The sequence below is a fragment of the Pseudomonas sp. PME37.24/006 genome, from assembly GCF_055556635.1.
The window spans coordinates 169278-279912 of the sequence record NZ_JBVHNL010000003.1; the positions used below are offsets into that span (position 1 = coordinate 169278).

Annotated in this window: 108 protein-coding genes and 3 pseudogenes (1 of these 111 running past the window's edge); 67 read left to right on the top strand and 44 right to left on the bottom strand. The window is 61.5% G+C overall.

All coding sequences use genetic code 11. The annotated features are described in order from the left end of the window. The 12 genes from treZ to ACZ3GY_RS11695 all read left to right on the top strand — a co-directional run. Positions 1–60, top strand: the final stretch of a protein-coding gene (gene treZ / locus ACZ3GY_RS11640) for a malto-oligosyltrehalose trehalohydrolase (protein ID WP_465910130.1). The gene continues 1683 nt to the left of window position 1, outside the view; the window shows 60 of its 1743 coding nt (coding positions 1684–1743); its start codon lies off the left edge, out of view; it ends in the stop codon at positions 58–60. Continuing rightward, positions 57–2135, top strand: a complete 2079-nt coding sequence (malQ, locus tag ACZ3GY_RS11645) for a 4-alpha-glucanotransferase (RefSeq protein ID WP_465910131.1) — start codon at positions 57–59, stop codon at positions 2133–2135. Before treZ ends, malQ begins: the two co-directional genes overlap by 4 nt. After that, positions 2128–4932 (top strand): malto-oligosyltrehalose synthase, encoded by a 2805-nt coding sequence (locus ACZ3GY_RS11650; protein ID WP_465910132.1) that lies wholly within the window; start codon positions 2128–2130, stop codon positions 4930–4932. The genes malQ and ACZ3GY_RS11650 overlap by 8 nt, the downstream gene beginning before the upstream one ends. Beyond that, on the top strand, positions 4929–5255 hold the full coding sequence (locus ACZ3GY_RS11655; protein WP_463565373.1) for a DUF2934 domain-containing protein: 327 nt from the start codon (positions 4929–4931) through the stop codon (positions 5253–5255). Before ACZ3GY_RS11650 ends, ACZ3GY_RS11655 begins: the two co-directional genes overlap by 4 nt. 18 nt (positions 5256–5273) lie before the next feature. Next, positions 5274–7403: a glycogen debranching protein GlgX gene (glgX, locus tag ACZ3GY_RS11660; RefSeq protein WP_465910133.1), complete on the top strand. Its 2130-nt coding sequence runs from the start codon at positions 5274–5276 to the stop codon at positions 7401–7403. Then, complete coding sequence (locus ACZ3GY_RS11665; RefSeq protein WP_465910134.1) at positions 7400–8437, top strand: acyl-CoA dehydrogenase family protein; 1038 nt, start codon at positions 7400–7402, stop codon at positions 8435–8437. The genes glgX and ACZ3GY_RS11665 overlap by 4 nt, the downstream gene beginning before the upstream one ends. Further along, complete coding sequence (locus ACZ3GY_RS11670; protein ID WP_465910136.1) at positions 8434–9192, top strand: PIG-L deacetylase family protein; 759 nt, start codon at positions 8434–8436, stop codon at positions 9190–9192. The genes ACZ3GY_RS11665 and ACZ3GY_RS11670 overlap by 4 nt, the downstream gene beginning before the upstream one ends. Beyond that, entirely contained in the window at positions 9189–9815 is a 627-nt protein-coding gene (locus tag ACZ3GY_RS11675) for a class I SAM-dependent DNA methyltransferase (RefSeq protein WP_465910137.1), read from the top strand. The genes ACZ3GY_RS11670 and ACZ3GY_RS11675 overlap by 4 nt, the downstream gene beginning before the upstream one ends. After that, entirely contained in the window at positions 9812–10456 is a 645-nt protein-coding gene (locus ACZ3GY_RS11680) for a glycosyltransferase family 2 protein (protein WP_465910138.1), read from the top strand. Before ACZ3GY_RS11675 ends, ACZ3GY_RS11680 begins: the two co-directional genes overlap by 4 nt. Before the next feature lie 242 nt (positions 10457–10698). Further along, the gene (locus ACZ3GY_RS11685; RefSeq protein WP_465910140.1) at positions 10699–11478 is read left to right on the top strand and encodes an endonuclease/exonuclease/phosphatase family protein; all 780 of its coding nucleotides are present in this window, start codon (positions 10699–10701) and stop codon (positions 11476–11478) included. Further along, complete coding sequence (clsB, locus tag ACZ3GY_RS11690) at positions 11475–12707, top strand: cardiolipin synthase ClsB (protein ID WP_463565380.1); 1233 nt, start codon at positions 11475–11477, stop codon at positions 12705–12707. Before ACZ3GY_RS11685 ends, clsB begins: the two co-directional genes overlap by 4 nt. Next, entirely contained in the window at positions 12704–13708 is a 1005-nt protein-coding gene (locus tag ACZ3GY_RS11695; protein WP_463565381.1) for a lysylphosphatidylglycerol synthase domain-containing protein, read from the top strand. Before clsB ends, ACZ3GY_RS11695 begins: the two co-directional genes overlap by 4 nt. Here ACZ3GY_RS11695 and ACZ3GY_RS11700 read toward each other — a convergent pair. Together ACZ3GY_RS11700 and pdxR are read right to left on the bottom strand one after the other, a co-directional pair. Beyond that, entirely contained in the window at positions 13688–14953 is a 1266-nt protein-coding gene (locus ACZ3GY_RS11700) for a PrpF domain-containing protein (protein WP_465910141.1), read from the bottom strand. The genes ACZ3GY_RS11695 and ACZ3GY_RS11700 overlap by 21 nt on opposite strands. 35 nt (positions 14954–14988) lie before the next feature. After that, on the bottom strand, positions 14989–16461 hold the full coding sequence (pdxR, locus tag ACZ3GY_RS11705; RefSeq protein ID WP_465910143.1) for a MocR-like pyridoxine biosynthesis transcription factor PdxR: 1473 nt from the start codon (positions 16459–16461) through the stop codon (positions 14989–14991). A 90-nt stretch (positions 16462–16551) separates the two neighbouring features. On the opposite strand from pdxR, the gene ACZ3GY_RS11710 reads away from it, so the two are divergent. From ACZ3GY_RS11710 to ACZ3GY_RS11720, 3 genes are read left to right on the top strand one after another with little or no spacing between them, the layout of a single operon-like run. Further along, a complete protein-coding gene (locus ACZ3GY_RS11710; protein WP_465910144.1) occupies positions 16552–17178 on the top strand; it encodes an FMN-binding negative transcriptional regulator in 627 nt (208 codons plus the stop codon). Between the two features lie 20 nt (positions 17179–17198). Further along, positions 17199–17636: a GNAT family N-acetyltransferase gene (locus tag ACZ3GY_RS11715; protein ID WP_465910145.1), complete on the top strand. Its 438-nt coding sequence runs from the start codon at positions 17199–17201 to the stop codon at positions 17634–17636. Positions 17637–17651: 15 nt separating this feature from the next. Continuing rightward, entirely contained in the window at positions 17652–18335 is a 684-nt protein-coding gene (locus ACZ3GY_RS11720) for a GNAT family N-acetyltransferase (protein ID WP_465910147.1), read from the top strand. A gap of 223 nt (positions 18336–18558) precedes the next feature. Here the strand turns inward: ACZ3GY_RS11720 and ACZ3GY_RS11725 are convergent, their stop codons facing one another. From ACZ3GY_RS11725 to ACZ3GY_RS11740, 4 genes are all read right to left on the bottom strand, one after another. Beyond that, a complete protein-coding gene (locus ACZ3GY_RS11725) occupies positions 18559–19164 on the bottom strand; it encodes a LysE family translocator (RefSeq protein WP_465910148.1) in 606 nt (201 codons plus the stop codon). 45 nt (positions 19165–19209) lie between these two features. Then, positions 19210–20049: an AraC family transcriptional regulator gene (locus ACZ3GY_RS11730; protein WP_465910149.1), complete on the bottom strand. Its 840-nt coding sequence runs from the start codon at positions 20047–20049 to the stop codon at positions 19210–19212. An 80-nt stretch (positions 20050–20129) separates the two neighbouring features. After that, positions 20130–21218 (bottom strand): DUF1615 domain-containing protein, encoded by a 1089-nt coding sequence (locus ACZ3GY_RS11735; RefSeq protein ID WP_463565389.1) that lies wholly within the window; start codon positions 21216–21218, stop codon positions 20130–20132. 77 nt (positions 21219–21295) lie between these two features. Beyond that, positions 21296–22351, bottom strand: a complete 1056-nt coding sequence (locus tag ACZ3GY_RS11740) for a tetratricopeptide repeat protein (protein ID WP_465910150.1) — start codon at positions 22349–22351, stop codon at positions 21296–21298. 181 nt (positions 22352–22532) lie between these two features. Here ACZ3GY_RS11740 and ACZ3GY_RS11745 point away from each other — a divergent pair, with 181 nt between their 5' ends. Further along, entirely contained in the window at positions 22533–22817 is a 285-nt protein-coding gene (locus ACZ3GY_RS11745) for a hypothetical protein (RefSeq protein ID WP_463565391.1), read from the top strand. Between the two features lie 64 nt (positions 22818–22881). On the opposite strand, the gene glgB is transcribed toward ACZ3GY_RS11745, so the two are convergent. The 5 genes from glgB to ACZ3GY_RS11770 all read right to left on the bottom strand — a co-directional run bounded on the left by glgB (position 22882) and on the right by ACZ3GY_RS11770 (position 31680). Further along, positions 22882–25086: a 1,4-alpha-glucan branching protein GlgB gene (gene glgB / locus ACZ3GY_RS11750; protein WP_465910151.1), complete on the bottom strand. Its 2205-nt coding sequence runs from the start codon at positions 25084–25086 to the stop codon at positions 22882–22884. Beyond that, the gene (treS, locus tag ACZ3GY_RS11755) at positions 25083–28415 is read right to left on the bottom strand and encodes a maltose alpha-D-glucosyltransferase (RefSeq protein WP_465910152.1); all 3333 of its coding nucleotides are present in this window, start codon (positions 28413–28415) and stop codon (positions 25083–25085) included. The genes glgB and treS overlap by 4 nt, the downstream gene beginning before the upstream one ends. 13 nt (positions 28416–28428) lie before the next feature. Then, positions 28429–30453, bottom strand: a complete 2025-nt coding sequence (locus ACZ3GY_RS11760; protein ID WP_465910153.1) for an alpha-1,4-glucan--maltose-1-phosphate maltosyltransferase — start codon at positions 30451–30453, stop codon at positions 28429–28431. 412 nt (positions 30454–30865) lie between these two features. Then, entirely contained in the window at positions 30866–31108 is a 243-nt protein-coding gene (locus tag ACZ3GY_RS11765) for a hypothetical protein (RefSeq protein WP_463565395.1), read from the bottom strand. A gap of 83 nt (positions 31109–31191) precedes the next feature. After that, complete coding sequence (locus ACZ3GY_RS11770; RefSeq protein WP_463565396.1) at positions 31192–31680, bottom strand: MgtC/SapB family protein; 489 nt, start codon at positions 31678–31680, stop codon at positions 31192–31194. Between the two features lie 221 nt (positions 31681–31901). Here ACZ3GY_RS11770 and ACZ3GY_RS11775 point away from each other — a divergent pair, with 221 nt between their 5' ends. The 3 genes from ACZ3GY_RS11775 to ACZ3GY_RS11785 are packed head-to-tail and all read left to right on the top strand — an operon-like array spanning position 31902 to position 33001. Continuing rightward, on the top strand, positions 31902–32120 hold the full coding sequence (locus tag ACZ3GY_RS11775; protein WP_463565397.1) for a hypothetical protein: 219 nt from the start codon (positions 31902–31904) through the stop codon (positions 32118–32120). Positions 32121–32129: 9 nt separating this feature from the next. Next, entirely contained in the window at positions 32130–32744 is a 615-nt protein-coding gene (locus ACZ3GY_RS11780) for an NAD(P)H-binding protein (RefSeq protein WP_465910154.1), read from the top strand. A gap of 8 nt (positions 32745–32752) precedes the next feature. Beyond that, a complete protein-coding gene (locus ACZ3GY_RS11785) occupies positions 32753–33001 on the top strand; it encodes a hypothetical protein (protein WP_465910155.1) in 249 nt (82 codons plus the stop codon). Between the two features lie 241 nt (positions 33002–33242). On the opposite strand, the gene ACZ3GY_RS11790 is transcribed toward ACZ3GY_RS11785, so the two are convergent. Together ACZ3GY_RS11790 and ACZ3GY_RS11795 are read right to left on the bottom strand one after the other, a co-directional pair. Next, positions 33243–35699 carry a glycogen/starch/alpha-glucan phosphorylase gene (locus tag ACZ3GY_RS11790; protein ID WP_465910156.1) on the bottom strand — a complete coding sequence of 819 codons (2457 nt, stop codon included), beginning with the start codon at positions 35697–35699 and terminating at the stop codon, positions 33243–33245. Positions 35700–35718: 19 nt separating this feature from the next. Next, entirely contained in the window at positions 35719–36117 is a 399-nt protein-coding gene (locus ACZ3GY_RS11795) for a DUF2513 domain-containing protein (protein ID WP_463565401.1), read from the bottom strand. A 232-nt stretch (positions 36118–36349) separates the two neighbouring features. On the opposite strand from ACZ3GY_RS11795, the gene ACZ3GY_RS11800 reads away from it, so the two are divergent. Both ACZ3GY_RS11800 and ACZ3GY_RS11805 read left to right on the top strand, forming a co-directional pair. Continuing rightward, on the top strand, positions 36350–36727 hold the full coding sequence (locus ACZ3GY_RS11800) for a Rho termination factor N-terminal domain-containing protein (RefSeq protein WP_463565402.1): 378 nt from the start codon (positions 36350–36352) through the stop codon (positions 36725–36727). Positions 36728–36757: 30 nt separating this feature from the next. Next, a complete protein-coding gene (locus ACZ3GY_RS11805) occupies positions 36758–37015 on the top strand; it encodes a hypothetical protein (protein ID WP_463565403.1) in 258 nt (85 codons plus the stop codon). A 55-nt stretch (positions 37016–37070) separates the two neighbouring features. On the opposite strand, the gene ACZ3GY_RS11810 is transcribed toward ACZ3GY_RS11805, so the two are convergent. Beyond that, positions 37071–37460 (bottom strand): hypothetical protein, encoded by a 390-nt coding sequence (locus tag ACZ3GY_RS11810; protein ID WP_463565404.1) that lies wholly within the window; start codon positions 37458–37460, stop codon positions 37071–37073. Positions 37461–37709: 249 nt separating this feature from the next. On the opposite strand from ACZ3GY_RS11810, the gene ACZ3GY_RS11815 reads away from it, so the two are divergent. Both ACZ3GY_RS11815 and ACZ3GY_RS11820 read left to right on the top strand, forming a co-directional pair. Then, entirely contained in the window at positions 37710–38159 is a 450-nt protein-coding gene (locus tag ACZ3GY_RS11815; RefSeq protein ID WP_463565405.1) for a MarR family winged helix-turn-helix transcriptional regulator, read from the top strand. Between the two features lie 208 nt (positions 38160–38367). Further along, on the top strand, positions 38368–38796 hold the full coding sequence (locus ACZ3GY_RS11820; RefSeq protein WP_463565406.1) for an organic hydroperoxide resistance protein: 429 nt from the start codon (positions 38368–38370) through the stop codon (positions 38794–38796). Positions 38797–38866: 70 nt separating this feature from the next. Here ACZ3GY_RS11820 and ACZ3GY_RS11825 read toward each other — a convergent pair whose 3' ends face one another. Both ACZ3GY_RS11825 and ACZ3GY_RS11830 read right to left on the bottom strand, forming a co-directional pair. Continuing rightward, positions 38867–39136: a putative quinol monooxygenase gene (locus ACZ3GY_RS11825; protein ID WP_463565407.1), complete on the bottom strand. Its 270-nt coding sequence runs from the start codon at positions 39134–39136 to the stop codon at positions 38867–38869. 101 nt (positions 39137–39237) lie between these two features. Beyond that, positions 39238–39975 (bottom strand): SDR family oxidoreductase, encoded by a 738-nt coding sequence (locus tag ACZ3GY_RS11830; RefSeq protein WP_465910157.1) that lies wholly within the window; start codon positions 39973–39975, stop codon positions 39238–39240. Positions 39976–40253: 278 nt separating this feature from the next. Here ACZ3GY_RS11830 and ACZ3GY_RS11835 point away from each other — a divergent pair, with 278 nt between their 5' ends. After that, positions 40254–41165, top strand: a complete 912-nt coding sequence (locus ACZ3GY_RS11835) for an AraC family transcriptional regulator (RefSeq protein ID WP_463566079.1) — start codon at positions 40254–40256, stop codon at positions 41163–41165. 60 nt (positions 41166–41225) lie between these two features. On the opposite strand, the gene ACZ3GY_RS11840 is transcribed toward ACZ3GY_RS11835, so the two are convergent. From ACZ3GY_RS11840 to dnaX, 6 genes are all read right to left on the bottom strand, one after another. Further along, positions 41226–43715: a TonB-dependent siderophore receptor gene (locus ACZ3GY_RS11840; RefSeq protein WP_465910158.1), complete on the bottom strand. Its 2490-nt coding sequence runs from the start codon at positions 43713–43715 to the stop codon at positions 41226–41228. 136 nt (positions 43716–43851) lie between these two features. Further along, positions 43852–44799, bottom strand: a complete 948-nt coding sequence (locus tag ACZ3GY_RS11845; RefSeq protein ID WP_463565410.1) for a FecR domain-containing protein — start codon at positions 44797–44799, stop codon at positions 43852–43854. A gap of 3 nt (positions 44800–44802) precedes the next feature. Further along, positions 44803–45309: a sigma-70 family RNA polymerase sigma factor gene (locus ACZ3GY_RS11850; protein WP_463565411.1), complete on the bottom strand. Its 507-nt coding sequence runs from the start codon at positions 45307–45309 to the stop codon at positions 44803–44805. Positions 45310–45492: 183 nt separating this feature from the next. Continuing rightward, entirely contained in the window at positions 45493–46092 is a 600-nt protein-coding gene (gene recR / locus ACZ3GY_RS11855) for a recombination mediator RecR (protein WP_465910159.1), read from the bottom strand. A gap of 156 nt (positions 46093–46248) precedes the next feature. Next, on the bottom strand, positions 46249–46575 hold the full coding sequence (locus ACZ3GY_RS11860) for a YbaB/EbfC family nucleoid-associated protein (RefSeq protein WP_042555660.1): 327 nt from the start codon (positions 46573–46575) through the stop codon (positions 46249–46251). Positions 46576–46592: 17 nt separating this feature from the next. Beyond that, positions 46593–48692 (bottom strand): DNA polymerase III subunit gamma/tau, encoded by a 2100-nt coding sequence (gene dnaX, locus ACZ3GY_RS11865; protein ID WP_465910160.1) that lies wholly within the window; start codon positions 48690–48692, stop codon positions 46593–46595. A 447-nt stretch (positions 48693–49139) separates the two neighbouring features. Between dnaX and ACZ3GY_RS11870 the strand changes: the two genes are divergently transcribed. Beyond that, complete coding sequence (locus ACZ3GY_RS11870; RefSeq protein WP_225833431.1) at positions 49140–49361, top strand: hypothetical protein; 222 nt, start codon at positions 49140–49142, stop codon at positions 49359–49361. A gap of 116 nt (positions 49362–49477) precedes the next feature. Continuing rightward, a complete protein-coding gene (locus ACZ3GY_RS11875) occupies positions 49478–49765 on the top strand; it encodes a DUF3509 domain-containing protein (RefSeq protein WP_042555657.1) in 288 nt (95 codons plus the stop codon). Between the two features lie 60 nt (positions 49766–49825). Here ACZ3GY_RS11875 and ACZ3GY_RS11880 read toward each other — a convergent pair whose 3' ends face one another. Further along, on the bottom strand, positions 49826–50398 hold the full coding sequence (locus tag ACZ3GY_RS11880; protein ID WP_465911022.1) for a DUF1287 domain-containing protein: 573 nt from the start codon (positions 50396–50398) through the stop codon (positions 49826–49828). 182 nt (positions 50399–50580) lie between these two features. Between ACZ3GY_RS11880 and ACZ3GY_RS11885 the strand changes: the two genes are divergently transcribed. Next, complete coding sequence (locus tag ACZ3GY_RS11885; RefSeq protein WP_225833433.1) at positions 50581–50757, top strand: PA1571 family protein; 177 nt, start codon at positions 50581–50583, stop codon at positions 50755–50757. A gap of 12 nt (positions 50758–50769) precedes the next feature. On the opposite strand, the gene pdxB is transcribed toward ACZ3GY_RS11885, so the two are convergent. Further along, positions 50770–51921: a 4-phosphoerythronate dehydrogenase PdxB gene (pdxB, locus tag ACZ3GY_RS11890; protein ID WP_465910161.1), complete on the bottom strand. Its 1152-nt coding sequence runs from the start codon at positions 51919–51921 to the stop codon at positions 50770–50772. 149 nt (positions 51922–52070) lie between these two features. Here pdxB and ACZ3GY_RS11895 point away from each other — a divergent pair, with 149 nt between their 5' ends. Further along, the gene (locus tag ACZ3GY_RS11895) at positions 52071–53489 is read left to right on the top strand and encodes an MATE family efflux transporter (RefSeq protein WP_465910162.1); all 1419 of its coding nucleotides are present in this window, start codon (positions 52071–52073) and stop codon (positions 53487–53489) included. A 157-nt stretch (positions 53490–53646) separates the two neighbouring features. On the opposite strand, the gene tusA is transcribed toward ACZ3GY_RS11895, so the two are convergent. Together tusA and rlmM are read right to left on the bottom strand one after the other, a co-directional pair. Continuing rightward, the gene (tusA, locus tag ACZ3GY_RS11900; RefSeq protein WP_225833439.1) at positions 53647–53889 is read right to left on the bottom strand and encodes a sulfurtransferase TusA; all 243 of its coding nucleotides are present in this window, start codon (positions 53887–53889) and stop codon (positions 53647–53649) included. Positions 53890–53934: 45 nt separating this feature from the next. After that, positions 53935–54990 (bottom strand): 23S rRNA (cytidine(2498)-2'-O)-methyltransferase RlmM, encoded by a 1056-nt coding sequence (gene rlmM / locus ACZ3GY_RS11905; RefSeq protein ID WP_465910163.1) that lies wholly within the window; start codon positions 54988–54990, stop codon positions 53935–53937. Positions 54991–55225: 235 nt separating this feature from the next. Here rlmM and acnA point away from each other — a divergent pair, with 235 nt between their 5' ends. From acnA to ACZ3GY_RS11955, 10 genes and pseudogenes are all read left to right on the top strand, one after another. After that, a complete protein-coding gene (gene acnA / locus ACZ3GY_RS11910) occupies positions 55226–57964 on the top strand; it encodes an aconitate hydratase AcnA (RefSeq protein WP_465910164.1) in 2739 nt (912 codons plus the stop codon). 282 nt (positions 57965–58246) lie between these two features. Further along, a pseudogene (locus tag ACZ3GY_RS11915) lies at positions 58247–58576 on the top strand (PAS domain-containing protein); the annotation flags it as partial. A gap of 114 nt (positions 58577–58690) precedes the next feature. After that, entirely contained in the window at positions 58691–59812 is a 1122-nt protein-coding gene (locus tag ACZ3GY_RS11920) for a methyl-accepting chemotaxis protein (RefSeq protein WP_465911023.1), read from the top strand. Positions 59813–60278: 466 nt separating this feature from the next. Next, positions 60279–60737, top strand: coding sequence for a DUF6998 domain-containing protein (locus ACZ3GY_RS11925; protein ID WP_225833447.1), 459 nt, complete (start codon positions 60279–60281; stop codon positions 60735–60737). A gap of 468 nt (positions 60738–61205) precedes the next feature. Continuing rightward, complete coding sequence (locus tag ACZ3GY_RS11930) at positions 61206–61391, top strand: hypothetical protein (protein ID WP_465910166.1); 186 nt, start codon at positions 61206–61208, stop codon at positions 61389–61391. A gap of 17 nt (positions 61392–61408) precedes the next feature. Beyond that, on the top strand, positions 61409–61744 hold the full coding sequence (locus ACZ3GY_RS11935; protein WP_465910167.1) for a hypothetical protein: 336 nt from the start codon (positions 61409–61411) through the stop codon (positions 61742–61744). 186 nt (positions 61745–61930) lie between these two features. Further along, entirely contained in the window at positions 61931–62365 is a 435-nt protein-coding gene (locus ACZ3GY_RS11940) for a GNAT family N-acetyltransferase (RefSeq protein WP_465910168.1), read from the top strand. A 5-nt stretch (positions 62366–62370) separates the two neighbouring features. Beyond that, positions 62371–62607, top strand: a complete 237-nt coding sequence (locus ACZ3GY_RS11945; protein ID WP_465910169.1) for an alpha/beta fold hydrolase — start codon at positions 62371–62373, stop codon at positions 62605–62607. A 688-nt stretch (positions 62608–63295) separates the two neighbouring features. Continuing rightward, positions 63296–63958, top strand: a complete 663-nt coding sequence (locus ACZ3GY_RS11950; protein WP_465910170.1) for an ion channel — start codon at positions 63296–63298, stop codon at positions 63956–63958. A 271-nt stretch (positions 63959–64229) separates the two neighbouring features. Beyond that, entirely contained in the window at positions 64230–65405 is a 1176-nt protein-coding gene (locus ACZ3GY_RS11955) for a GGDEF domain-containing protein (RefSeq protein WP_465910171.1), read from the top strand. Positions 65406–65423: 18 nt separating this feature from the next. Here ACZ3GY_RS11955 and ACZ3GY_RS11960 read toward each other — a convergent pair whose 3' ends face one another. The 5 genes from ACZ3GY_RS11960 to ACZ3GY_RS11980 all read right to left on the bottom strand — a co-directional run bounded on the left by ACZ3GY_RS11960 (position 65424) and on the right by ACZ3GY_RS11980 (position 70207). Next, positions 65424–66221: an SDR family NAD(P)-dependent oxidoreductase gene (locus tag ACZ3GY_RS11960; protein ID WP_465910172.1), complete on the bottom strand. Its 798-nt coding sequence runs from the start codon at positions 66219–66221 to the stop codon at positions 65424–65426. Positions 66222–66359: 138 nt separating this feature from the next. Beyond that, a complete protein-coding gene (locus ACZ3GY_RS11965) occupies positions 66360–67016 on the bottom strand; it encodes a DUF2076 domain-containing protein (protein WP_465910173.1) in 657 nt (218 codons plus the stop codon). Positions 67017–67592: 576 nt separating this feature from the next. Then, on the bottom strand, positions 67593–67889 hold the full coding sequence (locus ACZ3GY_RS11970) for an antibiotic biosynthesis monooxygenase family protein (RefSeq protein ID WP_463565429.1): 297 nt from the start codon (positions 67887–67889) through the stop codon (positions 67593–67595). A 172-nt stretch (positions 67890–68061) separates the two neighbouring features. Then, a complete protein-coding gene (locus ACZ3GY_RS11975; RefSeq protein WP_465910175.1) occupies positions 68062–69504 on the bottom strand; it encodes a heavy metal sensor histidine kinase in 1443 nt (480 codons plus the stop codon). Between the two features lie 10 nt (positions 69505–69514). Further along, positions 69515–70207, bottom strand: a complete 693-nt coding sequence (locus tag ACZ3GY_RS11980; RefSeq protein ID WP_225833470.1) for a heavy metal response regulator transcription factor — start codon at positions 70205–70207, stop codon at positions 69515–69517. Between the two features lie 383 nt (positions 70208–70590). Between ACZ3GY_RS11980 and ACZ3GY_RS11985 the strand changes: the two genes are divergently transcribed. Together ACZ3GY_RS11985 and ACZ3GY_RS11990 are read left to right on the top strand one after the other, a co-directional pair. Further along, positions 70591–70857 (top strand): DUF2790 domain-containing protein, encoded by a 267-nt coding sequence (locus ACZ3GY_RS11985; RefSeq protein ID WP_463565431.1) that lies wholly within the window; start codon positions 70591–70593, stop codon positions 70855–70857. Positions 70858–70971: 114 nt separating this feature from the next. Further along, a complete protein-coding gene (locus ACZ3GY_RS11990; protein ID WP_463565432.1) occupies positions 70972–71382 on the top strand; it encodes a cyclophilin-like fold protein in 411 nt (136 codons plus the stop codon). Between the two features lie 138 nt (positions 71383–71520). On the opposite strand, the gene ACZ3GY_RS11995 is transcribed toward ACZ3GY_RS11990, so the two are convergent. The 3 genes from ACZ3GY_RS11995 to ACZ3GY_RS12005 all read right to left on the bottom strand — a co-directional run bounded on the left by ACZ3GY_RS11995 (position 71521) and on the right by ACZ3GY_RS12005 (position 75701). Further along, positions 71521–72858 (bottom strand): c-type cytochrome, encoded by a 1338-nt coding sequence (locus tag ACZ3GY_RS11995; RefSeq protein WP_465910176.1) that lies wholly within the window; start codon positions 72856–72858, stop codon positions 71521–71523. A gap of 15 nt (positions 72859–72873) precedes the next feature. Beyond that, the gene (locus ACZ3GY_RS12000) at positions 72874–75132 is read right to left on the bottom strand and encodes a xanthine dehydrogenase family protein molybdopterin-binding subunit (RefSeq protein WP_463565434.1); all 2259 of its coding nucleotides are present in this window, start codon (positions 75130–75132) and stop codon (positions 72874–72876) included. 116 nt (positions 75133–75248) lie between these two features. Next, complete coding sequence (locus ACZ3GY_RS12005) at positions 75249–75701, bottom strand: (2Fe-2S)-binding protein (protein WP_465910177.1); 453 nt, start codon at positions 75699–75701, stop codon at positions 75249–75251. Positions 75702–76469: 768 nt separating this feature from the next. On the opposite strand from ACZ3GY_RS12005, the gene ACZ3GY_RS12010 reads away from it, so the two are divergent. The 3 genes from ACZ3GY_RS12010 (at position 76470) to ACZ3GY_RS12020 (ending at position 79213) form a co-directional block, all read left to right on the top strand. Beyond that, on the top strand, positions 76470–77087 hold the full coding sequence (locus tag ACZ3GY_RS12010; protein WP_465910178.1) for a hypothetical protein: 618 nt from the start codon (positions 76470–76472) through the stop codon (positions 77085–77087). 119 nt (positions 77088–77206) lie between these two features. Then, on the top strand, positions 77207–78241 hold the full coding sequence (locus ACZ3GY_RS12015) for a GGDEF domain-containing protein (RefSeq protein WP_465910180.1): 1035 nt from the start codon (positions 77207–77209) through the stop codon (positions 78239–78241). Between the two features lie 150 nt (positions 78242–78391). Next, entirely contained in the window at positions 78392–79213 is an 822-nt protein-coding gene (locus tag ACZ3GY_RS12020; RefSeq protein WP_463565438.1) for an HDOD domain-containing protein, read from the top strand. Positions 79214–79599: 386 nt separating this feature from the next. On the opposite strand, the gene ACZ3GY_RS12025 is transcribed toward ACZ3GY_RS12020, so the two are convergent. Continuing rightward, positions 79600–80016, bottom strand: a complete 417-nt coding sequence (locus ACZ3GY_RS12025; RefSeq protein WP_463565439.1) for a transcriptional regulator — start codon at positions 80014–80016, stop codon at positions 79600–79602. Positions 80017–80130: 114 nt separating this feature from the next. Here ACZ3GY_RS12025 and ACZ3GY_RS12030 point away from each other — a divergent pair, with 114 nt between their 5' ends. Further along, entirely contained in the window at positions 80131–80589 is a 459-nt protein-coding gene (locus ACZ3GY_RS12030; RefSeq protein ID WP_463565440.1) for a BRO family protein, read from the top strand. A gap of 13 nt (positions 80590–80602) precedes the next feature. On the opposite strand, the gene ACZ3GY_RS12035 is transcribed toward ACZ3GY_RS12030, so the two are convergent. Continuing rightward, the gene (locus ACZ3GY_RS12035; protein WP_465910181.1) at positions 80603–81244 is read right to left on the bottom strand and encodes a UPF0149 family protein; all 642 of its coding nucleotides are present in this window, start codon (positions 81242–81244) and stop codon (positions 80603–80605) included. 154 nt (positions 81245–81398) lie between these two features. Between ACZ3GY_RS12035 and ACZ3GY_RS12040 the strand changes: the two genes are divergently transcribed. Both ACZ3GY_RS12040 and ACZ3GY_RS12045 read left to right on the top strand, forming a co-directional pair. Then, positions 81399–83402, top strand: a complete 2004-nt coding sequence (locus ACZ3GY_RS12040) for a peptidase U32 family protein (protein WP_465910182.1) — start codon at positions 81399–81401, stop codon at positions 83400–83402. Between the two features lie 76 nt (positions 83403–83478). After that, positions 83479–84537, top strand: coding sequence for a hypothetical protein (locus tag ACZ3GY_RS12045; protein ID WP_465910183.1), 1059 nt, complete (start codon positions 83479–83481; stop codon positions 84535–84537). 37 nt (positions 84538–84574) lie between these two features. Here the strand turns inward: ACZ3GY_RS12045 and ACZ3GY_RS12050 are convergent, their stop codons facing one another. Together ACZ3GY_RS12050 and ACZ3GY_RS12055 are read right to left on the bottom strand one after the other, a co-directional pair. Beyond that, positions 84575–85027 carry a methyl-accepting chemotaxis protein gene (locus tag ACZ3GY_RS12050; RefSeq protein WP_463566081.1) on the bottom strand — a complete coding sequence of 151 codons (453 nt, stop codon included), beginning with the start codon at positions 85025–85027 and terminating at the stop codon, positions 84575–84577. 84 nt (positions 85028–85111) lie between these two features. Further along, a pseudogene (locus tag ACZ3GY_RS12055) lies at positions 85112–85975 on the bottom strand (PAS domain-containing protein); the annotation flags it as partial. Between the two features lie 220 nt (positions 85976–86195). Between ACZ3GY_RS12055 and ACZ3GY_RS12060 the strand changes: the two are divergent. The 4 genes from ACZ3GY_RS12060 to ACZ3GY_RS12075 all read left to right on the top strand — a co-directional run bounded on the left by ACZ3GY_RS12060 (position 86196) and on the right by ACZ3GY_RS12075 (position 87803). Continuing rightward, on the top strand, positions 86196–86399 hold the full coding sequence (locus ACZ3GY_RS12060) for a hypothetical protein (RefSeq protein ID WP_463565444.1): 204 nt from the start codon (positions 86196–86198) through the stop codon (positions 86397–86399). Between the two features lie 98 nt (positions 86400–86497). Continuing rightward, on the top strand, positions 86498–86980 hold the full coding sequence (locus ACZ3GY_RS12065; protein ID WP_463565445.1) for a hypothetical protein: 483 nt from the start codon (positions 86498–86500) through the stop codon (positions 86978–86980). A gap of 48 nt (positions 86981–87028) precedes the next feature. Continuing rightward, positions 87029–87454, top strand: a complete 426-nt coding sequence (locus tag ACZ3GY_RS12070) for a thiol-disulfide oxidoreductase DCC family protein (protein WP_463565446.1) — start codon at positions 87029–87031, stop codon at positions 87452–87454. Then, the gene (locus tag ACZ3GY_RS12075) at positions 87447–87803 is read left to right on the top strand and encodes a DoxX-like family protein (RefSeq protein ID WP_463565447.1); all 357 of its coding nucleotides are present in this window, start codon (positions 87447–87449) and stop codon (positions 87801–87803) included. The genes ACZ3GY_RS12070 and ACZ3GY_RS12075 overlap by 8 nt, the downstream gene beginning before the upstream one ends. 7 nt (positions 87804–87810) lie before the next feature. Here the strand turns inward: ACZ3GY_RS12075 and ACZ3GY_RS12080 are convergent, their stop codons facing one another. The 3 genes from ACZ3GY_RS12080 to ACZ3GY_RS12090 all read right to left on the bottom strand — a co-directional run bounded on the left by ACZ3GY_RS12080 (position 87811) and on the right by ACZ3GY_RS12090 (position 91134). Continuing rightward, positions 87811–88395, bottom strand: coding sequence for an eCIS core domain-containing protein (locus ACZ3GY_RS12080; protein WP_463565448.1), 585 nt, complete (start codon positions 88393–88395; stop codon positions 87811–87813). 300 nt (positions 88396–88695) lie between these two features. Next, complete coding sequence (gene hglS / locus ACZ3GY_RS12085; RefSeq protein WP_463565449.1) at positions 88696–90093, bottom strand: 2-oxoadipate dioxygenase/decarboxylase HglS; 1398 nt, start codon at positions 90091–90093, stop codon at positions 88696–88698. A gap of 132 nt (positions 90094–90225) precedes the next feature. Continuing rightward, the gene (locus ACZ3GY_RS12090) at positions 90226–91134 is read right to left on the bottom strand and encodes a LysR substrate-binding domain-containing protein (RefSeq protein ID WP_463565450.1); all 909 of its coding nucleotides are present in this window, start codon (positions 91132–91134) and stop codon (positions 90226–90228) included. 197 nt (positions 91135–91331) lie between these two features. Between ACZ3GY_RS12090 and amaB the strand changes: the two genes are divergently transcribed. Next, positions 91332–92822, top strand: a complete 1491-nt coding sequence (gene amaB, locus ACZ3GY_RS12095) for an L-piperidine-6-carboxylate dehydrogenase (RefSeq protein WP_463565451.1) — start codon at positions 91332–91334, stop codon at positions 92820–92822. Positions 92823–92835: 13 nt separating this feature from the next. Next, positions 92836–94122, top strand: coding sequence for an L-pipecolate oxidase (amaA, locus tag ACZ3GY_RS12100; RefSeq protein WP_465910184.1), 1287 nt, complete (start codon positions 92836–92838; stop codon positions 94120–94122). 161 nt (positions 94123–94283) lie between these two features. On the opposite strand, the gene ACZ3GY_RS12105 is transcribed toward amaA, so the two are convergent. Continuing rightward, positions 94284–94595 carry a putative quinol monooxygenase gene (locus tag ACZ3GY_RS12105; RefSeq protein WP_463565453.1) on the bottom strand — a complete coding sequence of 104 codons (312 nt, stop codon included), beginning with the start codon at positions 94593–94595 and terminating at the stop codon, positions 94284–94286. 155 nt (positions 94596–94750) lie between these two features. Here ACZ3GY_RS12105 and mdaB point away from each other — a divergent pair, with 155 nt between their 5' ends. Further along, positions 94751–95341, top strand: coding sequence for an NADPH:quinone oxidoreductase MdaB (gene mdaB, locus ACZ3GY_RS12110; RefSeq protein ID WP_463565454.1), 591 nt, complete (start codon positions 94751–94753; stop codon positions 95339–95341). A 32-nt stretch (positions 95342–95373) separates the two neighbouring features. On the opposite strand, the gene ACZ3GY_RS12115 is transcribed toward mdaB, so the two are convergent. Both ACZ3GY_RS12115 and ACZ3GY_RS12120 read right to left on the bottom strand, forming a co-directional pair. Next, the gene (locus ACZ3GY_RS12115; protein WP_465910185.1) at positions 95374–96564 is read right to left on the bottom strand and encodes a sugar transporter; all 1191 of its coding nucleotides are present in this window, start codon (positions 96562–96564) and stop codon (positions 95374–95376) included. 432 nt (positions 96565–96996) lie between these two features. Continuing rightward, entirely contained in the window at positions 96997–97692 is a 696-nt protein-coding gene (locus ACZ3GY_RS12120; protein WP_465911026.1) for an alpha/beta family hydrolase, read from the bottom strand. A gap of 101 nt (positions 97693–97793) precedes the next feature. On the opposite strand from ACZ3GY_RS12120, the gene ccoN (ACZ3GY_RS12125) reads away from it, so the two are divergent. The 14 genes and pseudogenes from ccoN (ACZ3GY_RS12125) (at position 97794) to ACZ3GY_RS12190 (ending at position 110605) form a co-directional block, all read left to right on the top strand. Continuing rightward, positions 97794–99233, top strand: a complete 1440-nt coding sequence (gene ccoN, locus ACZ3GY_RS12125; RefSeq protein WP_465910187.1) for a cytochrome-c oxidase, cbb3-type subunit I — start codon at positions 97794–97796, stop codon at positions 99231–99233. After that, entirely contained in the window at positions 99233–99841 is a 609-nt protein-coding gene (gene ccoO, locus ACZ3GY_RS12130; RefSeq protein WP_465910188.1) for a cytochrome-c oxidase, cbb3-type subunit II, read from the top strand. The genes ccoN (ACZ3GY_RS12125) and ccoO (ACZ3GY_RS12130) overlap by 1 nt, the downstream gene beginning before the upstream one ends. Before the next feature lie 18 nt (positions 99842–99859). Next, entirely contained in the window at positions 99860–100030 is a 171-nt protein-coding gene (locus ACZ3GY_RS12135; RefSeq protein WP_465911027.1) for a cbb3-type cytochrome oxidase subunit 3, read from the top strand. Then, positions 100027–100959: pseudogene (ccoP, locus tag ACZ3GY_RS12140) on the top strand (cytochrome-c oxidase, cbb3-type subunit III); the annotation flags it as partial. The gene ACZ3GY_RS12135 and the pseudogene ccoP (ACZ3GY_RS12140), both read left to right, overlap by 4 nt. Before the next feature lie 152 nt (positions 100960–101111). Next, positions 101112–101561, top strand: a complete 450-nt coding sequence (locus ACZ3GY_RS12145) for an REP-associated tyrosine transposase (RefSeq protein ID WP_465910189.1) — start codon at positions 101112–101114, stop codon at positions 101559–101561. A gap of 325 nt (positions 101562–101886) precedes the next feature. Further along, positions 101887–103341, top strand: coding sequence for a cytochrome-c oxidase, cbb3-type subunit I (ccoN, locus tag ACZ3GY_RS12150; protein WP_465910190.1), 1455 nt, complete (start codon positions 101887–101889; stop codon positions 103339–103341). Beyond that, positions 103338–103946 (top strand): cytochrome-c oxidase, cbb3-type subunit II, encoded by a 609-nt coding sequence (gene ccoO, locus ACZ3GY_RS12155; protein ID WP_465910192.1) that lies wholly within the window; start codon positions 103338–103340, stop codon positions 103944–103946. The genes ccoN (ACZ3GY_RS12150) and ccoO (ACZ3GY_RS12155) overlap by 4 nt, the downstream gene beginning before the upstream one ends. 4 nt (positions 103947–103950) lie before the next feature. After that, a complete protein-coding gene (locus ACZ3GY_RS12160; RefSeq protein WP_465910193.1) occupies positions 103951–104151 on the top strand; it encodes a cbb3-type cytochrome oxidase subunit 3 in 201 nt (66 codons plus the stop codon). Next, positions 104148–105095, top strand: coding sequence for a cytochrome-c oxidase, cbb3-type subunit III (ccoP, locus tag ACZ3GY_RS12165; protein ID WP_465910194.1), 948 nt, complete (start codon positions 104148–104150; stop codon positions 105093–105095). The genes ACZ3GY_RS12160 and ccoP (ACZ3GY_RS12165) overlap by 4 nt, the downstream gene beginning before the upstream one ends. Before the next feature lie 180 nt (positions 105096–105275). Beyond that, the gene (gene ccoG, locus ACZ3GY_RS12170) at positions 105276–106685 is read left to right on the top strand and encodes a cytochrome c oxidase accessory protein CcoG (RefSeq protein WP_465910195.1); all 1410 of its coding nucleotides are present in this window, start codon (positions 105276–105278) and stop codon (positions 106683–106685) included. A 111-nt stretch (positions 106686–106796) separates the two neighbouring features. Next, positions 106797–107303, top strand: a complete 507-nt coding sequence (locus ACZ3GY_RS12175) for a FixH family protein (RefSeq protein ID WP_465910196.1) — start codon at positions 106797–106799, stop codon at positions 107301–107303. After that, a complete protein-coding gene (locus tag ACZ3GY_RS12180) occupies positions 107303–109732 on the top strand; it encodes a heavy metal translocating P-type ATPase (RefSeq protein ID WP_465911029.1) in 2430 nt (809 codons plus the stop codon). The genes ACZ3GY_RS12175 and ACZ3GY_RS12180 overlap by 1 nt, the downstream gene beginning before the upstream one ends. Beyond that, complete coding sequence (gene ccoS, locus ACZ3GY_RS12185; protein WP_463565464.1) at positions 109729–109929, top strand: cbb3-type cytochrome oxidase assembly protein CcoS; 201 nt, start codon at positions 109729–109731, stop codon at positions 109927–109929. Before ACZ3GY_RS12180 ends, ccoS begins: the two co-directional genes overlap by 4 nt. Further along, positions 109922–110605, top strand: a complete 684-nt coding sequence (locus ACZ3GY_RS12190) for a sulfite exporter TauE/SafE family protein (RefSeq protein ID WP_465910197.1) — start codon at positions 109922–109924, stop codon at positions 110603–110605. Before ccoS ends, ACZ3GY_RS12190 begins: the two co-directional genes overlap by 8 nt. Positions 110606–110635: the final 30 nt, after the last annotated feature.

The following is a 110635-nucleotide window of genomic DNA, read 5'->3' on the forward strand; positions in this document are numbered from 1 at the left end:
AAGGATAGCGACCACCTGCCGCCACGCAGCATTCGGGTTCTACTGGAGGGCGCAGCATGAGCGATGCACGCCTTGCAGAACTGAGCCATGCCGCGGGCCTGAGCGTCGACTGGATCGATGCCGATGGTCGCCAGCAATCGGTTACCCCGGAAAATCAGCGACGCCTGCTCGAAGCACTGGGTTATGCGGTGCAGGACAGCGAGCAGATCGAGGCCAGCCTTGCTGAACTGCAACAGCGTCAGGACAGCCTGGCGCTTGGGCCGCTGGTGACGCTGGATCAGCAGGAAACACTAGATCTGACCCGCTACTTTCCGCCTGGCACTCCCTACGAAATCGAGCTGGAACAGGGCGAGCGTCTGGAAGGCCGTCTGGATGACAGCTGCCGGCTGCCAGTCATCGGCATCACGGGTTATCACCAACTGCGCATCGCCGACGGTGCCGTGACCCTGGCGGTCGCACCTCCAGCCTGCCCAAGCGTAGCTCAGCTGGCCGGCCGCGAGAACGCCAAGATATGGGGGCTGAGTGCCCAGTTGTACTCGCTGCGGCGCCCCAACGATGGTGGCCTGGGCGACACCCAGGCACTCGAGTCCCTGGTTCGCAGTGCAGCCAAGCGTGGCGCCGATGCGGTGGCGATCAGCCCAATGCATGCCATGTTCAGCGCCAATCTACACACCTACAGCCCCTACTCGCCCTCCAGCCGCTTGTTCTTCAACGTGCTGCATGCGGCGCCGGGCAGCATTCTCGGCGAAGACGCGCTGCAGCAGGCGATTCGTGGTTGTGGTCTCGGCGAGGAACTGGCGCGCCTGGAAAGCCTCGAGCTGATCGACTGGCCGGGTGTGGCCGGCAGCCGTATGCGTATCCTGCGTCAGTTGCATGCCGACTTCCGCTCCAGCGCTCACCCGCTGCGCGACGACTTCGAGGACTTTCGTCGCGAAGCCGGCGACGCCCTGCGTCAGCACTGCCGCTTCGAAGCATTGCGCGGTTTCATGGATCTCAACGGGCTACCGGTGGACTGGCGCGTATGGCCCGAGCAGTACCGTGACCCTGCCAACGAAGCCGTCGAGCAGTTCTGCGAGGGCCATCAGGAAGAAGTCGAATTCCACGCCTTCGCCCAATGGCTGATCGCCCGTTGCCTCGACCGTGCCCAAGACAGCGCCCGTGAGGCTGGCATGGCGGTCGGCCTGATCGCCGACCTGGCAGTGGGTGCAGATGCAGCCGGCAGCCAGGCCTGGGCTCGCCAGGCCGAACTGCTGCAGGCGGTGAGCGTCGGCGCGCCGCCGGACATCCTCAACCGCTCGGGGCAGAACTGGGGCGTTTCCGCTTTCTCACCCAGCGGCCTGCAACGCAACGGCTTCCGCGCTTACATCGAAATGCTGCGTGCCAATCTGGCCCATGCCGGCGGCATGCGCATCGACCACGTGATGAGCATGCGCCGCCTGTGGGTGATCCCCGAAGGGGCGGATTCCGGTGCCGGTGCCTACCTCAATTATCCGTCCAAGGATCTGCTGCGCCTGCTGTGCCTCGAGGCCGAGCGCCACGGGGCGCTGATCATCGGCGAAGACCTGGGCACCGTGCCCGATGGCCTGCGTGAAGAACTGGCGCAGCGCAACATCCTCGGCATGCGCGTGCTGCTGTTCGAGCAAAGCAATGGTCGCTTCAACGCGCCGGCGCACTGGCCGCGGGATGCCCTGGCCACCACCACTACCCACGATTTGCCGAGTATCCGCGGCTGGCTTGCCTCCCGCGACATCCATTGGCGCCAGGCCGCTGGCCACCGTAGTGACGACTACACCAGACAGGATCACGACTTGCGCGCTCACGAAACCCAGGCACTGCACCAGGCCTTGCACGAGCACGGACACGCTACCGCAGACCACATGGACGACACCCAGCAACTGGACGCCAGCATCGCCTTCATCGGCAGCACACCGGCGCCGCTGGTGCTGCTGCCACTTGAAGATGCCATGGCCGCCACCGAGCAGCCCAACCTGCCGGGCCCGGGCGAGGAACACCCGAACTGGCGGCGACGCTGGTCGGAAGATGCCGACGGCATGCTCGACGATGCGGCGGTCAGTCACCGCCTGCAGCGCCTGCAGTGGGCACGCAATCTGGTCGAGGGCACACGCCATGACTGATTTGCGCGCCAGCGTTCGCCTGCAGTTCCACAAGGGCTTCACCCTCGAAGACGCAGTGCCCCTGGTCGATTACTTCGCGCGCCTGGGCGTCAGCCACATCTATGCCTCGCCTCTGCTGACTGCGCGGCCAGGTTCGATGCACGGCTATGACGTGGTCGACCCGACCCGCATCAACCCGGAGCTCGGTGGCGAAGCAGCCCTGCAACGTCTGGTCGCGGCATTGCGCGCCAAGGGCATGGGCCTGATCCTCGACATCGTGTCCAACCACATGGCCGTGGGCGGCGACGCCAACCCCTGGTGGCTGGACGTTCTGGAATGGGGCATCAGCAGCCCCCACGCCAAGTTCTTCGACATCCACTGGCAGTCCCATGACCCGCTACTGCGCGGTCAACTGCTGGTGCCCTTCCTGCGCAGCGACTATGGCGAAGTCCTGGCTGCCGGCGAAATCGAGCTGCACTTCGATGCCGAACGGGGCCTGCTTTACGCCAAGCACTACGATCACCGCTTTCCGCTCAACCCGCCGACCTATGGCGACGTGCTGCAGCACAGCGGGCATGCCGAACTGCAGGCACTGGGCAAGCGCTTCGCGGCGCTGGATGACAGCCAGGACGGCCAACACCAGGCGCGCACCCTGTTCCGCGAGTTGGTTGCCCTAGCCAGCAAGTCAGATGGCGCAATCGATCGCGCCATCGCCAGTCTGCGCCCAAGCGAAGAACAGGGTTTCGAGCCGCTGCACCAACTGCTCGAGCGCCAGCACTATCGCCTGGCCAGCTGGCGCACCGCGGCGGACGACATCAACTGGCGGCGCTTCTTCGACATCAACGAGCTGGGCGGCCTCAAGGTCGAACGCCACGACGTATTCGAAGCGACCCACGCGAAGATCTTCGAGATGATCGAGAAGGGTCTGGTAGACGGCCTGCGTATCGACCACGTCGATGGCCTGGCCAACCCGCGTGCTTACTGCCGCAAGCTGCGCCGTCGCGTCGAGCGCCTGCTGCCGCAGCGCCCGGCCGAACTGCGTGGCAGTCGCTTCCCGATCTACGTCGAGAAGATTCTTGGCGAGGGCGAACAACTGCCTCGCGACTGGGGTGTCGATGGCACTACCGGCTACGAATTCATGAACCAGGTTTCCCTTCTGCAGCACGATCCTCGGGGCGAGGCCGTGCTGGCACAGCTGTGGAGTGAGACCAGCGGCCGTGGCGTCGACTTCATGGAAGAAGTACGGCAGGCCCGCCAACTGGTGCTGACCACCTCCCTGGCCGGCGATCTCGAGGCGCTGGCACAAGGGCTGCTGCTGATCGCCAGGGATGATATCGCTACCCGTGACCTGACCCTGGGCGCCATCCGCCGGGCCCTGCTGGAACTGATCGTGCACTTCCCGGTGTATCGCACCTACGTCTCCGCTGCAGGGCGCAGTGCCAGCGATCAGGCGGTATTCGACCAGGCCCTGGAAGGCGCGCGCAGCACCCTTGCCGAAGCCGACTGGCCGCTGCTCGAACACCTCGACAACTGGCTCGGCGGTCAGGTGCTTTCCGAGCTGCCACCGAGCCCGCAGCGCAAGCTCTGGACAAAGATGATCGAGCGCTTCCAGCAGCTCACCTCCCCGGCCGCCGCCAAGGCGGTGGAAGACACGGCTTGCTACCGCAGCGCCGTGCTGCTGTCGCGCAATGATGTGGGTTTCGACCCGCAACAGTTCAGCGCGCCGCCGGAAGCCTTCCATGCAGGTTGCCTGGAACGCGCACGGCACTTTCCAGCCAACCTGCTGACCACCGCGACCCATGACCACAAGCGCGGCGAAGACACCCGCGCCCGGCTAGCGGTGCTCAGCGAGCGCGCCGAATGGTTCGCCGAACGCTGCGGACACTGGCGCGAGCTGGCGGCACCGCTGCGCAAGGAGCTCGATGACGGCAGCGCGCCGTCGCCAGGCGATGAGCTGATGCTCTTGCAGATTCTCCTGGCCTGCTGGCCGCTGGATCTGCAGGCGGATGACTCCCAGGGCCTGCAGGCCCTCGCCGAGCGGGTCACCGCCTGGCAGGAAAAGGCCGTTCGCGAGGCCAAGCTGCGCAGCACCTGGAGCAACCCGAACGGCGACTACGAAAGTGCCTGCCGGGACTATCTACAGAAGCTACTGGGCAGCGGGCAAGGCAGGCAGCTGCGTGAAGAGATCCGCGCCGCCGCCGTGCGGATCGCGCCCGCCGGTGCCCTCAACAGCCTGGCCCAGAGCCTGCTGCGCATGAGCGTGCCAGGCGTGCCCGACCTGTATCAGGGCTGCGAGTTCTGGGACTTCTCTCTGGTCGATCCGGACAACCGCCGCCCAGTGGATTTCGCCGCTCGCCAGCAGACGCTGGACTCCAACGCGTCGCTTGCCGAGACGCTGCCGCACTGGCACGACGGCCAGGTCAAGCAGGCGCTGATCGCCGCGACCCTGACCGCCCGCAAACAACACCAGCGACTGTTCGCCAAAGGCGACTATCAGCCGCTCACCGTAACGGGTCGCCATGCCAGCAAGGTGCTCGCCTTTCTGCGCAGTCATGGCGACGCCCACGCTTTGGTGGTCGTGCCGCGCCTGGCCGCATCACTACTGGGCGATAGCCAGACCCCGCTGATTGCCCATGACCAATGGGGCGACACTCGTATCGCCCTGCCTCCGGCTCTGTCCGACAAGGCTTTGCACAGCGCCTTCTCCTCTGCCGACCTGTTACCGAGCGACGGCCATATCGCGGTACGCGACGTACTGCGCGATGTCCCCGTCAATCTGCTGATCGTCCCGACCCATTCTCAGGAGTCACACCCATGAGCGCAAAAGAAGAACGCATCCGTGAATTCGCCTACCAGATCTGGGAGTCCGAAGGAAAACCCAGCGGCCAGGCCAAACGCCATTGGGAAATGGCCACCAAGCTCGCCGACGCCGAGCAGACGCCCGCCAAGGCCACCACCAAGGGCATGAGCAAGCCGAAAGCTGCCTCCACCGAGCCCAAGCCTGCCGCGCCGATCAAGCCACGGGCCAGCAAGACCGCACCGGCCGCAGCCGAGAAACCGGCTGTGCTGAAACCGGCCAAGGCGCCGGCCAAAGCCAAGCCGACCACGGCAAAGCCCACCCCCAAGAAACCCAAGGCCTGACACCAGGAGCCACCCAGAATGAGTCAACCACGCTCGCGTATTACCGAAGGTCACCCCTTTCCGTTGGGGTCGACCTGGGATGGTTTGGGCGTCAACTTCGCGCTCTTCTCGGCTCACGCCACCAAGGTCGAGCTGTGCATCTTCGATCCGGACGGTCTGGAAGAGATCGAGCGCATCGAATTGCCGGAGTACAGTGACGAAATCTGGCACGGCTACCTGCCCGATGCACATCCGGGGCTGATCTACGGTTACCGGGTTTACGGCCCTTACGAGCCGGAATCCGGACACCGTTTCAACCCCAACAAACTGCTGATCGACCCCTACGCCAAGCAGTTGGTTGGCGAACTGAAGTGGTCGGAAGCGCTGTTCGGCTACGAGATCGGCCACCCCGATGGCGACCTCAGCTTCGACGAGCGTGACAGTGCGCCCTTCGTACCCAAGTGCAAGGTCGTCGACCCGGCTTACACCTGGGGCAAACACCGCAACCATCGCGTCGACTGGGACAAGACGGTGCTTTACGAAGCCCATCTGCGCGGTCTGACCATGCGTCACCCGTCGGTGGCCGAAGAAAAGCGCGGCACCTTCGCCGGGCTGATGAACGCCGACGTGATCAAGCACATCCGCAAACTGGGTGTTTCCTCGGTGGAGTTGCTACCCGTGCATGCCTTCGTCAATGACCAGCATCTGCTGGAAAAAGGCATGAACAACTATTGGGGTTACAACAGCATCGGCTTCTTCGCGCCTCATCCGCGCTACCTGGCCAGTGGGCACATCAACGAATTCAAGGAGATGGCTGCGCACCTGCACGACGCCGGCCTCGAGCTGATTCTCGACGTGGTCTACAACCACACCGCCGAAGGCAACGAACTGGGCCCAACCCTGTCCATGCGCGGCATCGACAACGCCAGCTATTACCGGTTGATGCCCGACGACAAGCGTTACTACATCAACGATTCCGGCACTGGCAACACCCTGGATCTGAGCCACCCCTGCGTGCTGCAGATGGTCACCGACTCGCTGCGCTACTGGGCCAAGGAAATGGGCGTGGACGGTTTCCGCTTCGACCTGGCGACCATTCTCGCCCGTGCCCACGACGGTTACGACGAGCGCCACAGCTTCCTGGTCGCCTGTCGCCAGGATCCGGTACTGAGCAAGGTCAAGCTGATCGCCGAGCCGTGGGACTGCGGCCCGGGTGGCTATCAGGTCGGTGGGTTCCCACCGGGCTGGGCGGAGTGGAACGACAAGTTCCGCGACAACGTACGGGGCTTTTGGAAAGGCGACGAAGGTCAGCTGGCCGAGCTCGCCAGCCGCCTGACCGCGTCCGGCGACCTCTACAACCAGCGTGGTCGACGCCCATTCACGTCGGTGAACTTCATCACCGCTCACGACGGTTTCACCCTCAATGACCTCGTGTCGTACAACGACAAGCACAACGAGGACAACGACGAGAACAATCAGGACGGCAGCAACAACAACCTGTCCTGGAATCACGGCGTCGAGGGGCCGACCGACGACGAGGAAATCAACGGTTTGCGCCAGCGCCAGATGCGCAATTTCATGGCCACCCTGCTGCTCGCCCAGGGCACGCCTATGTTGGTAGCCGGTGACGAATTCGCCCGCACCCAGCACGGCAACAACAACGCCTATTGCCAGGACAGCGAGATCGGCTGGATCGACTGGAACCTCGGTGAACAGGGTAAGCAATTGCAAGCCTTCGTCAGCCGCCTGATCAAGCTACGCATGAGCTACCCGATTCTGCGTCGCGGGCGCTTCTTCGTCGGTGCCTACAACGAAGAACTGGGGGTCAAGGACGTTACCTGGCTGGCGCCACATGGCGAAGAGATGAGCGAAGAGAACTGGCACGACCCGAACGCCCGCTGCCTGGGCATGTTGCTCGATGGCCGCGCGCAGCCGACCGGCATTCGCCGCAGCGGCGCCGATGCGACCCTGCTGTTGGTGGTCAACGCGCATCACGATGTGGTGAATTTCCACCTGCCAGAGGTTGCCCAGGGCAGCCACTGGACCTGCATGCTCGATACCAACCGAGCCGACGAGCCGGAACACGAAGTATTCCAGTTCGGCGACGAGTTCACCGTGACTCATCGCTCCCTGGTGCTCTTCGAGCTGCACAAGGAAAAGCAGGAATGAAGCCCGGCGGCGGCTCTCCCGTGGATCGCCTCGACGTTCTGCTAGACGAGCTGCCGCTTGCTGCACCGATCCAACCCGAGGCCCTCGCCCATGCGTTGCAAACGTTGTGTGGCGCGGGCCTCGACCAATTACCGCAGCCCGGCGGTGGCCATACCCTGCAACGTTGGCAGGCGTTGGCCACGGTCGCTGCACACGATCTGAGCCTGTGCAAACTTTACGAAGGGCACACGGACGCCCTGGCGATCATGCAGCACTTCGCGGCACAGACGCCGCCCAGCGACAGCACCTGGGGCATGTGGGCCGCCGAGCCGCCCCAGGCCCGCGTCGAGCTGCATGCCGAGCACAGCGATGGCAGTGTCCGTCTGCATGGGTGCAAGGCCTGGTGTTCAGGCGCCAAGGTACTCAGCCATGGGCTACTAACCGCCTGGAATGCCAATGGCGAGCAGCAACTGGTGGCCGTCGCGCTGGCCCAGCCAGGCGTCAGCGTCGGTAGTGAAGGCTGGCAGGCAATCGGCATGCAGGCCACGCAAAGCGTGGAGGTGTGCTTCAAGGATGCATACGGTTACTGCGTGGGCCCGCCCGGTGGCTACCTCCAGCGCCCGGGTTTCTGGCAGGGCGGCGCCGGTATCGCCGCCTGCTGGTATGGCTCAGCGCAATTGATCGGCGAGGCGCTGCGTAAGCACTGTGTGCGCCACGATGAACCTCACGCCCTCGCCCACCTCGGCGAGGTGGACAACGCCCTGCTCGCGGCGGCAAGCGCATTGCGCGACTGCGCCCGCTGGATCGACGCCAACCCGCAGGCGAGCGCTGAATTACCGGTGCGCCGGGTACGGGCTTCGTGCGAAAGCGCTGTCGACAACGTGATTCGCCACGTGGGCCGCGCACTGGGCGCCGCCCCGTATTGCCGTGACGGCACGCTCGCAAGGCATCTTGCCGATCTGCCGGTGTACCTGCGACAGAGCCATGCAGAACGCGACCTGGCCGATCTCGGCAAGCTCGCAGCGCAACAACGACCAGGGAGCTGGACGCTATGAAAGCCAATCCAATTCAAGGACAAGGCACCTCGCCGCAAGCGTGGAAAGCTTCACGGCATCTGGCTCAAGTGGCCGATATCGACTGCGCAGAGCTGGTACCGGAAGGGTCACGGGCGGTCATCATTTCCCCTCATCCGGATGATGAAATCCTCGGTTGCGGCGGCTTGCTGCAACTGCTGGCGCACGAGCGGCGCCACGTCCTACTGATATCGGTTACCGATGGCGGTGCCAGCCACCAGGGCTCGCGTTACTGGACGCCGCAACGGCTGAGCATCGTCCGCCCACAGGAGAGCGCCGACGCGCTGAAGCGCCTCGGTCTCCCGCTCAACCAGATGCAATGGATTCACGGTGGCTTTCCCGATACCGGCGTAGCCGCGAGGGAAAACGAGCTGCGCGATTTCCTCAAAACCTATCTGCAACCCAGCGACGTGGTGTTCACCACCTGGAGCGAGGATGGCCACAGCGACCACGAGGCCGTAGGCCGTGCTTCCCTGGCGGCAGCCCAGGAATGTGGTGCGCGAATGCACGAAATACCGGTGTGGGCCTGGCACTGGGCCACACCGGAAGATCTGCGCATCCCCTGGGATCGGGCCCGCAAGCTACAGCTGGATAAGCAGCTTCAGGCGCGCAAGCGTCATGCGATACAAGCCTTTGCCAGCCAGTTGTACAGCGATCCGGACACGGGCCACGAGCCGGTACTGTCGGCGATTACCGTGGAGCGTCTGCAGCAACCGTTCGAGGTGGTGTTCTTATGAGCGTCGCAGATAACTATTTCGAAAAGCTCTACAAGGGCAGCCAGGATCCCTGGTCATTCCGCGAGCGCTGGTACGAGCAGCGCAAGCGCAACCTGACGCTCGCCGCGCTGCCGCGCAACCACTATGGCAGCATCTTCGAGCCGGGTTGCGCCAATGGCGAACTCAGCGCGCGCCTGGCCGAGCGCTGTACTCATCTGCTGTGCAGCGACACCTCGGCAATTGCGCTGGAACTCGCTCGCAACCGCCTGGCACATCGCAGTAACGTGCGCCTGCTGCAGACCCGCCTGCCCGAACAGTGGCCGGATGAAAGTTTCGACCTGATCGTGCTCAGCGAGTTGTGTTACTACCTCGACAAGGACGATCTTGATCGTCTGATCGAACGGGCTCGAACGTCCCTAAATCAGGGCGGCAACCTGCTGGCCTGCCATTGGCGCTGGCCGATCGACGAATGCCCGCAGAACGGTGATCAGGTACACGAGCGCATCCACCAGGCGTTGGGCCTGCCACGCCTTCTGCGCCATGAAGACGCCGACATGGTGCTTGAGGTATGGGGGACTGAGCCGACATCGGTTGCACAGCGTGAGGGACTGGCCCCCACCACGGGTGAAGAGTTACCAGCATGATCGGCGTCGTCATTCCTGCCCATAACGAAGAGCGGTCACTCGACCAGTGCCTCGATGCGGTGCTGACTGCCGCCGCTCACCCCGAGTTGAAGACAGCTGTTCGCGTCCTGGTCGTGCTCGACAGCTGCACCGATGGATCAGCCAGTGTCGTCACCAATTACCCGGTCGATACTCTCACCCTTGAGGCACAGAACGTAGGCCTGGCGCGGGCTGCAGGTATCGAGTGGTTGCTGTCCCACGGCGCCACCTGGATCGCCTGCTCGGATGCCGACAGCCGCGTCGCGCCGGACTGGCTGGTGCGTCAGTTGAGCCTTAATGCCGACATGGTATGCGGCACCGTGCAGGTCGCCGAATGGGGCGACCTTAGTCTGGACGTGCAGGCGCGCTACCAAAGCGCCTACCAGGCCCGCGACGGACATCGGCATATCCACGGTGCCAATCTATCGTTCAGCGCCGCCTGCTACCGCCGCGCCGGCGGCTTCAAGGCCATCCCGGTCGATGAAGACGTGCAACTGGTAGCGGCTTTCGAACGCATCGGCGCACATATCGCCTGGAGTAGCTTGCCGCAGGTATACACCAGTGCGCGGCTGGATTGCCGCACCCGCGGCGGCTTCGGTGACTACCTCAAGTCGCTGCTGTAGTCGCGAATGGGCCCAGGCCCCCACCCCATTCGCTCAGTAAAAACCTTGAACCGCCCCCGCTTCCCCCCAGTCGGAATTTAACGATGCCTGGCACGCGTCCGGCTGCCCGGCGCGATGTTTACAGCCACCTCGACAACGACTTCAAGGTGCGCGCTCTGCGACACCGACACGTGCTTACCGAAGTACGACCTGACTGGGGCACGGCCTAACGCCCCCAGCAGGTCGCCAGGAGCTGCATGATTATGACCACCCACCAACCGGCACCGAGCGATTTAGCCACCGCGGTACATTCGCTGAAGATTCTCACGGTCAATACCCACAAGGGGTTCACCGCCCTGAATCGGCACTTCATCCTGCCGGAGCTGCGCGATGCGGTACGTACGCTGTCGGCGGACATGGTGTTCCTGCAGGAGGTGCACGGTACCCACGAGCACCACGCCAAGCGCTACGAAGACTGGCCACCGACGCCGCAGTACGAGTTTCTGGCGGACAGCATGTGGCCGCAGTTCGCCTATGGCCGCAACGCCGTCTACCCCCACGGTGACCACGGCAACGCGCTGCTGTCGAAATTTCCCATCCTGCGCCACGAGAATCTGGATATCTCCATCGGCACTCAGGAGCAGCGCGGCTTGCTGCACTCGGTGCTCGACGTGCCGGGTCACGCCGAAGTGCACGCCATCTGCGTACACCTGGGGTTGCGGGAAGTCCATCGCAAGCAGCAACTCGGCCTGCTCTGCGAGGTGCTCGACAACCTACCGAGCGATGCACCGGTGATCGTCGCAGGCGACTTCAACGACTGGCGCAAACGCGCCGATGGGCTGCTGGCCGCCAGCGGTCTGAAGGAAGCCTTCGTCAGCGAACATGGCATGCCGGCCAGGAGCTTCCCTGCGCGCTGGCCGCTGCTGTGCCTGGATCGCATCTACGTGCGTAACGCAACGACTCACAACCCGCAGGTGCTGTCGACTCGCCCCTGGTCGCACCTGTCGGATCATGCACCGTTGGCTGTGGAGATACGGCTATGAAGTACGACTGGCGTGATGGCAACCAGGTCGATTTGCTGATCAACGGCGAAGATTTCTTTCCTGCCGTGTTCGAAAGCATCCGCAACGCCCAGCGCGAGGTACTGCTGGAAACCTTCATCATCTTCGAAGACAAGGTCGGCATGGAGCTGCAGGAAGCGTTGATCGCTGCCGCACACAACGGCGCCCGCGTGGAGATCACCGTGGATGGCTACGGTACCGCCGACCTGTCGAAAGAATACGTCGCGGCCCTGGTCGCGGCCGGCGTGCGCGTGCACATGTTCGATCCGGGCAAGCGCCTGATGGGCATGCGTACCAACCTGTTCCGCCGCCTGCACCGCAAGATCGTGGTGATCGACAGCGAGCTGGCCTACATCGGCGGCATCAATTTCGGCGTCGATCACCTGATCGCGAGTGGGCCGATGGCCAAACAGGACTACGCGGTTCGTGTACGCGGCCCTATCGTTGCTGATCTGCACGCCGCCAGCGAACGCCTGCTGGAGGCACGCGACGACCGTGAAGTAGCCCTGCGCCGCAGCAATCAGCCCACCCAGCACCGGCATGCCGGCAACAGCCGGATGCTGATGGCCATCCGCGACAATGGCGACGACACCAACACTATCGAACAGCACTACCTGGACGCCGTGCGCAACGCCCAGCATCGCCTGGTGGTGGCCAACGCCTATTTCTTTCCGGGCTACCGCCTGCTGCGCGAACTGCGCAATGCAGCGCGGCGTGGGGTAAAGGTCACCCTGATTCTTCAGGGCCAGCCGGACATGCCGCTGGTGCGCCTGTGCTCGCGACTGACCTACAACTACCTGCTGCGCGACGGCGTGACCATCTACGAATACTGCCAGCGCCCGCTGCACGGCAAGGTTGCGCTGGCCGATCACGAATGGTCGACCGTGGGCTCCAGCAACCTGGACCCACTGAGCCTGTCGCTGAACCTGGAGGCCAACGTGATCGTCCGTGACCCGGCCCTCAACCGCCGCCTATACGAGCACCTGATGGAACTGGCCACCTCAAGCTGCAAATCGGTGCCGCTCAAGCGGGTGATGCGCGGTTACTGGTGGCGCGCACCGCTGATCTTCATGTGCTTCCACTTCCTGCGCCACTTTCCGGCCATCGCCGGCTGGTTCCCGGCCCACTCGCCACGGCTCAAGCTGCTGCAACCAAAAGTCGAAGCACCGCAGTGCGGCACCTTGCAGGTCGACCAGGAGAAAGTCTCGTGAGCAAGCCCGACGACAAGCAAGGCAAACCCGTCTGGCGCTGGGCCAAGCGCCTGCTCACGGTGTGCCTGTTCATCCTGGTGCCGGTGTTGCTGTTCATGCTGATCAAGAACCTCGACTGGCAGGAAGTCAGCGAGGCGCTGCGCGGCTACAGCAGCGGCATTCTGCTCGCCGCCGTTGGCGTATCGGCACTGAGCTATGCCGTCTACTCGAGCTTCGACCTGATCGGCCGCGCCTATACCGGCCACACACTACCGGCAAGGCAGATCCTGCCGCTGACCTTCGTCTGCTACGCCTTCACCCTCAACCTCAGTTCCTGGGTCGGCGGCGTCGCCCTGCGCTACCGCCTGTATTCGCGTCTGGGGCTCAAGGTGTCGACCATCACCCGCGTGCTGAGCATGAGCCTGATCACCAACTGGCTGGGCTACATTCTGCTCGCCGGCGTGGTGTTCACGTTCGGCCTGCTCAAGCTGCCGGAAGGCTGGGCCATCGGCGCCACCGGTTTACGCATCATCGGCCTGGGCCTGCTCGTTGCAGGCGTCGGCTACCTGCTGGCCTGCCAATTTTCCAAACGCCGCACCTGGAGCGTCCGCGGTCATGAGCTGACCCTGCCCGCACTGCCCATGGCCCTGCTGCAGGCCGGCCTGGGTGCGCTGAACTGGTCGCTGATGGCGCTGATCATCTACCTGTTGCTGCCAGCAGAAGCCTTCTACCCGATGATTCTCGGCATTCTGATGATCAGCAGCATCGCCGGGGTGATCACCCACATCCCTGCCGGGCTGGGGGTCATTGAGGCCGTGTTCATCGCCTTGCTGCAGCACGAAATGTCCAAGGGCAGCATCGTCGCCGCGCTGATCGGCTACCGGGCGATCTACTTCCTGCTGCCACTGGCCGTCGCCTGCGTGGTGTACCTGGTGCTGGAAAAACGCGCGAAGACGCTGCGCCAGAACGGCCAGGATGGCGCATCCGCAGAGGCCACGGGTTCAACCGCCAGCCACCAATAGCGGCCGCAGTGCCGCCACCAACGCCGGCGAGGCGCGATATAGTGGCACATGCCCGCGCAGCAATACCTGCGCGGTGCGCCGATAGGCCGCACTGCTGACCTGCAGCTTACCGTCGTGCTCACGGGCCACCACCGTGGTGGCAAGAATGCCCGCCGGGTTTTCGATGGCCACCTCGATATCGGCGAATTCGCCCGAGGGCGCGCCGAGCCTCTCGGCGACCTGCCAGGCCACCGAGCCTGGGATCAGTGCGGCGGCGGCCAGGCAGCAACCACCGGAAACCGCCATCGATGCATGCACAGCCTGCGGCGTGAAATAACGCACCGCCAAGTTACCAGTGCCTTCGGGTGGCCCAACGATACACACCTTGGGCTGGGTTTCGCTGCGCGCCAGCTCGTCCGCCGTCATCAGCTCACCATCACGGCGGCGCAGTTTCATCCGCAATCCTGCCTCGACCCACACACGGCGTAGGTCAGCCATAAAGGCCTGATCGTTTTGCAGCTCGCTGAGCGGCTCGTGGGCGGTTTTGCCGAAATCACTTGCCAGGGCGATGACCATCGGCACCGCCACATCGACACAGGACACCGCACGCCCGTCGATCTGTTCGACTGCCTGCCCGGTCGGCAGCAACTGCCCGGTCTTCGCGCCCACGGGGTCGTGCAGGAACAGATCGACCGAGGGAAACTCACCGCTGACACCGGGAATCGACGCGCTGACCAGCGCGCCTTCGGGAGTACGCCCGATGCGCCCGGTGCTGATCACTCCGGTATTGCTGTTGCGAATGCTGATATCAAGGCTTTCGCCTGCCGCTGCCGTCACCAGGCCGACGTCCAGCGCCCAGAGTGGCAGTGCGCTGGACAGGTTGCCGCAATTCACGCTCCAGTCGATGGCGGCATGATCACTGGCCAGTTGCGCCAGGGTGCTGATCAGTCGCTCGCCGTCGCTGCTCGTTTCCCAATCGACGAAAAATACTTTGTTGCTGGTCGGAGCTCCGCGGCCCAGGCCGGTAATCTGTCGATTGCCTGGCTGTGAGCCACTCAACGGCACGCCCATCAGATGGCGCAACAGCTCCTCACGCAACGCTGGATCCGCAGGCGCGAACGGCTCCCAGATCACCAGCCCGGTAGACGTCCCGCCGCGCATATGGTGCACCGGAAACTCGAGCAGGCCCTCACGCAGGCGGGGTTGGAATTCGGCAGACTGCAACATCCGCATCGACACGTCCTCGTGTTTGGGTGGGGCGGTCATGGTAGCCGCATCGGGCGGATCATGCAGAGGGCGACTTAGCCAGGTAGCCTCCAGGCACCGCGCAAGGCCTGCAGCGCCTCGCCGATAGCCTTTTCCGGCACCGCCGCGAAGCCGAGCACCAAGCCGGCGCGCTGATCCGGCGGCGTATCGCCCTCAGGTAACCACTGCACGCTGAGCGGGTTGATCTCCACTCCTACGCCAGCCGCGCGAGCGATCAACTCCTGCTCTCGCGCCGGGCTTTCGCAGCGCACGCTCAGGTGCAGACCGGCGTGCACATCGGGCAAAGGCGCACAACCCGGCAGAGACTCCGGCCAGCCCGCCAGCAGCGCATCCCGACGGGCACGCGCGGCATTGCGCATGCGGCGGATATGCCGCTGGAAATGCCCGGCTGCGATGAACTCAGCCATTACCGCCTGGGTGCCGATTTCCGAGTGGCGCATATCCAGCGCGCGACGCCGAGCGAAGGCTGCAGCCAGACGGGGTGGCAGTACCAGATAGCCGAGCCGTAGCGCCGGAAAGGCGATCTTGCAGAAGGTGCCGACGTAGAGCACACGCTGCCCACGATCCAGTGCGGCCAACGGCGCCAGCGGCGTGCCGCTGTAACGGTATTCGCCGTCGTAATCGTCCTCGATGATCCAGGCGTCGTTACGCTCGGCCCAGTCGAGCAGCGCAAGGCGCCTGGGCAGCGACAGCGTCACCCCGGTCGGATACTGGTGCGAAGGCGTGACATAGGCCAGCTTACACGGCCCTGCCCGCTCCAGCGCCGCGACATCAAGGCCGTCGGCATCGACGGCAATACCGCGCAGCTGCGCACCGGCAACACTGAAAGCATGACCCGCGGCACGGTAACCCGGATCTTCGACGGCCACCGGATCGCCCGGCCCGACCAGTAATTGCGCGCACAGGCTGATCGCCTGCTGTGCGCCGCAGGTGACGATGATCTGCGCCGGATCGCACTGCAGGCCCCGGCTGCTTCGCAGGTAGGCGGCGATTAGCTCGCGCAGTTGCGGGTCACCCGCCGGATCACCATAGCCCAGCCGTGCCGGTGACGGCCTGCGCCAGAAACGCGCTGACAGCCGCGCCCAGGTCTCGAACGGAAACAGATCGAAAGCAGGCACGCCAACCCGAAAAGCCCGCGGCGCACCGGATAACGGCGCCGGCAGATGGTGCTCGTCGAGCAGTTGCAGCGCGGCGCTGCTGGCCGCCCCCGGCGCTTCGCTGACTGGCAGCTCCGCTACTGCGGCAATGGCAGCCACATAGGTGCCATCGCCAACCCGGCCCTCCACGTAGCCTTCGGCATAGAGCTGATCCAGCGCACGGTTCACCGTATTGCGGGATACGCCCAGGCGCTCGGCCAATTGCCGGCTGGCGGGCAGTCGCGTGCCGCCAGGCAAACGGCCATCGAGCACACGTTCGCGCAGGGCCTGGTAGAGCTGTCGAGACAATCCCTTGCCGGGCTGCAGACGCAGACCGGAAAGGTCGACCGGCAAAGGAGCTGTAGATGCCATCGATTGGCCCCATGAAAGTCATTGAAAATGGATCTTACAACAGACCAATACCAGTTTTAGCATAAGCGCATCCACTGATTGGAATGCCCCATGTATGTACCTTCCGCTTTCCGCCAGAACGACCTCGCCGCCCTGCACCGGGAGATTGCCGGCTGCCGCCTGGCTACTCTGATCAGCCATGGCGAGAACGGCCTGCAAGCCAGCCACCTACCCTTGCTGCTACGCCCCGAAGAAGGCCCGTACGGCACACTGTACGGCCACTTGGCGCGGGCCAATCCGCACTGGCGGGTACTGGCCGAAGGTGGTGAAGCGCTGGTGATTTTCAACAGCGCCGATGCCTATATCAGCCCGTCCTGGTACCCGGCCAAGGCCGAGCACGGCAAGGTGGTGCCCACCTGGAATTACATCGCAGTGCATGCCTACGGCCAGGCTGCGGTTTTCGATGACGGCGAACGCCTGCTGAGCCTGCTCGACGAACTCACCGCCCGTCACGAGAACCCGCGCCCGCAACCCTGGGCACTGAACGATGCACCCCAGGAGTACATCGCCGGCATGCTGCGCGCCATCGTCGGCTTCGCGCTGCCCATCGAGCGCCTGGAAGGCAAATGGAAGCTCGGCCAGAACCGCAGCGAAGCGGATCGCCAGGGTGTGCATGACGGCCTCAGCGCCAGCATAGACCCACGCGACCGCGCCCTGGCGCAGCGTATGAATGACTAATCACCGAGGAGACCTGGATCTTGGAAATACGCGCAATCACCGCTGACGACCAGGCTGCCTGGTCGCCGCTCTGGCAAGGCTATCTACGCTTCTACGGGCAGCAGATGCCCGAAGCCACCACAGCACTGACCTGGCAACGCTTTCTCGCTGACGACGAGCCGATGCATGCGGCCCTCGCCTGGCACGAAGGGCGAGCTATCGGCCTGGTGCACTGGATCTTCCACCGCTCCTGCTGGACGACCGGCGACTACTGTTACCTGCAAGACCTGTTCGTCGACGAAAGCGTTCGCGGCAGCGGCGCCGGGCGCCATCTGATAGAACATGTCTACGCTCAGGCCAAGCTGGCCGGCGCTTCGCGGGTGCACTGGCTGACCCATGAAAGCAACACCACCGCGATGCAGCTCTACGATCACATCGCCGAGCGCTCCGGCTTCGTGCAATACCGCAAGCAGCTGTAATCAGGAACCCAGACCATGACCAACGACACCCTGCTCGACTGGAAACCCGTTTCGCCGCCACCTCGCAGCGCCATCGATGGCCACTACGTGCGCCTGGAACCTTTGCATGCAGCAGAGCATGGCGATGATCTCTGGCAGGCGTTGCAAGGTCCCGATAGCGATCCTGCCCTGTGGAATTACCTACCCTACGGCCCGTTCGCCGAGCGTGCCGGGTTCGATGCCTGGCTGCAGGAAAAGCAAAGCACCAGCGACCCGCTGTTCTTCAGCGTGATCGACAAAACCACTGGACGTGCCGTTGGGCTACTCAGTTTTCTGCGTATCACGCCGGTCGACGGCTGTATCGAAATCGGCCATATCGCTTTTGGCCGCGCCATGCAGCGCTCGCCCGCCTCCACCGAGGCGATCTGGCTGCTGATGAGTCTGGCGATGGACGACCTAGGCAATCGGCGCCTGGAGTGGAAATGCAATGCACGCAACGCCCGCTCGCTGCGCGCCGCTGAGCGTCTGGGTTTCGTTCACGAGGGGTTATTCCGTCAGCACGCCGTGATCAAGGGACAGAACCGCGATACCGCCTGGTTCTCGATCATCGACAGCGAATGGCCGCAATGCCGCGACGCCTTTGTACGCTGGTTGTCACCCGACAATTTCGATGAGCAAGGCAAGCAGCGTCAGCGCCTGGAAGAATTGCGTATCCGGTAGGTGTTGTTCGGGCGATGTGATTGCAGCCACACAGCACGAACGGCATCGTACTCACAATTCGCCGCGGGGTCGCGGCTCCTACACGGGGTCGTGAGATCACCGCAAATGCGGTAGGAGCGTCGCCCTCCGCACGATGGGGTGGTAGCCATACCGAAACAACGCGTCATGGCCACCATTCGCCGGCAAGCCGGCTCCTACAAAGAAGTCGCGTCATGGAGGAGGTTTAGAGCGGCGCGCCGAGCCAGGCGGAGATCAGCAACAGCAGCGCCATGGCCTGATTGAAGCGGGTCATGGCCTGGGCCGAGGTGAACAGTTTGGCAGCACCGCTGCCGAGCAATGCCCAGCAGCCCAGGCATGGCAAGGCGATAGCCAGGAAGATCGCCGCCAGCAAGGTCACCCGCATGGCCTGCCCGGGGCCAGGTGTGGCGAATACGCTGACCACCGCCAAAGCCATCATCCAGGTCTTGGGGTTGACCAGTTGCAGTGCCGCACCGGCAAACAGGCCAAGCCGCTGCTCGCCTGGCTGCGCATCGTCTGCGTTCAACGCGGTAGCCGGGCTGCTGAAGATGCGCCACGCCAGGTAGCTCAGCCACAACACGCCGAACCAGGCCATTGCCCATTGCAGGCGTGGGTGCTGTTGCAGCAATTCGCCGAGCCCAAGCCCGACTGCCACCACGATTGCCGCAGACCCCACACAGGCGCCGAGCACCAGCGGCAGGGTCGCCGCTACGCCGTAACGGGCGCTGCTGCCAAGCACCAGCACATTGGTCGGCCCCGGGGTGATCGACGCGACGAAAGCGAACAGCATGAAGGGCAACAACTGAGTCATGACAGGCTCCAGACAAACCGAGCGCTGATCATGAGTCGGGCAGCGTCAGGCGTCTGGAAGGTTTGAGCAGCGCCGCTGGTAATGGGCCGGGGTCATGCCGTAGGCACGCCGGAACCAGCGCCCGAGGTGACTCTGATCGGCGAAACCAAGTACCGCCGCCACCTGCACCGGCGGTTCGCCACGGGCCAGCATATGCCTCGCCCGGGCCAGGCGCAGTTGCACCAGATAGGCATGTGGCGCCAGGCCAAAAGCTGCCTTGAAGGCGCGGCTGAGGCGAAAGCGATCGACCCCACAGGCGGCGGCCAGGTCATCGAGACCAATGTCGCGAGTATGCTGATCATGCAGGAAATCCCGCGCACGCTGCGCAACCAACGGCAGGCGCGGATCCGGATCGAGGCGCCGACGCCAGTGCAGCTGTTCGGTCAGACGCGTCAGCAGGCCGTCCAGGGCGCTCTGCCTGACCATGCGCATCTCCTGGCGATGCAGCGCGGCAAAAGCCTCGCCGACCGCCGCGAGCAGGCGCGGCTCACTGGCCAAGGTGGCGCTGAAGCCGGGAAAGCAATCGGCCGGCGCCTGTTCGAACAGGCTGCGCAGCTCGCGTTCCAGCCACTGGGCATCGAGATACAGCATCGAGTAAGTGAAGCCTTCCGGCTCCGGTGCATGGCCGTCATGGAGTTCACCAGGCTCGAGTAGAAACACCTGGCCGGCCAGGCTGCTGTTCAGTTGCTTGCGGCAGTGAAACTGCTGCACGCCCTGTTCGGTGAAACCGACCAGATAAGCGTCATGCCAATGGGGATCGTAAGCATGCCCGCGAAAATGTGCGCGGATGGTCTCGATACCGGTGTCTTCGTCCTGGGCCAGGTCGACCCAACTCTGCGCGCTCATGCTTGCTCCAGCACCACGCTCTGCGGAGCTTGCATGCTAACCGACCTGTTAGACGCTTTCTGGAAGTTTTGTGCAGCCGGTTATCGGGCGCGGGCCATGCAGCGTTGATGACGGGTGTCGACACGCTCGGCGAACCAGGCGGTGGTCAGCCGGCGGGTAATCTTCGGGCTTTTCAGCACGATGCCTGGCAGCACCGCCCGCGGCAGCGACATGCCTTCTGCCTCATCAGCCAGAGCGAAGACCCGCTCATACAGGCGGCTTTCTTCGAACTCCAGGGTATCGCCCTCCTCCAGCGCCCGGCGGATCGCCCGATCGCTCATGTCCAGGCGTTTGCCAAGAGAACGCACGGCCAGTTCGGTGGAGCCAGGCTTGCTCGTGCCGTGAATGATCAGATCGCCGTCCAGCGCCAGCGGAATACCCGAGGCGATGGTGACCGCATGCTGAAAGGCCGCGTTGCGGCTGGCGTACCAGCCGGCATTGAAGTCAGCGAAACGATAAAGGGGTTTCGGGTAGCTGGCCGGATAGCCCAGCAGATGGGCGATACCGAAGTACATGCCGCCACGGCGGCTGAACACCTCGCGGCGAATCGAGCCATCGGGTGGATAGGGATAACCTTCGGCATTGGCCTGGGCGAAGGCGATGCTGACCTGCATCGGCCCACCGGTACGTACTGGATTGAGAGTGCCGAACAGCTGCCGACCGAGCGGCACCATGCCGGTAAAGTCATCGAAAATGGCGCTCAGCTGCTTCTCCGTGCGCACGCTGTTCAGGCGTTGCTGATAGGTCTTACCTGTGGGCGACTCGATATTCAGCGCGGCATTCACCACGAACCCCGGAATATGCAGGCTGGCAGCGCGACGGTCGATCTCCACCCGGGCGATCTTCGCCAGGCCAGGTACCTGCGGGTCGGCAGTGAACGTCGATTCCTGCTCCGTCACCGCCAGCACTGCGCAAATGTTCTCGGTGCTCGGCGGGATCTCCTGAGCAGCGAACGCCGCATAGATATCGGCTGCCCAGCCCTCGCGGTCTGGCGTATTTACCGGCATCAGGCGGACGATCTGTGCGCGTACCTCGGCCGGTCTTGGCGCGGGCACCTGCGGCTGACTGGAACAGCCGGCCAACAGCAGGATCAGCAGCGCACAGGGTGTACGCAGGAATGATGACTTCACCCGGACAATCCTCGGATAGCAATGACCCTGCTGAGACAACGCCAGCCCCCAGCCTATCCACGATAATTTCAGCCGATTCAATGCCTGCTACGTCCGACCAGACGCGCCTGCATCTCGGTCGCTCGATCCTGCCGACCGGACACCTGATACAAGTTGAGCAAGTCCTCGAGCGTTTCGGTGATCGCCGGGTCACGCTGATTCAGCGCTGCCTGGCGAATCTCCAGAGCCCGCAACAGCAGCGGCTCGGCCTTGGCATAATCGCCCTGCACGCCATAGAGCCCGGCCAGATTGCTCAGCGCCACGGCGACCTGTGGATGCTGCAAGCCATACAGTCGCTCGTCCATGGCCAGGGCGCGGCGCATCAATACATCGGCTTCTGGGTAACGCCCCTGACGGGCATACAGACCCGCGAGATTATTGAGGCTGAGGGACAGCTGTGGATGGTCACCGCCAAGACGCTGCTCGCGAATGGCCAGCGCGCGTCGGTAATGCGGCTCGGCTTCGACGTAGCGGCCCTGCGCTTCCATGAGCAGGCCGACGTTATTGAGCACGCCCGCCACTGCGAGATCGGATGCCCCCAGTGCTTTCTCGAAGTTGCTCAGGGCGCGACCGTAGGCCTTCTCGGCCTCGGCGTAGCGACCCTGGGATGTGTACAACAAAGCCAGATTGTTGAGACTCTCGGCCACATAGGGGCTGTCCGCGCCAAGCTTGTGCTCACGGATGTTAAGGGCGCGGAGGTAATAACCCTCGGCTTCGGCGTACTGGTCACGGGCATCGTGAACCTTGCCCAGATTGATCAGCGCCGCAGCCACGCCGAGATCATCCGCTCCCAGGGCCTTCTCACGAATGCTCAGGGCACGCTGGTAAAGCGGCAGCGCTTCGTCGAAACGCCCAAGGCTCGCATACACGCTCGCCAGCGTATCGAGTCTGTCGGCGATGACCTGTTCACCAGCGCCAGCCTTACGCTCTGCCAGGGCCAGGGCCTGACGCGCGGGCTCGATGGCCCGTTGGTACTGCCCGGCCTGAAACAGCTCCCGAACCTGGGCATCCAACAGCGCCCGGCGCTCGTCATCCCCGGCTGCGAATGCATCGACCGAAACGGTCAATAGCAGCGCCAGAAAACTCGCTCGCATCTTCTTCATCCCTGAATAAGCAGCCATCGTTGAACCGTCTCATAGGAAAAGCAGCGGAAAAAGCAGTTCGAACCGGGACACAAACGCAGCGGTCTACAAATAACCTACGGCCCGAATCAACGGACCTGCGGACACGGAGCAAGTTCCGCTCCAGGATCGGCATGAGCAAGGAGATCCACCCATGGTTACCCATTACAAGACCGACGGTCACTTGGCCTGCGGCACCCACGGCGAGAACGTCACCTCCAGCAAAGAGCTGAACCGGGTGAAGTGCCGCAACTGCCGTAACACCGAAGTCTACAAGCAGGCCCGTCGTGACACTCGCAATGCCAGCCGACGCGCTGCCCGCAAGGCCAAGAGCAATCAGCCTCGTACCGACTGGCGCTCGTCCTGGCAGCAACGCCTTACCGAGCTGCCGGGCACCCACCGCTTGCCGCGCGGCTTCGCTGGGCAGCCCTACGTCTAGGGTTCAGCGTAAGTCAGGCTGATAGCAGAAGGGGTGGATCGGTTACCGATCCACCCCTTCTGCGTTAGTGCGGTTTGATCACCAGCGTGGCGAGCGGCGGCAGATCCAGCAGCAGCGACTGTGGTTGGCCATGGCTGGCGAGCGCTTCAGTCAGCAACGCGCCCTGGCTGCCAGCATTCGAGCCTGCATAACGCTCGGCATCACTGTTGAGCAGCACATGCCAGCTGCCCTCTTTCGTCACACCGACACGATAGCCATTACGCGGCTCGGGCGTGAAGTTGTGCACCACCAGCAGCGGCGCTCCCGTTTCGTCCTGACGCAACCAGGCGAACACGCTGTTGCTGGCGTCATCACCGATCAGCCAGGCGAAGCCTTCGGCCTGGCCGTCCATGCGATGCAGCGCCGGCTCATGGCGGTACAAACCATTGAGGTCGCTGACCAGTTGCTGCACGCCCTTGTGCTCGCCATAACGCAGCAGATACCAGTCCAGTTCACGGTCGTGGTTCCACTCGCGCCACTGGCCGAACTCGCAGCCCATGAACAGCAGTTTCTTGCCCGGATGGCTCCACATGAAGCTCAGGTACAGGCGCAGGTTGGCGAACTTCTGCCAGCGATCACCGGGCATCTTGTCGAGCAGTGAGTGCTTGCCGTGCACCACTTCGTCATGGGAAATCGGCAACACGAAGTGCTCGGAAAACGCGTACAGCAGGCCGAACGTCATTTGGTGGTGATGATGCTGACGGTGCAGCGGGTCTTCGGCAATGTACTTGAGGCTGTCGTGCATCCAGCCCATGTTCCACTTGTAGGCGAAACCCAGGCCGCCCTCCTGAGTGGGACGGCTGACGCCAGGCCAGGCGGTCGACTCTTCGGCAATCACCAGGGCACCAGGTACTTCCTGGGCGACTACGTCGTTGAGGTGCCGGAGGAAATCGATGCTCTCCAGGTTCTCACGCCCGCCATGGCGGTTGGGAATCCACTCGCCTTGCTTGCGTGAGTAGTCGCGATACAGCATCGAGGCCACCGCATCCACCCGCAGACCATCGATGTGATAAGCGCGCAACCAGTGCAGCGCCGAGGCCAGCATGAAGCCATGCACTTCGGTGCGACCGAGGTTGTAGATATAGGTATCCCAATCCTGGTGGAAGCCTTCGAACGGGTGCGCATACTCATACAGCGCCGTGCCATCGAACTGGCCGAGACCGTGGGCGTCGGTAGGGAAATGCGCCGGTACCCAGTCGAGAATCACGCCGATGCCGGACTGGTGACAGGCGTCGACGAACGCGGCGAAATCCGCCGGGCTGCCATAACGCGAAGTGGGGGCGAACTGGGAAAGCAGCTGGTAGCCCCAGGAACCGCCGAACGGGTGCTCCATGATCGGCATCAGTTCGATGTGAGTGAAGCCCAGTTGCTGCACGTAGGGAATCAGTTGCTCGCCGAGCTCTTTCCAGCTCAGCACGCGGCCGTCTTCACCGCCCTCTTTGCGCCACGAGCCGGCATGCACTTCGTAGATCGACATCGGCGCCTGATAACCCTGCTGCGCCTGACGTTGCTGCATCCAGTCGCCATCGCGCCAGTCGAACTCCAGCGGCGCGGAGACCACCGAACCGGTAGCCGGTGGCAGCTCGCTGGCCAGCGCCATGGGATCCGCCTTTAGCGGCAGCAGGCCTTCGCGGCCGAGGATCTCGAATTTGTAGACTTCGCCTGGGCCGAGGCGCGGCACGAACAGCTCCCAGACTCCGCTCGGCTGGCGCAGGCGCATCGGGTGGCGACGGCCATCCCAGCCATTGAAGCTGCCGACCACCGACACTCGGCGGGCATTCGGCGCCCACACGGAGAAGCGCACGCCCTGCACGCCTTCATGGGTCGTCAGCTGGGCACCAAGGCTCTTGCCAAGTTCGCGATGGTTACCCTCGGCGAACAGATACAGATCCATTTCGCCGAGCAGTTGCCCAAAGGCATACGGGTCTTCGGTTTCCTGGACGCCGGAGCTCCAGTTGATGCGGTAGCGATAGGGCACACGCTGCTCGACACGAATGCTGAACAGCCCCGGTACGCTCGATTGCTCCAGCGAACCGAGGGTTTCACCACTGACGGCGTGGATCAGCTCGACACCCAGGGCGCCAGGCAGATAGGTACGAATCGTCAGACCGTGACCGAACTCGTGTGGGCCCAGAATCGAAAACGGGTCGCCGTGCTCACCCCTGATCAGGGACTCAATGGCGGCGCGGTCGATACCTGCCACCTGCTGATCGGTTTCTCCATAACTCATCGTTTACCGCTCCCCAAAAGATATTTGGTCAGCTCTATCAGTCCTTGTACCGGAACCTCCAGCCAATCAGGGCGATAGCGCGCTTCATACAAAATTTCGTAGGCCGCCTTCTCGATGCAGAACAGCGCCAGCGCTGCTACTTCACCTTCGCGGTCGTGCCAGGCATGGGGCAGATCCGCGGCGGCCAGGCGATAGGCTTCGTTGAACGCCGTTCTGGCCTGGCTGCGATAGAGCCCGGCGATATGCTGGCGTGCGTGCTCCGCTTCTGGCGTAACATCGGCGCTCTGGGCGCTGCGCATGGCCATAGCGGCAGCGTAGTCGAAGGAGCGCAGCATGCCGGCAACATCCTTGAGCGGGCTGTAGAACGCCCGGCGCTCATCCAGGGTGCGGGTCGGCTCGCCTTCGAAGTCGATCAGGTAGGCGTCGCCCTGCACCACCAGCACTTGGCCAAGATGCAGATCTCCGTGCACGCGCATGCGGATACCGCCCGCCGAACGCCGCGCCAGATCGTCCACCAGGGCGATGATCTGCTCGTGCCGCACAGCCAGCCAATCGGCCTGGTTGGCGGCTTCACCAGTGAGCTCCCCTCGCCCTTCGGCCACCAACATCAACGCCTCACGAACTTGGCCTGCGATGCTTTGCGACCACTCGGCCACATCGGCCTCGCTGGTTTCGTGGTAACCAAAATCCGGGTTATCGCTGGCCTGACCGAGGGCCATGTGCATTTCCCCCAGGCGCCGCCCCAGGAGCCCGGCAAAGGCGTCCAGTTCGGCCAGCGCGGTGTATTGGTTTTCCTGCGGCGAGTGACCGCCGGCCAGCTCATCGCGGATCGCCCGCTCCAGGTTGTTCTGCGTCCATTGCCAGGCATCGCCCTGATTGTTCAGGTAGCCCTGCAGGATCATCAACGTATGCGGTACGCCCTGCTCATCAACCCTGCGAACCTCACCCAGCAATGGGGCGATGTGCTCGAAGCCGGCGGCTGTCAGGTAGCCACCTATTTCCGCTTCCGGGTGGATACCGGGCAGCACACGGCGAATCAGCTTGAGTACCGCCTGCTCGGCGATGATCGCCGAGCTATTGGACTGCTCGGCGGAGATCAGTTGCACCTCGGCTTCGGCAAGATCGCCCAGGGCTTGCAGATGTGGTGTGGGCACGAACTGGATCTCGCTGCCCTGCCAACCCAATACGTTGCTTTCTCGCAGATGGCCCATCACCTGGCGGACGAAACCCTTGAGGGTAAAACCGTCGGTCAGCAGGCCAACCTGGCGGCCGCGACGCAATCGCGCCAGGGCCAGTTGCTGGGGCACGCTGCTGCCCGCCTCATGCTCACCGACGAAACCTAGCGGCAGTTGATACTGCTCACTGCTGCCCGATTCGCGGCTGACCTGCACTTCGCTGAGCACGTACAGCTCATCCGGCTCACCAAAGGGGATGGCGTAGAGCAATTCGACCTGGCGCAGATCCTCGCCCTGCCCTGAGAACCAGCGGCGTTTGGGCAGATAGGCCGGCAGCGACTCCTGCTCCAGGGTTGTGCGCGCTGGCGGCTGCAGCAGTTCGTCGAGTTCTTTCTTGATCACCAGAGTGGTCAGCTCCGGCAGGCGATCAACCGGTGGTACGTGCCAGCTGGGCATTTGCGCCTCCTCGGCGAGCAGGAACCAGTAAAAGCCATACGGCGGTAGCGTGAGCAGGTAATTGAGTTGGCCGATGGGCGGGAACGACGAGCCGCCGACCATTTCTACCGGCACCTTGCCCTCGTGAGCCGATAGATCCAGCTCCACCGCCTGAGCTGCACGTGACAAGTTGGCCACGCAGAGGATCAGTTCCGGGTTGCCCTCGAGATCGGTGGCTTCGCGCACATAGGCCAGCACCCGGCGATTGTTCGGCGTCAGCATTTTCAGCGTGCCGCGACCAAAGGCCTTGTGCTGCTTGCGGATGGTCAGCATGCGCCGCGTCCAGTTGAGCAGCGAATGAGGATCGCGAGACTGGGTTTCGACGTTGATACTCTGAAAGCCGTACAGCGGATCCATCACCGGCGGCAGCACCAGGCTGGCCGGGTCGGCACGGGAGAACCCGCCGTTGCGATCCGGCGACCATTGCATCGGGGTGCGCACGCCATCACGGTCGCCGAGGAAGATGTTGTCGCCCATACCGATCTCGTCGCCGTAGTACAGCGTCGGCGTACCAGGCATGGACAGCAGCAGACTGTTGAGCAATTCAACGCGGCGGCGGTCGCGCTCCACCAACGGTGCCAGGCGGCGACGAATACCCAGATTGATGCGCGCACGGCGGTCGGCTGCGTAGTAGTTCCACAGGTAGTCGCGTTCCTCGTCGGTGACCATTTCCAGGGTCAGCTCATCGTGGTTACGTAGGAAGATCGCCCACTGGCAATTGTCGGGAATCTCCGGCGTCTGGCGTAGAATATCGGTGATCGGGAAGCGGTCTTCCTGAGCGATGGCCATGTACATGCGCGGCATCAGCGGGAAGTGGAAGGCCATGTGGCATTCGTCGCCGGGGCCGCCATCCTGGCCACCGAAATACAGCTGGGTGTCTTCGGGCCATTGATTGGCTTCGGCGAGCAGCATGCGATCCGGGTACTTGGCGTCCAGTTCGGCACGAATTTTCTTCAGCACCCCATGGGTTTCCGGCAAGTTCTCGTTATTGGTGCCGTCGCGCTCGATCAGATACGGGATGGCATCCAGGCGCAAACCGTCGACGCCCATGTCCAGCCAGAAGCGCATCACCGCCAGCACTTCCTTGAGCACCTGCGGGTTGTCAAAATTCAGATCCGGCTGGTGCGAATAGAAGCGGTGCCAGTAGTACTGCCCGGCTTCGGCGTCCCACGTCCAGTTGGATTTCTCGGTATCGAGGAAGATGATCCGCGTGCCGTCATATTTCTGGTCGCTGTCTGACCACACGTAGAAGTCCCGAGCCTTGCTGCCGGGTTTGGCGGCACGCGCGCGCTGGAACCAGGGGTGCTGATCCGAGGTGTGGTTGATCACCAGTTCGGTAATCACCCGCAGGCCGCGCTTATGGGCTTCGCTGATGAAACGCCGCGCGTCGGCCATGGTGCCGTAGTCCGGGTGCACGTCGCGGTATTCGGAAATGTCGTAGCCATCATCGCGGCGTGGCGACGGATAGAACGGCAGTAACCACAGCGTGTTGACGCCAAGATCGGCGATGTAATCGAGCTTGGCGATCAAGCCGGCGAAATCACCGATGCCATCATTATTGGCATCGAAGAACGACTTGATGTGCACCTGATAAATGATCGCGTCCTTGTACCACTGCGGGTCGTTGAGGAACGTTCCGCGCTGGGTTTTGCGTGCCATCGGATGCCTCCTCTCAGCTCGCAACGCGGATGCGCCAGATACCAAACGGCTGGTGCCACGGCTCGATGCGCATCTGCTGCACCTTGCCGTACCACTGCCAGGTATGGCCGGTCATCAAATCCTCACCCTGGGTGGTGGCATCGTCGTCCAGGCCCAGCTCCCAGAGTGGCAACTCGAAGTGCGCTTCCTGGGCGTTGTGCGGGTCAAGGCTGATGGCCACGAGAATGAAGTTTTCTCGATCCGCGGTGCGCTTGCCGAAATACAGGATGTTGTCGTTCCAGCAGGTAAAGGCCTTGAAACCCAGGTGCGTCTGCAAGGCCGGGTTCTGGCGGCGAATGCGGTTGAGTTGAGCGATTTCAGCGACGATATTGCCCGGTGCCTGATAATCGCGAACGCGGATCTCGTACTTCTCCGAATCCAGATACTCCTCCTTGCCCGGTACCGGCAGGGACTCGCAGATCTCGAAGCCCGAATACATGCCCCACAAGCCCGAACCCATGGTCGCCAGCGCCGCACGGATAAGGAAACCGGCACGCCCGTTGTGGTGCAGAAAGTAGGGGTTGATGTCCGGCGTGTTGACGAAGAAGTTCGGCCGGTAGCAATCGCGCCAAGGCGCTTCATTGAGCTCGGTGAGATAGGTTTCCAGCTCGGCCTTGGTGTTGCGCCAGGTGAAGTAGGTATAGCTCTGGGTGAAGCCCACCTTACCGAGACGCGCCATCATCGCTGGGCGGGTAAACGCCTCGGCGAGGAACATCACCTGCGGATGGGTTTTGCGAATATCGGCGATCATCCACTCCCAGAACGGTAGCGGCTTGGTGTGCGGGTTATCCACGCGAAACTGATACACCCCCAGCTCGACCCAACCGCGCACCACGTCGCGCAGTGCCAGCCATAAATCGGGCACTGCATCCTTGGCGTAGAACTCGACATTGACGATGTCTTCGTACTTTTTCGGCGGGTTCTCCGCATGACGGATGCTGCCGTCCGGGCGCCAGCTGAACCAGCCGGGATGCTCCTGCAGCCACGGGTGATCCGGCGAGCACTGGATGGCGAAATCCAGGGCAATCTCCAGATCATGCTCACGAGCCGCTTCGACCAGGGCGATGAAATCTTCACGGGTGCCAAGCTGTGGGTGAATGGCGTCATGCCCGCCCTCATGGCTACCGATGGCGTAGGGGCTGCCAGGGTCATCCGGGCCAGCCGTGAGTGAATTGTTGCGGCCCTTGCGGTGCGCAGTGCCGATAGGATGGATCGGCGGGAAGTACAGCACATCGAAGCCCATGGCCTGGATCGCCGGAAGACGTTTGATGACATCGAGAAGGGTGCCATGGCGCTCGGGATCGTCGGTTTCCGAACGCGGGAACAGCTCGTACCAGCTGGCAAAGCGTGCCATCGGGCGCTCCACATCCAGCAGATAGATGGCGCTGCGGGTACGGTGCGGATGACCTTCGGCACGGCGTACCAGCGCCTGGGTATCCAGCGCCAGCAACAGCGCCACCCGCTCGTCGAGGCTCTGCAATTCGAGCAACTCATCGACCAGTGCCTGCAAGGTCACGCCCAGATCGCCCTCCGCGCGCTCGGCAGCCTGACGCAGTAACTGCTCGCCTTCCTGCAATTCCAGATTGATGGTCACCCCGGCACCAAACTTCTTCGACAGCTCGTAACAGTAACTGGCGTAGATGTCCCACCAGGCTTCGATGAGGAACTCCGTCTCACCGACCCGCAGTGGGGTGATCTGCGCCTGCCAGCGGTCGTTGCCTATGAATTCCAGCGGCTCACGGTGCCAATCCTCGGCACCGACGTCGCGCCACAGCACCTCGCCCGCGAGCTTATCGTGACCATCGGCGAAGATCAGCGCACTGACCGTCACCTGATCTCCGGCTATCGCCTTGACGGCGAAGCGCCCCTGCTCGATCTGCGGCTCCACCGCCTCGATGGCCAGACGCGGCAGCTCGAGCGCCTGTTCGAGCGACAAGTGGCCATGATCCAAACGGACAGGTTCTTGCAAATAAGGGGTTTGCAGATGAGCAGACGGCATCGAAACGGGCTCCTCACGCCTGACAGGCGTATAAGCTGTTGCCCATGGCATAGGCCATGGGCCGTACGCGAAAGTGCGTACCTTAATGCGAGTTTGCCGCGACGTCCGGGGGCGTTTCAGGAGCTGCTGCACATCGGCCTGCTACTTCAAAAAGGCTCTAGCGTGCGAGGTCATGAAAAGCTCCGAGGCACCGTGACCTGTCTATCTCCGAACCTGGCGACTTCGGCAAAGTTCAGAGTTTCCGAGGGGTTTCAATAGGCTGAGAAAGCGACTATCACAACGCCACCAGGGCACATCGTCAGCGAGATTCACCCACAGAGCACGAGCGGCAGCGGTGACTGACTAGAGCCGTGGAAAGTACCGATAGCGCAAGAATGCGCAGCTCTGGCTGCCAGGGAAAGGGAGGACGTCGCTACAGTGCGACGCCATCGCGGTAGATCACGCTGCCATCGATGGTGATATCGCGGATCTGGCGCAGCATGTTATCAGCAGCAGTTTCCGCTTCGTTCTCGCAGATACTGCCGGGAGCAGCCACCCAGAGCATCTGCACGGCAGCACCGGCGCACTTGGGTTGGTACTCGATCAGGCCAACGTATTGCTGGCCATCCTTCATGGCATCCGTCCAGGCAATGCATCCCTTGAAGTTTCTGAACATTCCAGACTCCACTTCTGTCTCGAGGCCTCCGGATGCGGGCCTATTTGCTAAGAGCACATACAGGCCCAAGCGTTCCAGTGGTTTCAGCGAGGGCGTCTCTCCAGCCAGGTGATGAAGTGCGGCACGGTGTTGAAGATGAACAGCACCAGCAGCGTGCCCAGCACAGCAGTCGCCTCTCGCCCCATACCGACGGTGATACCAATGGCAGCGGTCAGCCAAATGCCGGCAGCGGTGGTCAGGCCCTTCACCTCGGCCATGGAGTCACCCTTGATGATGGTGCCGGCACACAGAAAACCGATACCCGCAACCAGTCCCTGAATCACCCGGCTCATGGCATCGCTCTCGGCGCCCATCTGCGCAGGCACCAGCACAAATAGTGCAGAGCCCATGGCTACCAGCATGTGCGTACGGATACCGGCCGCCTTGCCACTGGCTTCCCGCTCCAACCCCAGCAAGCCACCCAACAGCGCAGCCAACAGCAGACGCAGGGTGACCTGGGTGAACTGCTCGGGCGTGCTCAGATCGGAAAATTCGTTGGCCAGAGTGGCCAGTACTTCGTCCCAGAAACTCAAGGTGATCGCTCCCAGCCTGCACGGATCCGTATGAACGCACTGCCACAGCCGAGGCGCTGTTGGCGCTTCGCTATCGACCTTGCCGGGGGCGATAGGTTTGGCTTTTTTGTGGGCTGACCGTTTGGCGAAAAACCTGAACGGGGGTGAACCCAGCCCAGTCTGTTTGGTTATCTGCGGCGTGACTTCAACCCCACCACGACGCTCGACGACAGGAGGTTCAAATGTCCAGTAATCATTACTTTCTCGTCAGCTACAAGCTGGGTAACCAGAAGAAATCGATCGAGGTTCAGGCCGTTGCACCAGCTCTGACGCCCGAGCAGGCACGGCACCATATTGAATCGCTGCACAGCAGTGAGCTGCCGAACGAAATCACCGACATCGACGTCAAGCCGCTGGGCGATACCGGCGATCAAGAACCTGGCCATGCTCGCCAGAGCTGAGCACGCATCATGAGCGACACGAACGTGATCGAGAAAATTGCCCTGTACGGCGCACCCGACCGGATCACCGATGCTCTGCTGGAGGCCATGGCGGGTAAAGGCCTGCAGGTCGTCGTGATCGTCGACGACCCCACCGATATTGCCGCGCGGCCGAAACTGAGCGCCAAGAGCGGCAACCCCTTCGACGCCACCAGCGTGGCGCGCAGCGTTGCCGGAGTCGATGCGGTGATCGCGGTGCTGAGCAGCCGACAACTACGTGCCGGCTGCGACGCCAACGGCTTCGTACGAACCTACGACGCCATCATCGCACTGCTGGAGGGCTTGCCTACCGCACGGGTGCAGCGTCTGCTGCTGATCGGAGACCACAGCTGGCTGGATGATGCAGCCCATCTACCGGGCGAGCAGGTGGAGCACCTGCAACACAGCCTGCACAAATCACCACTGGCCTGGACGCTGGTGGATGCGCCTGCCCATCGTCAGAGCGACGGCCTGGCTGCCGCTCGCGAGAGCGACCACACAACAATCATCACCCTGCAACATTATGCCTGCAGCGTGATAGACCAATGCCTAATGGGGACGAGCGTCAATCAACGCATCCGCGTCGACTCTCGCCCACAGGCCTAGGAGGCACAATGAGTACCGAAAGCTACATCCTGTTGATGATCTCGGGCTGGCTGTTGGTATCGGCCGCCATGCTCTGGGGCATGCTGCGCCTGGTCAATCGCTACCAGCTCGAAGCCCAGCTGGCCGAGGAATTCCCTCCTCTGCCCACCTCGCCAACCAACCAATCCTGGCGTCGCCAGCACGCACCGCGCCGTGCGCGACTGCGTGAACGCGCCTATCGGACTTATCAGCAACATCAGAACGCGCTCACCAGCTAGGTACAGGCATTGTGGGAGCCGCGCCCCCGCGGCGAATGGTGGCCATATTTCGTTTTTCGGTATGGCCGCCATCGCATCGCATCAAGGTCGACGCTCCTACCTTGAGGACCTGGCCATAACCAAGTCACGGCACCACCAGCGGCGCGGCGCATTTTTCTCCAAACAATTGCGCTTTTCCACGCAAAAGAAAACGCCCGTCTCGTTACCGATGACGGGCGCCTGTTCATTACATCTGCACCGCTCAGTCGCCGATGCCCCCGACCTTCCAGATGTCCTTGGCGTATTCGCGGATGGTGCGATCCGAAGAGAACCAGCCGGTGCGTGCAGTATTGAGCACCGCTGCCTGCCACCAGCGATCCGGGGTGCGCCACAGCATGTCGACCTTGCGCTGCGCGTCCCAGTAAGACTGAAAGTCGGCACACACCAGGAAGCGGTCGTGGGCCAGCAGGCCATCGATCAGGCCGACATAGCGACCAGGGTCGTCCGGTGAGAACACCCCAGAGCGAATCGCTTCCAGGGCGCCAGCCAGGCGCTCGGAGGCGGCCACTTCCGCGCTCATGTTCAGGTCACGACGCGAACGCGCCGCCACCTGTTGAGCAGTCATGCCGAAGATGAACATGTTCTCGCGACCGATCTGCTCGGACATCTCCACGTTGGCGCCGTCCAGGGTACCGATGGTCAGCGCGCCGTTGAGGGCGAACTTCATGTTGCTGGTACCGGAGGCTTCCAGCCCTGCCGTGGAAATCTGCTCGGACAGATCGGCCGCCGGGATGATTACCTCGGCCAGGCTGACGTTGTAGTTGGGGATGAACACCACCTTGAGCAAACCGCGCAGGGTCGGATCCACGTTTATGGTACGGCTGATGTCGTTGGCCAGCTTGATGATCAGTTTGGCCTGGTGATAACTGGCCGCAGCCTTGCCGGCGAAAATCTTCACCCGCGGCGCCCAGTCGGTGGCCGGGTCGTTACGCATCGCCTGGTAGAGCGCCACGGTGTGCAGCAGGTTAAGCAGCTGACGCTTGTATTCGTGGATGCGCTTGACCTGCACATCGAAGATCGCCTGGGTATCCAGGCTGATGCCCATACGTTCGCGTATCAGCTCGGCGAGTTCGCGCTTGGCATGCTGACGCTGAGCAGCGAACTGCTTGCGAAATGAGGCCTTGGCCGCGAATGGCTCGAGCTTGCGCAGGCTGGTTTCCGGAGTGTCTAGCAACTCGTCGCCCACAGCGCCGACCAGCAGCTCGGTCAGTTGCGGGTTGGACTGGTACAGCCAGCGGCGGAAGGTAACGCCATTGGTCTTGTTGTTGATGCGATCCGGATACAGGCGATGGAAATCGCTGAATACGCTCTTGCGCATCAAGTTGGTGTGCAGCGCCGATACCCCGTTGATGCTGTGCGAGCCAAGGAATGCCAAGTTGCCCATGCGCACACGTCGGCCATGCTCTTCATCGATCAGCGAGACGGAGCGCAGCAGGTCAAAATCGTGGATATCTTTGGCCCGCAGCGAATCGATGTGATAAGCGTTGATCAGGTAGATGATCTGCATATGCCGCGGCAGCAGTCGCTCCATCAGCGACACCGGCCAGGTTTCCAGCGCTTCGGGTAACAACGTATGGTTGGTGTAAGACAGCGTGGCGACGGTGAGCTTCCAGGCCTCGGCCCACTCCAGACGATACTCATCAACGAGCAGACGCATCAGCTCGGCGACGGCAATCGCCGGATGGGTGTCGTTGAGCTGGATAGCAACGCGGTCGGGCAGCGAGTGAATGTCGAGATTGAGCTCCAGGTGCCGGGCGATCAGATCCTGCAGCGAAGCGGAAACGAAGAAGAACTCCTGACGCAGGCGTAACTCCTGGCCCGCTTCGGTGCTATCTGCCGGGTACAGCACACGGGAAATACTCTCAGCCTTGACCACATCCGCGACGGCACCGAAGTGATCGCCCGCGTTGAAGCGCTCCAGCTTGAGGTTCTCCTCGGCACGGGCGCGCCACAGACGCAGGGTATTGACGCTGGAATGGCGCCAACCGACCACCGGCGTGTCGTAGGCGATGGCACGTATCTGTTCGTTGGGCAGCCATTCGTGACGAGGCACTTCGCCAGAGCCGGCGAGGTTGGCAACGCTGCCACCGAAACCGATGCGGTAGCTCACTTCAGGGCGTTCGAACTCCCAGGGGTTACCAAAATCCAGCCAGGTTTCGGTGTGTTCCTGCTGCCAACCATCAACCACCACCTGGCGGAACAAGCCATGCTCGTAACGGATGCCATAACCGTGAGCGGCAATATTGAGCGACGCCATGCTTTCCATGAAGCAGGCGGCCAGACGGCCCAGGCCACCGTTACCCAGCGCGGCATCCGGTTCCATGTCGCGGATCTGTTCGAAATCAACGCCCAGCTGCGAAAGCGCCTCGCGGGCGGTGTCGAGCAGGCCGAGATTGCTGAGGTTGTCGACCAGCAGACGGCCGATCAGAAATTCCAGTGAGAGGTAATAGACCCGCTTCTGCTCCTGGCGGTCTACCTGTAGCGAGGCATCCTCCCAGTGATCGACCAGATGATCACGGGCCGCCAGAGCGACGGCTTCGAACCAGTCGTGGTCAAAGGCATTGCCCGGATCCTTGCCGACCGCATATCTGAGCTTGGCCAGGATCAGTTGTTTGAAAGTTTCGACGTGGTCTGTTGCTTTCGCTGCTTCCTCGGCCATCACAGGTTCACTCCCTGAATCAGTTATAGACGTGACCGTTGTGGCCTTCGTCGGCACCGCTATTGGCGGCGAACAACATGGAGTCGGCGGTTGGTGCGTTCTTCAGGCCTTCGTAGGTGATGCCGCCGGCGCGAGCCTGCAGGAAAGCTTTCTTGGCTTCCCACAGTGCTTCTTCGCGAATGCCATCGAGCAGATCATGGCCGGTCAGGGTCAAGCCATTGGCGATGGCGACTGGCGCCCCATTCCACGGGTGATGCTGGGAACACTCGATGAGATTGGCCTGACACATCAAATGAATATGGTAGCTGACGGCTTCGGCAGAGTGCTGGCCGACGTCCTGCGGGTAGAAATGATGCCCGGTTTCCAGTGACTCGATCTGCAGCAGCAGCTCACGGATCAGTTCCCAATCTCGTTTCATCGTCACTCTCCTCATGAATTTGTCAGTGGCTGTCAGGCGCATTCCAGAGCCTGGGGGCGCCTTGTCACAAAAGTACTTATCAATGAGTGCCACGCGCGCGGCAGAGTTCAACCCATAGGTGTATTTGCCGACGACCACTCATCTATCGTCATGAACTCACCCCGGTCAGCGCGTTTCACAAAATGACTGGCCGCGTGCCGGTCTCTGATTCATGACGCTCGAGGAGACTCCCATGCCAAGCGGAAGTAAAGACAAGTACACCGTAGCCCAGAAACGCAAGGCTGCTGCAATCGAAGCCACTTATGAAGAACGTGGCGTGCCCACGGACGAAGCCCGTGCTCGCGCCTGGGCGACCGTGAACAAGCAATCCGGAGGCGGCGAACGCGCCGGGGGTTCCGGACGCACGATCAGTGCTCAAGAGAAAGCCAAGGCCCGCCAGGACTCCGCCCGCCAAGCAGTAGCGACGCGCCGCGGCGAGGTGCGCCCCGACCGCCCACTGGAAAGCCAGAGCAAACAGGAATTGCTACATCTGGCGCGCGCCAGGCAGATAGCCGGCCGCTCGAGCATGCGCAAGGCTGAGCTGATCAGCGCCCTGAAGAAAGCCTCTTGATAAGCAAGCCTCTTGCAACGGAGTAGCAGCATGACCGAGCAGACCGAACACAACAACGCGATCAACCTGGCGCCTATGGAGCGGGTGATTTCCATCGCTGGCGGCGTGATGCTGATACGCAAGGGGTTGGCCGTGCGCGGAGTCATCGGCCTGGTGGACATAGCCGCGGGCGCTCTGGGCTTGTTTCGCGGCGTGACCGGCATCTGTCCGGCGAAGCGCCGCATGGCCGCCAAGGCCTCAGCAGCAACCGTGAAGCGGCTACCGGCGCCGCAAAGGTTGCTCGGTTAGCGTGCCCCCTGACGGACGTGCCGAGAGCACGTCCGCTTTGATCCGCTGTGGCTATTCAGCGATAGGAGCAGATCATCGCCAGAAACTGGTTTTCCGTGCTGGTGCCGTGGGGCGCGGCTTCGTCCCAGAGCAGCAGTTCACCATTGTAATAGGCAAAATACAGCGCGCCTTGCTGCTCGTCGCGGCTGGCGAACCCGCATACGGCGAGATCATCGCCAGCCGCGCTGGCAGCGGTGCCGAACAATGACTCGAAGCTGATGCCGCTCGGGTCGATGGCGGTGAACAGGCTGACTTTGGCTGCCTCAATGTCGGTACCGGAAGGCGTCACCATTACGCGTGTCGGGTTGATCTTGCCGGCTACAGGTACCTGAGGCACAGGCGGCTTGGTGTGGCTGCAACCCGCCAGTATCAGTGCGGCGGCGAGACCGGCCATCGAGGTTTTCATGCGCGTCACTCCCGTGAGATCTGATCAAGGCTACTCACCAGCGTCCCAGGTGCGTTGCAGAACGAAGGTCAGCGGTGCGGCATTGTATGCTGGATGCCTGCATGCTGGCCTGTGCTGGGTCATGCAATCGTCTTCGGTTTCCTGGCCCGAAGCAGCTTAATCGCGCCGAAGTTGCAGGCCCCGGCTAGTATCGGCGCGGTTGGCACGATAAATTGCGCCATCCGCCCTGCCCCTGATTCCGGAGCCTTCATGACCACCGACGACACCTGCGCCGATCTGCTGCTCGACAATCAGGTGTGCTTCGCCCTGCACTCGACCTCGCTGGCGATGACCAAGGTCTACAAGCCGCTGCTCAAGAAGCTCGCGCTGACCTACCCGCAGTACCTGGCCATGCTGGTGCTGTGGGAGCGCGACGGCATCACGGTGGGCGAAATCAGTGCCCGGCTGCTGACCGACCCGGGGTCGCTCACGCCATTGCTCAAACGCCTGGAAGCCGAGGGCCTGCTCACCCGCACCCGCAGCAGCAGCGACGAGCGCGTGGTGCACCTGCAGCTCACCGACAAGGGCCGAGCCCTGCATGATGAAGCTCGGCAGATTCCCGGCTGCATCATCAACGCCAGCGCACAGACCGCCAAACGCCTGGCCAGTCTGACCGCCGAACTCACCGCACTGCGCAAGCAGTTGCAGGAAAGTCTCTGACCCCAGCGCCTGGGTTGCCTGCCTGCGTGGCAGGTCTACACTCAGCTTCGTCTACTGGCCACGGATTCGGGCTCTAGAGCCCGATACGGTGAGCCGCAAAAAAAATCTTGCGCGCCAACTAAATCAGGAATAGAGTCCGCCTCAAGCAAATAACTTGCGCGCAAATGTTTACCACACAAATTAAAACCACGAACTGAGGACTTCCATCATGTCTATCGAAACCGTTGCCTACCGCGCCTACGCTGAAGCCACTGGCGGTCGTGAAGGCCGTGCCATTTCCTCCGACGGCGTACTCGATGTAGCACTTACTACGCCGAAAGAACTGGGTGGCGCTGGCGGCCAGGGCACCAACCCGGAACAGCTGTTCGCGGCTGGCTACTCGGCCTGCTTCCTCGGCGCGATCAAATTCGTAGGCGCCCGTGACAAGCACAAGGTTTCGCCGGACAGTTGGGTCGAAGGCATCGTCGGCATCGGTGCAGTGCCTACCGGTTTCGCCATCGAAGTAGAACTGAAGATCACCCTGCCGGGCCTGGATCGTGAAGAAGCCAAAGCGCTGATCGACAAAGCACACATCGTTTGCCCTTACTCGAACGCCACCCAGGGCAACATCGACGTGACCCTGACGCTGGTCGAGTGATCACCGCGCTAAGCACATGCTGCTAAACGACAACGCCCCGGATAATTCCGGGGCGTTGTCGTTTCAGGGCTCAGGCAGCGCGGCTCTCCAGATGCTGGATAGCCCCACTACGCCAGGCACTGTCCAGCACCTCCTGCAGCAATGGTGCACCGAAGTAACGATCCAGATCGGTAGATGACTGCCAACTGCCATGCAATTGCCAGCGCTGCCCGTCCTTCTCTAACTCGAATGCCACGCAGCCTTTCAGGCCACGTACCGGTTCCAGTAGGTCACGCAGGTAGCCGCCTAATTCCTCGCAGCGGCCAGGTGTAGCTTCAAGCACGGTGATGTGGGTCTGCATGAGCGTGTCTCTCCTCACGATATGAGTGGCGGCGCCCAGCAGTGGCGCCGACACTTTTTAGGGCACCTCTAAAAACGTAGATGGTTTTTAGAGGTGCACTTTCAGTGGATGCTTGCAGTGGGGCGCACCACCAGTTCGCTGACGTCGACGTCCGCCGGTTGCTCAATGGCGTAGGCCACGGCACGGGCGATGGCATCGGGGGTGATGGCGATCTTGCGGAACTCGCGCATGGCCTCACGGGCGCCCTCGTCGGAAATGCTCTCGGCCAGCTCGGACTCGACCACGCCGGGCGATACCAGGGTGACGCGAATATCGCCGCCCACTTCCTGGCGCAGACCATCGCTGATCGCCCGCACCGCGTACTTGGTGGCGCAGTACACCGCCGCCGTCGGCGACACGCGGTAGGCACCAATGGATGCCACATTGATGACCTGCCCGCTACGCTGCCCCTGCATGATCGGCAGCACCGCGGCGATGCCGTGCAGCACACCGCGGATATTGACGTCGATCATGCGGTTCCACTCGTCGAGCTTGAGCGCTTCGAGCATCGATAGGGGCATCACGCCAGCGTTATTGATCAGCACGTCGACGCGGCCATATTCGGCCATTGCGGCGTCCACAAAGGCTTGAACGTCGGCGGCATCGGTGACGTCCAGACGGCGGGCTATGGCCTGGCCACCGGCAGCGCCGATCTCTTCGACCAGTTGCTGCAAGCGCTCGACACGGCGTGCGCCGAGTACTACCCGAGCGCCCTTCTCTGCCAGTAAGCGAGCGCAGCCTTCGCCGATTCCGCTGCTGGCGCCAGTGATCAGTACGACTTTTTCTTGGATATTGGACATGACGAGATCCTCTGGTGAGTGCGGCTCACTGCGCCGCGATAGCTACAGAGGTTAGGGCTCAGGGTGATTTGGCGTTAGTCGATTACTGGAACATTCTTGCCCAATCCTGCAGAAAGGGAGATCAGAGTAATTACCCCGCTCCCGTGAGAGCTGGCGTGCAGCTGTGAAATTGCCTATTTCTCTCATATGCTTGCCCATTCCTGTGGACTACGCCTGCCGCGCAGGACGTCTGGGCAATTCCCGGATAATCTGCGCCCAGAATCAGGAGTGACCCCATGATGCAACCCGATCAGCTCGATGAACTGGCCGCCCGGCAACTCGAACTTGCCAATCTGATCAAGCGCAAAGCGCCCGGCGAAGGCATGCACGACACCCTTATCGAAGGCTTGAGCCTCGCCTACACGGCAGCGCCCAGCCTGCCGATGCCGACGCTCTACCGCCCGTGCCTGTGCATCATTGCCCAGGGCCGCAAGGAGATTCGTCTCGGTGCGGAGCAATACTTCTACGACCCGCTGAACTACCTGGTGGCCTCGGTGACCCTGCCGGTTACTGGCCAGGTCGTCGAAGCGACACCCGAACTGCCGTACCTGAGCCTGAAACTGGACATCGACCCGGCGATGATCAGCAGCCTGCTCGCCGAGGCGGGCCCGATTGGTCTGCCAAACCCCGGCCCCAACCGCGCGCTGTTCGTCGACCGCCTTGATCCGTCGATGCTCGATGCGGTGATCCGCCTGCTGCGCCTGCTCGACACTCCGCGCGATGCCGCCATGCTGGCGCCACTGGCGCTGCGCGAAATTTTCTATCGCCTGTTGCGCAGCCCCCAGGGTCAGCGCCTGCGCGAACTGGTCATGGCCGATAGCCAGAGCCATCGCATTGCCCGGGCGATCGAATGGATCAACCAGCATTACGACAAACCGCTGCGCATCGAGGAGCTGGCCCGCGAGGTCAACCTCAGCGCCTCGACCCTGCATCACCGCTTCAAGGCAGTCACCGCCCTGAGCCCGCTGCAGTACCAGAAGCAACTGCGCCTGCAGGAAGCTCGCCGGCTGATGTTCAGCGAAGGCCTGGAAGCGGCTTCGGCCAGTTTCCGCGTCGGCTACGAAAGCCCCTCGCAGTTCAGCCGTGAATACAGCCGCCTGTTCGGCGCGCCACCACTGCGCGACATGCACAGATTGCGCAACGCAGGCTGATCGCAGAAACGAAAAAGCGCGTCGCCGATCTGGGTCGGTGACGCGCTTTTTACATCTGCCCTAGAACCTTTGCGTAAGGGTTGCGGTAACGCTGCGCTCCTCGCCCAGATAGCAGGCCGCTGCCGAATAGCAGGATGCCACGTAGTACTCGTCGGTGAGGTTGTTGGCGGTGAGCCGCAGCGAGGTTCCACGTAGCCCGACCTGGGTCAGGTCATAGCCGACGGACGCATCGAACAGGGTGTAGGACGGCACCTCGAAGTCGTTCAGCTCGCTGCCCTTGCTCTTGCCCACGTAACGCGCACCGGCGCCAACCGTCACGCCGGCGAGCGCCCCGTCGGTGAAGCTGTAGTCCGCCCACAGCGTGGCCATCTGCTCGGGGGTCTGCGGTGGGTTATTGCCCTTGGCATCCACCACGCCCGTGCCGCTGTTGACGAAATAGGACTTGCTGTAGGAAACGTCCGCGTAGGTATAGCTGGCCATCAGCTGCAGATTGTCGATGGGCCGGAAACGCGCCTCGAGCTCGACGCCTTTGGACTCGATCCCGCCCACGCCCTTGTAGAAGCTGTCGGTGACCAGGCTGTTTTCCTTGGCGTAGAGGTTTTCCATTTCCAGATTGAAGAACGACAGGGTGTAGAGGTCGTCGGTGCCGGGCGGCTGGAACTTGATACCGGCCTCCCACTGCTCGCCCGTGGTCGGGTCGAGAATCTGCGCCCCGCTGGAGTAGTTGGACGTCGGGTTGAACGAGGTCGAATAGCTGACGTAGGGCGACACGCCATTGTCGAAGGCGTAGAGCACGCCGGCATGGCCGCTGAGCTTCTCGCCCTGGCTGTCGTTCTGGCCGTTGATCTCATCGTCGATGGACACGTCGTACCAATCCTGACGCAGGCCCAGGGACAGGTTCCAGTTGTCGATCTCGATCAAGTCCTGCACGTACAGACCTGTCTGTTTCTGCCGGCGCAGAGCGTCGGTCACCGGGGTGATGGCAGTCAGGCCATTGTTGTCGTAGACCGGATCGAACACGTCGATGGGCGTGACCGAACCTGGCGGCTGCAGTATCGAACCGTCACGCTGGTCGGCGATCTTGTTCTTCGAGTACTGATAATCCAGGCCCAGCACCACGGTGTGCAGGGCGGCGCCAGTGGCGAATTCGGCCTGCAGCATGTTGTCGACGATCCACGCATGCAGACGCTCCTGGCCGCCGCTGTAGCCACGGTACAGCTCGTTGCTGGTGTCACTCAGGTAACCCGAACCCCAGATCTGGCTGTTCGACACCCGCGCATCCACATAACGGAAATTCTGTCGGGCACTCCAGGTGTCATCGAAACGATGCTCCAGCTCATAACCGACCATCTGCTGGGTTCGGGTGAACTCCTCGACGGCCGGGTCGCCCTCGAAGAAGCTGCTGGAAATGCGCTGGCCATTGCGTTTGTGCAGCGTACCGGAGGCCGGCAGGCTGCCGTGGTAGCCGCCGTTGGGATCGTCCTGCAGGTAGACGTAGAGCGTCATGAAGATGTCTTCACTGAGATTCAGCGCCAGGCTGGGCATCAGCGCATAGCGAGTCTCGGTAACGTGATCGGCCTGGGAGTCGGCATCCTTGGCCAGCCCGACCACGCGATAGGCGATGTTCTCGTTCAACGGCCCGGTGACATCGAAACCCAGTGACTTGCGGTTGTTGTTGCCATAGGAGATATCGACCCGCCCGGCCTGGGTGAACTCGGGACGCTTGGTGCTGATGGCTGCCAGGCCACCGGGATTACTGCGGCCATAGAGCACCGAGGACGGCCCCTTGAGCACGTCGATGCGCTCGATGAAGTACGGATCGATCTGCAGGCTGCTGTAGGAGCCGGGATCGCCCATGGACTTCAGGCCATCGATGATAATGTTGTCCACCGAACCATCGTTGATCCCGCGGATCGCCAGGTAGTCGTAACGGTGCGTATTGCCATAGGGGTTGGTGAGCACGCCCGGGGTGTAGCGCATCGCATCGGCAGCGCTGGCGGCGCCCTGTTTCTCGATCTGCTCGCGGGTGACCACCGAAACGCTCTGCGAGGTTTTCAGCAGCTCCTTGCTGGTCTTGGTCGATACGCTGCTGTGGGTGGCGTTATAGCCGTCCATGCTGCCCAGCGCATTGCCGAGGGCGAAGGCACGGACGGCGGTGCTCTCCAGTTCGAGGGAGCCTGCGCTGGCTTGGCTGGCAGCCTGCAGCGAGTAACCGCCATTGCCGTCCGTGGTGGCCTGCAGGCCACTGCCCTGCAGTAAGCGGGAGAACCCCTCGTCGATGCCAAACTCGCCCTGCAGGCCGGGGCTCTGCTTGCCTTCGGTAAGGCGTGCATCCACCGACAACAGCACACCCGTCTCGGCCGCGAAACGGCTTAGTGCCGCCGACAGCGGGCCGGCGGGAATCTGGTAGCTGCGAGCGCTCTGCTGGTAGCTGTCAGCCTCGACGACCTGGGCATGGCCAAGCAGCGGCGACAATGCCGCCAGCGTCAGTGTGGCAAGGCGAATGGAGCGCCGCAGACAGGTCGGCGCGAAGCGGTGACTCGAGCACATGGGACTTCCTCATTGCAGGGGCCGCGCATGACACGCAAGGGCCGGATGCACTGAAGCCAAGCGAAACTAAAAAAGGGGAACCACTGATTGCGATTTTTTTGCGAAGGACGCGAAAACGCCGCACAGCACAAGTTCTTCAGGCCTCTAGCGGTTCGAGCGTCACCCACCATGGCAGGCGGCGATTGACGCGTATCGGCAGGCTGCCCTGCAGCGCGTCGAGAATGCGCCCGGTGTCGCCCAGCGGATAGGCGCCAACCAATCGCAGATCAGCCACCCGCGGATCGCAGGCGAGATAGCCCGGTACGTGCTCGGCCAGTTCCTCGATGAAATCGTCCAGCCGGCGGTTATCGGCCAGCAGCACGCCGCGGCTCCAGGCCTCGCGGGCGCGATCCACCGGCTCGCCCGCAGCGATGCCATCAGGGCCGATACGCGCTTGGTTGCCTGCCTGCAGAACAACCGGCGCAGCGCCATTGCCGGGCTCGATACGCACCGCGCCGGCGAACACGCTGAGCTGGGTGAAGCCATGGCCCTCACGCACGCCGAAACGGGTGCCCAGTGCCTGCAGTCGCCCGTACGCGGCCTGCACCAACAACGGACGCGAATCTTGGGCCGTCTCGATCAACACCTCGCCCTGGAACAGACGCAGCAGGCGGGCGGACGCGCTGTAGTCGATATCCACTGCGGTACGGCTGCTGAGCCACAGGTGGGTGCCATCGGCCAGACGCGTATCGCGGATCTCGCCGGTTCCGGTTCGTTCGCTGGCGACCCAGGCGCGCCATGGACGCCCCTGCCCCGCCACCGTCAGCACGCCGGCTGCGCCCAGCAGTGCGAACAGGCCAAGCACCTGGCGGCGGCTACGGCCTGTGCTGCGCAGCGCTTGGCCGGCAGCCTGGCGGCGGGTATCGGTGGGCAGTCGGGTGAACTGGCCACTGATCGCCTCGACTCGCTGCCAGGCCACCGCATGCTCGGGCCGCGCCGCCAGCCACTGCCGCCAGGCCTGCTGCTGATGGTCACTGACAGGGGGATCGGCCAGTACCGCAAACCACTCGGCGGCTTCCTGCAGGGTTCGGTGATCGGCGTTCATGGCTCAGCCCTCGGCCAGCAGCAGGCACTGCAGCATCGCCTGGGCCATGTACTTCTTCACCATGCGCTCGGAAACCTGCAGGCGCAGGGCGATGGCTGCGTAGGTCAGCCCGTCCAGTTGCGACAGCAGAAACGCCTCGCGCACCTTGCTCGGCAGGCGCAGTAGCATGGCGTCGATGGCCAGCAGGGTTTCGATGATCAGCTCGGCCGCTTCCGGCGAGGGAGCATGCTGCTCCGGCTGCAAGGCCAGGGCTTCGAGGTAGGCACGCTCGATCGCCTGGCGCCGCCAGTGATTGACCAACAGCGAATGGGCGATGGTCGACAGATAGGCCCGCGGCTCACGCAGCGCTGGCAGTTCGCGCTCTTTGCTGAGCACACGCAGGAAGGTGTCTTGCGCCAAGTCTGCCGCATTCTCCGCGCAGCCCAGCCGCCTACGCAGCCAGCCGTTCAACCAGCAGCTGTGCTCGCGATACAACTGTTGCAGGGACTGCTGAGAGGAAACAAGCGACATCGAGCACACCATGACCGCACCTGGACAAGGCATGAATGGTAATGCTTCTCAGAAGCAAATTACAGGAATTCGTGGTTTGCTGGCCGGCCGTCTGGGTTGAAAATAGCGACACCCATGGGACGATTTCCCGGGTATCGCTTCGCTCAACCCAGGCTACGGCGACATAGAGATCGTGAAGTGATATCAGATGTTGATCGGCCGGCGACCAGCCAGGGCATGGGCCAGAGTGCCGCCGTCCACCAGCTCCAGCTCGCCACCGAGCGGCATGCCGTGGGCGATGCGCGAAGCCACCAGGCCTTTGCCGGCCAGCAGCTGGGCGATGTAGTGGGCGGTCGCTTCGCCTTCCACAGTCGGGTTGGTCGCCAGAATCACTTCACTGAACTGGCCGGCCTCGATGCGCTTCAGCAACTCGGGAATACCGATGGCCTCCGGGCCCAGCCCGTCGAGCGGCGAGAGATGGCCCTTGAGCACGAAATAACGCCCGCGGAAACCGGTGTGCTCCACGGCGTATACATCCATCGGCCCTTCAACCACACAGAGCAGGCTGTCGTCCCGGCGCGGGTCGAGGCAAATCTGGCAGAGCTCGTCTTCACTGAGGCTGCGACAGGATTTGCAGTAACCGACACCATCCATGGCCTGGTTCAGCGCCTGGGCCAGCCGCACGGCGCCGTTGCGGTCGCGTTCGAGCAACTGCAGGGCCATGCGCTGGGCAGTCTTCTGGCCGACGCCGGGCAGGATGCGCAGGGAATCGATCAGTTGGCGGATCAGAGGGCTGAAGCTCATGGTGCGAGGCTCGAAGATGAAAACGGAGAGATAGGGGAAAGCGTTGTTACGGAGGCTTCACGGCGGTAGCAGTCGTTCGATTCGGTGGGCCAAAGCCCACCCTAACCTATGCGCGCGGGCCGTAGGGTGGGCTTTAGCCCACCAAAATCGACTGCTTTAGAACGGCATCTTGAAGCCGGGCGGCAGCTGCATGCCGGAGGTCATACCGGACATCTTGTCCTGGCTGTTGGCTTCGATCTTGCGCACCGCGTCGTTGACGGCAGCGGCGATCAGGTCTTCGAGGATTTCCTTGTCTTCCTGCATCAGGCTGTCGTCGAGGCTGACGCGCTTGACGTCATGACGACCCGTCATCACTACGCTGACCAGACCAGCACCGGATTGACCGGTGACCTCGGCATTGGCCAACTCTTCCTGCATCTTCTGCATTTTTTCTTGCATCTGCTGTGCCTGCTTCATCAGGCCGGCCATGCCACCTTTCATCATGATGTTGTCCTCGGTAGTCAGGGATTAACGACGGTATCGACGGGTTCAATGCTGCCCGCGCGCACGGAGGCGGCGAACTGGGAAATCATCTGTTGGATCAGCGGGTCGTTTTGGATCGAGGTCTCGGCATCACGCTGGCGATTAGCGCGCTTGAGCGCTGCTGCCTGGGCGGGTGTCTCCTGCTCAGGCTTGATCAGTTCGATACTCAGTTGCAGCTCACGGCCATGGTAGGCATTGAGCGAATCGTTCAGGCGCCGCTGCTGGGTCGCGTTGAACAGTGCACTGTGGGCAGGATCCAGGTGCAGCAACCATTTGTCACCCTCGACGGCGATCAGGCTGCAGTTGGCGGCGATGCTGCCCGTCATGCCGCTCAGCCCCAGCTTCGGGAATAACTCGAGCCAGTCTGCAGCCAGGCCGGTGGCCGGCAGTGACGCTAGCTCGGGCTCGGCTTCCGGTTGCTCGTCGGCGAGTACATCGGCGAAATCGTAATCCAGATTCTCGGCATCCATCGCCACGTAGTCGTAGTCACCGGGTGGCGGCTCGTCATCGCTGTCGGGTGGATTCAGATCGTTGCTGTCGATCACCGGCACGTCGGCCAGCTCCGGAACGGGCAGTGCCGCCTCCGGCTCGGGTTGCGCAACCTTGGCCGGCTCTTCTGCCTTCGGTTCTGGCTGGGCCTGCACGGCGGCAGGCGGCTGAGGCGCTTCGCTGACCGGTGCTACGGGCTCGACGACCTTGGCCTCGACCGGCGCCTCCTCCCACGGCGGCGTTACCACGGGCGCCGGGGCAGCAACGGCCACGGGCGCAGTTGCCGCTGGCGGGACGTGCGCTGGCTCGACAACAGGCTCTGCTGCTGGCTGCACCACTGCGGCCGGCGCAGGCTGGCTCGCGGCGACTGGAGTCTGCGGCGCAGCACTGACAACAGGGGTCGACGCAGCAGACGCTACGTCGGCCACCGGAGTTGTCTGGGGATCAGCCTTGGCCTGGCTGATCCCCAGTGGCTTTAGCGCCACCCTCGGGGCAGCGCCCTCACCCGCTGGCCTGAACGCCAACATGCGTAGCAGCACCATCTCGAAGCCGCCACGCGGATCCGGCGCCAGCGGTAGGTCGCGTCGGCCGATCAGTCCCATCTGGTAATAGAACTGCACGTCTTCGGCCGGCAGTGCCTGGGCAAGGCCCAAAACCCGGTCGCGGTCGCCCTGGCCATTGTCCACGGCATCCGGCAGGGCCTGAGCGATGGCCACGCGGTGCAGCACATTGAGCATTTCTGCCAGCACGCCACTCCAGTCCGGGCCCTGTTCGGCGAGCTGGCGCACCGCTTCGATCACACCACGGGCGTCACCTTCGATCAGCGCATGCAGCACGCCGTATACCTGCCCATGGTCGAGGGTACCGAGCATGGCGCGCACGTCAGCGGCGAGTACCTTGCCTTCACCGAAGGCGATGGCCTGGTCGGTCAGGCTCATGGCGTCGCGCATGGAACCGTCGGCCGCACGGCCGAGCAGCCACAGGGCGTCGTCTTCGAAAGGAATGTTCTCGGCACCCAGAACATGGGTGAGGTGCTCGACCACACGTTCTGGCGGCATGTTCTTCAGAGAGAACTGCAGGCAGCGCGACAGCACAGTAACCGGCAGTTTCTGCGGGTCGGTGGTGGCGAGCAGGAATTTGACGTGGGGTGGTGGTTCCTCGAGCGTCTTGAGCAAGGCGTTGAAGGAACTGGTGGAGAGCATGTGCACTTCGTCGATCAAATAGACCTTGAAGCGTCCGCGGCTCGGCGAGTACTGCACGTTATCGAGCAGCTCGCGGGTGTCTTCCACCTTGGTGCGGCTGGCGGCGTCCACTTCGATAAGGTCGACGAAACGGCCTTCATCGATCTCCCGGCACACCGAACAGGTGCCGCACGGGGTGGAGCTGATGCCGGTTTCGCAGTTCAGGCACTTGGCGATAATCCGCGCAATGGTGGTCTTGCCGACGCCCCGCGTACCCGTAAATAGGTAGGCATGATGCAGGCGCTGGCTGTCGAGTGCGTTGATCAGTGCCTTCAGCACATGGGTCTGCCCGACCATTTCGCGAAACGACCGCGGGCGCCATTTGCGTGCAAGAACCTGATAACTCATTGAAAACCGTCGCCAGAGGAAAGCAAAAGAGGACTAATGCTAGCTCAAATAGGCCTATCAGTGCGACGCCGATCGGCGGACATGAAAAAGACTGCAATCAGGGCTGGCTAAATTTTATACAGCCACGTATAGTCCGTCCCGTTCGTACCACGCTGCAAGTCATTCGGCCTTATGGCCTTCTCGATGGTTTCCTGGCAATCGGCATCCAAAGGATGCACGCACAACTGCCAAGACCCCCTCCGCTGACTGATCTGGCCGTCCCGCTCACGCGCAGACCGTCGCCAGCCTTCCGAAGTACAGACCCGCTCTAGCTTTCACCTCACTATATAGGTGGAACTTAAAAGCGCGCAGTCCGCTCCGATAATCAATCCCATTGGCCCAAGCCAGTGCCCGGAGCCCTCTCTTATGGCGCGATTATGTGCCCGTAGTATCAGGAAACACCCGAATATGAATACCAACCAACAAATCCAGACCGCTATCCATACCCTGTCCAACGCTTTCGCCCCGCTTGCCTGCCATATCCTGGCAACCCGCAAGGGCAGCTTCAGCTTCACAGTCGTGGATCACACCGGTGTCGCGCAGCACAGCCAACGCCTTTACCCCGGCCAATATTGCGACGATTCCCTGAAAGGCGTGATCGAACGCACCCGCAAGGCGCTGCGTCGCTGATCCAATCAGTGAATTTGCAAACAACGTCACTATTAAGGGAGCGAAATAGTAGCCATCGTCGAACTAAATGAATCCTAGTTACTCATAGGTATTCATACTTCAACTGGAGTTCGTCAATGGAAAATAGTAATCGACAGCTTGTCGACCAGCTATTCGCCCCCCTACGCGCCACCTTCAGTCGGCCTCGCCCGGACGGCAGCATCGTTCTCTCCCTGATCGATGAAGCCGATACCACCGCCTACAGCCGGGTGCTGCAGAAGCTGCAGCTGAACGACTCGAACGCTTTCGCCCAAAGCCTCGAAGACATCCGCCTCGAGCTCGCCGTCAGAGCCGGCAACATTCCGGCCGAAATGCGCAAGATGCTCAAGGAACAGGACAGCGTGATCAGCTACCACCACGCCTGATACGTGTCCGCAACGGAGCCCCGCAGCCCTGACAGGCGCGGGGCTTTGTCGTTTTTGGGCTTAGCCTGGCGCGAAGCGGTAATGACCGATGATGGGAAAGCGAAACAGTATGGCCTCCTCGCGGGTGCCGGCGCCGATGTTGTGCAGGATCAACGGCTCGCCCGCAGCGGACAGACGATCGGAAACGATACCGATATGAGTGAGACCGCGCCCCAGATCCCAGGTGACGATATCGCCCGAGCGATAATCGCGGGCATCCCGACTGACCTGCTGCCCCATGCCCTGGCGTTGGAACCAGGTCATCAGATTGGGCACGCGACGATGGTCGATATTGCGGTCCGGGCGGCTCAGCCCCCAGTGCTTCGGATAGGCGGAGAAATTCGCTGCCATGTCCACATGCACCGCTTGCTGCAGATCCAGGCCTTGCAGACGCAACGCGCGGATCACCACGTCGGTGCAGACACCGGTTTGCATCGGCACATCACCGCCAGGATAGTCGATGCGCCGGTAAGCAGGATCGTAGGACAGGGTTACGCCGACCTGCTCGCGGGCCCCACTCGCCAACTTTGCCGGTTCCACGGCAAGTACGTGCAGGCTCAGCAGCCAACCCAACAGCAACAATGATGATCTCAGCACTCCATGCTCTCCCTTCAAAGCCAAAACCGTTCGACGGACTCTCTTCTTTATCCGGTAATTTTTTGCGACAGTATGGCTGGGCAAGGTTGAAGCCATATTGGGATGCCCCCCCATCGCCAGATAACGTCGCCAAGCATAGATGCCGGTAGACAATGCGAACACCTGATGAGGAAACCACAATGAGCAGCCCTGACGAGCAACACGCTAATCAAGCCAGCGCACAGTCGGAAACCAGCCATGGCGCCGTGATCGACCCTCGCGGCCGGGAAATACCGATCACCGAAAGCATGATCCAGCAAGCCTGCAACGAGCTGGACGAACAGTGGTTCAAGCCCAAGGATGAAAACCCTTCCTGACCACCCAGGCTGTTAACCAGCGCTGATCACGCGCGCGCCCAGCGCCGTGATCAGCGCTTGCAGTCGCTCGTCACTGCCGAGCAGCTCGACATCTAGCCCCTCTATTTCGCGCCGCATCGGATACTGCTTGCGCAGCAGATCGAAGCCGGCCTTGCGCGCCTGCACGTCAGCGACCAGGCTGCGGCGCAGGTCGGCATCATCACGACGCGGGTCATAGACCGCTCGACACAGCGTCGCCAGTACCCAGGCAGGATCACTGCCAGCGCCGATGCTGAGGCGCGGTAGCCAGCGCTCGGGCGTCAGAGCATCCAGCGTAAATTGCGGCGAGATGCCCTGATACTCGCAGAACGCCTCATAGATCTGCGCAGTGCCACGCAGCTTGCCGTCCAGGCTGTAACCAGCGATGTGCGGCGTGGCGATATGGCACAGCGCAGCCAGGGCCGGCTCCACCAGTGGCTCGCCTTCCCAGACATCCAGCACCACGTGCAGGTCGGCCCCTTGCTGCAGATGCTCGCGCAACGCGGCGGTATCCACCACCGCACCACGACTGGCGTTGATCAGCCAGGCGCCGGGACGCAGCGCCTGCAAGCGCTGCGCATCGATCAGATGCCGGGTGGCGAACTCACCTTCGTGCTCCAGCGGCGTATGCAGGCTGATCACGTCGCACTGCTCGATGATCTGCTGCAGGTCGACGAAATCCCCACCTTCGGCACGCTCACGCGGTGGATCGCAGACCAGCACGCGCCAGCCCAGACCGCGCAACACGCGCACCAGCCGCTCGCCGACCTGGCCGGCGCCGACTACCCCATAGGTACGCTGCGTCAGGTCACTGCCCAGACGCTCGGCAAGCACCAGAAGACTGCCGAGCACGTAGTCCACCACACCGCGTGCGTTGCAGCCCGGTGCGCTGCTCCAGGCGATACCGGCCTCGGCGAAATACCCAAGATCCAGGTGATCGGTGCCGATGGTGCAGGTGCCCACGAAGCGCACTTGGCTGCCTTCCAGCAGTGCCCGGTCGACGCTGGTTACCGAGCGCACCAGCAGCAGCTCGGCATCGCCGAGGGCGACACAGTCGATGGCACGGCCGGGGAAGCGGCGAATCTCGCCGAAACCGGCGAAGAACTCATCGAGCAGGGGAATGTTTTCGTCGGCGACTATGCGCATGGGGATCTCCGCAATCAGGCAGGCATTCTAACCGGATGCACTGCCCGTTCTCTGCACGAAAAACTTTTACGCTTCGGCTGTGCTTTGCGGAAACAGCGTCCGGCGCCTTTCCTGACCGATCCGTCAACGCGTAGACTGTGCGGTTTTCCATGGATCACGGAACCCCGATGCCTGCCCTTTCCCGCCTGCAGCGCGTGCGCACCGAGTTGCGCACGCTGCTGGCCCTGGCCACCCCGATCATCATCGCGCAACTGGCGTACACCTCCATCGGCTTCGTCGATACGGTGATGTCCGGGCGTTTCAGCGCCCGCGATCTGGCTGCAGTGGCGCTGGGCAATTCGATCTGGGTGCCGGTGTTCCTGCTGATGACCGGCATTCTGCTAGCCACCACCCCCAAAGTGGCGCAACGCTTCGGCGCCGGGCAGCATGGGGAGATCGGCCCGCTGGTGCGCCAGGCATTGTGGCTGGCCCTCGTGGTGGGCTGCCTGGCCGGCACCGTGCTGTGGAACGCTGAGTTCGTGCTGCGCCTGATGAAGGTCGACCCGGATCTGATCGAGCCGGCCATGGGCTACCTGCACGGCGTGGCGTTCGGCTTTCCCTGCGTAGCACTGTTCCATGTGCTGCGCTGCTACAGCGACGGCTTGGGCCTTACCCGTCCCGCCATGGTGGTGGGCTTGTTCGGGCTACTGCTGAACATCCCCCTGAACTACGTGCTCATCTACGGCAAGCTTGGTTTGCCGCCATTGGGCAGCGTCGGCTGCGGCTGGGCCACGGCACTGGTGATGCTGTTCATGCTGCTGGGCATGATCTGGTGGATTCGCCGTGCACCGGCCTATAAAGACACCACACCGCTGCAGCGCTTCGAGCGGCCGAGCTGGCCGCTGATCAAGCGCCTGCTGGGTATCGGATTGCCGATCGGCATCTCGGTGTTCGCCGAATCGAGCATCTTCGCGGTGATTGCGCTCTTGATCGGCGGGCTAGGCGCCACGGTGGTCGCCGGGCATCAGATCGCTCTGAACTTCGCTTCGCTGGTGTTCATGATCCCCTACTCCATCGGCATGGCCGCCACGGTGCGCGTGGGCCAGGCCCTGGGCCGCGGCGAGCCGCGTGAGGCGCGCTTCGCTGCCGGGGTGAGCATGGTGACCGCATTGGCCTATGCCTGCGTGTCGGCCAGTTGCATGCTGCTGATGCGCGAGCAAATCGCGCAGATCTATACCCCAGCGCCGGAGGTGATCGCTCTGGCCGCGAGCCTGATCGTCTACGCCGCTCTGTTTCAGTTCTCCGATGCCCTGCAGGTCACCGCCGCAGGCGCACTGCGCGGCTATCAGGACACCCGGGCGACCATGATCATGACCCTGTTCGCCTACTGGGGCATCGGTTTGCCTGTGGGCTACATCCTGGGCCTGACCGACCTGTTCGGCCCAGCCAGCGGCCCAGCGGGGTTATGGGAAGGGTTGATTGTTGGCCTGACCTGCGCCGCCCTGATGCTGACCCTACGCCTGAAAAGCAGCGCCAAGCGGCGGATTTGGCTGGTCGAAGCGCCAGGGCGCGAAAGCGGCCAAGCGTGAATTGACAGCAAGAAGGCGGGAACGGACGGTGGATGCAGGGCTTTCTTTTTGTAGGAGGGGCTTTAGCCGCGAGCTCTTTACGCCTAACTAGGCAAAATCGAGGCTAAAGCCTCTCCCACAAAAGCTCTGCTCACCGTCCGCTTTCGCCTTGAACCGCTCAATCAACCTTCTTGCGAATCCAGTACAGATAAGTATCGGCGTCCTGCGCCTGCTCGACCAGTTCGTGGCCGAGAAACACGCAGAACTTGGGAATATCGCGGCGCGTCGAGGGATCGGTGGCAATGACCTTGAGCAAACCGCCAGCCGGCAGATCGCGCACCTTGTTGTGCAGCATCATCACCGGCTCCGGACAAAACAGCCCGGTGGCGTCGAGGGTGTCATCGGGGGTGGTATCAAGCATCACGGGCTCCGCAGCAATTCGAATCGTTGCTCAGTAAGGGGCAGCTTATTTGTCCAGCCGGCGCAGGTGACAGGTCACTTCCTCGCGATCGTGATACAGCTGCTTGCAGGCGATGGAGGCCTTGACCTTGCGCGCGGCCAGGCCGTCGGCAATGCGCTCGAGTAAACGGCGTACCTCGGCGTAACGCTGCTTCATCGGCAGTTTGAGGTTGACCACCGCTTCACGGCAATGCCCCTCGCCAATCCAGGTTTCCAGCAGGGCGGCACTGCGCGCGGGCTTCTCGACGATGTCGCAGACCATCCAGTCCACAGGCTGTTTAGGCTTCCAGGTGAAGCCATCGACCATCAGATGCTGCACCAGGCCTGTATCCATCAGGCTCTCGGCCATCGGGCCATTATCGATGGCCGTTACCAGCATGCCACGGCGCACCAGTTGATAGGTCCAGCCACCGGGCGCGGCACCGAGGTCGACGCCGGTCATCTCGTCCGACAGACGCTCATCCCACTGCTCGCGGGGAATAAAGGTGTGCCAGGCTTCCTCGAGCTTCAGGGTCGAGCGGCTGGGTGCTTCCCGAGGAAACTTGAGGCGCGGAATGCCCATGGGCCAGATCGCCGAGTTGTTCGCCTCGGCCATGCCAAGAAACACTTCACGGCCACTCTTGAAGGTCAGCAGCAGGCGTGGCGCCCGGGCGTTCTCCACCAACTTGCCGGCGGCCGTCAGGGCCTTGCGCAGCGGGCCTTCGAACTTCTTGCAGAAGCCGGACAACTCCTTGCCGTCGTTGGTGTCCAGCACCTCCAGCCACAGGCTGCCGAAGGCCGGCAACGGCGCCAACTGCTCGAGCAGCACGCTGATGCGATCCTTCTCGGGCAGCTCGATGAAGCGCCCCCGCGCCCACTGACGGATAAAGATCAACTGGCTGAAACGCAGCCCCTTCATCAGCCGCTCGGCGCCCTCTTCGTCACTGCAGATGAACTCCGCACAGGCGGTATTCGGCTTGGCCTTGGCATAACCAGGCACATCGAGAAGCGCCGCATGTTCGGAGATTTCCGAACACACCTCGTTCTCGAAACCGGGGCGGCAGTGCAGTAACAAAGTATTCATCAGGGCTCTCCTTGGGCCGCGCATGATAGCGAAAACTGGAACCCGCGGCGCCTGCCCCCTGTCCAGTGAACAGAATCCCGGCATTTACCGGCCCGCCGCACAGGCGTTTTCACGCCAGGCGCAAGACCGGACGACGGCTCATCGCAAGCCGTAAGGGAACCAGTGCGCAGAGTCGGAGAGAACCTCTGCCAAAACCAGAACGGCTTGTACCGTGCAAGCCACAAGGAGATGCACGATGCCTTCCATCGATAGCCTGAACTGCCGCCGCACACTGGACGTGGACGGCAAATCCTACGACTACTTCAGCCTGCCAGAGGCTGCCAAGCAGCTCGGCAACATCGACGATTTGCCGGTGTCGCTTAAGGTGCTGCTGGAAAACCTGCTGCGCTGGGAAGACGACAAGACCGTCACCCGTGACGACCTGCAGGCCATGAGTGACTGGCTGCAGAAACGCAGCTCCGAGCGCGAGATCCAGTACCGCCCAGCCCGCGTATTGATGCAGGACTTTACCGGCGTACCGGCTGTGGTAGACCTGGCCGCCATGCGCGACGCGATGGCCAAAGCCGGCGGCGATCCGCAGAAGATCAACCCGCTGTCGCCGGTTGACCTGGTCATCGACCACTCGGTGATGGTCGACAAGTTCGCCACATCGGCGGCGTTCGGCGAAAACGTCGAGATCGAAATGCAGCGCAACGGCGAGCGTTACGCGTTCCTGCGCTGGGGCCAGAGTGCCTTCGACAACTTCAGCGTGGTACCGCCAGGCACCGGCATCTGTCACCAGGTCAACCTGGAATACCTCGGCCGCACCGTGTGGACGAAGGAAGAAGACGGCACCACCTTCGCCTACCCCGACACCCTGGTCGGCACCGACTCGCACACCACCATGATCAACGGCCTTGGCGTACTCGGCTGGGGCGTGGGCGGCATCGAAGCGGAAGCGGCGATGCTCGGCCAACCGGTGTCCATGCTGATTCCCGAAGTGATCGGCTTCAAGCTGACCGGCAAGCTCAAGGAAGGCATCACCGCTACCGACCTGGTGCTGACGGTCACCCAGATGCTGCGCAAGAAAGGCGTAGTCGGCAAATTCGTCGAGTTCTACGGCGACGGCTTGGCCGAACTACCCCTGGCAGACCGCGCCACCATCGCCAACATGGCACCGGAATATGGCGCCACCTGCGGTTTCTTCCCGGTCGATGAGATCACCCTGGGCTACCTGCGCCTGTCCGGTCGCCCAGAGGAAACCGTGAAACTGGTCGAGGCCTATTCCAAGGCTCAGGGCATGTGGCGCAACGCCGGTACCGAGCCAGTGTTCACCGATAGCCTGGCGCTGGACATGGGCGAGGTGGAAGCCAGCCTGGCCGGCCCGAAACGTCCTCAGGATCGCGTCGCCCTGCCAAATGTCAGCCAGGCGTTCGATGACTTCCTCGGCCTGCAGCTCAAGCCCAGCGGCAAGGAAGAAGGCCGCCTGGAGAGCGAAGGCGGCGGCGGTGTGGCCGTCGGCAATGCCGCGCAGAACGAAATCCATTACGAGATGGACGGCAAGCGTTATCCGCTTAGCGACGGCGCCGTGGTGATCGCGGCAATCACCTCCTGCACCAACACCTCCAACCCGAGCGTGATGATGGCCGCCGGCCTCTTGGCCAAGAAGGCCGTGGAGAAAGGCCTGCAGCGCAAACCCTGGGTCAAGAGCTCACTGGCTCCAGGCTCCAAGGTAGTGACCGAGTACTTCGCCGCAGCTGGGCTGACCGAGTACCTCGACAAGCTCGGTTTCGATCTGGTCGGCTACGGTTGCACCACCTGCATCGGCAACTCGGGCCCGCTGCCCGATCCGATCGAAAAGGCCATTCAGGATCACGACCTGACCGTGGCCTCGGTGCTGTCCGGCAACCGCAACTTCGAAGGCCGCGTGCACCCGTTGGTGAAAACCAACTGGCTGGCTTCGCCACCCCTGGTAGTCGCCTACGCCCTGGCTGGCAGCGTGCGGATCAATATCGCCGAAGAGTCGCTGGGTGAAGACCGCGACGGCAACCCGGTGTACCTGCGCGATATCTGGCCGAGCCAGAAGGAAATCGCCGAAGCGGTACAGAAAGTCAGCACCGCCATGTTCCGCAAAGAATACGCCGAAGTGTTCGCCGGTGACGAGCAGTGGCAGGCCATCGCCGTGCCCGAAGCCGACACCTACACTTGGCAGAACGACTCCACCTACATCCAGCACCCGCCGTTCTTCGAGGCTATCGATCAGGCGCCACCGGCTATTACCGACATCGCCAACGCACGCATCCTCGCGCTGCTCGGCGACTCGGTGACCACCGACCATATCTCGCCTGCCGGCAACATCAAGACCGACAGCCCTGCCGGCCGCTATCTACGCGAGCAAGGCGTGGAGCCGCGTGACTTCAACTCCTACGGCTCACGCCGCGGCAACCACGAAGTGATGATGCGCGGCACCTTCGCCAATATCCGCATCCGCAACGAGATGCTCGATGGCGAAGAAGGTGGCAACACCCTGCACGTGCCCAGCGGCGAGAAGCTGGCCATCTATGACGCGTCCATGCGCTATCAAGAGGAAGGCACGCCACTGGTGGTGATTGCCGGCAAGGAATATGGCACCGGCTCGAGCCGCGACTGGGCCGCCAAGGGCACCAACCTGCTGGGTGTGAAAGCGGTGATCGCCGAAAGCTTCGAGCGCATCCACCGCTCCAACCTGGTAGGCATGGGCGTACTGCCGCTGCAGTTCACCGACGGTGCCGACCGCAAGAGCTTGGGCCTGACCGGCAAGGAAACCCTGGCCATCAAGGGCCTGGACGGCGTCGACGTACGCCCGCACATGCCGCTGACCCTGGAAATTACCGGTGAAGACGGCAAGCAGCGCAGCGTCGAACTGCTCTGCCGCATCGATACCCTCAACGAAGTGGAGTACTTCAAGGCGGGCGGCATTCTGCACTACGTGCTGCGCCAATTGATCGCTGGCTGATAGCAATAAAACGGGCGCCGCAGAGATGCGGCGCCCGTTGCTATCCGTAGCCTGGGTCGAGCGAAGCGACACCCGGGGATGCGCTCTCACAGACCCCTATCGATCTCACATCCCCGTCTTCCGCCCTCCTCGTACGCCGATGTTCCCACCCGCCTGACACCACCATTACACCAATGGACTGCCGTTATACCGGCGTCAAAATGTGATCCACCTCAAAATCCGGTTACACTCCTAGCCCTGCCGCGCGTACGCGATAAATCAAAAATCATCAGGGTAGATGCCATGCGTAACAATCAGCCGATCACCGGGAACGAGCGGACGTTTCCGGCGCAACAGCGTCTGATCTCGACGACCGACCTCAAGGGCCAGATCACCTATTGCAACGACGCCTTCGTCGAGATCAGCGGTTTCTCGCGAGACGAGCTGATCCGCGCGCCCCACAACCTGGTGCGTCACCCTGATGTGCCGCCAGCCGTGTTCGAACATATGTGGAGCACCCTGAAGGCCGGCCGACCGTGGATGGGCATCGTCAAGAACCGCTGCAAGAACGGCGACCACTACTGGGTCAACGCCTACGTGGTGCCAGTTCTCGATGACGGCAAAGTCACCGGCTACGAGTCGGTGCGCACCAAACCCACTGCCGAGCAGGTTCAACGTGCCCAGTTGCTCTACGCGCGCATCAATGCCGGCAAGGCCGCTATTCCGAGTCGCGATCGCTGGCTACCGGTGCTGCAAAACTGGCTGCCGTTCATTCTGGTCAGCCAGGTCGGTTTTCTGGTCGGTGCCTGGCTGGACAGCACCTGGGGCTTCATCGCCGCCGCCGCGCTGTCGATCCCGCTCGGCCTGCTGGGCTTGGCCTGGCAAACCCGTGGTATCAAACGCCTTCTCAAGCTGGCCGAACAAAGCACCTCCGACCCGCTGATCGCGCAAATGTACACCGACAGCCGTGGCGTCGAGGGTCGCCTGGAACTGTCCATCCTCAGCCAGGAAGCACGCCTGAAAACCTGCCTCACCCGCCTGCAGGACAGCGCCGAAAACCTCGCCAAACAAGCCACTCAGGCCGACGTACTGGCCCACAACAGTTCTGCCGGGCTGCAGCGCCAGCGTGAGGAAACCGATCAGGTCGCCACCGCCGTCAACGAAATGGCCGCCACCACCCTGGAAGTGGCCAACAACGTGGCACGTACTGCCATCGCCACCCAGGAAGCCAACCGCCTCACCCAGCAAGGCCGCACCATCGCCAGCGAAACCCGCGAAGCGATCCAGCGCCTGTCCCTTTCTGTAGGCGAAACAGGCGAAACCGTCACCCGCCTGGCCCGCGACAGCAACGAAATCGGCGGCGTGGTCGACGTGATCAAAGGCATCGCCGACCAGACCAACCTGCTGGCCCTCAATGCCGCCATCGAAGCCGCCCGCGCCGGCGAAATGGGCCGCGGCTTCGCCGTGGTGGCCGATGAAGTCCGCTCCCTGGCTCAGCGCACCGCCCAGTCCACCGGGCAGATCCACGAACTGATCGCCAAACTGCAACGCACCGCCGACGAAGCCGTGCTGACCATGGACATCGGCCGCAAACAGGCCGACGAAGGCGTCGAACGCGTACAACAAGCCGACCACGCCCTGGCCGGTATCAGCGACGCCGTCGCCAACATCGCCGAAATGGCCGAGCAGATCGCCGCCGCTGCCGAAGAACAAAGCGCTGTAGCCGACGAAATCAGCCGCAATATAACCACTATCGCGCAGCTATCCGATCAGACCGCTGGCGAGGCGCAGAGCACGGCATTGTTGAGTGAAGAACTGACCAGCACGGCGCAGGGGCAGTATTCTTTGGTGGCAAGGTTTAATCGGTAAGCAGCGTTGACGTGATGTTGCTGTGGCACTGGGCGCGCTAAAGCCACCTCTTAACAAAACGTTAGGCTATCAAATGCCATCAAAACCGCTGAATATCCCGCTATATAAAAAATGCCATACCAGCGTATGGCATATGCTCGCGTGCATTCCGCTAGCCATAGTTACTGTCAGGCCGAATACCGTCGAGAATTGGATAACTTCAATATTCTTCGTGGCTCCAGTGCTTTGGTTTGTATTCGTGGGCCCTAAATTTCTAGACGGCAGGCTCAGGCATAGCCGATATGGTTTACTTTCTTGGGTCATTTTGGCTTTGAAACTAGCATTGTTTCTCTGGACAATTAAAATTTTCGAGCCGTACATCGCTTCACTGCTGAGCGAGTGGTTAAAATCCTAAAAATTGACTCAAAGCGTTCGCTACGCTCACTGAATGGGCTAAAACCCGCCCTTAATCAAGTACTAAACTAACATGCAAAAGCACAGAGCAATAACCGAAGCCCTTGAATTAATATTTGAGGGTATTCAAAAGCTAAAAGATACCTTTCCTAATCGTGTATTCACGATAGATGGCCGTTTGGTAGGCGATATTGGAGAGGTTATTGCAGAGCTTGAGTACGACATGGCAGTCCATGAGGTCTCACAGCCACGACATGATGGCGTGGCCTCAGACGGAAAACTTGTTCAAGTCAAAGCAACCTTTAAGAACTTTCTCACCTTTAGAACCGTCCCCGACTATTACTTAGGCTTCAGGCTTCACCCCAACGGGGAGTATGAGGAAATTTTCAACGGGCCAGGTCAAATCATCTATGACCGCTACATTCATCGAAAAGGAATTGGTCTCTCACTGCTCTCATTTCCAATTAGTGAGCTGCGTAAGCTTTCAAAATCAGTACCCACTCATCAGCGCATCGCGAGGAGAAAAGGCTAACAATCGGCTCACTCCAGAAACAGTGACGGCGCCTGGAGATCCTCTTAGGTAAACCTTGCAAAGTATGTGAACAGTGTGTGATCTGCCCACTTCCCCCCTACCATTGAGGTAGTGCATTCTAAGACACAAATAAGCATTACTCTGGTAAAAGTCTTCTTTGAAAGCTCTTTTGAATCATTGATAAAAATTGTCGAGTTGATGGCTGTTTTTTTGAATTCTCGCCATATTGGAAAGGCTGGTGGGGTTCATTTTTTTGTTATGGAGTTGGCGCCGGAGCAACGAAAAACCCCTCACGTTAGATACGGCTTCGGACTACCAATAGGAGATAAGCTTGTTCCGCTATCATAACTTCACTTTTATAGCCACTGAATCAACAGCACATAACAACCAACTCAAACCGTTCGCTTCGCTCACTGGGACTAGCTAAAGCCCGCCCTTTAATCAAGCATTAGACTACAAGGAACACGCATGAAAGAGCAGTTACTCCTAGCCAAGAGGCTGTTCTTGATCGGTTCAGGCTACGCTGAAAAAGACGATCCAGTTTCAGCAGGAATTTCAATTTCACTATTTCAAGACTCAATAGAGATATTTATCGGCTCGGGCGATAAGACTGCGAAACGCCGCAGACGCAGACTGACGGCATACGTCCCCTAGCAGAGACAACTGAATCGATGTCCACTAACACCCTATCCGCCTTGTTCCAGCCCGCGCCCATCCAGTGGGGCCTGCGAGGCGATCCCTATCTGTGGCAGGAAATGAGCGAGACGCTTGCCACCCTACCGCTTCCGCCAAGCGAGGCGCAGCTGGCCGCCATCCTCGACGACACCTTCGAGCGCCTGGTTGGCCTATCGCCAGACTCGACGCAGTCGTCCGTGTTCGTTGAGCGTCACAGCCATGGCGGCATGTCGTCGGGTGGGATCAGCCTGGTTTTCTGGCGCGAGAAGGGCTTACCGTTGCTGCTGGCTCGTTACCATGCTGCCCTTACCGACAGCGATGCCGGACCGTGAAAGCAAGTAGGGTGGATCGGGGCGCGTAGCTGACGCCTTTTTCATCCACCATTGCGATCTCAAACGGTGGCCGGATAAAGCGTCAGCTACCCGCTCCGGCCCGCCGACGAATTTGCTTTTAACTGGCAATCCCCGGGCAGCTGGTAACAGCACGCGGCCCATTATGGCCAACAAAGGAATAATTGAATGACAGAAAACACCCCTGCCTACTCGGCCATGCACGCCATCCCATCGGTAGAAACCTATCGCCACCTGCGCACCGCGGCGGGGCTGAGCGCCAAGACCGTCGAAGCTGCAACCCGTGGCCTGCCCAACAGCCTGTTCGCCGTGCAGATTCTCTGTGCTGGCGAGCCGGTCGGTATGGGCCGCGTGATCGGTGATGGCGGCTCGTTCTATCAAGTGGTGGATATCGCAGTGCTGCCGGCCCATCAGGGGCGTGGCCTGGGCAAGCAGATCATGGCCGCGATCAGCGATTTCATCGCCCGCGAAGTTCCAGAATCGGCGTACGTCAGTTTGATCGCCGACGGCGAGGCGTATCGCCTCTATCAGCAGTTCGGCTTTGCACTGACTGCACCGACAAGCCAGGGCATGGCGCTTCGCAACGTAGTTTGTCGAAGGTGATAACGATGCTGACCCTCGTGCTGCTACCAGGAATGGATGGTACAGGCACCTTGTTCGAGCCATTCATAACGGCTCTCGGACAAAACGTCGCTGTTCAGGTCGTTAGCTATCCAGCCGTCGATGCGCTGGGCTATAGCGAACTGGAAGCCCATGCACGTCAATCGCTTCCAAGCAGTGGCCGCTTCATCTTGTTGGGCGAATCCTTTTCTGGCCCTGTTGCTGTAGCCATTGCGGCATCGTGACCGCCGGGTCTGGTAGGCGTCGTTCTGTGCAGCACCTTCGTTCGCAACCCACGGCCGGCATTTGGCCCGTTGCGACATCTCGCTAGCCTGTTACCCGTCAAGCTCGCGCCGTTGCCCGCTCTCAGTGCGCTGTTGCTTGGTCGTTTCTCGACGCCAGCTCTGCGAGCTGCGTTTGCAACAGCAATGTCGCAGGTGTCGGCGCAAGCATTACGCGCACGATTGCATGCAGTCCTTGATGTAGACGTCTCCATGCAGCTTGGAACTATCTACGTACCAATGCTCTATCTTCTGGCACAGCACGATCGCGTCGTTCCTGCCAAAGCGCTCAAGCATATCCAGCGTATCTCCCCCCGCTGTGCAAGTTGCCCCCATCAACGCGCCCCACTTCTTGCTGCAAGCAGCGCCTGCCGAGGCGGCTCAAGCAGTGGCGTCATTTGCTCAGGCATTGCAAACAACCCAGCGCGAGCACACTGAATAACTGGGCGTTCAATATTGGCAAGCAGGCAAACGAGGGTGTCGAACATGTGCAGCAGGCCTCCCATATCCTTCGGCATCAGCCCCGCTCTCGCCGCTACCAGACGGCCGGTGCGGCAGCATACATAGGCACTCGGGATACATTAGACTGCCCGGCAAAATCGCTCGCGCTCTCGCCACAGCCCTCTGCATCCCTTCCTCCTGGTTCAATTCAATGCCCAAGGTTCACTCGTACCTGATTCGTTATCCCTCTGCCAGTTTGCTGTTCGTGCAGTTGCTGGGCATCGTGCTCTACCCCTTCATGGAGCGGCTGTCCGAAGGCCGCGCCATCGTGGGAGCCTTCGGCATCATCGTGCTGGCGATGTCGCTGCGCATGGTGCGCAGCAGCCCGACCATCCAGTGGATTGCCTTCACTCAGGCCGCCTGCATCCTGGCGCTGACCGTGGCGGTCGAGTTCGAATACAGCTCTGTGCGGGCGACTCTGCTGGCGGCAATGGAGTCGAGTTTCTACTTCTATGCCGCTGGCAGCCTGATCGCCTACATGATGGAAGACCAGCGAGCGAGCACCGATGAGCTGTTCGCAGTCGGCGCCACCTTCACCCTGCTGGCCTGGGCATTCGCCCACGCCTTTTCCGTGTGCCAGTTGCTGAGCCCCGGCAGTTTCACCGCAGCCATCAACCCGGAAGCGGAGCGCACCTGGGTGGAACTGCTGTTCCTGAGTTTCACCACCCTGTCGGGCGTCGGCTTGGGCGATATCCTGCCGCTGAAGCCATTCGCCCGGGCGCTGGTGATGCTAGAGCAGTTCGCCGGAGTCATGTACATCGGTTTGGTCGTTACCCGCATGATCAGCCTGACGGTCAGGCCAAAACCACACTGACCGGCAAGGCGCTGGCCCATCAGTGGAAAACGCCCTACCGTCTGCCAGACTGAATGAAGCACGAGCGGGTAGCGCACCGAACGAGCTGGCAGGCAAGCCTAAAAAGCCTGCCATCCATCCGTTTCGTTGCATTACCCCGTCTGAAATCGGCAACCGAACGCTTACAATCGCGGCCGAAAAAACGCAGCCTTTTGCACCATGTGCACCGGCTGGAAGCCCCCGCGATCACCGCAGCACGCCCAACACATAAACAAGCAGGCACTCTCAGAACATGGCGCTCGATCCCTTAACCATGTTGACGATCACCATCGCCCTCGCCTTGGCAGCGGCGCTGTATCTGGCAATCGAATGGCAGACCGTGCGAGAGCCATCGCTGCTGTTCTGGAGCGCTGCTTTCGCACTGATCAGCGTGGGCTCGACGCTCGCCTTGTTGCGCGGCAGCGGCCTGTTACTGATAGGTATCTGGTTTGCCAACGGCTTGCTGATCACCGCGCACTGGCTGTTTCTGGTCGGCGTGGCACGCTTCACCGAGACGCGCCTGTCTCGGGCCTGGTGCCTGATGGTGATCGCCTGGTTCGCCATGCTGCTCCTGCCGGAAGGGCCGCAGTGGTCGAAGGTGATGTTGCTGGTCAATTCACTGTCAGTTGCGCTGACGGCGCTCTGGGCCAGCTGGCTGCTGCGCCCCCAAGGTAAATCCCTGGGTGCCGGTGCCGCGCAGCTGCGCTACGTGCTGCTTGGCCACGGCCTGTTTTATGTCGCCAAGGCCATCCCGGTGCTGGTCCCAGGCACGCTGATCGACTTGGCGGCCTTTCGTGGCGAGATCATCCAGATCTCGCTGGTTGAGGGCGTGATGGCGCTCATGCTGATCGCCCTGTCGATGACCGGCACCGTGCGTTATCGCCGTGAGAAACGCATCGAGCGACTGGCTGCCCGCGACCCGCTCACCGCTATGTACAACCGACGCGCCCTGGAAGCACGGGCGCCACGTCTGCTCAACGAGGTTTCTCCGTCTCGCCCTGGCGCGCTGCTGTTGATCGATATCGACAACTTCAAGCTGGTCAACGACCTGCACGGGCATAGTGCAGGCGACCGCTTGCTGGTGGTACTGGGCGAGATGATTCGACTGGTGCTGCCCGACGGTTCACTGGCTGCCCGACTTGGCGGTGACGAATTCGTGATTCTGCTGCGCGATGCGTCCCAGGAACGCATCGTGAGCCTGGGCGATACGTTGCGCGAGCGGTTCCATGGCGTGGCCGCGCAAACCTTCGCCACCCCAGAGGCGGTAACCCTGAGCATCGGCGCCAGCCTGTTCGATCAGCCACCCGCCAGCTTGGCGGCGTTGATCGAACAAGGTGACGTGGCGCTTTATCAATCCAAGCGCGGCGGACGTAACAGCATTCGCCTGGTCGATCGTACCTTGAACGGCAGCTCTACCTCGGCCATCTGATCAACCGGCAACAGTGGCTCAGTTCTGCACGGCCTGAACCGAACCGCCATCCACCCGCAGGTTGCTACCGTTGATGAACGAGGCCCGCTCGGAGACTAGCAAGGCAATGGCTGCCGCTACCTCCTCAGCCCGGCCACGGCGTTGCTGGAAGATGCCGGGGCGCTCCTCCTCGAGAAAGCTCGCCACCGCCTCGTCGAAGGAAACGCCCTCTTCCTCGGCCCGCTTACGCATCATGCCGTCGGTCATGTTGGTTTCGATAAAGGCCGGGGCCACGGTATTGCACAGCACGCCGTAGGCGGCTTCCTTGTAAGACAGGTTCTTCACGAAGGCGCCGAGTGCGGCCTTGGATACGTTGTAGACGGCCTCCTCCCAGTAGGGCTGAACGGCGTTCTCCGAGGTGATGCACACCAATCGCCCCCATCCCCTCTGGCGCATGGCAGGAATGGTGGCCCGAGCGACGCGCACGGCGGAAAAGAAATCGGTGGCCCAGGCCTCCTGATAGTCACTGTCGGGTAACTCCAGCGGGTCGCCCTTGGCACCTGTGACACCGGCGGCATGAACCACGATATCGATTTGCCCAAAGCGGGCTTCGCCAGCCTTGACCAGCGCATCGACCTCATCCTGGCGAGTCATGTCCGCGGCGACCCTCAGCGCGCCGCCAGGCAGATCTGCACTGGCCTTGTCCAGGGCGGCCTGATCCTTGTCGGTTAGCAGCAGGTGAACCCCTTCTTCGGCAAGCAGCTTTGCCGTGGCCAGGCCGATGCCCCCGGCAGCACCACTAATGAGCGCAACGCGCCCCTTGATTTGCAGATCCATAGAAACCTCATTGACGTGCGAAAGATGCTGGGCAGAGCCGGCCCACAGGTGATCGATGGACTCGACCCGCACGTGCAAGATTCACAGTAAATGACGACCTGCACCCGACGCCTATTGCGCCAGGGCTGTCTGGATTACCTAGCTGAACGTATCGCCGTCATCGAAGAAATCCGAGCTATCGAAGGCATCGGTGTCGATGTCGTCGGTGCCGGCGTAGGGCGAATCGTCCAAGCTGCTGGCGAAGCTGTCCTGGGCGGGCAGGTCTTCACGGATGACTTCGACGATTTCCTGAGGCTGATCGTGTTGGAACATGCTGGTCAGCAGATCCGCGACCATCACCCCGCCCGCCACGCCGGCCGCCGTCTGCAAGGCGCCGCGCATGAAGCCGCCGCCCTGAGCAGCCGCTGCACCAGCAGGCGCACTGGCAGCCGGCGCAGCCGCAGCGTTTTGCGAGAAGCGGGTTTCACCCCAGCCCGCCGGGCGCTGCGCAGGCTGTGCGGCACTATTGGGCTGGCCGCCGCCGAACAGGCCGGCGAGAAAGCCGCCATTACCTGAGCGCTGTCGTTGCTGCTCGGCGGCCTGGGCTTCCAGTTCACGCACGCGCTGATCCAGGCGTTTGATCGCCGCCTCCTGAATCAAAATCGCCTGGGCCATGTAATACGGCGCGGCTGGCTGGCGGGCCAGGTGCCCCTTGACCTGCGCTTCGGCCTCGGTATCGCGTAGTCCCCCCTGGTGCTCGGCCTCCTGCAAGCGGGAGAACAGGCCATCGATCAGGGTTTGCTCTTCGGAATTCATGGGCGCCTCGGTTGAGCGATGAAAGGTGAGACATCCTTGTACGACGTGCTGATGCGACGCCTGGCGCCGCTGAATGAGAGATAGGACTGAAAGGGAAAATTACAAGTTCCGGGCTGGCCGCAGTAAAGATGCACCGCCGATAGCGCGGACGGTTCGCAGGCATGCCGAGCTCAGACAGTTGTCGGTCATGCGTAGCTCTATCGCGGGCAACCTTTTAACCATCAGCAAGAGCCAATCCAATGGCCAACAAGCCGCTTACCCTCGTGTTGTAGACGCCTGTAAATGGAACGCATCAAGGGCGCATCCATAACGGGAAAAGGAATGGGTAATCCTTTGCTGAAGAATGGGCCGCGCAGAACGATTTCCACCCTTACCGAATAGGCAGCTCTGAAAAATGGGCAGAAATACCGCCGCGTGGCTGGGCATCAAGGCCCACGAGGTAAATGGTGTTGGAAAACGCATGAGATGCGCGGTGATGGAAGGCTGCACTCTGAACTTGAACGTGGAGCGGCTATGGAAAACCAGGATAGCTACCGCTGAGATCAATAGAGGAAGGCATCAATACAAGCTATCAGCTCACTCGTCGTCGGCCATGAAACAGTGAAAATCGACACCCAAAGCGCATTCACAAATATCCTTGAGGAGATTATTAAGCTCAAGTGAACTCATACTTTCATTCAAAGACTGACTATCCGCCCAATAGGTACTGAGTATCCACTCAGGACATCCTGAAGTTCTACGCGTATACGAGCAATTCAAGCAACCAGAAAAACTGGACAGGTGTTCAACGCCCACAGCCAACAGCGTGTCAATTCTTGCCGCATTCGCTTCAACTGCTTTGATCTTCATAGTCGTTACAGCTTCAATGGCCATAATGTCTCCCTTAGCATAAACACTGCAAAGAAAATTAAAGTATCAAGCGTGCCCCCTGCCCAACAGACTTGAAGGCGGGAAAACTAGAACAACTCAAGAATTTTCATCAACGTAGATTCGAAACTACTGCCTCGACGACAAGCCAGCGGCAACTGGAGTTGGACTCAGCCCGTTACACACGATCACCATCGAATTCAACATCATTTTTCGACTCAGAAGCATCTAGATGCCCTGAAACAATACTGCCGATTGCCAAGGTAAGGCCAAACGTATTCACTCCATTCAAGCTCTTAGCGAACACATCGCCTTTATGCATGGTCGCCACAGCCTTGACTATCGAAAGACCAAGCCCATGATGAGTGTCACTTCCGGCTCGCGCACCGTCGACCCTGTAAAAACGCTCGAACAGGCGCTTCAAATGCTCTTCCGCAATGGGCTCACCATAATTCGCAACAGACACCACAGCCATGTTGCCTCGCGTAGTGATGGAAACCGTTACCGTAGTGCCTGCAATGGCGTGCCTGGAACTGTTATCCAGTAAATTCGCCAATGAGCGATGGAAGAGCTGTCGATCGATGCATGCCACCCCATCGCCCTCGACTGTAACAACATTGTTCTTTTGCTGAAAAAGAGGCTCGACATACTCAACGGTTTTAAACGTTTCTTCACGCAAAGATACTTCTTTTAGTTGGGTCGCACGCACCCCGGACTGAGCGTGAGATAGAAAAAGCATGTCATTGACGATGGAGGTCATCCTTTCCAATTCTTCCAGATTCGACTCCAGCAGCTCCACCAATTCATGGGTTTCTCGCTCACGAGAGAGTGCCAACTGGGTTTCCCCTATCAGGTTGGTCAGTGGTGTTTTCAACTCGTGAGCGACATCAGCGTTAAAGCTCTCCAGTTGCATCCACGCCACTTCCTGTCGTTCAAGCACCCCATTGAAGGAAACGGCCAACTCCTTCAACTCTTCTGGGAGGACTGCCGCATCCAGACGCTGCCCATACTTCCCGGGAGCCAGACGCTGCGCTTGATCACTCAAGCTATTGACGGGGCGCATTCCAACTTTGGAAATAAAATAACCTAACAAGGCAACAAGAAGCACGCTAAACACGCTGATGAACAACAGGGCGCGAGTAAACTCACTCAACGTGCCCATATATGGCGTAGAGTCTATTGCAACAACAAACCTGAGCGCGGGTCGTTCACCATTAACTGAAATATCCGAGATCAACAGGTAAAGAGCACACGCATCTTCACTTGAGCCTGGCACTTGATTAAAGCCACTTGGCAAAGATGAAAAATCCACATCCGCAGGCGGCTGCCCGCCTATTCGATACAGCGAATCCTCACTCAATACCCAGTAACGAACTCGCCCGCCCTCGGCAGCGGACAAGTCCGTCACTTTGGTGACAACAGCTTGCCAGTCGTCAAAATTGGTACGAGCGCTTATCCATGGCTCCATGAGCGACTCCCGGAATAACAGTTCGTTATGCATTTGGCTCTCCAGCGACTGATGCAGCGCCACTCGCAAAGAAAAACCAAACACCGATGCAATTAGCACGGACGCAACTGCAAACATCAAAGCCAGGCGGCCGGACACTGATTTTTTTATCATTGAACTCACTCTATGCCGACTGGCGCTCGGGGCGTACCTCAAGAACATAACCCATACCCCGAACGGTATGGAGCAACTTCATTTCATACGGAGCATCAATCTTGCTTCTGAGTCGTTTTATTGCGACTTCGACAACATTGGCGTCGCTATCGAAATTCATATCCCAGATCTGTTCTGCAATCATCATTTTCGACAGAATCTGCCCTTGGTGCCTGGCCAAAAGACTCAACAAGGAAAACTCCTTGGCTGTCAGTTCCAGACGCTCTCCAGCTCGCGAAACTTTCCTCGACAATAAATCCAGATGAAGATCGTGGATCTGCAGCTGCGCGATGTCGGCCCCATCGCTCGGGCGTCGGCGCAACAGTGCCTGGATACGTGCGACTAGCTCTATGAGAGAAAATGGCTTTGGAAGATAGTCATCTGCACCATGCCTCAGGCCTTTTACACGCTCGTCGACAGACCCTCGTGCAGACAGCATCAAGACAGGCGTCTGTTTAGTCATACGCAGGTTTTCGAGGACGCTATAACCATCCATACCAGGAAGCATTACATCCAGAACAACTGCATCGTAGTCATATTCCAATGCAAGGTGGAGCCCTACGGTTCCCGTGGAGGCAACGTCAACGGTGAACCCCAGTTCACTAAACGCTCGATTTATGTAGGAAGAAGTTTTTTCTTCATCCTCCACAAGCAATAACCTCATATATTCCACCTGATAGCTAAAGCCAACTTTATAGTCATTCATCATACAGAACGTTTCCAACAGGCAGCTGACATCCAACTGACATTTCTGTCAGAAAACACTCTAGGCCATTCTGACGAAAATGTTATCCACCGGTCATCTGAATGACAGTCGCGCAATCATAATCTAACCAGAACGCAGATCAAACTCATGGGCAATCCTAATTAACACTTCCTGGATGGCATTAATAAGTGCGACACCGCTCGCACTAAAAACACGTAACAGAGACGAGGAGACTAACATCGATCAACGTCACCCAATCGAAAAGTTCGGCAATAACCAATCACTATGCAACAACCCTTTCACATTAGCGACTCCCAAAATCACAACCAAACAGGTGCAATATGAAAATCATCGCAATCCTTGCTACCGCTCTACTGACATCCTCATTCGTAATGGCTGCAAACGCCTCACCCGCCCTTGGCAATACAGCTACGGCTCAATACCGCTACGGCATGGATTTAGATGTAGCGAGAGTGATCTCGATTTCTGAACCCAAAGAAGCTTGCGGCCTAGTGCCCGTGACCATGCAATATGAAGACAGCCAAGGAGATCGGCATTTCTTGAGCTTTACTCAGCTCAATTCGGGCCCACGCTGCCCGGATAACTGAGGAAAAGGTACGACTATTCGATAGTTTGCAAGCGTCGAAGAATTATCACGACTCACGTATATTTAATCCTGCCGAATAAGCAGTTATCACAACAGACCACACCAGGACAGAGTAATGAAACGAGCCCTTCTATTCGCTGGCAGCCTCACGTTCATTCTGGCGGGCCACACAGTTGCGCAAGAGCGGATATTGATATCGTCAGAATGGGGTAATGCAACGGCACGTCTGGTCGATAATGATGCGACACAGGCATTGGTAGCGATGTTGCCGGTAACGATAGAGATGCGCGATCACCTTCGTCAGGAAAAGACTGGCGACTTACCGTCACCGCTACCGGAAGTAAATCGCCAGAGAGACTTCTCGACAGGCACGATCGGGCTCTGGGGACCTGATCACTTCGTCATCTATTACAGTAAGGGCCGCGTCCCCTCACCTGGCATCGTGATTCTTGGGGATATAGAAGGGGATATCTCCTTTCTGGATCGTCCGGGCCCCATTACCGTCAGGGTTGAACAGGCTGAATAGGCTTTCTTGAAACAGTAAGCAACCGCGCCTTGTCACCCAATACAAGGCGCGGTTCACAGCTCGATCATTGACTCGACAACCCGCCAAGCCCGGCTCAACACACGCCGCTACTGCGCGCGAGCCACACTCGAGTAACCATCAGCGCATCTGCAGAATGATCGGGTTGCTGCTTGCGGGGCTGGTTCGCTCTCGCAGTTCGCCGACCTCAGCCGCAGTCACTGCGCCGCCCTGGTTGCCCCAGGCGGTACGAACAAACGTCAGCACTTCTGCCATCTCGGTATCGCTCAACTGATTGCGGAACGGCGGCATGCGGTACGCATCAGGCACGCCTTGTGCGACAACCCGGTCCGAACCATTCAGAGTCACATTGATAGAGGTGGCGTTATGTTCTGACATCGAAGAGGAAGCCCCCGCCAGAGGCGGCATCCACTGCCCCTGGCCTCGCCCATCGATACCGTGGCAGGAGCTGCACTTGGCCACATAGGTGCTCGAGCCGGGTTTTGCCATGTCCGCTGCCTGGAGCGGCTGCGCCAGCAAAGGATCCCAGGCGGGGCCGTCTCTCTCGGGGTCACCGGGGAGTGATCCAAGATAGCGAGCGATGGCAGCTAGATCCTCGTCGGTCATGTATTGAGTCGAGTTATTGAATGCCTCCGTCATGGTGCCGGTGACGACGCTGTGCACGTTTCGCCCGACCTGCAGGTACTGGACGATCTCTTCTTCGCTCCAACGCCCCAGGCCCGTATTAGGGTCCCGCCGCAAACTCGGCGCGTACCAGCCATCCAGCAACGCGCCGCTCAGATACAGTGGATTGGTTTCGTCCAACCCCTTCTCGTTCATCGCTATTCCGCGAGGCGTATGGCAGCTACCGCAATGGCCTGGCCCTTGAACGATGTAGGCGCCGCGATTCCACAACTCATCCTGCCCGGGCTTGTCCTCATAGGCTCCTTCTGGCGCGAAAACAGCGTTCCACATCGCGATGGGCCATCGCATGTTGAGCGGCCAGGGAATCTTACTTTCCCGATTCTCCATACGAACAGGCCCGACCCCTTGGGTGAAGAATGCATAGAGGGCGCGAATGTCATCGTCACTGAACTTGGCGTATGACGGGTAAGGCATCGCCGGGTAGAGGCGGTGCCCGTCTGCCGCCACACCAGCGCGTATCGCGCGGTCGAACTCGGCCAGACTGTAATTGCCGATTCCAGTCTCTGGATCGGGTGTGATGTTGGTGGTGAAGATGGAGCCCAACGGGGTTGCCATTTCATAGCCCCCTGAAAACGGAGCACCATCCGGAGTGCTGTGGCAGGCAACGCAATCGCCCAGCCTGGCAACATACTCACCGCGTTGAATCAGCTCGGGAGTCGCTGCGGCCGCGCTTTGATTCGCCAACGGTGAGTAAGGCGTGCGAGTGACGAACCAGGCCAAACCCGCTGCAGCCACGATGCCGCCCACCAGGAGGGATGTAATTGTCTTTTTCAACGGTGCATTCCTTTCTCAGGCGTCGAAGCTGTAATGCGAAAAAGGCATGCTGCGAATCCGCTGCCCGGTGAGTCTGGAAACAGCATTCGCCACAGCGGGTGCGACAGCGGGCAAAGGCGGCTCACCGATGCCCCCCATCTTGGCGCCGCTTTCGACTATCCGGACGTGCACATTCGCCATCATCGCCATCGGCAAGACGCGGTAGAGGTCGTAGTTGCGAGCTACAGGCTGGCCATTCTTGTACTCCGCCTCTTCGATCAATGCCTGGGACAAACCAAGGGCGACCGCCGAATTGACCTGGGCATCGATTATTGCCGGGTTGACGATGCTGCCAGGGTCGATTGCCTGCCAGATATCGTGCACTTTGACCTGACCATTGAGAATCGAGACTTCGGCGATGACTGCCACCTCCGAGCCAAACGGCGACGCCATTGCGACACCACGCGCACGGCGAGAGCCATCCTCGGCAGTGAACGGGCCACGCTTCCAACCACCAGAATGATCAGCGACGGCAATCAGCAAGTTGGTCAACCGCTCGTTGCCCTGCAGCAGTTTCATCCGCAGGTCGTAAGGATCTTGGTTGCCGGCATCGGCTAGCTCATCCAGAAAGGCCTCGTAAACGAAGTCGTTGATGGAGTTACCTACCGACCGCCAGTAAGCGAGCGACGCCGGCGTTTTCACGTAGCGCTGGGCGATCCGGCGATTGGGTATCCGATAACTTTTTTCCGTCAGCCCCTCGACTGCCGTGGGGTCGATCTTTTCACCACGTTTGTTGGCGATACCTTCAGTCGGCCCCTCGGTGACAGTGACCGCCTCGAGCGCAACCGGCATACCCTGTTCATCAACCCCGCCCCGCATGTGCACGACGGCCATAGGTCGCAATGGATCGCGCAGGAACTCTTCCTCGCGGCTCCAGATGACTTTGACCGGGCGACCAACCGCTTTAGCCAGGGTGATTGCCTGCGGATAGGGCGATGCGTTGGGGTATATGAAATGCCGGCCAAAAAAGCCGCCCAACAACGGTGAGTGGACTTTGACGCGCGAAGCATCGAGGCCGGTCTGCTTGAGAATCTCGGCCAGAAAAAGATCGGGAGCCTGGTTGGGCAACCAGACTTCCAGACTTCCGTCGCGATCGAAACGCGCGAGCGCTGAAGGAGGTTCCATCTGAGCATGGTGGAGGTATTGGGTGTGGTAGCTTGCCTCGACAGTCTTGCGTGCACCGTCGAACGCTTTCGTCAGTTCCCCCTCCTCCTCCGCCACATCGCCCTTGTCACGATCGCTGGTGAGCTGCTCCCGGTAAGCCTGCGTAGAAAAGTCTGCTGGCATGTAACGCATCGCCGACTTGTCTTGCGGCTCCTTCCATTCGACCTGAAGCGATTCTGCCGCACGCTTGGCGTTCCACCAGCGCGGCGCTACCACCGCCACGGCACCGGGCAGTACATGCACGGAGTGGACACCCGGCATGCCCTTGACCTGCGCTTCGTTGCGTAAGCTGCCCACCTCCAGACCGAGCCGAGGCGCGTGCTGGACGGCAGCATGAAGCATGTCGTCCACACTGCAATCAATCGTGTAGATAGCCTTACCGGTCGACTTCTCGTACACGTCCAGTCGCTTGACCGGCTTACCGATCCAGCGAAAGCTTCCTGGGTCTTTGAGCTGAACCTGCTCGGGATCAGGGATGGGACGATCCAGCGCTGTTTGCGCGAGTTCGCCATAGCTCGCCGACTTCCCTGAAGCGAGGTGAATGACTCGACCTGGCTCGGTGGTGAGTTGCGTGATCGGTACGCCCCACAACTCAGATGCCGCTTGAAGCAACATTAAACGGGCCGAAGCGCCGAGCTTTCGCATGGTCGTGTAACTCGAGCGAACCGACATGCTGCCGCCGGTGAACCGCCCACCATTGTCCATCACCATGTAGTCGCCACCAGGCGGTGCCATCTCTACAAAGAAGCTCTCGGGGCTCGCATCCAGTTCTTCACCGACAATTTGCGCCAGGCCGGTGAAGATGCCCTGGCCACCTTCAGCGAACGGGCTTTTCAAATGAATGGTGTTGTCCGCCCGAATTTCCAAGAACGCCGGTACGCGTGTGCCGGGAGCAAGTGCCTTGATGCTCTGTGCTGCCCGCGCCTCTTCAATCGGAATGCCGAAGCTGATCACCAATGCGCCCGCTGTAATACCAGCAGAGGCCAGGAGAAACCTGCGCCGAGAAATATTGACCGGTTCTACAGACGCAAAAGTGCCGTCTTGACCGGTGGAGTTATCCAGCATAACCATGGCCTGTCCTTCCGTCGTATCAGTGGAAGCGCGATTGCTGCGGCTTCATAGGGGGCTCGGGGCGAGATTCAGTAGCTCGTACTGCTTAACCCCAAAAGTCGTAAACGTAAGAGAGCCTAAACTTGCCCTGAGGACAGCTCACTGATCGCCGACTTGATCGCGTTGTAGGTTCCGCAACGACAGAGGTTGGTCATCGCCGATACGATTTCTGCTTCCGTCGGATTGGGCGTGCGTTTGAGCAAAGCAGTCGCAGCCATGACCTGGCCGGACTGGCAATATCCGCACTGGGCCACCTGCTGTTTGACCCAGGCGGCAACGACTCGCTTGCCGAGTTCGTCATCTTCTACGGCTTCGATGGTGCGGATTTCCCTGCCGGCCACACCCTCAACAGGCGTTACACAGGAACGTACCAAGAACCCGTCGACCATGACGGCGCAAGCTCCACACTGGGCCAGCCCACAGCCGTACTTCGTTCCTGTAAGGCCAATATCATCGCGGATAAGCCACAGCAGCGGAGTTCCAGGCTCCGCCTCGACCTCATACTTGTTGCCGTTGACGTTAAGTTCCATGGTTCTAATCTCGGTCGGCTATATATATTTATTCTATGTATCCGTGGAGCTCGGCGACGGGCTCAATTCGGACGCACCTTCATTACTGAAACGACTAATAGCTGTATTTCCCTTACAGAATCGCCAGGTGCCGTGACAGGAAAGCGCTAAAAATACGTTTTTATATCAACAGGCATGTGATGCCAGATAGCTCATTTCACTGAGTTTCTTGCCTGATCCTATCTAGCGCTTCTTTACTCAGGAAAAGTATGGCTTTCATCAACATCTTAGTAGCGGCTGGCTACTTGGCCATCTTGCAAAGACGCTCATTAACGATGATAAAAATTGCTATCTGCAACAAATTCGTTTATGTCGCTGCCACATAGACAGTTCGACATATTGAAAGCCTCCGCTCTCTCGTCGTTCTACATCTTTTGGGATATGCGGCGGCGCCGTGAAGGCTTGAATTGATTGTTCTAGTCGATATCCATGCAACGTTGTGGTGGAACCCGGTATGAAAGCCACCTGTGCGGTACGCAAGTATTTGTTCTTGCCATAGATCGAAGATCGCGCTTCGCTCTGCATTGGCTGCTCGATTGGTAACGTTGTCGGGTGGGCGCCGAATCCTTACCTAGAACCGCTGTCGTACGCCTTAACTTCAAGTTTTCACATCATCGGGCTCACATGCACAACTCTTCATTCGCTTGCCTCCTCACGCTATGCATCTGCCTGTTCAGCCTCACCGCAGTGGCGGCAAGCAACAGAGCCGAGGCTTTTTATGGACAGGGGATGGAGGCGTTGAACCAGCTGCAACGATTGACCAACGAACAGAGCGGTAACGCCGAGCGACTCGACCGCCACCTTGATGACTTCACGACCAATATCGATCGCGCTGCGCAGCTCGGGCACCCGGCTGCGAAGCTATTTCAAGTGCAAATACGCCTGAAGAAGCAGAGCAAGGATCCCGTCGTGGCACTGGAGAACCGGCGCCAAGGCTGTGCTTCTCTGGATGCCTTGGCCAGAAAAGGTTTTGTGGCCGCGGCCGTGCTGAATGTTCAGGAGTGCGACACCGCTTACAAACGCTTCGAATTCACCAGCCCTGAACACCTGGCCGTGCTCGATGCTGTCGAGCAATCACTGCAGCACGACGATCCTGCCATGGCCTATTACCCACTGCCGATAAGAGCCAGCCAGTGCTTCGCCGTTGCCCCGGCTCAGGTCAATGCGCTGAGCCATGGGCAGTTCCGCGCAGAGGCCGAATACATCCTTGGCAATAGCCAGGCACCGGAAAGCCGCGAGGTTATCGAGCGCAACCTGAAATGGCTGGAGGCAGCTTTCCAGCACGGCTGTACCGCCTCATTGGATATGCGCCCCGTATTGCGCAAGCAATTGGCGAAATACCCGTAGCAGCATACTGACATCATCCTGCAAAATTACCGCAGCTTCGCCACGCCAGCCGATCAAAGCTGCAATCCTCGCGGCGTGCCGCTACGCTTATTCGTCATAAATGCCAGCAGGCCGTATTGATGCCCCAACCGCTCGACCACAGTGATCAGACCCGACGCATGATGCTCAAGGCCCTGCTGTGGGTAACGATGTGCTTCGGGGTACTTTTCTCGATATTCAACGCAACCCGCGGGCTCTGGCTGCTGGTAAGCCTTGAAGTGGTCTATACGCTGCTGTCGCTGTACATGCTGATGGTCGTCGAGCGTACCCGTCACTTGCGAGCATTGACCATCATCTACCTGATTCCCTTCCTGACAGTGATGATGCTCACCTTGGCCAACCCACATACATCGGTGGGTATCTTTGCCTGGATCCAGACCATCCCCATCATCCTCTACCTGCTGCTCGGCCTACGCCTGGGGCTGATCGGCTCACTAGTGTTCGTCAGCCTGGGGCTGTACCTGTATACCCTGCATTACGCCGAAAAAGACCCGATGGACAACCTGGGTTTTATGCTCGACATCGGCCTAGCGAGTCTGGCTATCACCATCTTCTCCCACACCTATGAACGAAGCAGGGTTCTCACCGAAAGGCGCCTGATCGAGCTGATCAGCACCGATAACCTCACCGGCCTGGCCAACCGTTCGAAACTCGCCGAGGTGTTCCATCGCGAGCGCCACCACGCACGCCGCAACAATACCCCGCTGGCCTTGGTGTATCTGGATATCGATCACTTCAAGCAGATCAACGACCGCTTCGGCCATGAAGCGGGCGATCAGGCACTGCGCCATTTCGCCACCGTGCTATCGCAGCGCCTGCGCGCCACCGACCTGCTCTGTCGCCTGGGTGGCGAGGAGTTTGCGGTGTTATTGCCCAATGCCAATGCCATACAGGCCGCCACGATTGCCGAAAGCCTGCGCGAGCGCCTGGCCGGTATGCCCGTGGAGCTCAAGGGCACGCCGCTGCAGATGACACTCAGCGCCGGGGTCGCCAACCTCGGGCAGGATGGCGAACGCCTGGACGAGCTGATGAGCGCAGCGGATCGGCGCACCTACGCCGCGAAACGCGCGGGACGTAATCAGGTCGTCAGCGATGAGGCGGCAGCTGCCACCTGATAACCGCCTTGGCATTGAAAATACATGCGTTTTTCGTTCTGCCAAACACCACGCCACCTCGAAAAAGCCCTCGCCAGGCCTGGCAGGTAGCTGCAGCACGGCTATGCTGAAACTCCATATCGTCCCCCGGAATCTGCCCAGGAGCATCATATGGATATCGCCAGCCTGTTCGCCGAAATACACACCCTGCCCAGCGTTCCCAAGGTCGCCCAGGATCTGATCCAGCAATTCGACAACCCCGCTACCAGCCTGGAAAGCGTGGCACGCAACATCGAGCGTGACCCGGTGATCGCCGCCAAGGTACTGCGCTTGGCCAACTCCGCACGCTTTCGCGGCTCGCGAGAGGCCAGCAGCGTGGAAGATGCTGCCATGCGCCTTGGCTTCAACACCCTGCGCACGCTGGTTCTGGCCTCGGCCATGACTGGTGCCTTCAAGGTCGACACCGGCTTCGACCTGAAAAGCTTCTGGATTCGCAGCTTTCGCGTTGCCAGCATCGCGCGCGCCCTGGCCAAGCAGCTCAAGCTGGACGCTGACGCGGCCTTCACCTGCGGCATGATGCACAACATCGGTGAACTGCTAATCCAGAGCGGCGCACCGGATTTTGCCCGCCGCCTGAACCGTCACCCGCACCGCGAAGCCGCCGCCCAGGCTGCTGAGGAAACCCTGCAACTTGGCTTTGGCTACCCGGAAGTCGGTGCCGAGCTGGCAAGGCGCTGGCAGTTGCCGGCACTCATCCAGAATGCCATCGCCTATCAGGGCAAACCCGGCCAAGCGCCGGACGGCGGTCAATATGCGCGCCTGGTGGCGCAATCCATTCATGTTGAGGAAAGCCTCGAGGCACACGGCCTGACCGACGAAGCCCGCCAGGATCTGGAAGGCCCGCTGTTCGAGGAAGTGGATCTAGCCAAACTGTTCGAAGCACTGCCGGCGGTACTGGAGGCTGACAAGGCGTTTGGCGAGTTACTCGCGTAGCCGCACGCTTGCGGGCGACGCGATGGTGGCCATCCGGCAGGGTTGCCACTGAAACCACCAATCGCCGGCAGTCCGGCGCCTACGGCTGCAGTCATTCAGCAAGGTCGGCATCAATCATCGTTGATGCACTTGCCACAAAACATGCAGATGCCGGATAAGCATCAACCATCCGTTGGCAGATGCCAGACGTATAGAAAGTGGGCTCACTACTTGGGCTTCCTGGCGCTGCAGTGGGTGCACAGCGTCAGGATGTATCGACCTTCATCTCAGCGCGAGAGCGAAAGCCTGGCCAGAACCCGCGAAGTATTGAGGGAGAACAGCAGCCGTTTTCAACTCTGGCCAGAACAAAATCGCCAACTTGAAGCGACCACAAGGTACCACCTGATTCAGTCGCGACCCGGTTTCTTGGCAGTAGCCTCATCGGCCTGGGCGAAAGCCATAATGACGTCGCGCACCACCTTGCGCTGCTGGGGCGACAGCGCAAGGAAGGCTTCGATCGCTTCTCGCTCGGGATAAAACAGTGGGTCTTCCCAACGCCCACGCTGTTCCCGCACCGCTAAAGCGGCACGTTCGCCAAAGCGCAGCGCCTGCGGTTCGATGCGTAACCACTCGGCCAGTACCTGCAACTTGTCCTGCGACGGAATGGCCTGGCCCCTGAGCCAGCGAGACACTGCCTGGAAGGTCACCGAACGGCCCCAATAACGGGAGTTGAACTCTCGTTCCAGTACAGCGGGACGATCAGGGTAACCAGCAGCGAGCATGGCGTCGCGCAGGCGCTGGGCAAATTCGGTTTTTTCATTCATGGGGCGGACGTTAATTCCGCTTCCATGCTTGATTGAACATGCGGTTGAATCTTACATGAAATTCATGGTTTCATTGCAATTACAGCAAGGCCAATCATGCACAGGGAGAGCGCCATGAGCACGCCGTTGAAGTTTCGTTTCGATGGCCGGCAGGTCATCGTCCACGCCAGTAACGATGGCCGTATTTGGTTCACGGCCGAGGCCATCTGCCAGGCGCTGGAGTTCCCCGATATTCACGCGGCCCTGCTGTATCACTGCAGGCCGGATGGCATCCTCTTCGGCAATGAGCACTCGCCTCTAGCAAGGATCGACCTGCAAAACCTTTTGCAACTGAGCCGGCACTGCAGCGCTCATCGTGCTGCGCGCTTGCAAGGCTGGCTGTGTGATGAGTTATTACCGGCACTGCTCATCCACTCTGAGATGCCCCAGCACCACCAGTTGAGCAACGCCGATCAGCGACTGCAAGCGCTCAAATGGCAGGGCAACTGGTGGTTGTCCGTCGAGGACGTGATGCAACTGTTCGGCACACACTCAGGTAACGCTCTGCCGGTGTCGCAACACGAACAGCTGTAGCGGCGCAGATTTGTTACATGCAGCACTGCTTGTACTTTTTACCGCTGCCGCAGGTGCATGGGTCGTTACGGCCAACCTTGGTTTCGTCACGGCGCACCGGCAGCAACGGCTCAAGATGCTCCTGCCAGTACGCGTAAATCGCCACAGCAGCTGGTTCGAGCGTGGCGACGGAAGCATCGTACTCGTCATCGGACATGGCATTGATCGCTTCCGAACCGCTCTCGGCGCCATGCAGAATGATCACCGCCAATGAGACTTCCAGTACCTCGGGCAAGCCATCATCGAGCCAGCCCGCCGTATTCGCACCGCGCAGGTAACCCGAGCACCACTCGGAAACGATCAGCTTCTCGCCCTTGCCATTGTCGTCGGCCAGGAAGATCGCCTCGTAATCGTCCGGCTCTTCACCGAGCATGTAAGCCGCTTCGCTCATCAACTCGATGGCCAGCTTACGGAAGGTTTCCGCCTCCTTGTCGCTCGGCCAGCGCGGCAACTTGTCGGCCCAGATGGCCGGATACCAGGTTCCCGGGTCGATCTGCCGTGGCCCCGAGACGATGCCGGCAAAAAAACCATCCAACTCGCTGGCAGACAGAATGGAATCATCGTTGCCGTACTTGAGCAGCAATTGATCGAGCTTTTCGAGCCCCTTGTTATCCATCGAAAACGCTCCCCTGCAAAAAAGGTCGCTACTGTCCCACAGATGGCGGTTGTCAAAAAGCCTTGTCAGCCGTCCGGCATATCACCCGTGCCCTCGCCGCGACAGCCCGGTACAATGCGCGCTTGACCGTGCTCAGCTCATATAAAGAAAAAACATGTCCTTGCCCAAGAACCACCTGGAACTGCTCAGCCCTGCCCGTGATGTCAGCATCGCCCGCGAGGCCATCCTGCATGGCGCCGACGCCATCTACATCGGCGGCCCGAGCTTCGGCGCGCGGCACAATGCCTGCAACGACGTCAGCGATATCGCCGGGCTCGTGGAGTTCGCCCGCCGCTATCACGCCCGGGTGTTCACCACCATCAACACCATCCTGCATGACGATGAACTGGAGCCAGCGCGCAAGCTGATCCACCAACTCTACGACGCGGGCGTGGATGCGCTGATCGTGCAGGATCTGGGCGTACTGGATCTGGACATCCCGCCGATCGAGCTGCATGCCAGCACGCAGACGGACATCCGCACCCTGGGCCGGGCCAAATTCCTCGACCAGGCCGGCTTCTCGCAGCTGGTACTGGCCCGTGAGCTGAACCTGCAGGAAATCCGCGCCATCGCCGATGAAACCGATGCCGCCATCGAATTCTTCATCCATGGCGCGCTGTGCGTGGCCTTCTCCGGCCAGTGCAACATTTCCCACGCCCAGAACGGCCGCAGCGCCAACCGTGGCGACTGCTCCCAGGCCTGCCGCCTGCCCTACACCCTGAAGGACGATCAGGGCCGCGTGGTCGCCTTCGAGAAACACCTGCTGTCGATGAAGGACAACAACCAGAGCGCCAACCTGCGCGCCCTGGTCGAGGCCGGTGTACGCTCGTTCAAGATCGAAGGCCGCTACAAGGACGTGGGCTACGTGAAGAACATCACCGCCTACTACCGCCAGCGTCTCGATGACATCCTCGAAGAGCGCCCGGATCTCGCTCGTGCCTCCAGCGGCCGCACCGCACATTTCTTCCTGCCCAACCCGGACAAGACCTTTCACCGTGGCAGCACCGACTACTTCGTCACCGACCGCAAGGTCGATATCGGCGCCTTCGATTCGCCGACCTTTACCGGGCTCTCCGTTGGCCACGTCGAGAAAGTGAACAAGCGCGACCTGATCGCCGTCACCCATGAGCCGCTGTCAAACGGTGATGGCCTTAACGTACTGGTCAAACGCGAAGTGGTGGGTTTTCGCACCAACATCGCCGAGTTGAAAGAAGAGTTCGAGGAAGACGGTGAGAAGCGCTGGCGCTACCGCGTCGAGCCCAACGAGATGCCGGCCGGCATGTTCCGCCTGCGCCCCAACCATCCGCTGAGCCGCAACCTCGATCACAACTGGCAGCAGGCGCTACAGAAGACCTCTGCCGAGCGCCGCATCGGCATCCAGTGGCAAGTCATTTTGCGCGAAGAACGCCTGACCCTGACCGCCACCAGCGAAGAAGGCCTAAGCGCCACCGCCAGCCTGGACGGCCCATTCGGTGCCGCCAACAAACCGGAGCAGGCCCTCGACGGGCTACGTGATCTGCTTACCCAACTGGGCACTACCATCTACCACGCCCAAGGCGTAGAACTGGATGCACCCCGGGCGTTCTTCGTTCCGAACTCGCAGCTCAAGAACCTGCGCCGCGAGGCCATCGAAGCACTCACCGAAGCACGCATCGCCGCCCACCCACGTGGCGGGCGCAAGGCCGAAAGCACGCCGCCCCCGGTGTACCCGGAGTCGCACCTGTCGTTCCTGGCCAACGTCTACAACCACAAAGCACGCGAGTTCTACCATCGCCACGGCGTGCAGTTGATCGACGCGGCCTACGAGGCCCACGAAGAACTGGGCGAAGTGCCGGTAATGATCACCAAACACTGCCTGCGCTTCTCCTTCAACCTGTGCCCAAAACAGGCCAAGGGTGTCACCGGCGTGAAGACCAAGGTCGCGCCGATGCAACTGGTACACGGCGATGAAGTGCTGACCCTAAAGTTCGACTGCAAGCCCTGTGAAATGCACGTGATCGGCAAGATGAAGGGCCACATCCTCGGCCTGCCGCTCGCCGGCAGTGCCGCCGCTCAGGTGGTCGGCCATATCACCCCTGAAGACCTGATGAAAACCGCACGGCAGCGCGCGCCGCACTGAGAGCGATCTAGCAAGGAATCTACGCAGGCGGGCACACCGATGAGCCCGCCTCGACTATCGACAAGGATGTTGCCGCATGACCCGCTGGCTGGATAAACCTTCGATGGACAGCGACGAACTGATCGATCAGGTGATCGAGCGTTCGCAGCGCTTTTTCAGCCAATACTCCTCGCCGGTCGCCAAGTTCTGCCCGCCATTATTCGGCTTCGCCATCTTTCTGTTCTATTTCAATAGGCACGGGTTCTACCCGACCTTCGATCTGTTTCAGTTTTCCTCACTGTTACTGGCCGCTGCCATCCTTGGCTTCGTACTCATCGGTACCTACGTGCTGCTGCTAATGGTGCCGGGTGCCTGGCTGCATTACGGATTCACCAACTCACCGGCCATCAAGGAGGACTTGCGTTATTTCCGCCCGTCCAGCGACAGGCAGAGCTACCGGTTCGTGGGCATTCTGATCGGCCTGGTCTACATAGCGCCATTCGCCGCCAGCGCGCTCAGCGTGATGTACGTGACAATCAACCACACGTCGTTATTCCAGCCGGCAATCTTTCTGATTCCAGCGCTGATGACTCTGGCCTCAGGGTTGGCGGTGCAAAAGCTACTAGAACTGCGCAGCTATAGTTTTCTGCGCTACATGTGGTCCGCTTATATTCCGGCCGTGATCGTCGCGCTCTTCAGTTTTCTGATCATTCGCGACGCAGCCACCGGTATTGACCGAATTGAGAGCGACCTGCTGCGGGCCTGCGTCGTCTACGGCACCCCGCTATTGATAAGTGCCCTCGCTGGATTCTGTGCCATCAGCTTCGTGGCCGGCTGGAGTTTCACCCTGCACTTCGCCACGTTCTTCGCACTGCTGATCGCCTTCTACAGCGGTCTGTTAACCGCGCTGCCGGACAAGACCGTCCGCAGCATCGGCCTGGGCAACTACCAGGCCGAACGAATCATCTTCGAAGATGCGTACTGCGATGCAGAAACCAGGCAGGCTCTGGCGCTCGACGAGCGCTGCTCACTGGAGAACGTGCATGTGGTCTGGCTGATGGGCGACACGCTGTCGTTCAAGACCACGGCAGAGAGCGACCGGCTGATCCAGGTACCGGCGCGCTATATCAAGACAGTTATCCAAGCACCGAGGTGACTGGCAGGAGATAGACAAACCACCTCCTGCCTACCACTCACTTCAACTGACTGGCAAAACGCTCCACCGCAGCCAGCACCTGCTTGGCGCCCTGGCGGATTTCGGCCATTACGCCCCCGGCCTGGTTGGCCAGTTCGAGCCCGGCTTCGGCCTGAGTGCGGCTGCTGGCCATATCGCGTACCGCGGCGTCCACTAGCTTCTGGTTTTCCTGCACCACGCCAACGATTTCTTCGGTAGCGCTGCTGGTGCGGCTGGCCAGTTGGCGGACTTCATCGGCAACCACGGCGAAGCCGCGACCCTGTTCCCCCGCACGCGCTGCCTCGATGGCCGCATTGAGCGCCAGCAGGTTGGTTTGCTGGGCGATGCTGCCGATGGTTTGCACCATAGTACTGATCAGGATCGACTGCTTGCCGAGTGCCTCGATGCCCTGAGATGCCGAGGTCATCTCTTCGGAAATACGCTGCATGGTCTGCACGGTATCAGTCACCACCTGGGCGCCGCGCTGGGCACTGGTATCGGTCTGCTGAGAAATTCCGTAGGCAATGCCTGCGGCCTCGTTGACCTCTTCCTCGCGGTTGACCTGATCGGTGACCAGAGTGGCGAACTTCACCACTTTGTAGAGTTTGTCCTGGGTGTCGTGTACCGGGTTGTAGGTCGCCTCCAACCAAACCACTCGACCATGACTGTCGATGCGCTTGAAGCGGCCGGCGACGAAGTCGCCACGGTTGAGTCGCTCCCAGAACTGCTTGTACTGGGGAGTATGGGTTTCCTGAGGATCGCAAAACAGGCTGTGGTGCTTGCCCTTGATGCGCTCCAGACCATAACCCATGGCCTGCAGAAACTGATCGTTGGCGGTCAGCACGTTGCCACTGAGGTCGAACTCGATCACTGCGGTGGAGCGCAGCAACGCGTTGATGAAGTCTTCGTTCTCCCGCGCACGGTTCATGGTCTCGGTAATTTCCGTACCAAAGCACTGGATGCGCCGCACTACGCCGCTCTCGTCCACCACCGGTTGCCAGCAGGCCTGAATCCATACCAGCGCGCCATCTGCGCGCAGGAAGCGATAGCGGTCACGCACCGAACCACCGGTTCGAACCGACTCGCGCAGGTTCTTGAAGCACGGCAAGGTCTTCACGTATGGCGGCACGATATCGCTCATCGGCCGGTTGCTCAGCTGCTCGACGCTGTAACCGACGAAGCGGGTGAAGTTGGCATTGCAATCGATGATTCGATACTCGGGATCGACCGTCAGCATGATCATCTCGGTCTGGATACCCTGATATAGCTGCCGGAGCAATGACAGTTCGGCATCCTTGACCTGTAATTCTTTTTTAAATCGACTACCGAACATGCTCTTTGCTCCAGAAGCAATCTTGTTGAAGGTCATCGGCCATTTAGGCGTTTTATTGAGCGAACCGTGGGAACAGCACGACGGCATGCCGACCTGCCATCAAGCATAGAAGGCAGGTGCACAGTAGGAACAATTTTCAGGGGTAAAAAAGCGCAGCCCTCGTGAGCCGGTCAGCGTGGAAGCACATTGACATCAAGCGTTGGTAAAAGTGCAACGGGAAAGACTACGCAACTAGCAATGTCTACCCCCGGCAAAACCGAGACAGGCGACACCGTGAGCCTCCCTTCTGCGCAGCACGACATCAGGCATGCCTCACAAACTCGGCCGCTGGTTCTGGCTTCATGGCTGCCCACATCATAAGATGGCGCCATCGCGGGCCAACCCCTTGTATGGCCGCACAATTTTCTCTCTGCTGATCTTCGCCGTACCGTTCAACGAGTCAGCGGATAACATCCTTGTCCAACTGACCCGCAGCAGCCTGGAAGAAGCGCAACGCCAGAAGCTGATCTGAGGCTATAAATGAGGGCCTGCGATCAATTGCTCGCGCCCCTGCTTTCGAGCAGCCTGCTAATTGGATCGACAGCACTACGCGATCAAGGACTGACGAACATGTACTACCCCAGAGAAGAACAGCGCGACTTCCTGTTCACCCTGTCCTCCCTCGCCATCTGGATGATTCCCGCCTTCGCTCTTATCGCCTTTCTGGCGCAGAGCGGCGCTACGGTTGCGATGATCAAGGTGTGGCCGGCAACAATGGAAGGTGTGGTCACCGCTATAAAGATACCGCCGTACGACGATAATGTTCGACAGTACGAGTACAGCTTCAGCAAGGCAGACGGAACACGCTTTGTAGACGTATTCGAACTACAGCGCCAACCAGGCGCATCTACCTACGTGGTTGGCCAGACCATAGAGATCATGCAATCGCGCTTGTTCCCAGACGTTCAACTCCCACGCGAGCGTTACGAGCACAGCCGCATGAACTTCCTGGTGTTCACCTCCTGTATCGCAGCGATTTTCCTGCTGCTCAGCGTGTCCATCTACGCGCTGGTCAGGCAGTGCTCCCACGCCCGCGAAGATATCCATTACTGAGCCTGCCGCTGCGCTACTCTGGGCACATCGTCGACATGGAGGATACGCATGACTTACCCACCCTATTTGCAGGCCGGTGATCGAGTCGTGCTGTTCGATGGTGTCTGCAAGCTGTGCAATGGTTGGAGCCGCTTTCTGATCCGCCATGACCGCGCTGGCAAACTCAAGCTGTGCAGCGTGCAATCCATCCAAGGCCAGGCGATCCTCGCCTGGTTCGGCATGCCGCTGGATCATTTCGACACGCTGCTCTATGTCGAGGGTGATCGGGCGCTGAAGCGCAGCGATGCGATTCTGGCGATCCTTAGACAATTGCCGGTGCCCTGGCGGTGGCTCGGGGTACTGCGCGTCATACCACGGGGCGTGCGCGACTGGGCGTACGATCCCATCGCCCGCAACCGTTATCGCCTGTTCGGCCGCCATGCGCACTGCCAGTTACCCCGTCCCGAAGACCGCGAGCGCTTCCTGCATGACTGACGCCCTGCTGGCGCGCCTGACGCTGGGCGTGATCTTTATCTACCACGGCCTGGTGCCCAAACTGCTGTTCAGGGATGCCACCGAACTGCAGTTGCTCGACGCCCATGGTATGCCTCACAGCCTGCTTCCCTTGACGGGCATTGCCGAACTGTTGCTGGGGCTGATAATCGTACTGCTGCGTCGCCAGCGCTGGCCGCTCTACGCGGCGCTGGCGGCGTTGCTGGGCCTGCTGGTGGATGTGGCTATCGTTGCGCCAGCGTTGCTGACCCAGGCGTTCAATCCGCTGACGTTGAACTTGGCAGCCATGGTGCTTTGCGTGATCGCACTGCGCGATGGATCGCGCACGTGATCTAACCTCAGTTACGCCCCTGTTCACGCAGAATGCGCGCAATCTCTGCCTGACGTCGATAGGCCGGCGCCTCCACCGCGTTAAAGTCACGACTGTAACGCGCCGCGAAGCCGGCAGTGCCCCACTCCCGGTACTGCTGCACGTGCAGCAACTCGTGGGCCCACAGCGCCACATCCAGCTCAGCCATCTGGGCATTGCGAAACACGATGATGTCGACCAGGGTCACCGCCTTGATATCGGGATTCTGCATCACGTTGCGCGCGGCGCTCAGCTCATCGAAGTCGCCTACCTTGTAGCGCACGGCGTCGAGCAATTCGGCGGCATAGAACGGCAGCAACTGGCGCCGGACTTCAGCGGGAATCGGCAAGGTACCTTCCCGCGTGGCCGACTCACGCGAGCGCAAAATCCAGCCTTCCAGCGCATTGGCCGAGATCGTTCCGGCACGCTCCTGCATCGGCCCGAGTACGCCGTTCGGGTCAGGTACGCAGATGCAGCCGCCCAGGCACACCTGGGTTTCGCCGGGCGCGCAGGCCAACACGGGGGTTACCTGGAAGACAGCCAGAAGGACGAACGCCAGACTGCGTTTGAACATGGATCGCTCTCGATTACGCAAAGAGGCGACCTTGGCGTCAGCGGCGCAGAATGTCCAGCCTCTTAGAGCCTGTTCACGATCTCCATGCAGGGCTTTATCTATTTTGATTGCGACGTGGCGAAAGCGGTCATCAGGCGCTGCTGCTTTTCTTTTGTGGGAGGGGCTTTAGCCGCGATTGTGCCTATCTAGGCGTAAAGAGCTCGCGGCTAAAGCCCCTCCCACGAGCTACGCGAACGACCGCTCTTGCCTTGTAGTTGCCCGTACGCATGCCCCGAAAGATCGTGAACAGGTTCTTAGGTGTCAGCTCAGTGAGTCGAGACCCAAAGCCTTGGCGCAAGCCTGTAGCGAGCGACGCTGGGTGTCGGCGTACAAACTCAGTTCGTCCTGCACGGTAGCGCCCAGGGCTACCTGAAAATCCACCTGATTCGAGTCGATGGCGTAATCAGCCTGAGCGCCCGCGCCCAGGTTGGACTGGAAGATCCCCGCCGCGCTGACGGGCAGAAAGTCTTCGTAAACCAGCGGTTCGAAGCGCACATGGCCAGCCTCGATCAGGGCATCAAGTTGCTGCGGGCGCTCCTCTTGCAACGCCGCGGCGATACCTGCGGGCGTGGCGAAGTAGCGGAAGTAGGCCAAGCCATCGCGGCGCATGGCCTCATGATCGTCGGGGAAGGCCTGGAAGTGTTCGGCCATCAGCGCGTCGTAGCGCCCGGCATTGGCTTCGCTCGGCGTTTCACCCAGGGCCTCGCGGGCACTGTCGAGCAGGCGGTCGTAGAGTTCGCGACCTTTCGGCGTCAGCGCCGCACCGCGCTGTTCGATCTCGCCGAAACGGGCGGTGTGGCTGCCTTGCGGGCCATCCTGGCCGACGAAGGCCACCGCCTCCTGCAGCGCCTTGAAGCTGGTCTGGCGCAGCAGGATCGGGCAGTTGCGCCGCGGCGGCCCCTCGATCACCGCTTTTGGGGTGATGCCGTGGCGCGGCATGCCGGCCTGAATCGCATCGATATCCAGAGTGCGCGGTGTCAGGTGATTGATGTGTGGCCCCTTGAACGCCACCACATCGGCGATCAGACGATGCTGATCGTGCAGTTGCCGATACTGTTCGGCACTGACCGTCGCCTGGGTGTGCCAGCGGAACGTCTCCAGCGCCTCGCCGACGAACTCGTGCGCCTCGCTAGCCAGCAGGCCGCCAGCGGTCTCGCACTGCTCGATCAGTTCGATGGCACGCGGGGTGAAGATGCGCCGCCTGGCCAGCAATTCGGCGGCCATGCCGCGCAATCCGGCATCCTCGATCAGCTCCAGACGCAGCAGCGAAGTGAACACCCGGAACGGGCTGGCCTGCAGCGACGCTTCATGGGTGGCGCGAAACGCCGTGGAATGCACCGGCACCCCTGCCGGGGCCAGGTCGTAATAGCCCACCGGCTGCATGCCCATCACCGCGAACAGCCGGCGAATGGTCGACAGTTCATCGGCGGTGCCGAGGCGAATGGCACCGTGGCGTTCCACGTCCAGCCGCTCGATCTCGCCGGTAACGCGCAGATGTTCGGCAACCTCGGGCCGGCCCTGCATGACCTGCGCGTTGGTCTGCGCCACCAGCTCAAGCAACGTGCCGTAGAGCGGCACTTCGCTCCGGTACAGATCGGACATGGCACGGGAAAACTGCGCACGGATACTGTCCGGGCTGACGAACGCGGAGGTGTTCATGGTGAGTGGTTTCTCCCTCGAATCAGAGCCAGCGGCCGGCTGCCGCCTGATCAGGATTCTGCGTAGCCCGCCGGTGCCTGGCAACCGACATCTCATCAGCTTTTCATTCCGCCAGGGAATGCTGCGCGACGATCATCGTCGCACGGCGCTTTCCACTCCGGCCTTGCCCAGTACCCACTCGACCAGCGCCCGCACTTTCGGCAACTCCAGCGACTGTTCGGCGCAGGCGATGTAGTGCGCGCCTTCGCTGACCTTCAGGTGCTGCCAGGGGATCACCAGTTTGCCTTCGGCCAGCTCGTCCTCGACCAGAAAGCGCGGCACCAGGGCGACCCCACAACCGTCCTGGGCGGCGCGAATGCACATATAGAAGGTGTCGAAACGCGGGCCGTGGTAACTGTACTCAGTGTCGATGCCCTGTTCGTCGAACCACTGGTGCCAGGCTTCAGGTCGTGACGCGCACTGCAACAACACCAGCGAAGTCAGGTCACCAGCGCTGGTGAACGCCGCAGCTGGCAGGATCGACGGCGCACAGACCGCGATCACGTCCTCGCCGAACAGCTCGGTGCATACCGCGCCGGGCCAGGTGCCATTGCCATAGAAGAACGCCACGTCGGCCTTGGCCTGGACGAGGTCGAAGGGCTCCAGCTCGTTGCGGATATCGAGATGAATGTTCGGGTGCGCCTTGGAGAACCCCTTGAGATTGGGGATCAGCCAGCGCACCCCGAAGGTGGGCTGGGTTGATACCCGCAGCACCTCGGTCTCGCCGCCGTAGGAGAGGATGTAGCGGCTGGAGATATCGACCTGAGTGAGGATCTTGTCGACCTCGGCCAGATACAGCTCGCCCGCGGGGGTTAGCTGCAGGCGCCGGCGAATGCGATGGAACAGCAGATGCTGGAGCATTTCCTCGAGTTGCGCGACCTGCTTGCTGACCGCGCTCTGGGTCAGGTGCAGCTCCTCGGCGGCACGGGTAAAGCTCATGTGTCGGGCTGCCGACTCGAAGCACTGCAGGGCGGCCATGGTGGGAAGCAGGCGTTTGGACATGAAAACTCCGAGAGCTCGGGCAGCGATGGTTCATTCTCTGGGGGAATGATGTGGTGCGTAAAGGTCGTTTGTTCGAAAAAAACATTCGGGTCGATACTGCGTGAAGTCGCTGTAAACGACGCCCCTATTCAGAGCCTGCCGACGATCGGGCACCCAGCACGCCAGATCGTCGCCAGGCTGCAACGCAGGAGAGAACGATGCTCGGTCAACTGCTCGAAAGCCTCGGTGTAGAGGCACACGCCTTCCAGAGCGGCGAACATGCCGTCTACACGCCAATCGACGGTAGCCGGCTCGCCGGCGTGACGCTGGAAAATGCCGAAGCAGTGCGCGCCAAGATCGCCACCGGCCACCAGGCATTTCTGGCCTGGCGTGACGTGCCTGCCCCTCGCCGCGGCGAGCTGGTGCGTATCTTCGGTGAGGTGCTGCGCGAGCATAAGGCTGCACTGGGCGAACTGGTGTCCATCGAGGCCGGCAAGATCACCCAGGAAGGCCTGGGTGAAGTGCAGGAGATGATCGACATCTGTGACTTCGCCGTCGGCCTGTCGCGCCAGCTGTACGGCCTGACCATCGCCTCCGAACGCCCCGGCCACCATATGCGCGAGACCTGGCACCCGCTGGGTGTGGTCGGGGTGATCAGCGCCTTCAATTTTCCGGTCGCGGTCTGGGCCTGGAACACCACCCTGGCGCTGGTAGCCGGTAATGCGGTGATCTGGAAGCCCTCGGAAAAGACCCCGCTGACCGCCCTCGCCTCCCAAGCCCTGTTCGACAAGGCGCTGAAGCGGTTCGGCGACGCGCCGCAAGGCCTGGCACAGCTGATCATCGGCGACCGTGAAGCGGGTGAGGCACTGGTCGACGATGCTCGCGTGCCGCTGATCAGCGCCACCGGCAGCACCCGCATGGGCCGCGAAGTCGGGCCGCGGGTGGCAGCGCGCTTCGGTCGCAGCATCCTCGAACTGGGCGGCAACAACGCGATGATCCTGGCGCCCAGCGCCGATCTCGACCTTGCCGTGCGCGGCATCCTGTTTAGCGCCGTCGGCACCGCAGGGCAGCGCTGCACTACGCTGCGTCGTCTGATCGCCCACCGCTCGGTCAAGGACGAAGTGGTCACCCGCCTCAAGGCGGCCTACGGCAAGGTGCGCATCGGCGATCCGCGTCAGGACAACCTGGTCGGCCCGCTGATGGACAAGCAGGCCTTCGACGCCATGCAGAGCGCCCTGGCCCGCGCCCGCGACGAAGGCGGCACGGTATTCGGCGGCGAGCGCCAGCTGCAGGAGCGCTACCCGGATGCCTATTACGTCAGCCCGGCCATCGTCGAAATGCCCGGCCAGACCGACGTCGTACGCCATGAAACCTTTGCGCCTATTCTCTACGTGCTGAGCTACGACGAGTTCGAGGATGCCCTGACGCTGAACAATGACGTGCCCCAGGGCCTGTCGTCGTGCATCTTCACCCTCGACGTACGCGAAGCCGAGCGCTTCCAGAGTGCCTCGGGCAGCGACTGCGGCATCGCCAACGTGAATATCGGCACCAGCGGTGCGGAAATCGGCGGCGCCTTCGGGGGCGAAAAAGAAACCGGCGGCGGTCGCGAATCCGGCTCCGACGCCTGGAAGGCCTATATGCGCCGGCAGACCAACACCGTCAATTACTCGCGCCAGCTACCCCTGGCCCAGGGCATCGTTTTCGACTGAGCGAGGTCGCGCCATGCGTCAATTGCAGCATGCCTGTCTGTGGGAAACGCTTACGCCGCGCGAATCATTGTCCGGGCCGCTGAATGGCGATGTGCAGGCAGATGTCTGCATCATCGGCGCCGGCATCACCGGGCTGTCGGCCGCCTTGCACCTGCTCGAACAGGGGCGCACGGTCTGCGTGCTCGACGCCCATGAAGTGGGCCACGGCGGCTCGGGGCGCAACGTCGGCCTGGTCAACGCGGGTACCTGGATCAAGCCCGATGATGTCGAGGCCACCCTGGGCCAGCGCCACGGCAGCCGCCTCAACGAGGTGCTCGGTCAGGCGCCCGCCGCGGTGTTCGCGCAGATCCAGCGCCTTGGCATCGACTGCCAGGCACGCAACGATGGCACCCTGCACATGGCGCACAACGCCGCCGGCCTGGCCGACCTCAAGGATCGCGAAGCGCAGTGGCGGCGGCGCGGTGCCGATGTCGAACTACTCACGGGAGCGGCCTGTGCCGACTACTGCGGCACCGACAAGATCACCGGCGCGCTGCTTGACCGCCGCGCCGGCACCATCAACCCAATGGCCTACACCATGGGCCTGGCCCGCGCCGTCATGCGTCTCGGTGGGCGCATCCACCAACACTCCCTGGTAAAAGCGCTGACCCGTTCTGGTGATGCCTGGCAGGTACGCAGCGGCCAGGGCGCGGTGAACGCGCAGAAGGTGATCATCTCCACAGGCGCTTACACCGAGGGCGAATGGACGGAGCTGCAGCGTCACTATTTCCGCGGCTATTACTACCAGGTCGCCTCGGTGCCACTGCAGGGCGCTGCGGCCGATCAGGTACTGCGCCACGGCCAGGGTTCCTGGGACACGCGTACAGTGCTCAGCAGCATCCGCCGCGACGCCGATGGCCGCCTGTTGCTGGGCAGCATGGGGCGCGCCAACAACAAGCCGGACTGGTTCATCCGCGGCTGGGCCGACCGCATCCAGCAGCACTACTTCCCGGCGCTGGGCAAGGTCGAATGGCAGCTGCACTGGACGGGCTGCATCGACTTCACCCCCGATCACCTGATGCGTCTTTTCGAGCCTGCGCCCGGGCTGGTCGCGGTCACAGGCTACAACGGCCGTGGCAACACCACCGGTACGGTGGTCGGCAAAGCCCTGGCGCAATTCCTGTTGAGCGACGACAGCGCAGCGCTGCCCATTCCCTTCTCACCCATGCAGGCACTGCGCGGCGCAGAGCTGCGCAGCAGCATGTACGAGACCGGCTTCTCGCTGTATCACGCCGGCCAGTGCCTGCGGGTCATTCTGTGAGCCACCTCGAAGCAGCGCTCCAATAGGGTCGCATTGCTCCCCTGCACGAGGTGGGCACACGCTGCAGGCCTGAGGCCCAATCGCCGGCAAGCCAGCTCCTACGCACTGGCGGTAACCCAGATCCTGTAGGAGCCGGCTTGCCGGCGATGGGTGGCTGGGCGTCAATCCGCCAGGCTGGCTGACGCCGGACTGAGCATCTCGATCTCGCGAATCTCGAAATCCCGGCGCAGGTACTCCATGCGCCGCTCATGGAAGTCGCGCATGTGCGGCAAGGCGCTGTGCACCGCTAGGTGCTCGCGGGACTGCCAGACCTCGAAGAAGATGAACAGCGTAGGATCCTGCGCATCGCGCAGCATGTGGTACTCGATGCAGCCGGGCTCGGCGCGACTTGGCTCGACATGGGCGCGGAACAACTGCTCGAAGGCCTCGGCCCGTTCCGGGCGGGTATGGGCGTGAAGGATGAAGCCGTACATGGGAATCTCCGTGGTGAATGCCATTTGCACCCTACAACAGCAAATAGCGGGAGATTCATGCTTTTCAGTCAATGGTGATTTGCCCATGCAGGCATTTTTCCCCTGCACGGGAGCCCGTAACCTGGCGCCATTCAATCAGTTACGGGTAACCCAGCATGAAGAAGATTCTGCTCCTCAATGGCGGCAAGCAGTTCGCCCATTCCGATGGTCGACTCAACCGCACCCTGCATGAAACCGCCGCAGCGTTTCTCGACGGGGCCGGCGTCGAGTTCAAGACCACCGAGATCGACGGGGGTTATGACGTCGCCGAAGAGGTGCAGAAATTCCTCTGGGCCAACGTGGTGATCTACCAGATGCCAGGTTGGTGGATGGGCGCGCCGTGGATCGTCAAGAAATACATCGACGAAGTGTTCACCGAAGGCCACGGCAGCCTGTACGCCAGCGATGGTCGCACCCGCTCCGATGCCTCGCAGAAGTACGGCAGCGGCGGCCTGATCCACGGCAAACAGTACATGCTCTCGCTCACCTGGAACGCCCCGCAGCAGGCCTTCGACGACCCCAGCGACTTCTTCGAAGGCAAGGGCGTGGATGCCGTCTACTTCCCGTTCCACAAGTCTCAGCAGTTCCTCGGCATGAGCGCCCTGCCGACCTTCCTCTGCGTGGACGTGATGAAGCGCCCCGACGTCGAGCGCGACGTGAGCCTTTACCGGGAACATCTGGCGCGGATCGTTCAGGTAGACGCCTGAAAACGACCCAGGCTTAAAAGCTGCTGCGCCGCTCAGAGCAATTGCGGCTTGAGCGGCCTGGAAAAGTGATAGGTGGTCACGCAGCACAGTAGCAAACCGCCAATACCGAGCATACCGCCGACGATGCCCACATTGGCCACGCCCAGTTGGCTGCTCACCACGCTGCCGAGCAAGGCACCGCCGCCGATGCCGATATTGAAGATGCCGGAAAACAGCGCCATGGCCACATCGGTGGCGTCCGAGGCCAGGTTCAGCACCTTGGCCTGCAGCGCCAGACCGAAGCACATCATGGCGATGCCCCAGACCACGCTCAGCGTCGCCAGGTAAGCATGTTCGCGAGCCACTGGCAGCAGGAACAGCATGCACAGGCTCAGCACGCTGATCGCCGCGATCACGAAACCGCGCGGGTATCGTGCGCTGTAGCGGCTGAACAGGATGGAACCGATGATGCCGGCACAGCCGAACAGCAGTAGCAGTACGGTGATCATGTCTCCAGCGATACCCGCCACTTCCAGCGCGAACGGCTCGATGTAGGTATACGCGGTGAAGTGGGCGGTAATCACCAGCGCGGTGAGCACGTACACGGTGACCAGCGCCGGGCGCTTGAACAGCACCGGCAGGCTGCGCAGCGAGCCGGAGTTCTGGCTTGGGAGCAGCGGCAGGTTCTTCATCAGGCACAGCACCACCATGCCCGCCACCACGGCGATCACGGTAAAGGTGGTACGCCAGCCCAGCACCTCGCCGATAACGCGGCCCAGAGGAATGCCCAGCACCATGGCCAGGGCGCTGCCGGTCGCCAGCAAACCGAGGGCTTGCGCCTGCTTGCCTTCAGGTGCCACGCGGATCGCCAGGGACGCGGTAATCGCCCAGAACAGCGCATGGGCCAGGGCGATGCCGATACGGCTGACCATCAGCACGCTGAAGCTCCAGGCGATCCCCGACAGCACGTGGCTGGCGATGAACAGCATGAACACGAAAGCCAACAGCTTGCGCCGCTCGATATTGCGGGTCAGCAGCATCAGCGGCAGCGACGCCAGCGCCACCACCCAGGCATAGATGGTCAGCATCAGGCCGACGCTCGCGGTGGTCATGTCAAAGCTGTGGCCGATCTGGCTCAGCAAGCCCACCGGCACGAATTCGGTGGTGTTGAAAATGAAGGCGCCCAGCGCCAGTGCAATCACGCTCAGCCAGCTACCGCTGTGCGCCTGCTCGGGTGTGTTCATTCGGGTGATATCCGCCCTTGGGGAACGCTGGCTACAACGGCCTTTCGCCCGCAGCCTGGAGGGCAGCGAACGGCTGTAGGAAGCGAACGAAAAAATAGAGCCCCATACACGACGAACACGCACACGGCAGCTCGCGCTCCCGGGGCGATGAACGCGGGGAGTGGCGGATGCGAGAGCGGAAAATTATAGGTATAGGGATGGCCTGCGGCGGCGATTCTACGCTCGGCCAGGCACGTCGACAATATGGTCGCGAAGGCGTTGTAACGCCGGGCGATAGCCGGTCTGCAGAAAGAACACTTCTTGCTTAAATAACCTTATCTCGCGACATGCACCCTACGTTTCATGCGCCCTCACGGCCATACGCCGCGATCACCCATTCTTGATTCCTTTGCGAATCCAAGCCGCGAAGATCCGACCCACTTGCCCCGCGGCTCAATGGCCGGCGGCGTCCTGCGTAAGAAATGCCGCTACGGCATCGGCGGCCGACTCCAAATGCTGCTCATGACTATAACCAGAGGCCTTCAATGGTTTGAGGTCGTGATCGCCGGCGGTCAGCCAGAACAGCTCGATGGCTCGTGACAACTGATAGCTCGCCACGGTATGGCGGTCGCCCATGGCGTCGCGTTCGCCCTGGACGATCAGGGTTGGGGTTTTCAGGTCGGCCAGGTGGGCGGTGCGGGGTTTGTCGGCCTTGCCGATGGCGTGGAAGGGATAGCCCAGACAGATCAGCCGATCCGCGCCCAGCTCGTCGGCCAGCAGGCTGGCCATGCGACCGCCCATGGACTTGCCGCCGATGGCCAGCGGCCCGGTGACCTGTTGTCGCACGGCAGCATGTACCTCACGCCAGCGCTCGAGCAGTTTGGCCTGGGGATTGGGTGGGCGTTTCTTGCCGTCCTGCCGGCGCGCGGCCATGTAGTCGAACTCGAAACGCACCACCGTCAGCCCACGGGCCGCCAGTTTCTCTGCCATCAGGTTCATGAAATCGCTGTCCATCGGCGCGCCGGCGCCATGGGCGAGGATGAGTGTGCCCAGGCTGTCGCCCGCAGGCCGATCCCACATCAGCTCTGTCGCTGGACTTCCCTGTGCCTGTTGACCGGCGTCAATACCGCTCTGCTGCCCTTCTCGCATGCTTGCCTCGCTCATAAAAAGCCCTCTGTTACCGTGCGGTCATTCCGATCCGCGTGGGGGCTGCAGATGATCTGCCCATAACCGTGGATGGAAACCCAGACATGAACACAACAACCAGTTCCGCCTATAACTACAAGGTGGTTCGCCAATTCGCCATCATGACGGTGGTGTGGGGCATCGTCGGGATGGGGCTCGGCGTGCTTATCGCAGCACAGCTCGCCTGGCCGTGGCTCAACTTCGACCTGCCCTGGACGAGCTTCGGCCGTTTGCGCCCGCTGCACACCAACGCGGTGATCTTCGCCTTCGGCGGCTGTGCCCTGTTCGCCACCAGTTACTATGCCGTACAGCGCACCTCCCAGGCCACGCTGTTCGCGCCCAAGCTGGCGGCCTTCACGTTCTGGGGCTGGCAACTGGTGATCCTGCTGGCGGCCATCACCCTGCCGCTGGGCTACACCAGTTCCAAGGAATACGCCGAGCTGGAATGGCCGATCGACATCCTGATCACCATCGTCTGGGTCAGCTACGCGATCGTGTTCTTCGGCACCATCATCAAACGCAACGTCAGCCATATCTACGTCGGCAACTGGTTCTTCGGCGGGTTCATCCTCACCGTGGCGCTGCTGCACGTGGTCAACAACCTGGAAGTGCCGGTCACGCTGACCAAATCCTATTCGCTGTATGCCGGTGCCACCGACGCGATGATCCAGTGGTGGTACGGCCACAATGCGGTGGGTTTCTTCCTGACTGCCGGCTTCCTGGGGATGATGTACTACTTCGTGCCCAAGCAGGCCGGGCGCCCGGTGTACTCGTATCGCCTGTCGATCGTGCACTTCTGGGCGCTGATCACCCTGTACATCTGGGCCGGCCCGCACCACCTGCACTACACCGCGCTGCCGGACTGGGCGCAGTCGCTTGGCATGGTGATGTCGCTGGTGCTGCTGGCGCCGAGTTGGGGCGGCATGATCAACGGAATGATGACCCTGTCGGGCGCCTGGCATAAGTTGCGCACGGATCCGATCCTGCGTTTTCTGGTGGTGTCCCTGGCGTTCTACGGCATGTCGACCTTCGAGGGGCCGATGATGGCCATCAAGACCGTCAACGCCCTGTCCCACTACACCGACTGGACCATCGGCCACGTGCATGCCGGCGCCCTCGGCTGGGTCGCCATGGTCTCCATCGGCTCGCTGTACCACATGATTCCCAAGGTGTTCGGCCGTGAGCAGATGCACAGCATCGGCCTGATCAACGCGCACTTCTGGCTCGCCACCATCGGCACCGTGCTGTACATCGCCTCGATGTGGGTCAACGGCATCGCCCAGGGCCTGATGTGGCGTGCAGTGAACAGCGACGGCACGCTCACCTACTCCTTCGTCGAGGCACTGGAGGCCAGCCACCCCGGCTTCGTGGTGCGGGTGATCGGCGGCGCGATCTTCTTCGCCGGCATGCTGCTGATGGCCTGGAACACCTGGCAGACCGTGCGCGCCAGCAAGCCGGAAGAGCTGGAAGCGGCCGCGCAGTTCTCGGTACAGGGAGCCCACTGATGAAACACGAAATCATCGAAAAGAACGTCGGCCTGATGGCCCTGCTGATGGTGTTCGCCGTGAGCATCGGCGGGCTGACGCAGATCGTCCCGCTGTTCTTCCAGGATGTGGTCAACGAGCCGGTCGCCGGCATGAAGCCCTACACCGCGCTGCAGCTCGAAGGCCGCGACGTGTACATCAAGGAAGGCTGCGTGGGTTGCCACTCGCAGATGATCCGCCCGTTCCGCGCCGAAACCGAGCGCTACGGCCACTACTCGGTAGCCGGTGAAAGCGTGTGGGATCACCCCTTCCTGTGGGGCTCGAAACGCACCGGGCCGGATCTGGCGCGCGTCGGCGGCCGCTACTCGGATGAGTGGCACCGCGCGCACCTCTACAACCCGCGCAACGTGGTACCGGAGTCGAAGATGCCTTCCTACCCGTGGCTGGTCGAGAACGTGCTGGACGGCAAGGACACGCCCACCAAGATCAAAGCCATGCGCTTTCTCGGCGTGCCCTACACGGACGAAGACATCGCCGGCGCAACCGCTGCGGTGAAGGGCAAGACCGAGATGGACGCCCTCGTCGCCTACCTGCAAGTGCTTGGCACTGCCTTGAAAAACAAGAGGTGACCCGTGCTTTTCGACTTTATCGACATCGGTTTACTGCGTGGCATCGGCACAGCACTGGTTTTCATCGCGTTCACCTGCGTAACGCTCTGGGCATATAGCGGCAAACGCGCCAAGGCCTTCGACGATGCGGCCAACCTGCCCTTCGCCGATGAACCCAACAAAGCGGCATCGAGGAATGACACCCCATGACTACCTTCTGGAGCTGGTACATCACGCTGCTAACCGTTGGCAGCCTGGTCGCGTTGTTCTGGCTGCTGTTCGCCACTCGTAAAGGCGAGCGCAAAAACACCACCGATCAGACCATGGGTCATTCCTTCGACGGCATCGAGGAATACGACAATCCCCTACCGCGCTGGTGGTTCATGCTGTTTCTCGGCACGCTGATCTTCGCAGCCGGCTACCTGGCGCTGTATCCCGGCCTAGGCAACTTCAAGGGCCTGCTGCCAGGCTATGAAGACGGCTGGACGCAAGTCGCCCAGTGGGAGCGCGAAGTGGCCAAGGCCGATGCTCAATACGGGCCGATCTTCGCCAAGTACTCGGCCATGCCGCTGGAGCAGGTGGCGCAGGACGAACAGGCACTGAAGATGGGCGGTCGGCTGTTCGCCACCTATTGCTCGATCTGCCATGGCTCGGATGCCAAGGGCGCGGTGGGCTTTCCCAACCTGACGGATCAGCACTGGCGCTGGGGCGGCGATGCCGAAACCATCAAGACCACCATCCTCAACGGGCGCATCGGCACAATGCCGGCCTGGGGCGAAGTGCTCGGTGACGACGGCGTGCGCAACGTGGCGGCTTATGTGCGCAATGGCATGGCCAAGCTGCCATTGCCGGAAGGCAGCAATGCCGATCTGGACAAGGGCAAGCAACTGTACGACAGCACCTGCGTGGCCTGCCATGGCCCGACTGGCAGCGGTATGGCCTTGCTTGGCGCACCAGACCTGACGCACCCGGGTGGCTGGATCTACGGCTCCAGCCTGGCGCAGCTGCAGCAGACCATCCGCTACGGCCGCAATGGTCAGATGCCGGCCCAGGAGCAGTATCTGGGTAACGACAAGGTGCATCTGCTGGCGGCCTACGTGCTGAGCCTGAGCCGCAAACCGCAAACCGCAACCAGGCGAATAATGCGCACTTGTAGGAACGGCTTTAGCCGCGAGCTCTTTTGTGTCTGGTCGGGCGATAAAGCTCGCGGCTAAAGCCGCTCCTACGAGATCACTCCCGCAGGTCGCCATCTATCAGCTACCGTTGCTTTACCTACTCAGGAGGCAACGGAATGCCCCACTCAGTCAGTTTGCGCAAAGGCCGAATCTCTCTAACCAACCAGATCTACCTGCTCACGGCCACTGTCGAAAATCGCCAGGCGATCTTTGCCGACCTGGCGCCCGCTCGTCTCCTCATTCGCGAGTTGCATCATGCCCAGGCATCAGGACTGGCTGAGTCGCTCGCCTGGGTAGTCATGCCAGATCACCTGCACTGGCTGGTATCCCTGCAACAAGGCTCGCTCAGCGAATTGATGCATCGCGTCAAAGGACGCAGCGCCTTGCAGGTGAATAGTCGGCTCGGCCGCCAAGGCAAACTCTGGCAGGAGGGTTTCCATGACAGAGCGCTACGCCGTGAGGAGGACATACTGCCAACTGCACGATACATCGTTGCCAATCCTCTACGTGCGGGCCTGGTAAAACATATCGGCGATTACCCTTTTTGGGATGCAGTGTGGCTCTGAAAATCTGCTCAATATTTTCGGCCCGACTCCAGCAACTTTAACTATCGCAACCGTGGGAGGGGCTTTAGCCCCGAGCTCTTTGTACTAAATAAAGCTCGGGGCTAAAGCCCCTCCCACAAGATACAGGCCCCCACGGTAACCCCCTTCCGCCCGACAGGCCCGCCTGCACTGGCCGCGCCTCCTCTCGAAACACAGCAAAGCTCACTACAGAGCGCTTTCCGCATATTTCCGACGCATTGCACCGCCCCTGCCGGTCGGGGATACTCGCGCCGCCCAAAATATCTATCGCCCCATCCGCAGCACCCAGCCCAGCGTGGAACCCAGCATGAGCCCAGCAAGCAGTCCGGCTGCCTACAACTACAAGGTCGTCCGCCAGTTCGCGGTGATGACGGTGGTCTGGGGCGTGGTCGGCATGGCGCTGGGCGTGTTCATCGCAGCGCAGCTGGTGTGGCCGCAGTTGAACCTGGGCATGGAGTGGACGAGCTTCGGCCGCCTGCGCCCGCTGCACACCAATTCGGTGATCTTCGCCTTTGGCGGCAGCGCGCTGTTCGCCACCAGCTATTACGTGGTGCAGCGCACCTGCCAGGTCCGGCTAATGTCCGACCGCCTGGCGGCCTTCACTTTCTGGGGCTGGCAGGCGGTGATCGTCGCGGCGGTGATCAGCCTGCCGATGGGCTACACCAGCAGCAAGGAATACGCCGAGCTGGAATGGCCGATCGATATCCTTCTGGGCATCGTCTGGCTGGCCTACGTGGTGGTGTTCTTCGGCACCATCGCCAGGCGCAGGACGCGCCACATCTATGTCGCCAACTGGTTTTACGGGGCCTTCATCCTGGTCACCCTGATGCTGCACGTGGTCAACAGCGCAGCGGTGCCGGTCAGCCTGTTCAAGTCGTACTCGGCGTATGCCGGCGCCACCGATGCGATGATCCAGTGGTGGTATGGGCACAACGCCGTGGGCTTCTTCCTCACCACCGGTTTTCTGGGGATGATGTATTACTTCGTGCCGAAGCAGGCGGCGCGACCGATCTACTCCTATCGCCTGTCCATCGTGCACTTCTGGGCACTGATCACCCTGTACATCTGGGCCGGCCCGCACCATCTGCACTACACCGCCTTGCCAGACTGGGCGCAGAGCCTGGGCATGGTGATGTCGATCATCCTGCTGGCACCGAGCTGGGGCGGCATGATCAACGGCATGATGACCCTCTCCGGTGCCTGGCATAAGTTGCGCACCGATCCGATCCTGCGCTTTCTGGTGGTGTCCCTGGCGTTCTATGGCATGTCGACCTTCGAAGGCCCGATGATGGCCATCAAGACGGTCAACGCTCTGTCCCACTACACCGACTGGACCATCGGCCACGTTCATGCCGGGGCGCTCGGCTGGGTAGCGATGATCACCATCGGCTCGCTCTATCACCTGATTCCCAGAGTGTTCGGCCGCGAGCAGATGCACAGCCTGGCGGCGATCCACGTGCACTTCTGGCTGGCCACCGTCGGCACCGTGCTGTACATCGTCGCGATGTGGGTCAACGGCATCACCCAGGGCCTGATGTGGCGTGCGGTTAACGAAGACGGCACGCTCACCTACTCCTTCATCGAGTCCCTGGACGCCAGCCATAACGGCTACGTGGTGCGCATGATCGGCGGCGCGATCTTCTTCAGCGGCATGCTGCTGATGGCCTGGAACACCTGGCGCACCATCGGCGCCGCCCAGCCGGCGCAGTACGATGCCGCCGCACGGATTCCCGTTGCCCAGTCAGGGAGTGCCAACGGATGAAACACGACCTGATCGAAAAGAACCTTGGCCTGATGACCCTGCTGATGGTCATTGCCGTGAGCATCGGCGGCCTGACGCAGATCGTCCCGCTGTTCTTCCAGGATGTCGTCAACGAACCCGTCGCTGGCATGAAGCCCTACACCGCGCTGCAACTCGAAGGCCGCGACGTGTACATCAAGGAAGGTTGCGTCGGCTGCCATTCGCAGATGATTCGTCCGTTCCGCGCCGAGACCGAACGCTACGGCCACTATTCGGTAGCCGGTGAAAGCGTCTGGGATCATCCCTTCCTGTGGGGCTCCAAGCGCACCGGGCCGGATCTGGCACGAGTGGGCGGCCGTTACCCAGACGACTGGCACCGCGTGCACCTGCTCAACCCGCGCGACCTGGTACCGCAATCGAAGATGCCGGCCTACCCCTGGCTCGCCGAGAAGAAGTTGGATGGCGCACTGACCGCCGAGAAGATGAAGGTCATGCGCGACTTCGGCATTCCCTACAGCGATCAGGACATCGCCAAGGCCGGGGAAGCGGTCGAGGGGCGCAGCGAGCTGGATGCGCTGGTCGCTTATCTGCAGGTGCTCGGCACCGCCATTCAGAACAAGCGGTGAGCCCATGCCAGCCTTCCTGACCGACATCGGCACTATCCGCGGCATCGGCACCGCCGTGGTGTTCATCGCTTTCGTCGCCGTGGTGCTGTGGGCCTACAGCAACAAGCGCAAATCCAGCTTCGACGAGGCAGCCAACCTGCCCTTCGCCGATGAGCCGGAGGCCCGCAAGGACAACGACGATGGTGCTGGGAGCGACAGGCCATGAGCACCTTCTGGGGCTTCTACGTGGCCCTGCTCACCCTCGGCACGCTGCTGGCGGTGACCTGGCTTATCTTCGCCACGCGCAAGGGCCAGCGCCCTGACAACACCGACCAGACCGTCGGCCACAGCTTCGATGGCATCGAGGAATACGACAACCCGCTGCCACGCTGGTGGTTCCTGTTGTTCGTCGGAACCTTGATCTTCGCCTTTGGCTACCTGCTGCTCTACCCCGGCCTTGGCAACTTCAGAGGGCTGCTGCCGGGCTATGACGACGGCTGGACGCAAGTCGCCCAATGGGAGCGCGAGATGGCCGTCGCCGATGCCCGTTACGGCCCGCTGTTCGCCACGTACGCCGCCATGCCCATCGCCGATGTGGCCAAGGACGAGCGGGCGCTGAAAATAGGCGGTCGCCTGTTCGCCAACCATTGCTCGGTGTGCCACGGCTCCGATGCCAAGGGCGCCTTCGGTTTTCCTAACCTGACCGACGATGACTGGCTGTACGGCGGCGACCCGGAGACCATCAAGACCTCCATCATGCAGGGCCGCCAGGGCGTGATGCCGGGCTGGCAGGAGGTGCTGGGCGATGACGGCGTGCGTGATGTCACCGCTTACACGCGCAGCCTCTCCGGCCTGGAGAACCCGGCGGATATCGCCGTGGATATGGACAACGGCAAACAGCTTTACGCCAGCAGCTGCGCCATGTGCCACGGTCCCGACGGCAAGGGCATGCAGGTGCTTGGCGCGCCCAACCTGACCGACAAGGCCTGGCTGTACGGCTCCAGCTTCGCTCGGGTGCAGCAGACCATCCGCTACGGTCGAAGCGGCCAGATGCCGGCGCAAGAGGACTTTCTCGGCAACGACAAGGTGCACCTGCTGGCCGCCTACGTGTACAGCCTGTCGCAGCGTGACAAAGAGCCCGCGGCGGAGCGAAATCAGGAGAAAGATTGAGCGCACTGATCTGGGTCAGGGCGGGGTTTCGATGCTGCGCCTAGGATGGTCACGCCTGATCCCTGCGACGGGTAGCCGCAAGCCCTGCGAGGGCTGGAGGCGTACCATCGGCGCAGCGAACGATTGCGACCGGCAAGTATCGGTCGCGACATGCCCGACCAACCGTTGTGGTAGCCCTCGATGAGCCAACAGATCCCCGTCAAGAACGTCACGCCCGCTGCCACCGGCGAGACCATTGACCTCTATGCCAGTCGCGAGAAAATCCACACCCGCGCCTTCAGTGGTTTCTACCGCAACCTGCGACGGGCCGGCGGCGCGCTGCTGTTCATCCTCTACTTCGGCACCGTGTGGCTGAACTGGAACGGCCACCAGGCAGTGTGGTGGAACCTGCCGGAACGCAAGTTTCACATCTTCGGCGCCACCTACTGGCCCCAGGATTTCGTGCTGCTCTCGGCACTGTTGATCATCGCTGCCTTCGGGCTGTTCTTCATCACCGTCTTTGCCGGCCGCGTGTGGTGCGGCTACACCTGCCCGCAGAGCGTGTTCACGTGGATTTTCATGTGGGCGGAAAAGGTCACCGAGGGCGACCGCAACCAGCGCATGAAGCTCGAAAAAGCGCCCATGAGCACCGCCAAGTTTCTGCGCCGCTTCGCCAAACATGGCATCTGGCTGGGCGTTTCGCTGATCACCGCAGTGACCTTCGTCGGCTACTTCTCGCCGATCCGCGAGCTGCTCGGCGAACTGATCACCTTCGAGGCCGGAGGCTGGGCGCTGTTCTGGATCGGCTTCTTCACCCTCGCGACCTACGGCAACGCCGGCTGGCTGCGCGAGCAGGTGTGCATTCACATGTGTCCTTACGCGCGCTTCCAGAGCGTGATGTTCGACCAGGACACCCTGATCGTTTCCTACGACCCGCGTCGTGGCGAAGCCCGCGGCGCGCGCAAGAAGAGCGCCGATTACAAAACCCAGGGCCTGGGTGACTGCATCGACTGCACCCTGTGCGTGCAGGTCTGCCCGACCGGTATCGACATCCGTGATGGCCTGCAGATCGAATGCATCGGCTGCGCGGCATGCATCGACGCCTGCGACAGCATCATGGACAAGATGAACTACCCGCGCGGGCTGATCAGCTACACCACCGAGCACAACCTTTCCGGGCAGCAGACCCAGCTGCTGCGCCCACGCCTGATCGGCTATGCGGTGGCGTTGCTGGCCATGTTCGCGGTGTTCGGCTGGGCGCTGAACAACCGCTCGCTGGTGGAGCTGGACGTGCTCAAGGATCGGGTACTTTATCGGGAGAACGAGCAGGGCCGAGTCGAGAACGTCTATACCCTGAAGATCATGAACAAGGCACAACAGGACGTCGTCTACCGCATCGAGGCCGATGGCCTGGATGGCCTGGTTTACGAAGGCCGCCGCGAAGTCCGCGCGCTGGCCGGCGAAGTGCTGGCGATCCCGGTGGAGCTGTCCATCGATGCCGAAAAATTGCCATCCAGCACCAACGAGATCACCTTCCGCATCCGCGCCACCGATGACGAGAGCATCCACAACGACGCCAGCAGCCGGTTTATCGGGCCGAGCGTGAGATAGCTGAACGGCAGGCTCGCGTAGGGTGGACAGCGCTCTTTTGTCCACCATCTCGATTGCAAGGCCATCGCCGGTTGAGGCTTGTGGCTCACGAATACAAGGAACCAGAGCACCATGAACGAAGATACTCAACCCGCCCCCTGGTACAAGCAGTTCTGGCCGTGGTTCCTGATCGCCCTGCTCGGCTACTCGGTGATCCAGGGGCTGACCCTGCTGACCGTGGCCACACGCAACCCGCCGGGGCTGATCTCCGACGATTACTACGACGTCGGCAAGGGCATCAACCAGTCGCTGGAGCGCGAGAACCTGGCCGTGCGCCTGCAACTGCGCGCCACCGTCGACCTCGACGATCAGCGCGGCATTGCCGAGCTGCACCTGCAGGGCAGCAGCGCGCCGGCGCAACTGGTGCTCAACCTGGTATCGCCCACCCAGCCCGAGCGCGATCGCCGGGTGGTGTTGCAGCATCAAGGTGAAGGCCTGTATCGCGGCAACTTGCAGGACAGCGTACAGGGCCGGCGCTTCGTCGAGCTGATCGGCCAGGAAGGCGGCCAGGACTGGCGCCTGTTCGAGGAAGAAACCTTAGAGCCTGGTCAGAGCATCCAGCTCGGGGATGAAGCCTGATCGACACCCCAGCCCTCGGGACTGCTCAGGCCGTCCCCACGCCCTGCTACCACTGTGCTCTGCCTGTGCCCACGGGCACGCACTTCCAGGCCGTGGTATTGGGGCAATCCCGCGAAATGTGCTGCCCCGGTTGCCAGGCGGTGGCCGAAACCATCGTGCTGAATGGCCTTGAGCATTACTACAGCCACCGCAGCGAGACCGCCAATAATCCTCGGCATTTGCCCCTGGTACTGCCGGACGAGCTGGCACTGTACGACCGCAGCGACGTGCAGCAGCCCTTCGTCGAACATCAGGGCGAGCTGAGCGAAACCAGCCTGCTCATCGAAGGCATCAGTTGCGCGGCCTGTGGCTGGCTGATCGAGAAACACCTGCACGGCCTGACGGGCGTAGCCGAAGCCAACCTCAACCTGTCCAACCATCGCCTGCTGGTGCGCTGGGACGCGAGCACCCTGCCGCTCAGCGAACTGCTCGGCGCGATCCGCCGTATCGGCTATGCCGCCCATCCCTGGCAGGCTGATGCCGCTGCCGAGCAGTTGACCCGGGAGAACCGCCGCGCCATGCGCGAGCTGGGGGTGGCCGGGCTGCTGTGGATGCAGGTGATGATGGCGAGCATGGCCACCTGGCCGGAATTCAATGTCGACCTGAGCCCGGAGCTGGACTGCATCCTGCGCTGGGTCAGCCTGTTTCTCACCACGCCCATCGTCTTCTATTGCTGCGGCCAGTTCTTCCGTGGCGCCCTGCGTGACCTGCGCACCCGCCACCTGAGCATGGACGTCTCGGTTTCGCTGGCCATCGGCGGCGCTTATGCCGCGGGCATCTGGTCCACCGTCACGGGTCATGGCGAGCTGTATTTCGACGCGGTGGGCATGTTCGCCCTGTTCCTGCTCAGCGGCCGCTACCTGGAACATCGCGCTCGGGAACGCACTGCAGCGGCGACCGCGCAGCTGGCCAAGTTGCTGCCGGCCTCCTGCCTGCGCCTGGATGAATGCGGCCAGAGCCAGCGCATCCTGCTCAGTGAGCTGCGCGTCGGTGACCGGGTACAGGTACCACCCGGCGCCTTGCTGCCTGCGGACGGCCGGGTACTGGAAGGCCACTCCAGCGTCGACGAATCCCTGCTCACCGGCGAATACCTGCCGCACCCCCGCACGGTCGGTGATGGCGTAACGGCCGGCACGCTCAACGTCGAAGGCCCGCTGACCGTCGAGGTGCAGGCACTGGGCGACGCCTCCCGGCTGTCGGCCATCGTGCGCCTGCTGGAGCGCGCCCAGAGCGAAAAACCGCGCCTGGCGGAAATAGCCGACCGGGTCGCCCAGTGGTTCCTGTTGATCGTTCTGGTGGTGGCCGCTGTCGTCGGTCTGGTCTGGTGGCAGCTCGATCCGTCGCGCGCTTTCTGGGTTGTGCTCGCCCTACTGGTCGCCACTTGCCCCTGCGCCCTCGCCCTGGCCACGCCAACCGCCCTGACCACCGCCACCGGCACCCTGCACAAACAGGGCATGTTGCTGACTCGCGGTCACGTACTCGAAGGCCTGGAGCAGATCGACACGCTGATCGTCGACAAGACCGGCACCCTCACCGAAGGCCGCCTCACCCTGCGCGCCGTGCACCCGCTGGGCAGCCTGGATGGCGATGCCTGCCTGGCCCTCGGCGCCGCCCTGGAAAGTCAGTCCGAGCACCCCATCGCCCGTGCCTTTGGCCAGGCCACAACGCCTGTCGACGCGCTGCAGAGTTTTCCCGGCCTGGGCTTGCAGGGCACTGTGGGTGGCCGCCGGCTGCGTATTGGTCAGGCCGCATTCGTCAGCACCCTCGGCGCCAGCCCAGCACCCGATATTCCGGGGGATCAGGGCCAGTGGCTGCTGCTCGGTGATGAACAGGGCCCACTGGCCTGGTTCGTCCTCGATGATCGCCTGCGTGACGACGCCCCTGCGCTGATCAAGGCAGCCCGTGCTCGTAACTGGCAGATTCTTCTGCTAAGCGGCGACAGTTCGCCCATGGTCGGCGAAGTGGCCACTGAACTGGGTATCGAGCAAGCACAGGGTGGTCTGACACCGGATGCCAAGCTGGCCATCCTCCGCGACCTGCAAGCACAAGGGCGGCGCGTGCTGATGCTTGGCGATGGCGTCAATGACGTCCCGGTACTCGCCGGAGCCGATATCAGCGTGGCCATGGGCTCGGCCTCCGACCTGGCGAAGACCAGCGCGGATGCGGTGCTGCTGTCCAATCGCCTGGGCAGCCTGGTCGACGCCCTGCGCCTGGCTCGCCGCACCCGCACCATCATCATCGAGAACCTGGCCTGGGCCGGGCTGTACAATGGCCTGGTGCTGCCCTTCGCGGCCCTCGGTTGGATCACCCCGATCTGGGCCGCGCTGGGCATGTCGTTCAGCTCATTGCTGGTGGTGCTCAATGCGCTGCGCCTGGGGAAATCATCATGACCGCGTTGTACATCCTGATTCCCGTTGCCCTGCTGCTGGTCGCCTTTGCCGTGTGGCTGTTCTTCTGGGCGGTCGACAGCGGCCAGTACGACGACCTCGACAGCCCGGCCCACCGCATCCTCTTCGACGACGATGACCCGCGCCACAAAGCGGCGGTGAAGCAGGCATGCGAGCCAGACCAGAAACCCCATGACTGACCTGCTGCCGCACTTGCTGTCCGCGCTGATTCTCGGGCTGCTTGGCGGCGGCCACTGCCTGGGCATGTGCGGCGGGCTGATGAGCGCCCTGACCCTGGCCATTCCTCCTGAGCAGCGTGATCAGCGCTTGCGCCTGCTACTGGCCTATAACGTCGGTCGCATTCTCAGTTACGCCGTCGCAGGACTATTGCTCGGCCTGGCGGGTTGGGCACTGGCCAGCGGCCCGCTGGCGGTCGTACTGCGAAGCATCGCCGGGCTGCTGCTGATCGTCATGGGGCTCTACCTGGCCGGCTGGTGGAGCGGCCTGACGCGCATCGAAGCGCTGGGCCGCGGCCTGTGGCGACATCTGCAGCCGCTTGCCCGCCGGTTCATGCCGATCACCAGCCCGTCCCGTGCGCTGGTACTCGGCGGCCTGTGGGGCTGGCTGCCCTGCGGGCTGGTCTACAGCACCCTGCTGTGGGCGGCCAGCCAGGGCAACGCCCTGCACAGCGCCGCCTTGATGCTGGCATTCGGCATCGGCACCTTGCCAGTGTTGCTGGCCACCGGCCTGGCAGCCGAGCGCATGGGCCGCCTGCTGCGCCAGCGTGGCGTGCGCATGGCCGGCGGCCTGCTGGTGATGCTGTTCGGCCTGTGGACACTGCCCGGCCCGCACCAGCATTGGCTGATGGGGCACTAAGGCAACAGACCCAATCTGCTGACGCGCCAG

Excerpts from the sequence above, each read along its gene's own strand:
- ccoO (WP_465910188.1), top strand. The coding sequence starts at position 99,233 with ATGAAACACGAAATCATCGAAAAGAACGTCGGCCTGATGGCCCTGCTG.
- ACZ3GY_RS11805 (WP_463565403.1), top strand. The coding sequence starts at position 36,758 with ATGACCGAGCAGACCGAACACAACAACGCGATCAACCTGGCGCCTATG.
- ACZ3GY_RS11985 (WP_463565431.1), top strand. The coding sequence starts at position 70,591 with ATGAAAATCATCGCAATCCTTGCTACCGCTCTACTGACATCCTCATTC.
- ACZ3GY_RS11795 (WP_463565401.1), bottom strand. The coding sequence starts at position 36,117 with ATGAAACGAGATTGGGAACTGATCCGTGAGCTGCTGCTGCAGATCGAG.
- ACZ3GY_RS11720 (WP_465910147.1), top strand. The coding sequence starts at position 17,652 with ATGACCAACGACACCCTGCTCGACTGGAAACCCGTTTCGCCGCCACCT.
- tusA (WP_225833439.1), bottom strand. The coding sequence starts at position 53,889 with ATGCTTGATACCACCCCCGATGACACCCTCGACGCCACCGGGCTGTTT.
- ACZ3GY_RS11810 (WP_463565404.1), bottom strand. The coding sequence starts at position 37,460 with ATGAAAACCTCGATGGCCGGTCTCGCCGCCGCACTGATACTGGCGGGT.
- ACZ3GY_RS11955 (WP_465910171.1), top strand. The coding sequence starts at position 64,230 with ATGGCGCTCGATCCCTTAACCATGTTGACGATCACCATCGCCCTCGCC.
- ACZ3GY_RS12120 (WP_465911026.1), bottom strand. The coding sequence starts at position 97,692 with ATGCGAGAAGGGCAGCAGAGCGGTATTGACGCCGGTCAACAGGCACAG.
- ACZ3GY_RS11975 (WP_465910175.1), bottom strand. The coding sequence starts at position 69,504 with ATGATAAAAAAATCAGTGTCCGGCCGCCTGGCTTTGATGTTTGCAGTT.
- ACZ3GY_RS12075 (WP_463565447.1), top strand. The coding sequence starts at position 87,447 with ATGACTGACGCCCTGCTGGCGCGCCTGACGCTGGGCGTGATCTTTATC.
- ACZ3GY_RS11765 (WP_463565395.1), bottom strand. The coding sequence starts at position 31,108 with ATGTTCAGAAACTTCAAGGGATGCATTGCCTGGACGGATGCCATGAAG.
- pdxB (WP_465910161.1), bottom strand. The coding sequence starts at position 51,921 with ATGCGCATAGTCGCCGACGAAAACATTCCCCTGCTCGATGAGTTCTTC.
- ACZ3GY_RS12160 (WP_465910193.1), top strand. The coding sequence starts at position 103,951 with ATGCCAGCCTTCCTGACCGACATCGGCACTATCCGCGGCATCGGCACC.
- ACZ3GY_RS11845 (WP_463565410.1), bottom strand. The coding sequence starts at position 44,799 with ATGAACGCCGATCACCGAACCCTGCAGGAAGCCGCCGAGTGGTTTGCG.
- ACZ3GY_RS11940 (WP_465910168.1), top strand. The coding sequence starts at position 61,931 with ATGACAGAAAACACCCCTGCCTACTCGGCCATGCACGCCATCCCATCG.
- ACZ3GY_RS11775 (WP_463565397.1), top strand. The coding sequence starts at position 31,902 with ATGTCCAGTAATCATTACTTTCTCGTCAGCTACAAGCTGGGTAACCAG.
- ACZ3GY_RS11760 (WP_465910153.1), bottom strand. The coding sequence starts at position 30,453 with ATGCCGTCTGCTCATCTGCAAACCCCTTATTTGCAAGAACCTGTCCGT.
- ACZ3GY_RS11830 (WP_465910157.1), bottom strand. The coding sequence starts at position 39,975 with ATGTCCAATATCCAAGAAAAAGTCGTACTGATCACTGGCGCCAGCAGC.
- ACZ3GY_RS11800 (WP_463565402.1), top strand. The coding sequence starts at position 36,350 with ATGCCAAGCGGAAGTAAAGACAAGTACACCGTAGCCCAGAAACGCAAG.
- ACZ3GY_RS11840 (WP_465910158.1), bottom strand. The coding sequence starts at position 43,715 with ATGTGCTCGAGTCACCGCTTCGCGCCGACCTGTCTGCGGCGCTCCATT.
- malQ (WP_465910131.1), top strand. The coding sequence starts at position 57 with ATGAGCGATGCACGCCTTGCAGAACTGAGCCATGCCGCGGGCCTGAGC.
- ACZ3GY_RS12035 (WP_465910181.1), bottom strand. The coding sequence starts at position 81,244 with ATGGATAACAAGGGGCTCGAAAAGCTCGATCAATTGCTGCTCAAGTAC.
- recR (WP_465910159.1), bottom strand. The coding sequence starts at position 46,092 with ATGAGCTTCAGCCCTCTGATCCGCCAACTGATCGATTCCCTGCGCATC.
- clsB (WP_463565380.1), top strand. The coding sequence starts at position 11,475 with ATGAAGTACGACTGGCGTGATGGCAACCAGGTCGATTTGCTGATCAAC.
- ACZ3GY_RS12005 (WP_465910177.1), bottom strand. The coding sequence starts at position 75,701 with ATGGAACTTAACGTCAACGGCAACAAGTATGAGGTCGAGGCGGAGCCT.
- ACZ3GY_RS12010 (WP_465910178.1), top strand. The coding sequence starts at position 76,470 with ATGGAGGCGTTGAACCAGCTGCAACGATTGACCAACGAACAGAGCGGT.
- ACZ3GY_RS12020 (WP_463565438.1), top strand. The coding sequence starts at position 78,392 with ATGGATATCGCCAGCCTGTTCGCCGAAATACACACCCTGCCCAGCGTT.
- ACZ3GY_RS12060 (WP_463565444.1), top strand. The coding sequence starts at position 86,196 with ATGCCTCACAAACTCGGCCGCTGGTTCTGGCTTCATGGCTGCCCACAT.
- ACZ3GY_RS11790 (WP_465910156.1), bottom strand. The coding sequence starts at position 35,699 with ATGGCCGAGGAAGCAGCGAAAGCAACAGACCACGTCGAAACTTTCAAA.
- ccoO (WP_465910192.1), top strand. The coding sequence starts at position 103,338 with ATGAAACACGACCTGATCGAAAAGAACCTTGGCCTGATGACCCTGCTG.
- ACZ3GY_RS12070 (WP_463565446.1), top strand. The coding sequence starts at position 87,029 with ATGACTTACCCACCCTATTTGCAGGCCGGTGATCGAGTCGTGCTGTTC.
- ACZ3GY_RS11685 (WP_465910140.1), top strand. The coding sequence starts at position 10,699 with ATGACCACCCACCAACCGGCACCGAGCGATTTAGCCACCGCGGTACAT.
- ACZ3GY_RS12115 (WP_465910185.1), bottom strand. The coding sequence starts at position 96,564 with ATGAACACACCCGAGCAGGCGCACAGCGGTAGCTGGCTGAGCGTGATT.
- ACZ3GY_RS12030 (WP_463565440.1), top strand. The coding sequence starts at position 80,131 with ATGAGCACGCCGTTGAAGTTTCGTTTCGATGGCCGGCAGGTCATCGTC.
- amaA (WP_465910184.1), top strand. The coding sequence starts at position 92,836 with ATGCGTCAATTGCAGCATGCCTGTCTGTGGGAAACGCTTACGCCGCGC.
- ACZ3GY_RS11730 (WP_465910149.1), bottom strand. The coding sequence starts at position 20,049 with ATGAGCGCGCAGAGTTGGGTCGACCTGGCCCAGGACGAAGACACCGGT.
- ACZ3GY_RS12025 (WP_463565439.1), bottom strand. The coding sequence starts at position 80,016 with ATGAATGAAAAAACCGAATTTGCCCAGCGCCTGCGCGACGCCATGCTC.
- ccoN (WP_465910190.1), top strand. The coding sequence starts at position 101,887 with ATGAGCCCAGCAAGCAGTCCGGCTGCCTACAACTACAAGGTCGTCCGC.
- hglS (WP_463565449.1), bottom strand. The coding sequence starts at position 90,093 with ATGAACACCTCCGCGTTCGTCAGCCCGGACAGTATCCGTGCGCAGTTT.
- ACZ3GY_RS12065 (WP_463565445.1), top strand. The coding sequence starts at position 86,498 with ATGTACTACCCCAGAGAAGAACAGCGCGACTTCCTGTTCACCCTGTCC.
- ACZ3GY_RS11740 (WP_465910150.1), bottom strand. The coding sequence starts at position 22,351 with ATGCGAGCGAGTTTTCTGGCGCTGCTATTGACCGTTTCGGTCGATGCA.
- ACZ3GY_RS11665 (WP_465910134.1), top strand. The coding sequence starts at position 7,400 with ATGAAGCCCGGCGGCGGCTCTCCCGTGGATCGCCTCGACGTTCTGCTA.
- ACZ3GY_RS11895 (WP_465910162.1), top strand. The coding sequence starts at position 52,071 with ATGGATCACGGAACCCCGATGCCTGCCCTTTCCCGCCTGCAGCGCGTG.
- ccoN (WP_465910187.1), top strand. The coding sequence starts at position 97,794 with ATGAACACAACAACCAGTTCCGCCTATAACTACAAGGTGGTTCGCCAA.
- ACZ3GY_RS11870 (WP_225833431.1), top strand. The coding sequence starts at position 49,140 with ATGAATACCAACCAACAAATCCAGACCGCTATCCATACCCTGTCCAAC.
- dnaX (WP_465910160.1), bottom strand. The coding sequence starts at position 48,692 with ATGAGTTATCAGGTTCTTGCACGCAAATGGCGCCCGCGGTCGTTTCGC.
- ACZ3GY_RS11670 (WP_465910136.1), top strand. The coding sequence starts at position 8,434 with ATGAAAGCCAATCCAATTCAAGGACAAGGCACCTCGCCGCAAGCGTGG.
- ACZ3GY_RS12175 (WP_465910196.1), top strand. The coding sequence starts at position 106,797 with ATGAACGAAGATACTCAACCCGCCCCCTGGTACAAGCAGTTCTGGCCG.
- ccoG (WP_465910195.1), top strand. The coding sequence starts at position 105,276 with ATGAGCCAACAGATCCCCGTCAAGAACGTCACGCCCGCTGCCACCGGC.
- ACZ3GY_RS11875 (WP_042555657.1), top strand. The coding sequence starts at position 49,478 with ATGGAAAATAGTAATCGACAGCTTGTCGACCAGCTATTCGCCCCCCTA.
- ACZ3GY_RS11980 (WP_225833470.1), bottom strand. The coding sequence starts at position 70,207 with ATGAGGTTATTGCTTGTGGAGGATGAAGAAAAAACTTCTTCCTACATA.
- ACZ3GY_RS12145 (WP_465910189.1), top strand. The coding sequence starts at position 101,112 with ATGCCCCACTCAGTCAGTTTGCGCAAAGGCCGAATCTCTCTAACCAAC.
- pdxR (WP_465910143.1), bottom strand. The coding sequence starts at position 16,461 with ATGGCATCTACAGCTCCTTTGCCGGTCGACCTTTCCGGTCTGCGTCTG.
- ACZ3GY_RS11725 (WP_465910148.1), bottom strand. The coding sequence starts at position 19,164 with ATGACTCAGTTGTTGCCCTTCATGCTGTTCGCTTTCGTCGCGTCGATC.
- ACZ3GY_RS11785 (WP_465910155.1), top strand. The coding sequence starts at position 32,753 with ATGAGTACCGAAAGCTACATCCTGTTGATGATCTCGGGCTGGCTGTTG.
- ACZ3GY_RS11700 (WP_465910141.1), bottom strand. The coding sequence starts at position 14,953 with ATGACCGCCCCACCCAAACACGAGGACGTGTCGATGCGGATGTTGCAG.
- ACZ3GY_RS11680 (WP_465910138.1), top strand. The coding sequence starts at position 9,812 with ATGATCGGCGTCGTCATTCCTGCCCATAACGAAGAGCGGTCACTCGAC.
- mdaB (WP_463565454.1), top strand. The coding sequence starts at position 94,751 with ATGAAGAAGATTCTGCTCCTCAATGGCGGCAAGCAGTTCGCCCATTCC.
- ccoS (WP_463565464.1), top strand. The coding sequence starts at position 109,729 with ATGACCGCGTTGTACATCCTGATTCCCGTTGCCCTGCTGCTGGTCGCC.
- ACZ3GY_RS11925 (WP_225833447.1), top strand. The coding sequence starts at position 60,279 with ATGCAAAAGCACAGAGCAATAACCGAAGCCCTTGAATTAATATTTGAG.
- ACZ3GY_RS11655 (WP_463565373.1), top strand. The coding sequence starts at position 4,929 with ATGAGCGCAAAAGAAGAACGCATCCGTGAATTCGCCTACCAGATCTGG.
- ACZ3GY_RS11945 (WP_465910169.1), top strand. The coding sequence starts at position 62,371 with ATGCTGACCCTCGTGCTGCTACCAGGAATGGATGGTACAGGCACCTTG.
- ACZ3GY_RS11930 (WP_465910166.1), top strand. The coding sequence starts at position 61,206 with ATGAAAGAGCAGTTACTCCTAGCCAAGAGGCTGTTCTTGATCGGTTCA.
- ACZ3GY_RS11710 (WP_465910144.1), top strand. The coding sequence starts at position 16,552 with ATGTATGTACCTTCCGCTTTCCGCCAGAACGACCTCGCCGCCCTGCAC.
- ACZ3GY_RS11885 (WP_225833433.1), top strand. The coding sequence starts at position 50,581 with ATGAGCAGCCCTGACGAGCAACACGCTAATCAAGCCAGCGCACAGTCG.
- ACZ3GY_RS11825 (WP_463565407.1), bottom strand. The coding sequence starts at position 39,136 with ATGCAGACCCACATCACCGTGCTTGAAGCTACACCTGGCCGCTGCGAG.
- ACZ3GY_RS11815 (WP_463565405.1), top strand. The coding sequence starts at position 37,710 with ATGACCACCGACGACACCTGCGCCGATCTGCTGCTCGACAATCAGGTG.
- amaB (WP_463565451.1), top strand. The coding sequence starts at position 91,332 with ATGCTCGGTCAACTGCTCGAAAGCCTCGGTGTAGAGGCACACGCCTTC.
- ACZ3GY_RS11935 (WP_465910167.1), top strand. The coding sequence starts at position 61,409 with ATGTCCACTAACACCCTATCCGCCTTGTTCCAGCCCGCGCCCATCCAG.
- treS (WP_465910152.1), bottom strand. The coding sequence starts at position 28,415 with ATGGCACGCAAAACCCAGCGCGGAACGTTCCTCAACGACCCGCAGTGG.
- ACZ3GY_RS11745 (WP_463565391.1), top strand. The coding sequence starts at position 22,533 with ATGGTTACCCATTACAAGACCGACGGTCACTTGGCCTGCGGCACCCAC.
- ACZ3GY_RS11835 (WP_463566079.1), top strand. The coding sequence starts at position 40,254 with ATGCAACCCGATCAGCTCGATGAACTGGCCGCCCGGCAACTCGAACTT.
- glgB (WP_465910151.1), bottom strand. The coding sequence starts at position 25,086 with ATGAGTTATGGAGAAACCGATCAGCAGGTGGCAGGTATCGACCGCGCC.
- ACZ3GY_RS11780 (WP_465910154.1), top strand. The coding sequence starts at position 32,130 with ATGAGCGACACGAACGTGATCGAGAAAATTGCCCTGTACGGCGCACCC.
- ACZ3GY_RS11820 (WP_463565406.1), top strand. The coding sequence starts at position 38,368 with ATGTCTATCGAAACCGTTGCCTACCGCGCCTACGCTGAAGCCACTGGC.
- ACZ3GY_RS11950 (WP_465910170.1), top strand. The coding sequence starts at position 63,296 with ATGCCCAAGGTTCACTCGTACCTGATTCGTTATCCCTCTGCCAGTTTG.
- acnA (WP_465910164.1), top strand. The coding sequence starts at position 55,226 with ATGCCTTCCATCGATAGCCTGAACTGCCGCCGCACACTGGACGTGGAC.
- ACZ3GY_RS12090 (WP_463565450.1), bottom strand. The coding sequence starts at position 91,134 with ATGTCCAAACGCCTGCTTCCCACCATGGCCGCCCTGCAGTGCTTCGAG.
- ACZ3GY_RS11960 (WP_465910172.1), bottom strand. The coding sequence starts at position 66,221 with ATGGATCTGCAAATCAAGGGGCGCGTTGCGCTCATTAGTGGTGCTGCC.
- ACZ3GY_RS12080 (WP_463565448.1), bottom strand. The coding sequence starts at position 88,395 with ATGTTCAAACGCAGTCTGGCGTTCGTCCTTCTGGCTGTCTTCCAGGTA.
- ACZ3GY_RS11850 (WP_463565411.1), bottom strand. The coding sequence starts at position 45,309 with ATGTCGCTTGTTTCCTCTCAGCAGTCCCTGCAACAGTTGTATCGCGAG.
- ACZ3GY_RS12040 (WP_465910182.1), top strand. The coding sequence starts at position 81,399 with ATGTCCTTGCCCAAGAACCACCTGGAACTGCTCAGCCCTGCCCGTGAT.
- rlmM (WP_465910163.1), bottom strand. The coding sequence starts at position 54,990 with ATGAATACTTTGTTACTGCACTGCCGCCCCGGTTTCGAGAACGAGGTG.
- ACZ3GY_RS12000 (WP_463565434.1), bottom strand. The coding sequence starts at position 75,132 with ATGGTTATGCTGGATAACTCCACCGGTCAAGACGGCACTTTTGCGTCT.
- ACZ3GY_RS12190 (WP_465910197.1), top strand. The coding sequence starts at position 109,922 with ATGACTGACCTGCTGCCGCACTTGCTGTCCGCGCTGATTCTCGGGCTG.
- ACZ3GY_RS12045 (WP_465910183.1), top strand. The coding sequence starts at position 83,479 with ATGACCCGCTGGCTGGATAAACCTTCGATGGACAGCGACGAACTGATC.
- ccoP (WP_465910194.1), top strand. The coding sequence starts at position 104,148 with ATGAGCACCTTCTGGGGCTTCTACGTGGCCCTGCTCACCCTCGGCACG.
- ACZ3GY_RS11650 (WP_465910132.1), top strand. The coding sequence starts at position 2,128 with ATGACTGATTTGCGCGCCAGCGTTCGCCTGCAGTTCCACAAGGGCTTC.
- ACZ3GY_RS12105 (WP_463565453.1), bottom strand. The coding sequence starts at position 94,595 with ATGTACGGCTTCATCCTTCACGCCCATACCCGCCCGGAACGGGCCGAG.
- ACZ3GY_RS11990 (WP_463565432.1), top strand. The coding sequence starts at position 70,972 with ATGAAACGAGCCCTTCTATTCGCTGGCAGCCTCACGTTCATTCTGGCG.
- ACZ3GY_RS11675 (WP_465910137.1), top strand. The coding sequence starts at position 9,189 with ATGAGCGTCGCAGATAACTATTTCGAAAAGCTCTACAAGGGCAGCCAG.
- glgX (WP_465910133.1), top strand. The coding sequence starts at position 5,274 with ATGAGTCAACCACGCTCGCGTATTACCGAAGGTCACCCCTTTCCGTTG.
- ACZ3GY_RS11965 (WP_465910173.1), bottom strand. The coding sequence starts at position 67,016 with ATGAATTCCGAAGAGCAAACCCTGATCGATGGCCTGTTCTCCCGCTTG.
- ACZ3GY_RS11860 (WP_042555660.1), bottom strand. The coding sequence starts at position 46,575 with ATGATGAAAGGTGGCATGGCCGGCCTGATGAAGCAGGCACAGCAGATG.
- ACZ3GY_RS12015 (WP_465910180.1), top strand. The coding sequence starts at position 77,207 with ATGCCCCAACCGCTCGACCACAGTGATCAGACCCGACGCATGATGCTC.
- ACZ3GY_RS11970 (WP_463565429.1), bottom strand. The coding sequence starts at position 67,889 with ATGGCCATTGAAGCTGTAACGACTATGAAGATCAAAGCAGTTGAAGCG.